95 protein-coding genes (2 of these 95 only partly in view) are annotated in these 115,343 nt (G+C 43.4%); 57 read left to right on the top strand and 38 right to left on the bottom strand.

Annotated elements, in window-relative coordinates:
• Together ACXAGK_RS07340 and ACXAGK_RS07335 are read left to right on the top strand one after the other, a co-directional pair.
• On the top strand, positions 1 to 480 hold the end of the coding sequence (locus ACXAGK_RS07340; RefSeq protein ID WP_474855282.1) for an acyl-CoA dehydrogenase. It extends 1,770 nt beyond the left edge of the window; only the last 480 of its 2,250 coding nucleotides appear in the window; its start codon lies beyond the left edge, outside the window; its stop codon occupies positions 478 to 480.
• 156 nt (positions 481 to 636) lie between these two features.
• Positions 637 to 1,344 (top strand): hypothetical protein, encoded by a 708-nt coding sequence (locus ACXAGK_RS07335; protein WP_474855280.1) that lies wholly within the window; start codon positions 637 to 639, stop codon positions 1,342 to 1,344.
• Between the two features lie 119 nt (positions 1,345 to 1,463).
• Here ACXAGK_RS07335 and ACXAGK_RS07330 read toward each other — a convergent pair whose 3' ends face one another.
• Entirely contained in the window at positions 1,464 to 3,974 is a 2,511-nt protein-coding gene (locus ACXAGK_RS07330) for a TonB-dependent receptor (RefSeq protein ID WP_474805581.1), read from the bottom strand.
• Positions 3,975 to 4,465: 491 nt separating this feature from the next.
• On the opposite strand from ACXAGK_RS07330, the gene ACXAGK_RS07325 reads away from it, so the two are divergent.
• Positions 4,466 to 6,484, top strand: a complete 2,019-nt coding sequence (locus tag ACXAGK_RS07325; RefSeq protein WP_474855278.1) for a putative bifunctional diguanylate cyclase/phosphodiesterase — start codon at positions 4,466 to 4,468, stop codon at positions 6,482 to 6,484.
• A gap of 5 nt (positions 6,485 to 6,489) precedes the next feature.
• Positions 6,490 to 7,068 carry a thymidine kinase gene (locus ACXAGK_RS07320; RefSeq protein WP_474805577.1) on the top strand — a complete coding sequence of 193 codons (579 nt, stop codon included), beginning with the start codon at positions 6,490 to 6,492 and terminating at the stop codon, positions 7,066 to 7,068.
• A 144-nt stretch (positions 7,069 to 7,212) separates the two neighbouring features.
• Here the strand turns inward: ACXAGK_RS07320 and ACXAGK_RS07315 are convergent, their stop codons facing one another.
• Positions 7,213 to 8,238, bottom strand: a complete 1,026-nt coding sequence (locus ACXAGK_RS07315; RefSeq protein ID WP_474855276.1) for a LacI family DNA-binding transcriptional regulator — start codon at positions 8,236 to 8,238, stop codon at positions 7,213 to 7,215.
• A 184-nt stretch (positions 8,239 to 8,422) separates the two neighbouring features.
• Entirely contained in the window at positions 8,423 to 9,052 is a 630-nt protein-coding gene (gene upp / locus ACXAGK_RS07310) for a uracil phosphoribosyltransferase (protein WP_474805573.1), read from the bottom strand.
• Positions 9,053 to 9,396: 344 nt separating this feature from the next.
• On the opposite strand from upp, the gene ACXAGK_RS07305 reads away from it, so the two are divergent.
• A complete protein-coding gene (locus tag ACXAGK_RS07305; protein ID WP_474855273.1) occupies positions 9,397 to 10,680 on the top strand; it encodes a pectin acetylesterase-family hydrolase in 1,284 nt (427 codons plus the stop codon).
• A 138-nt stretch (positions 10,681 to 10,818) separates the two neighbouring features.
• Here the strand turns inward: ACXAGK_RS07305 and ACXAGK_RS07300 are convergent, their stop codons facing one another.
• The 5 genes from ACXAGK_RS07300 to ACXAGK_RS07280 form a co-directional block, all read right to left on the bottom strand.
• Positions 10,819 to 11,040 carry a helix-turn-helix domain-containing protein gene (locus tag ACXAGK_RS07300; protein WP_014950268.1) on the bottom strand — a complete coding sequence of 74 codons (222 nt, stop codon included), beginning with the start codon at positions 11,038 to 11,040 and terminating at the stop codon, positions 10,819 to 10,821.
• Between the two features lie 368 nt (positions 11,041 to 11,408).
• Entirely contained in the window at positions 11,409 to 11,918 is a 510-nt protein-coding gene (locus tag ACXAGK_RS07295; RefSeq protein ID WP_474855271.1) for a WbuC family cupin fold metalloprotein, read from the bottom strand.
• 79 nt (positions 11,919 to 11,997) lie between these two features.
• Positions 11,998 to 12,999, bottom strand: coding sequence for a ribosome biogenesis GTPase YlqF (gene ylqF, locus ACXAGK_RS07290; RefSeq protein WP_474855269.1), 1,002 nt, complete (start codon positions 12,997 to 12,999; stop codon positions 11,998 to 12,000).
• A gap of 38 nt (positions 13,000 to 13,037) precedes the next feature.
• On the bottom strand, positions 13,038 to 13,820 hold the full coding sequence (locus ACXAGK_RS07285; RefSeq protein ID WP_474855268.1) for a TrmH family RNA methyltransferase: 783 nt from the start codon (positions 13,818 to 13,820) through the stop codon (positions 13,038 to 13,040).
• 93 nt (positions 13,821 to 13,913) lie between these two features.
• Positions 13,914 to 15,944: an aminotransferase class I/II-fold pyridoxal phosphate-dependent enzyme gene (locus tag ACXAGK_RS07280; RefSeq protein WP_474855266.1), complete on the bottom strand. Its 2,031-nt coding sequence runs from the start codon at positions 15,942 to 15,944 to the stop codon at positions 13,914 to 13,916.
• 182 nt (positions 15,945 to 16,126) lie between these two features.
• Between ACXAGK_RS07280 and ACXAGK_RS07275 the strand changes: the two genes are divergently transcribed.
• From ACXAGK_RS07275 to ACXAGK_RS07265, 3 genes are all read left to right on the top strand, one after another.
• Entirely contained in the window at positions 16,127 to 16,492 is a 366-nt protein-coding gene (locus tag ACXAGK_RS07275) for a hypothetical protein (protein WP_474855264.1), read from the top strand.
• A gap of 1 nt (position 16,493) precedes the next feature.
• Positions 16,494 to 16,700, top strand: coding sequence for a hypothetical protein (locus tag ACXAGK_RS07270; protein WP_474855262.1), 207 nt, complete (start codon positions 16,494 to 16,496; stop codon positions 16,698 to 16,700).
• A 118-nt stretch (positions 16,701 to 16,818) separates the two neighbouring features.
• Positions 16,819 to 17,475: a crotonase/enoyl-CoA hydratase family protein gene (locus tag ACXAGK_RS07265; protein ID WP_474855260.1), complete on the top strand. Its 657-nt coding sequence runs from the start codon at positions 16,819 to 16,821 to the stop codon at positions 17,473 to 17,475.
• 57 nt (positions 17,476 to 17,532) lie between these two features.
• Here ACXAGK_RS07265 and ACXAGK_RS07260 read toward each other — a convergent pair whose 3' ends face one another.
• Complete coding sequence (locus ACXAGK_RS07260) at positions 17,533 to 18,048, bottom strand: Mpo1 family 2-hydroxy fatty acid dioxygenase (RefSeq protein WP_474855258.1); 516 nt, start codon at positions 18,046 to 18,048, stop codon at positions 17,533 to 17,535.
• A 189-nt stretch (positions 18,049 to 18,237) separates the two neighbouring features.
• On the opposite strand from ACXAGK_RS07260, the gene ACXAGK_RS07255 reads away from it, so the two are divergent.
• The 5 genes from ACXAGK_RS07255 to ACXAGK_RS07235 all read left to right on the top strand — a co-directional run bounded on the left by ACXAGK_RS07255 (position 18,238) and on the right by ACXAGK_RS07235 (position 25,227).
• Positions 18,238 to 19,089: an META domain-containing protein gene (locus ACXAGK_RS07255; protein WP_474855256.1), complete on the top strand. Its 852-nt coding sequence runs from the start codon at positions 18,238 to 18,240 to the stop codon at positions 19,087 to 19,089.
• 752 nt (positions 19,090 to 19,841) lie between these two features.
• Positions 19,842 to 21,308: a betaine-aldehyde dehydrogenase gene (gene betB, locus ACXAGK_RS07250; protein WP_474855254.1), complete on the top strand. Its 1,467-nt coding sequence runs from the start codon at positions 19,842 to 19,844 to the stop codon at positions 21,306 to 21,308.
• An 18-nt stretch (positions 21,309 to 21,326) separates the two neighbouring features.
• Positions 21,327 to 22,979, top strand: coding sequence for a choline dehydrogenase (gene betA / locus ACXAGK_RS07245; RefSeq protein WP_474855252.1), 1,653 nt, complete (start codon positions 21,327 to 21,329; stop codon positions 22,977 to 22,979).
• A 168-nt stretch (positions 22,980 to 23,147) separates the two neighbouring features.
• The gene (locus ACXAGK_RS07240) at positions 23,148 to 24,365 is read left to right on the top strand and encodes a BCCT family transporter (protein WP_474855249.1); all 1,218 of its coding nucleotides are present in this window, start codon (positions 23,148 to 23,150) and stop codon (positions 24,363 to 24,365) included.
• A 139-nt stretch (positions 24,366 to 24,504) separates the two neighbouring features.
• On the top strand, positions 24,505 to 25,227 hold the full coding sequence (locus ACXAGK_RS07235) for a TorF family putative porin (RefSeq protein ID WP_474855247.1): 723 nt from the start codon (positions 24,505 to 24,507) through the stop codon (positions 25,225 to 25,227).
• A 15-nt stretch (positions 25,228 to 25,242) separates the two neighbouring features.
• Here the strand turns inward: ACXAGK_RS07235 and ACXAGK_RS07230 are convergent, their stop codons facing one another.
• The 3 genes from ACXAGK_RS07230 to soxR all read right to left on the bottom strand — a co-directional run bounded on the left by ACXAGK_RS07230 (position 25,243) and on the right by soxR (position 29,895).
• Positions 25,243 to 28,296 carry a ligand-binding sensor domain-containing diguanylate cyclase gene (locus ACXAGK_RS07230; RefSeq protein WP_474855245.1) on the bottom strand — a complete coding sequence of 1,018 codons (3,054 nt, stop codon included), beginning with the start codon at positions 28,294 to 28,296 and terminating at the stop codon, positions 25,243 to 25,245.
• 135 nt (positions 28,297 to 28,431) lie between these two features.
• On the bottom strand, positions 28,432 to 29,412 hold the full coding sequence (gene rlmF, locus ACXAGK_RS07225) for a 23S rRNA (adenine(1618)-N(6))-methyltransferase RlmF (protein ID WP_474855243.1): 981 nt from the start codon (positions 29,410 to 29,412) through the stop codon (positions 28,432 to 28,434).
• A 6-nt stretch (positions 29,413 to 29,418) separates the two neighbouring features.
• Complete coding sequence (gene soxR, locus ACXAGK_RS07220; protein ID WP_474805540.1) at positions 29,419 to 29,895, bottom strand: redox-sensitive transcriptional activator SoxR; 477 nt, start codon at positions 29,893 to 29,895, stop codon at positions 29,419 to 29,421.
• Between the two features lie 108 nt (positions 29,896 to 30,003).
• Between soxR and ACXAGK_RS07215 the strand changes: the two genes are divergently transcribed.
• Both ACXAGK_RS07215 and ACXAGK_RS07210 read left to right on the top strand, forming a co-directional pair.
• A complete protein-coding gene (locus tag ACXAGK_RS07215; protein ID WP_474855241.1) occupies positions 30,004 to 30,384 on the top strand; it encodes a VOC family protein in 381 nt (126 codons plus the stop codon).
• A 160-nt stretch (positions 30,385 to 30,544) separates the two neighbouring features.
• A complete protein-coding gene (locus tag ACXAGK_RS07210) occupies positions 30,545 to 31,888 on the top strand; it encodes a M24 family metallopeptidase (RefSeq protein WP_474855239.1) in 1,344 nt (447 codons plus the stop codon).
• A gap of 181 nt (positions 31,889 to 32,069) precedes the next feature.
• On the opposite strand, the gene ACXAGK_RS07205 is transcribed toward ACXAGK_RS07210, so the two are convergent.
• From ACXAGK_RS07205 to ACXAGK_RS07195, 3 genes are all read right to left on the bottom strand, one after another.
• Positions 32,070 to 32,537: a DUF3718 domain-containing protein gene (locus ACXAGK_RS07205; protein ID WP_474855237.1), complete on the bottom strand. Its 468-nt coding sequence runs from the start codon at positions 32,535 to 32,537 to the stop codon at positions 32,070 to 32,072.
• Positions 32,538 to 32,856: 319 nt separating this feature from the next.
• A complete protein-coding gene (locus ACXAGK_RS07200) occupies positions 32,857 to 33,969 on the bottom strand; it encodes a hypothetical protein (protein ID WP_474855235.1) in 1,113 nt (370 codons plus the stop codon).
• A gap of 48 nt (positions 33,970 to 34,017) precedes the next feature.
• Entirely contained in the window at positions 34,018 to 34,818 is an 801-nt protein-coding gene (locus ACXAGK_RS07195) for a PaaX family transcriptional regulator (protein ID WP_474855233.1), read from the bottom strand.
• Between the two features lie 241 nt (positions 34,819 to 35,059).
• Here ACXAGK_RS07195 and ACXAGK_RS07190 point away from each other — a divergent pair, with 241 nt between their 5' ends.
• Positions 35,060 to 36,727, top strand: coding sequence for an acyl-CoA dehydrogenase family protein (locus ACXAGK_RS07190; protein WP_474855231.1), 1,668 nt, complete (start codon positions 35,060 to 35,062; stop codon positions 36,725 to 36,727).
• 64 nt (positions 36,728 to 36,791) lie between these two features.
• Here ACXAGK_RS07190 and ACXAGK_RS07185 read toward each other — a convergent pair whose 3' ends face one another.
• On the bottom strand, positions 36,792 to 37,337 hold the full coding sequence (locus ACXAGK_RS07185) for a DsrE family protein (RefSeq protein ID WP_474855229.1): 546 nt from the start codon (positions 37,335 to 37,337) through the stop codon (positions 36,792 to 36,794).
• Positions 37,338 to 37,371: 34 nt separating this feature from the next.
• Positions 37,372 to 38,424: an L-dopachrome tautomerase-related protein gene (locus ACXAGK_RS07180; RefSeq protein ID WP_474855227.1), complete on the bottom strand. Its 1,053-nt coding sequence runs from the start codon at positions 38,422 to 38,424 to the stop codon at positions 37,372 to 37,374.
• A 331-nt stretch (positions 38,425 to 38,755) separates the two neighbouring features.
• Between ACXAGK_RS07180 and ACXAGK_RS07175 the strand changes: the two genes are divergently transcribed.
• Positions 38,756 to 39,352 (top strand): DUF4136 domain-containing protein, encoded by a 597-nt coding sequence (locus ACXAGK_RS07175; RefSeq protein ID WP_474855225.1) that lies wholly within the window; start codon positions 38,756 to 38,758, stop codon positions 39,350 to 39,352.
• Between the two features lie 124 nt (positions 39,353 to 39,476).
• Here ACXAGK_RS07175 and ACXAGK_RS07170 read toward each other — a convergent pair whose 3' ends face one another.
• Positions 39,477 to 39,926, bottom strand: coding sequence for a Spy/CpxP family protein refolding chaperone (locus ACXAGK_RS07170; RefSeq protein WP_474855223.1), 450 nt, complete (start codon positions 39,924 to 39,926; stop codon positions 39,477 to 39,479).
• Positions 39,927 to 40,093: 167 nt separating this feature from the next.
• Here ACXAGK_RS07170 and ACXAGK_RS07165 point away from each other — a divergent pair, with 167 nt between their 5' ends.
• From ACXAGK_RS07165 to ACXAGK_RS07130, 8 genes are all read left to right on the top strand, one after another.
• On the top strand, positions 40,094 to 40,807 hold the full coding sequence (locus ACXAGK_RS07165; RefSeq protein WP_474855221.1) for a response regulator: 714 nt from the start codon (positions 40,094 to 40,096) through the stop codon (positions 40,805 to 40,807).
• A gap of 12 nt (positions 40,808 to 40,819) precedes the next feature.
• Positions 40,820 to 42,187 (top strand): HAMP domain-containing sensor histidine kinase, encoded by a 1,368-nt coding sequence (locus ACXAGK_RS07160; RefSeq protein WP_474855219.1) that lies wholly within the window; start codon positions 40,820 to 40,822, stop codon positions 42,185 to 42,187.
• A gap of 179 nt (positions 42,188 to 42,366) precedes the next feature.
• On the top strand, positions 42,367 to 44,352 hold the full coding sequence (locus tag ACXAGK_RS07155) for a class I adenylate cyclase (protein WP_474855217.1): 1,986 nt from the start codon (positions 42,367 to 42,369) through the stop codon (positions 44,350 to 44,352).
• A 232-nt stretch (positions 44,353 to 44,584) separates the two neighbouring features.
• A complete protein-coding gene (locus tag ACXAGK_RS07150) occupies positions 44,585 to 44,977 on the top strand; it encodes a BlaI/MecI/CopY family transcriptional regulator (RefSeq protein ID WP_474855215.1) in 393 nt (130 codons plus the stop codon).
• Positions 44,970 to 46,211 carry a M56 family metallopeptidase gene (locus tag ACXAGK_RS07145; protein WP_474855213.1) on the top strand — a complete coding sequence of 414 codons (1,242 nt, stop codon included), beginning with the start codon at positions 44,970 to 44,972 and terminating at the stop codon, positions 46,209 to 46,211. Before ACXAGK_RS07150 ends, ACXAGK_RS07145 begins: the two co-directional genes overlap by 8 nt.
• Positions 46,212 to 46,391: 180 nt before the next feature.
• The gene (locus ACXAGK_RS07140) at positions 46,392 to 48,326 is read left to right on the top strand and encodes an LTA synthase family protein (protein WP_474855211.1); all 1,935 of its coding nucleotides are present in this window, start codon (positions 46,392 to 46,394) and stop codon (positions 48,324 to 48,326) included.
• A gap of 240 nt (positions 48,327 to 48,566) precedes the next feature.
• Positions 48,567 to 49,157, top strand: coding sequence for a DUF2780 domain-containing protein (locus ACXAGK_RS07135; protein ID WP_474855209.1), 591 nt, complete (start codon positions 48,567 to 48,569; stop codon positions 49,155 to 49,157).
• Between the two features lie 130 nt (positions 49,158 to 49,287).
• Positions 49,288 to 52,812 carry a DUF748 domain-containing protein gene (locus ACXAGK_RS07130; protein WP_474855207.1) on the top strand — a complete coding sequence of 1,175 codons (3,525 nt, stop codon included), beginning with the start codon at positions 49,288 to 49,290 and terminating at the stop codon, positions 52,810 to 52,812.
• 116 nt (positions 52,813 to 52,928) lie between these two features.
• Here ACXAGK_RS07130 and gloA read toward each other — a convergent pair whose 3' ends face one another.
• The 3 genes from gloA to ACXAGK_RS07115 form a co-directional block, all read right to left on the bottom strand.
• Positions 52,929 to 53,477 (bottom strand): lactoylglutathione lyase, encoded by a 549-nt coding sequence (gene gloA / locus ACXAGK_RS07125; RefSeq protein WP_474855205.1) that lies wholly within the window; start codon positions 53,475 to 53,477, stop codon positions 52,929 to 52,931.
• A gap of 31 nt (positions 53,478 to 53,508) precedes the next feature.
• On the bottom strand, positions 53,509 to 54,453 hold the full coding sequence (locus ACXAGK_RS07120) for an alpha/beta hydrolase fold domain-containing protein (RefSeq protein ID WP_474855203.1): 945 nt from the start codon (positions 54,451 to 54,453) through the stop codon (positions 53,509 to 53,511).
• A 93-nt stretch (positions 54,454 to 54,546) separates the two neighbouring features.
• On the bottom strand, positions 54,547 to 55,278 hold the full coding sequence (locus tag ACXAGK_RS07115) for a YehS family protein (RefSeq protein WP_474855201.1): 732 nt from the start codon (positions 55,276 to 55,278) through the stop codon (positions 54,547 to 54,549).
• A gap of 243 nt (positions 55,279 to 55,521) precedes the next feature.
• Here ACXAGK_RS07115 and ACXAGK_RS07110 point away from each other — a divergent pair, with 243 nt between their 5' ends.
• From ACXAGK_RS07110 to ACXAGK_RS07100, 3 genes are read left to right on the top strand one after another with little or no spacing between them, the layout of a single operon-like run.
• Positions 55,522 to 56,043, top strand: a complete 522-nt coding sequence (locus ACXAGK_RS07110) for a (2Fe-2S)-binding protein (RefSeq protein WP_474855199.1) — start codon at positions 55,522 to 55,524, stop codon at positions 56,041 to 56,043.
• Positions 56,043 to 57,083 (top strand): FAD binding domain-containing protein, encoded by a 1,041-nt coding sequence (locus ACXAGK_RS07105; protein WP_474855197.1) that lies wholly within the window; start codon positions 56,043 to 56,045, stop codon positions 57,081 to 57,083. Before ACXAGK_RS07110 ends, ACXAGK_RS07105 begins: the two co-directional genes overlap by 1 nt.
• A complete protein-coding gene (locus ACXAGK_RS07100) occupies positions 57,070 to 59,283 on the top strand; it encodes a xanthine dehydrogenase family protein molybdopterin-binding subunit (RefSeq protein WP_474855195.1) in 2,214 nt (737 codons plus the stop codon). The genes ACXAGK_RS07105 and ACXAGK_RS07100 overlap by 14 nt, the downstream gene beginning before the upstream one ends.
• A 28-nt stretch (positions 59,284 to 59,311) precedes the next feature.
• On the opposite strand, the gene ACXAGK_RS07095 is transcribed toward ACXAGK_RS07100, so the two are convergent.
• Positions 59,312 to 61,084 carry a DUF1223 domain-containing protein gene (locus ACXAGK_RS07095; protein ID WP_474855193.1) on the bottom strand — a complete coding sequence of 591 codons (1,773 nt, stop codon included), beginning with the start codon at positions 61,082 to 61,084 and terminating at the stop codon, positions 59,312 to 59,314.
• Positions 61,085 to 61,094: 10 nt separating this feature from the next.
• Positions 61,095 to 62,546, bottom strand: coding sequence for a radical SAM protein (locus tag ACXAGK_RS07090; RefSeq protein WP_474855192.1), 1,452 nt, complete (start codon positions 62,544 to 62,546; stop codon positions 61,095 to 61,097).
• Between ACXAGK_RS07090 and ACXAGK_RS07085 the strand changes: the two genes are divergently transcribed.
• Positions 62,545 to 63,681, top strand: a complete 1,137-nt coding sequence (locus ACXAGK_RS07085) for a hypothetical protein (RefSeq protein WP_474855190.1) — start codon at positions 62,545 to 62,547, stop codon at positions 63,679 to 63,681. The two genes, ACXAGK_RS07090 and ACXAGK_RS07085, sit on opposite strands and share 2 nt — an antisense overlap.
• A 113-nt stretch (positions 63,682 to 63,794) precedes the next feature.
• The gene (locus tag ACXAGK_RS07080) at positions 63,795 to 64,352 is read left to right on the top strand and encodes a PepSY domain-containing protein (RefSeq protein ID WP_474855188.1); all 558 of its coding nucleotides are present in this window, start codon (positions 63,795 to 63,797) and stop codon (positions 64,350 to 64,352) included.
• On the opposite strand, the gene ACXAGK_RS07075 is transcribed toward ACXAGK_RS07080, so the two are convergent.
• Positions 64,347 to 66,344 (bottom strand): TonB-dependent receptor, encoded by a 1,998-nt coding sequence (locus tag ACXAGK_RS07075; RefSeq protein ID WP_474855186.1) that lies wholly within the window; start codon positions 66,342 to 66,344, stop codon positions 64,347 to 64,349. The two genes, ACXAGK_RS07080 and ACXAGK_RS07075, sit on opposite strands and share 6 nt — an antisense overlap.
• 275 nt (positions 66,345 to 66,619) lie before the next feature.
• Complete coding sequence (locus ACXAGK_RS07070) at positions 66,620 to 69,874, bottom strand: WD40/YVTN/BNR-like repeat-containing protein (protein WP_474855184.1); 3,255 nt, start codon at positions 69,872 to 69,874, stop codon at positions 66,620 to 66,622.
• Positions 69,875 to 70,398: 524 nt separating this feature from the next.
• On the opposite strand from ACXAGK_RS07070, the gene ACXAGK_RS07065 reads away from it, so the two are divergent.
• The 4 genes from ACXAGK_RS07065 to ACXAGK_RS07050 are packed head-to-tail and all read left to right on the top strand — an operon-like array spanning position 70,399 to position 75,129.
• Positions 70,399 to 71,865 carry an ABC transporter substrate-binding protein gene (locus ACXAGK_RS07065; protein ID WP_474855182.1) on the top strand — a complete coding sequence of 489 codons (1,467 nt, stop codon included), beginning with the start codon at positions 70,399 to 70,401 and terminating at the stop codon, positions 71,863 to 71,865.
• 2 nt (positions 71,866 to 71,867) lie between these two features.
• Positions 71,868 to 72,851 (top strand): ABC transporter permease, encoded by a 984-nt coding sequence (locus ACXAGK_RS07060; protein WP_474855180.1) that lies wholly within the window; start codon positions 71,868 to 71,870, stop codon positions 72,849 to 72,851.
• The gene (locus ACXAGK_RS07055; RefSeq protein WP_474855178.1) at positions 72,848 to 73,717 is read left to right on the top strand and encodes an ABC transporter permease; all 870 of its coding nucleotides are present in this window, start codon (positions 72,848 to 72,850) and stop codon (positions 73,715 to 73,717) included. Before ACXAGK_RS07060 ends, ACXAGK_RS07055 begins: the two co-directional genes overlap by 4 nt.
• Positions 73,714 to 75,129 (top strand): ABC transporter ATP-binding protein, encoded by a 1,416-nt coding sequence (locus ACXAGK_RS07050; RefSeq protein WP_474855176.1) that lies wholly within the window; start codon positions 73,714 to 73,716, stop codon positions 75,127 to 75,129. The genes ACXAGK_RS07055 and ACXAGK_RS07050 overlap by 4 nt, the downstream gene beginning before the upstream one ends.
• Positions 75,130 to 75,196: 67 nt before the next feature.
• On the opposite strand, the gene ACXAGK_RS07045 is transcribed toward ACXAGK_RS07050, so the two are convergent.
• The 3 genes from ACXAGK_RS07045 to ACXAGK_RS07035 form a co-directional block, all read right to left on the bottom strand.
• Positions 75,197 to 76,084: an SDR family NAD(P)-dependent oxidoreductase gene (locus ACXAGK_RS07045; RefSeq protein WP_474855174.1), complete on the bottom strand. Its 888-nt coding sequence runs from the start codon at positions 76,082 to 76,084 to the stop codon at positions 75,197 to 75,199.
• A gap of 273 nt (positions 76,085 to 76,357) precedes the next feature.
• On the bottom strand, positions 76,358 to 77,050 hold the full coding sequence (locus ACXAGK_RS07040; protein ID WP_474855172.1) for an SDR family oxidoreductase: 693 nt from the start codon (positions 77,048 to 77,050) through the stop codon (positions 76,358 to 76,360).
• A gap of 92 nt (positions 77,051 to 77,142) precedes the next feature.
• Entirely contained in the window at positions 77,143 to 77,694 is a 552-nt protein-coding gene (locus tag ACXAGK_RS07035; RefSeq protein ID WP_474855170.1) for a type 1 glutamine amidotransferase domain-containing protein, read from the bottom strand.
• Between the two features lie 308 nt (positions 77,695 to 78,002).
• Between ACXAGK_RS07035 and ACXAGK_RS07030 the strand changes: the two genes are divergently transcribed.
• The 4 genes from ACXAGK_RS07030 (at position 78,003) to ACXAGK_RS07015 (ending at position 82,901) form a co-directional block, all read left to right on the top strand.
• A complete protein-coding gene (locus tag ACXAGK_RS07030; RefSeq protein WP_474855168.1) occupies positions 78,003 to 78,965 on the top strand; it encodes a YihY/virulence factor BrkB family protein in 963 nt (320 codons plus the stop codon).
• 167 nt (positions 78,966 to 79,132) lie between these two features.
• Positions 79,133 to 79,360, top strand: coding sequence for a hypothetical protein (locus ACXAGK_RS07025; RefSeq protein WP_474855167.1), 228 nt, complete (start codon positions 79,133 to 79,135; stop codon positions 79,358 to 79,360).
• Between the two features lie 705 nt (positions 79,361 to 80,065).
• Complete coding sequence (locus ACXAGK_RS07020) at positions 80,066 to 82,345, top strand: marine proteobacterial sortase target protein (protein ID WP_474855165.1); 2,280 nt, start codon at positions 80,066 to 80,068, stop codon at positions 82,343 to 82,345.
• Positions 82,338 to 82,901 (top strand): class GN sortase, encoded by a 564-nt coding sequence (locus tag ACXAGK_RS07015; protein ID WP_474855163.1) that lies wholly within the window; start codon positions 82,338 to 82,340, stop codon positions 82,899 to 82,901. The genes ACXAGK_RS07020 and ACXAGK_RS07015 overlap by 8 nt, the downstream gene beginning before the upstream one ends.
• A 25-nt stretch (positions 82,902 to 82,926) precedes the next feature.
• Here the strand turns inward: ACXAGK_RS07015 and add are convergent, their stop codons facing one another.
• Complete coding sequence (gene add / locus ACXAGK_RS07010; RefSeq protein WP_474855161.1) at positions 82,927 to 83,928, bottom strand: adenosine deaminase; 1,002 nt, start codon at positions 83,926 to 83,928, stop codon at positions 82,927 to 82,929.
• Positions 83,929 to 84,215: 287 nt separating this feature from the next.
• Between add and ACXAGK_RS07005 the strand changes: the two genes are divergently transcribed.
• Positions 84,216 to 85,112, top strand: a complete 897-nt coding sequence (locus ACXAGK_RS07005; protein ID WP_474855160.1) for a hypothetical protein — start codon at positions 84,216 to 84,218, stop codon at positions 85,110 to 85,112.
• A 63-nt stretch (positions 85,113 to 85,175) separates the two neighbouring features.
• On the opposite strand, the gene ACXAGK_RS07000 is transcribed toward ACXAGK_RS07005, so the two are convergent.
• Positions 85,176 to 85,817, bottom strand: a complete 642-nt coding sequence (locus ACXAGK_RS07000) for a peroxiredoxin-like family protein (protein WP_474855158.1) — start codon at positions 85,815 to 85,817, stop codon at positions 85,176 to 85,178.
• Between the two features lie 271 nt (positions 85,818 to 86,088).
• Between ACXAGK_RS07000 and ACXAGK_RS06995 the strand changes: the two genes are divergently transcribed.
• The 3 genes from ACXAGK_RS06995 to ACXAGK_RS06985 all read left to right on the top strand — a co-directional run bounded on the left by ACXAGK_RS06995 (position 86,089) and on the right by ACXAGK_RS06985 (position 87,620).
• Positions 86,089 to 86,637: a YaeQ family protein gene (locus ACXAGK_RS06995; protein ID WP_474855156.1), complete on the top strand. Its 549-nt coding sequence runs from the start codon at positions 86,089 to 86,091 to the stop codon at positions 86,635 to 86,637.
• The gene (locus ACXAGK_RS06990; RefSeq protein WP_474855154.1) at positions 86,637 to 86,945 is read left to right on the top strand and encodes a hypothetical protein; all 309 of its coding nucleotides are present in this window, start codon (positions 86,637 to 86,639) and stop codon (positions 86,943 to 86,945) included. Before ACXAGK_RS06995 ends, ACXAGK_RS06990 begins: the two co-directional genes overlap by 1 nt.
• Before the next feature lie 264 nt (positions 86,946 to 87,209).
• Positions 87,210 to 87,620: a hypothetical protein gene (locus tag ACXAGK_RS06985; RefSeq protein ID WP_474855153.1), complete on the top strand. Its 411-nt coding sequence runs from the start codon at positions 87,210 to 87,212 to the stop codon at positions 87,618 to 87,620.
• Between the two features lie 87 nt (positions 87,621 to 87,707).
• Here the strand turns inward: ACXAGK_RS06985 and ACXAGK_RS06980 are convergent, their stop codons facing one another.
• The gene (locus ACXAGK_RS06980) at positions 87,708 to 88,166 is read right to left on the bottom strand and encodes an aspartyl protease family protein (RefSeq protein WP_474855151.1); all 459 of its coding nucleotides are present in this window, start codon (positions 88,164 to 88,166) and stop codon (positions 87,708 to 87,710) included.
• A gap of 330 nt (positions 88,167 to 88,496) precedes the next feature.
• On the opposite strand from ACXAGK_RS06980, the gene ACXAGK_RS06975 reads away from it, so the two are divergent.
• The 3 genes from ACXAGK_RS06975 (at position 88,497) to ACXAGK_RS06965 (ending at position 91,096) form a co-directional block, all read left to right on the top strand.
• Positions 88,497 to 88,865, top strand: coding sequence for a hypothetical protein (locus ACXAGK_RS06975; protein ID WP_474855149.1), 369 nt, complete (start codon positions 88,497 to 88,499; stop codon positions 88,863 to 88,865).
• A 193-nt stretch (positions 88,866 to 89,058) separates the two neighbouring features.
• Complete coding sequence (locus ACXAGK_RS06970; RefSeq protein ID WP_474855147.1) at positions 89,059 to 89,733, top strand: nitroreductase family protein; 675 nt, start codon at positions 89,059 to 89,061, stop codon at positions 89,731 to 89,733.
• Positions 89,734 to 89,923: 190 nt separating this feature from the next.
• A complete protein-coding gene (locus ACXAGK_RS06965) occupies positions 89,924 to 91,096 on the top strand; it encodes a sugar efflux transporter (protein WP_474855145.1) in 1,173 nt (390 codons plus the stop codon).
• Between the two features lie 52 nt (positions 91,097 to 91,148).
• On the opposite strand, the gene ACXAGK_RS06960 is transcribed toward ACXAGK_RS06965, so the two are convergent.
• The 3 genes from ACXAGK_RS06960 to ACXAGK_RS06950 all read right to left on the bottom strand — a co-directional run bounded on the left by ACXAGK_RS06960 (position 91,149) and on the right by ACXAGK_RS06950 (position 94,332).
• The gene (locus tag ACXAGK_RS06960; RefSeq protein ID WP_474855143.1) at positions 91,149 to 92,081 is read right to left on the bottom strand and encodes a GNAT family N-acetyltransferase; all 933 of its coding nucleotides are present in this window, start codon (positions 92,079 to 92,081) and stop codon (positions 91,149 to 91,151) included.
• Between the two features lie 97 nt (positions 92,082 to 92,178).
• The gene (nei, locus tag ACXAGK_RS06955; protein WP_474855141.1) at positions 92,179 to 93,000 is read right to left on the bottom strand and encodes an endonuclease VIII; all 822 of its coding nucleotides are present in this window, start codon (positions 92,998 to 93,000) and stop codon (positions 92,179 to 92,181) included.
• 210 nt (positions 93,001 to 93,210) lie between these two features.
• Positions 93,211 to 94,332 (bottom strand): zinc-binding dehydrogenase, encoded by a 1,122-nt coding sequence (locus ACXAGK_RS06950; protein ID WP_474855139.1) that lies wholly within the window; start codon positions 94,330 to 94,332, stop codon positions 93,211 to 93,213.
• Positions 94,333 to 94,690: 358 nt separating this feature from the next.
• Here ACXAGK_RS06950 and ACXAGK_RS06945 point away from each other — a divergent pair, with 358 nt between their 5' ends.
• From ACXAGK_RS06945 to ACXAGK_RS06935, 3 genes are all read left to right on the top strand, one after another.
• A complete protein-coding gene (locus tag ACXAGK_RS06945) occupies positions 94,691 to 95,284 on the top strand; it encodes a hypothetical protein (protein ID WP_474855137.1) in 594 nt (197 codons plus the stop codon).
• A gap of 161 nt (positions 95,285 to 95,445) precedes the next feature.
• Positions 95,446 to 96,171, top strand: coding sequence for a transposase (locus ACXAGK_RS06940; RefSeq protein ID WP_474855134.1), 726 nt, complete (start codon positions 95,446 to 95,448; stop codon positions 96,169 to 96,171).
• Between the two features lie 140 nt (positions 96,172 to 96,311).
• Positions 96,312 to 98,366 (top strand): RecQ family ATP-dependent DNA helicase, encoded by a 2,055-nt coding sequence (locus tag ACXAGK_RS06935; RefSeq protein ID WP_474855133.1) that lies wholly within the window; start codon positions 96,312 to 96,314, stop codon positions 98,364 to 98,366.
• Positions 98,367 to 98,518: 152 nt separating this feature from the next.
• On the opposite strand, the gene ACXAGK_RS06930 is transcribed toward ACXAGK_RS06935, so the two are convergent.
• Entirely contained in the window at positions 98,519 to 98,959 is a 441-nt protein-coding gene (locus tag ACXAGK_RS06930) for an SRPBCC family protein (RefSeq protein ID WP_474855131.1), read from the bottom strand.
• Between the two features lie 175 nt (positions 98,960 to 99,134).
• Here ACXAGK_RS06930 and ACXAGK_RS06925 point away from each other — a divergent pair, with 175 nt between their 5' ends.
• From ACXAGK_RS06925 to ACXAGK_RS06915, 3 genes are read left to right on the top strand one after another with little or no spacing between them, the layout of a single operon-like run.
• Positions 99,135 to 99,962 (top strand): SAM-dependent methyltransferase, encoded by an 828-nt coding sequence (locus ACXAGK_RS06925; RefSeq protein ID WP_474855605.1) that lies wholly within the window; start codon positions 99,135 to 99,137, stop codon positions 99,960 to 99,962.
• Between the two features lie 14 nt (positions 99,963 to 99,976).
• On the top strand, positions 99,977 to 100,180 hold the full coding sequence (locus ACXAGK_RS06920; protein ID WP_474855129.1) for a hypothetical protein: 204 nt from the start codon (positions 99,977 to 99,979) through the stop codon (positions 100,178 to 100,180).
• Between the two features lie 17 nt (positions 100,181 to 100,197).
• The gene (locus ACXAGK_RS06915; RefSeq protein WP_474855127.1) at positions 100,198 to 103,407 is read left to right on the top strand and encodes a tetratricopeptide repeat-containing hybrid sensor histidine kinase/response regulator; all 3,210 of its coding nucleotides are present in this window, start codon (positions 100,198 to 100,200) and stop codon (positions 103,405 to 103,407) included.
• 63 nt (positions 103,408 to 103,470) lie between these two features.
• On the opposite strand, the gene ACXAGK_RS06910 is transcribed toward ACXAGK_RS06915, so the two are convergent.
• The 3 genes from ACXAGK_RS06910 to ACXAGK_RS06900 all read right to left on the bottom strand — a co-directional run bounded on the left by ACXAGK_RS06910 (position 103,471) and on the right by ACXAGK_RS06900 (position 107,975).
• Positions 103,471 to 103,923 carry a DUF3010 family protein gene (locus ACXAGK_RS06910; RefSeq protein ID WP_474855125.1) on the bottom strand — a complete coding sequence of 151 codons (453 nt, stop codon included), beginning with the start codon at positions 103,921 to 103,923 and terminating at the stop codon, positions 103,471 to 103,473.
• Between the two features lie 122 nt (positions 103,924 to 104,045).
• Positions 104,046 to 106,700: an ATP-binding protein gene (locus ACXAGK_RS06905; protein WP_474855123.1), complete on the bottom strand. Its 2,655-nt coding sequence runs from the start codon at positions 106,698 to 106,700 to the stop codon at positions 104,046 to 104,048.
• A gap of 90 nt (positions 106,701 to 106,790) precedes the next feature.
• The gene (locus tag ACXAGK_RS06900; protein WP_474855121.1) at positions 106,791 to 107,975 is read right to left on the bottom strand and encodes a PQQ-dependent sugar dehydrogenase; all 1,185 of its coding nucleotides are present in this window, start codon (positions 107,973 to 107,975) and stop codon (positions 106,791 to 106,793) included.
• Between the two features lie 521 nt (positions 107,976 to 108,496).
• Between ACXAGK_RS06900 and ACXAGK_RS06895 the strand changes: the two genes are divergently transcribed.
• From ACXAGK_RS06895 to ACXAGK_RS06870, 6 genes are all read left to right on the top strand, one after another.
• Positions 108,497 to 109,675 carry an alpha/beta hydrolase-fold protein gene (locus ACXAGK_RS06895; RefSeq protein ID WP_474855119.1) on the top strand — a complete coding sequence of 393 codons (1,179 nt, stop codon included), beginning with the start codon at positions 108,497 to 108,499 and terminating at the stop codon, positions 109,673 to 109,675.
• A 92-nt stretch (positions 109,676 to 109,767) separates the two neighbouring features.
• Positions 109,768 to 111,285, top strand: coding sequence for a serine hydrolase domain-containing protein (locus tag ACXAGK_RS06890; protein WP_474855117.1), 1,518 nt, complete (start codon positions 109,768 to 109,770; stop codon positions 111,283 to 111,285).
• Between the two features lie 1,417 nt (positions 111,286 to 112,702).
• Positions 112,703 to 112,984, top strand: coding sequence for a hypothetical protein (locus ACXAGK_RS06885; protein WP_474855116.1), 282 nt, complete (start codon positions 112,703 to 112,705; stop codon positions 112,982 to 112,984).
• A 10-nt stretch (positions 112,985 to 112,994) separates the two neighbouring features.
• Complete coding sequence (locus ACXAGK_RS06880) at positions 112,995 to 113,993, top strand: hypothetical protein (RefSeq protein ID WP_474855114.1); 999 nt, start codon at positions 112,995 to 112,997, stop codon at positions 113,991 to 113,993.
• A 14-nt stretch (positions 113,994 to 114,007) separates the two neighbouring features.
• On the top strand, positions 114,008 to 114,430 hold the full coding sequence (locus tag ACXAGK_RS06875; protein ID WP_474855112.1) for a hypothetical protein: 423 nt from the start codon (positions 114,008 to 114,010) through the stop codon (positions 114,428 to 114,430).
• 158 nt (positions 114,431 to 114,588) lie between these two features.
• Positions 114,589 to 115,343: the 5' portion of a hypothetical protein gene (locus ACXAGK_RS06870; RefSeq protein ID WP_474855110.1), read on the top strand. Its footprint extends 619 nt past the window's final position; 755 of the gene's 1,374 nt are visible here — the first part of the coding sequence; the start codon lies at positions 114,589 to 114,591; its stop codon lies beyond the right edge, outside the window.

Raw genomic sequence — 115,343 nt, 5'->3', positions numbered from 1 at the left:
GTTAACTTCATCAACAATTTCCCGAACACGGCAACACGAGGTCTAATGCGTCTTCTTACCAATACCTATACAAACAGTGTAGCGGGTATTAGCGACGACTTAGTACGTGAGCTATCAATTGCGTCTATGCAAGATAACAGCGTGAAAGACCAGCTTACGCACCTTGTGCGTGTTAGCCCTGGTGATGGTAACGACATTAACGAGCAAGCGTTTAAAGCAAAACACGCAGTAGCGCACCTTCTTGGTAAAGTGCAAAAAGCACTTCGCAAAGAGCCTGTAGTGCCGTTCATCTCTTTTGAGCATGCACTTAGCAAGTTGCAAGAAAAAGGTGTGGTAACTGCAGATGAAGCAGCTAAGCTTCACGACTATAACGAAAAGCGCAAGCTAGCAGTACGTGTAGACGAGTACACGTTCGATATGGAACTTGTTCCAGCGTCACAAACGCTTAAAGCAATTGATGGCGGTCAAAACGCTGCGTAAATAGTAATCATGCGGTTACATTGACATAAAGCCCTGTCACTCTTCAGGTGACAGGGCTTTTTTATGCTCTCAAATCTGAGGCTCGCTCCCTTTCTATTGTTTAGTTCGTGCTCTATCCTTTAGTTAATCTCATCTCTTAACGAAAGGATCTGTGCTGTGATAAAGGCGCTAGTTTTAATAAATAAAAGCGTTTCCTCTCTCTTTTTAGTTTTATCGTTATCTTTGCCGTTTTGTACCTTAGCTCATGATAATGGACAAAATTTCATCGTAGGCGAACTTAACCACCCTCGCGTGACTAGTTTCTATAAACCCTTAATACAACGCGCTTATCGAGATATTGGAATAGAAGTAACATTTGAGAAAGTTGGTGGTGAGCGAGGGCTTCGACTGTTAAACGAGGGAATGACAGATGCAGATGTTATTCGTTACGATGTGGTCTCACAACTTGACAATAATATTATTATTGTTCCACCAGCTCTTTCCCATGGCGCATCATTTTTACTGTGTATTAGAGGGGCACAGTGCGAAAAAAGCGTGATTCAAGCCCCAGATAAAGCAATAGCCGTGACCACGCGTTTTTTCTTCAATATGCATGTGAACCCAGATGAGCTTAGCGCTAATATCTTCGAGTTCGATGACTTCAATCATGTTATCAGTTTATTATTAAACGGCAGGTTTGATTACGCAATTTTACCCAGTGACTATTCAGAAAAAGCTATTTTTGAGCAATCAGGAATAGAATATATCCCGCTTGTAGAGCACGAGTTAGTTCATGTTATCCATAAAAAACACGCCCATTTATTAGACCGTCTTTCCAGCGCTATAGCCAAACAACTCGAACTAAAAAAGAATAACAACAAATGATACAAATAAAAACGCCCACGTCAGTATGAAGTGGGCGCTTTAAGGCTTTGAAATTTAACGTGCTATATATATCCTACCTAGGCAAAATCTCTTAATATTACGCGTTAATTTACCTAGCTTTAGTCAAACATATACTTAAGTGAAAGTACTGTTGTACGACCGTTCAGAGGGCGCGCTCGAACATAACTTCCCACTTCTGCAGAACCTTCTTCTGACTCAGTAATGATGAACTCATCAGTTGCATTATTCATGCTCAGTGACACTGAGAATTGATCGTTAACCCAGTAGGTAGCGAAAAGGTTTACTAGCGTATAACCTTCTTGCTTAAGGTCGTTGTTATCTTGAACATAGTACTCAGTTGAACCTTGTAGTGAAGCGCCAACAGACCAGTAATCTGTAACGTACTCAGGCGTAATCGTCCAAATCCAGTCTGCCTGACGGCGAGGCGTATTGCCCTCTAATGCTGGGTTGTTAACGTCATCACTAATCTCAGCGTCAGTCCACGTAAGGTTACCTGACATCACAAAGTTATCCGTTGCATTCCAACGACCTTCAAGCTCAAGACCTGTCGCTTCGTATTCACGCATGAATGTTAGTCCACTTGTTACTTCTGCTTGCGTATCTTCAGTAACAGTATCAAACAAGGTGGCGTTAACCATTAGGTCTTTTGTACCGTACTTATAACCGATTTCAAACTGCTTGGTTGTGTCGTACCCTGAAGTAGTGCTTGTTAAACTACCGTCAGCATTCAACGTACCGCCAATCTGAAGTAGACGGTCAGCAATCGCACGACCACCTTTTGAGTAACGAGCAAAGAAGGTTTGGCTATCGCTCAATAGGTATGAACCACCAATTGAGTAAGACGTGTTATTTGCACTGTAATCTACGATTTGAGACGCCGCACCAGCGCGATTTAGGTTAATTACACCACCACTGATGAATCCGCTGTTAACTGCAGAAGCATCTTCAATTTGCTCAATTACACCGTTACCGTTTAGGTCGAAATCAGCATTACCACCACAGCAAGAACTAATAAGCTCGCCAGATGCTTCAGTGGTATCGTGACGTACCGACGCATCAATGAGAATGTTGTCCGATAACTCGAAGCCTACGTTCATGTAAGGTGCTTTAGTCACATAGTTAAGGTCCCACTCCCAAGAAAGGAAGCTTGCCGATAGTAAACCATCAGACACTAGCTCAACACCGTCTGCATCTGTAATGGTAAGCAACTGAGAATTGTCACCATCGAGTGTTTGAATAAACGTCTGCCAGCTTGACCAGCTTGTAGCGATGTCTTGATTTGAGTAGTAGTAACCTACTGTTAGGTCGATACCGTTATCAAACTCTTTACGCAAGCTGAAATCGTTGATCATGTTGCCAAGGTCGTTGATGCGCGTGTCAAACTGAAGGTTCGTGAATGCTTGACCCGTATATACTTCACCAGCACCAGGGCCGTTGGCTAGTACTACGCTTGTGCTATCACAGTTCAATGCATTGCCATCACCGTCTGTTGCGCCAGAGCAAAGTGCTGAAGCAAAGTTTGAAACATCACCAGGGCCTGCTGGGAAACCGTCAGTGAATGGTGCGATAAAACCACCAGAGATATCAGAAATACGGAATTTGTTTAATAGAAACAAATTCTCAGCCACTTCAAGGTCAACTTCTACGCCAAATGAATTTACTTTTGACTCGATACCGTCGCGAACATCACGGTTTTCTGGGTTACCGAAACTGTCGAAAGTAGAAATATTCGTGTTGTAAGCTGAATTCAGTGCTTGCGAGCTCGCATCGTAGCCTGGAACTGGGCCATATTCGCCATCACCTTTAACTAGTACTGGTGAAGGAAGATACGTCGACACTTTATCATCTAAGTTTTTGTAGAAGAAGCGAATGTGACCGTTATCTAACATCTTCGTGATATTAAACTTAACCTGACCGCCTTGGTCGCCGTTGTACCCTGTTTCACGAGGGCCTTCGCCTCCGCGTGCAAAGCCGGCAATGTGGTAATAAAGGTCGTCGCTGATTTCGCCACCGTAGCGGAAATCTAGACGAAACTCTTCATAGTCAACGCCGAATGAGGTACCAATTGCGCCTCCACCCACTTCACCAGTGTTACTGATTAAGTTAATAACACCGCCTGGCGAGTTACTAGCAAATGTTGATGCAGAGCCACCACGTACTGCTTCAACATTCGCCACTGACCAGTCGTAACGTAAGAAGTTGTCGGCATTACCGAAGTTAATGTCACCATATTCCAACACAGGTAGGCCATCTTCATGTAGCTGCAAGAACTTTGAGCCACCTGTAGCGAGTGGAATACCACGAATTGTTATGTTTGCGTTACCGCCACCACCAGAAGATTCAGCTCGTATACCAGGTAGTGCGCGGAAAACTTCAGCGGTAGAACGTGGTGCGAGTTTAAGAATATCTTCTTCGTCAAACGCGCTTACAGAAACACTTGCTTCCTGCATAGTTGCGCCACCAGGTGCAGCAGTCACAACGATTTGTTCAAACTTTTCTTTCGACTTTGTATCAGCGTCTGATGTCGCAGCTTCCTGAGCAAAAGCCGCTCCTGAAAGCGCTGTACAAACGGCAAGAGTCAGTGCATTGAGTGTGTGATGTTTTTTCATGTTTTTTCTCCGGCAATGTGTTGGAGTTGTTAAATCCTAAGTAGCCTCTTTCCCTAGACTACTAGGGTTGGCGGCAACACAACAAACTTAATCGATTAAGAATCTATAACAAAAAACCAACATTGTAAACAACCTGTGAAGAATTTATTTAACATCTCACCAGATAAGGCACTCCTGATGTTAAAATACTTGTTCCCAAAGCAGCTCCGCCACCTTCACAAACGCTTCTTCAACAAAACACTATTATCGATTAAGGAAAATTCACGACGAATAGAAACACTAAGAAAGTATTTCTTTAATCATCGATTAGTCCTGACGTTAACTTTCTGAACTTTGGTCTCATTTAAACTATTAACTAAAAAACATACTATAGTATAGCTGTACGTTCTTGAGCGTTAGATGGGAAAGAATTAATAGCTGCTTAAGTGAACTAGATGTTTGAGTAAAATCCCTTATGCACGCAACAGGCACTACGTAAAGGTTTCAAAAGGTTGAATAAACAAGAAGACTTAATCTCAAAGGTCGAAATAGAAAGAGACACCACTGACATGCTTTTAGGCAATAGTTTCGTCGGTTTTCTTATGACTATCTTCGCATTTTCAGGCCTTGTCTTTTTCTTCGAAAACAACGAACCGTCGGTTTTTACACATAAGCTGCAAGTGTGGGTTGCTATGGTAAGCATTTCTGTAGCGCGCCTTGTCGATGCTATCTACTGGCGAGTTAATTTGGTGGGCAAAGCGTACAATCCTCGTCCCGCTTTAATCAGGTTCGCTACTGGCTTATACATAACCGGGGGGATTTGGGCCCTCTATTCGATTTTATTTTATTCGTCTATGACCACCATAGAGCTTGCTGCAACCATGGTAGTGCTCGCAGCTATGGCTGGGGGAGCAGGAACCGTTCTATCGCCAAACAAAATACTTGTAAGCTTTTACTCTACGGCCCTTCTCGTTCCTATGTCGTTATGCGCTGTTACAGACGATGGAGGGGAATTTTTTATCTTGGGCATTTTAGGGTTAGTCTTTTGGTTCGGTATTTTTACAAGTGCCTTTCGTTATAACAAATTTTTTATTAACACACTTCATCTTAAGGCAAGAAACAATAGCTTGGTTGAGCAAATGAAGGTTGAGCGCAGCGAGACAGAAAAAGTTAATCAACTGCTTATTGCGACTAACGAAAAACTAGATGCATCAAACGCGACGCTTGAAGCTGAAGTCGAACGACGAACCGCTGATCTCTATCAACTTTCTAATAGAGACCCGCTAACTAACTTACTCAACCGAAACGGTTTTTTAAAGTACTTAAATAACTTACTTGACACCACACGAGCACTCGATAACTCATTAGCGCTGTTGTTTATCGACCTAGACGGCTTTAAGCAAGTGAACGATAGTCTGGGCCATAAGATTGGAGACATAGTACTGGCGGAAATCGCCAGTCGATTACGCAACTACACAGAAGAAAACCACCTTGGTAGGTGGGGGGGTGACGAATTTGTTGCAGTTATCCCCTACGCGAATGTCGACACAGCCAAAGCTGTCGCCCATGCCATGCGAAGCGGTGTAACCGTTCCTATCATTGCAAATGATAATCAAGTAACTCTTGATGCAACAATTGGCATAGCTATGTTCCCCGAACATGGTGAAACTGCTGTTGATTTGATTCAGCAGGCTGACCTAACTATGTATGACCAAAAGCGCGAACAACGCGGCTCTATAGGCGTCTTTAGCCAAGCTCTTCACCAAGAAATTAAACGAGAGCAGCAACTTTGCGAACGTTTGCGCTGTGCTATCGATAACAGCGAATTTACCGTTTTCTATCAGCCAATTATGGATGTAGCTTCAAATACACTTTATTCAGTAGAGGCCCTGCTTAGATGGAAATGCGATGATGAAAGTATTTCTCCGGCCGTATTTATTCCACTTGCTGAGCGCAGTGGACTTATGCCGGAAATAGGTGCTTGGGTGTTAAACCGCGCACTAATAGATTTATCTCACTGGCAGTTTAAACAAGGCCTTGCGATTTCAGTTAATGTGTCGGTCTCTCAACTGCTTGATGATAGCTTCCTTAAAACGGTAGACAACGCACTCAAGACTACCCAAATATCTTCGGCGCGGCTTCATTTAGAAATAACAGAAAGTGTTTTTGCTAGTGATAAAGAAGTAGTGAGCGTAAAAGTCAATGAACTAGTAGCTAGAGGAATCAAAGTTTCTATTGATGATTTCGGTACAGGCTACTCATCATTGAGTCGCCTACAGTCAATGCCTTGCGATTTTATTAAAATTGACCGTTCTTTTGTACAGAATAGCTCTGAAGAGAGTGATACCATAATAAGAGCGACACTTTTAATGGCAAAAGAGTTTGGCTGTAAGACTATTGCAGAAGGGATCGAAACCGTAGATCAAAAGCTTCATCTTGCTCAACTAGGTACTGATTACTTACAAGGTTTTTACTTTGCTAAACCTATGAATGCCGGCGACTTAATCTCTTGGTATAACGAAAATTATTAATCACCATGGCTCAACTTTATTTTTATTACTCTGCAATGAATGCAGGAAAATCCACGTCTTTACTTCAATCTGCTTATAACTACCGCGAACGCGGAATGCATTCAATTATCTATACAGCAGCGCTAGATGACAGATACGGCGTTGGCAAAGTAACATCACGTATTGGCTTACAGGCCGACGCTAAGTTATACGCTAAAGGCGATGACTTGTTCACGTCGATAAGTAAAGATTGCGAAGCACGTAAACCCGACTGCGTATTTATTGACGAAGCGCAATTTTTAACTAAAGCCCAAGTAAAGCAGTTAGTAGACGTTGTTGATGAACTAGGCGTACCCGTCCTCGCTTACGGACTACGAACTGACTTTTTAGGTGAAACCTTTGAAGGTAGTCACTACTTGCTGGCTTGGGCAGATAAGCTGTCGGAGTTAAAAACGGTCTGTCATTGCGGTAAAAAGGCAAGTTTCGTTGTGCGCTTAGATGAAAATGGCAATGCCGTAAAGAATGGCGACCAAGTTCAAATAGGTGGTAACGATACTTACGAATCAATGTGTCGTAAGCACTTTAAAGAGTTGGTGTGGGATTAAGGAGACCGCAAATTGGCCCTTCATATATGCTTAATACTAATTACGCTTTTTACTAAAAAGGGCATTACCATATCTAAGGTTGCTACCGGTTAATAAGGCGCACTAAATTCATACGCCTTATTAACCTTCTTGATAAGGTTTTATTTAAACAGTTTCTCCAACACGAAGCTCGAAAGGCAAGGTGTTTTTGGTTGAAACCATATTAAGTAGCGCTTTGGTTGCTTCAACACCTTTACTTGCACTAGATTGGCATACGGTAGTAAGACTAGGTCGAGCGCGTTCGGCTTCTTCAATACCATCAAAGCCGGTTATTTTAAGCTCTTCTGGGACTTTAACTCCCATATCTAATGCTAAGTTAAGCAACTCCAGCGCTATGATATCACTCATACACAAGACGACATTGGGTCTTGGAGAGCTGGTCAGTACTTCTTTGGCAGCCTGCCTTGCAAAGTGTCGATCACTCTCTGGAAGGTGCCATATACGCTCATTGCTTACCGTAATGTTTTTCTCTTTTGCAGCTTTTAAATAACCATCTAGACGGCGGTGGGCAATCGAGCTGTCTACATCAATCAGCTGACTATCATAGATTCGACACGTAGAGGGAGAGTCGATAAGGCGCAGCCCAAAGATGGCTACATTGTCACCTTCATTTAGGGCATGAGATGCTACGCGATACGCAGCCTCTTCGTTATCAATGTTAATAGACGGCTTATCTTCAATATCAAAATCAACCGTAACAACCGGCTTAGGAGATACCCCGAGTTCTTTTACCAAATTACCGTTGCGTGGCTGACCATAGCAGATAAAACCGTCAACAAAATCAACAACATCAAGGAGGCTGTCCGAGTCACCTGCATAGAGTAACAAGTGCTTCCCATTCTCCTGAAGGGCGGATGAAACCCCTTTAATAAATGTACTAGCAACGGGGTCACTCACCATGTAAGAGATACTATCGGCAAGGACTAAAGCCACAATATTTGAGGTGCCCTTTCTAAGAATTTGCGCTGCTTTATTAGGACCACTGTAACCAATCTTTTTGCACTGCGCCAAAATCTCTTCGCGCTTCGCTTTTGATAATTGGTCTGGGCGATTAAACGCATTTGAAATAGTTGCTGTTGATACGCCTAACTGTTCAGCAACATCTTTAAGGGTAAGTTTCGTTTTATTCATTGTTATTAGCTCTTTTAACGAGACTTACTACCCTGAATCGTAATTAAAAAAGGGTAGCAAGCGTGCGCTTCGACTACCCTTTGACTATATCATTAACTTAAACGTTTAACGCTGCTTTTTTAATACACACCTGGTGTTTGAGCCTAAGTTTTATTGGAAAGCTTAATTTTAAGAAACTGACGTCTTATCTCGTTCCGAAAATTTTATCTCCAGCATCACCTAGTCCTGGCAGTATGTAGCCTTTTTCATTTAATCTTTCATCAATAGCAGCTGTGAATATATCAACATCAGGGTGGGCATCAACCACGGCTTTAATGCCTTCTGGTGCGGCAACAAGGAACAGCCCCATAATTCGGCGACAACCTTTCTTTTTAAGTAGGTCAATAGTAGCAATTAGGGTTCCGCCTGTGGCAAGCATAGGGTCTACAATCAACGCAGTACGCTCGTCGATATTTTTTACCACCTTATCAAAGTAAGCAACGGGTTGAAGGGTATCTTCATCGCGATAAAGGCCAACCACACTGATTTTTGCATTTGGGATTAACTCTAGCACACCTTCTAGCATGCCCAAGCCGGCGCGAAGAATAGGCACTACGGTTATCTTCTTACCTTTTATTTGTCTTACTTCCACCTCGTCTCCAGACCAGCTTTTTATGGTCGCGCGTTCTGTAGGCAAAGTTCGGGTTGCTTCATAGGTCAGCAAATTTCCCACTTCAGAGGCGAGCTCGCGAAAATCTTTGCTGCTAATTTTAGCATTTCGCATAAGCCCTAGCTTGTGCGCAATAAGCGGATGGGTAATTTCGTGAACGGCCATGTAAGACTCCTTGTAATCGATTCCACTATATTTTAACCCAGCCGTGCCTTAGTTAAAGCGATTAGTCGTAAAAATATGTTTATTCAATGCTTTGAAATACCGTTTTTTACTCTAGACAGCACTTGGAAATGCTTTAACCTAGAGATGCGGCTTTCAATTTCCATGTGCGCCTTACATGGAGCCATTCAGTAATCTCACATGATTTTTCATACTCACTTCGCTTTAAGCTAGGAGGATATTACTATTGGACATTCGAAAGGACATCGGGAAGTACCGTTCTTTCACAAAGCCTGCTCAAACTCACTTTCTAAAACCATGTTTATCTTTTTCAAAAGGAATTGTTTATGCAATCTTACGCTAAACGTTTTCGCTACCTTGCTATAGTCGCACTCAGCTTTTGTACCCATAATGCGTTTGCACAGTGGGAACAAATTACGCCTGATAATGAAGTTGTAGTATCTATACCCGGCGGTGGAGAGAAAACCGCTTATCCATCCTGTTCCCTTCCAGCTTTACCCGGACCTGAAGGGTTAGCTCCAAATCCATTCTCGTTTTATTTCGAACAAGGTGAGAGTGATAATTTACTGATTTACTTTAACGGTGGAGGGGCATGCTGGGACGACGCGACCTGTCTTGCTTCGATGCAGCTTGAGTTTGACGATAACCCTATGTCACGTGCAGCCTACAACCCATCGGCCGTTATCGAAAATACACCGTTCATTTCAGGCGGAATATTTGAAGATACGGAAGAAAACCCTTTTCAAACTTGGTCAAAAGTTTTCATACCTTACTGCACTGGTGATTTGCACATAGGCTCAAAAGACACGCAGTATGTTGACGAGCTTGGTATCGTTACAGGTCAACCTGGTGCTGAGGTTACCCTAAAACACCGTGGTCACGACAATGCCTTGGTTGTTATACAGTGGATCAAAGAAAAGCTAAGAAACGATGGTTTGTCACCAAAGAAAGTATTACTCAGTGGAAGTAGTGCCGGTGGCTACGGCGCTACATTTAACTTCCCCTACTTCCAATCTCTGTTTGGTCGTACAAAAGTGGCGCTTTTTGCTGATGCATCCCTAGGCGTTATTTCAAAAGGATTTACGCAAACGGTGCTGAATTATCAAGGGCCGTGGGGTATTGAAGACACACTACCGAGAAATTTCCAACGTTTAATAGGTAACTTTAACTATCTAACCCTTAATAAACAGGTGATGTTGCGACTAGCTTATCAGTACCCTTGGAATCGCTTTGCCCAGTATTCAACTGGAACTGATATTGTTCAAATTCAGTTCTCTAAAATTTCAGACCAGGTTTCCAGAGGCAATTTAGATCCAACGACATGGGGCGTAACAGAATCTGATTTAGGGTACATACTTGGCTGGCAGCTTCAAGCTAATGCATCAGTTCATGCGCTCTCAGCATTCACTTGGAACTACCAATTTTATCTCGGAGAAGGTACGTGCCACATGGTGCTAAACGACTTCTGTGAAGACAACGCATTCCCAGTATCTTCGCCCAGCCCATTTTATAATGAGCAAAGTGCGCGGGGTATTTCCTTTAAAGAATGGCTACACACGTTCGCTACATCACGCCGCTTTAGAGAAAATAGCGCTACTTACTATCAATAAATTACAACGTGCTAATTTGTATTAAGAATTGACCAATAGTATGGCAAGTCCAACCCCGTAGCTGTTGGATTTGCCATCTATAAAACGAGGGTTTGTTGTTCTTTACTGTGCATTTTTGTAGCAGCAAGCTTGCCCCCACTACCCTACTTGCAGAGTAGCGCCGTCTGGCATAGTCACTTCAATTTTCATATTTCCACCAACGGCTGCTAGATATGCAGCTGCGCGTTGAAGAGAAACATCTTGGATACGCTTCGATTCTAACTTGCTCACGCCAGAAGCAGTGACTGATAGTGCCATTGCTACGACTTCTTGTTTAACTCTGTGCTGCTTTCTTATGTCACCTAGTGTAATTTCTTTCATTGTCTTTTACCGAGAATTTCGGGCATTAAAAAAGCCCAGATTGTGATACCTTCTGGGCTTTTGCAAAACGTTTTTACCTGCAGTGCCCAGAAGCCAATACTTGCCCCTGAACACCGACGGTCAGGTGCAATCAGTAATTAAAATTATAAAGATAACCAGTTGAAACGTTTCGCATAATAATTCTCTTTTTACAATGTACTTGTACAAACGGCATTTTGCCGAGACTAAGTGAAATAGTTGGGCTAATGATTATTCTGTGAAAACAGTAGCCGCCTCGTGTCACTTATCCTTAACCATACCATGTAGATAAGCAATAGCAATGACTTTCCAAAAAGGAAAGTCTGCAAAGCAAGTTGAAAGCCGCCGTTTTAGGAAACAGACGAGCTTAAGCAAGTAACTTCAGAACCAATCTTTGCTTGTTTAAGCGAAGCGAGAAAGCGCGGTACAAGATCGCTCCCCTCTTCAGGAGACCAGCTTGCAAAACCTTTGTCATCCGTCACTTCATACGGCCCTTGCTTAACTTCCATAAATACCACTGGGCTAGAGCACAGAGTTGCATGCCAGGTATTAGGTGGAATTTCAATGCCGAAGGTTTCTCCACCTGCCTTTAATGTTACTCTTTCTTTTACTACGCCGTCGTCGTTGAAAAACAGAATATCCAATTCACCTTCCACAACCATAAAAAACTCCCATTTGTGAGGCTGCACGTGTCGATGGGGTCGTACGTAGGAGTCTGGCATCATGGCAATGAAAAGACGCTGAACCATATCAGTATAAGATTTGTGAACGTTAAAATTAGCTCGTCGGCGAGGACTCTCTGCCGCTTTCTGCTTTAACTCACTAAACAATGCTTTATCAAAATACTTAATATCGTCCAACGTCATTTCCTAACTAATGCTTGGGTATTACATCAAAGCCTATCGCTTCTCCCTCTGATTGCGCAACTATCAAAAGCAATCATTTATTTTTCTTCATTCTGCGGCTTTGCTCTTGACGCTTCTCTTCTCGCTTTTCTTTCCTATCTTTCTTATCTGGCGTCAACGAGCCTGTTTTGAATTTTGCTTTACGCTTGGCTTTCGCTTCAGCTTTCCTCGCCGCTTCAAGTGCCATTTCTTCTTTTTCGACTTCCAGCATTTCCGGAGTCTCAAGCGTAATTCGTCCCAACTTACCCGACTGCAGTTCTTTAAGCAGGATCTCGCATATTTTATGAAGGTTTACGCGACCACCCGCTTGAATTGCTCCGCGCGTTTTAGCAGCAGCTTCCAGAAACTCTATTTCTGTATCTGGCAGCTCGTCCAGCTTATAGCGCTCCTTCATGACCTCTGGATAAGCTTTTATCAGGTAATCCGCCGCAAAAAAACCAACATCGTCGTATTCCATAGCGGTGTTTTTAACAGCACCGGAAGAAGCCAGCCGATAAATAGAATGCGGGTTTTCAAGCTTAGGCCACAATACTCCAGGTGTATCAAACAAGATAATACCGCTGCCCAAGTTAATCCGCTGCTGGCTTTTAGTTACGGCGGGTTCGTTACCAGTTTTAGCAATAATTCGGTCGGCCAAAATGTTAATCAGCGTTGATTTACCAACGTTAGGTATACCGGTGATCATGGCTTTAATTGCTTTGGGCTGACCTTCTTTATACGAACAAATGCTTTTAACCAGCTGCATAATTTGCTTGCTGTTGCCCGGGTTATCGCTAGAGGTCGTAATCGTCTTCACGCCGCGCTCTTTCTCTAAGCTCTCCTGCCAGCGCGCGGTAATTTCTGGGTCTGCCAAATCATACTTATTAAGAATTTTAATACAGGGCTTATCGCCGCGTATTTTTGCAATTTCAGGGTTTTCACTGGAATACGGAATACGTGCGTCAAGCACCTCAATAAGAATGTCTACTTGATTAAGCGACTCTTTAATTTCTTTCAGGGCTTTGTGCATATGCCCAGGGAACCATTGTAATGCCATGGTTGTTTCCTATCGTAATCGAGTTGAGGGGAGTGTGCTTAACGGGTTAATTCATAAGCGCAGATATTCACAGCGCTGGCTAAGTTTAACGAGTCAATCTTACCGCTTCCCGCAATGGTATACGCCGTTGCGTTTAGCTTTGATAGTGCGTCAACAGGCACGCCACGGGCTTCGTTACCAAACAGATAACACTGATAATCACCAAAGGTGTTAGAGGTAATATTACTACCATTCATATCCAAGAAAGCGAAACGTTCGAACCGCTCGCCTAGGCTTTCAAGCGCTACGTTTAATTCCATGTTCACATGGAAAATAGCCCCCATACTTGAGCGTACAACTTTCGAGTTGTAAGGGTCCACACTGTTAGGGCTTAGTAATAGCGTAAAATCACCAAACCACGCTAGCGTTCTTAGTATGGTGCCTAAGTTGCCGGGGTCTTGAACTTCATACAAATAAATGTACTTTTCGGTACTGGGCTTGTTTGCTGAAATGTTGGTTTGTGACCGCTCTGAACTTAACGAAGTGTTAGGAAGTGGAACGCGAGCAATAATACCTTGAGGTGATTTAGTATCGCTTAGTTGCTGCATTTGTTGTGACGATACCGTTTCTATCTTCATTTTAGAGGCTAAAGAATCAAGCCTTTCTTTTACCCACGCCTCATAGTCAGCTGTCACATAAAGGGTGATATCACCTAATGTACTGCTGTCATACTGAGCAACGTTAACTAGCTCTAAAACTAAGTGCTCTCCTTCCACCAAATAGAATTCGAACTGCGTTCTAAATTTCTTTTGATGGAGCTTTTTCACGTCACTTAGTTTCATTTGCACTGCCCTTTTTATAACTTTCGGCGCAAGTGTAAGGTAAGTTCAGGAAAAGGCAAGGTGACAATTTACCCTGCCTATAACATGGTTTGATCATTCTTCAGCAACAACATAAATCTCACCGTCATAAATCCCTTGTACGGTTAGCTTTTGACTTGCCAGTGCCTGAAGGTAGTCGATATGCGCTTGCTCCACTTTCTGCCCTGGAACAATAAGCGGAATACCGGGAGGGTACGGTGTAATTAAGCCAGCTGCAGTGCGTCCAACGCTGTTTTGCCACGGAATGGCTTCTCTAGGGCTGAAAAACGCTTTTGACGGAAGGTCGTCTAAATGAATTGGCGGAATGTCTGCCGGTAACGGGCTTTTGCTCTTGCGCTTGCTTAGATTAACGGCGCCATCATCAAGACGTTTCAATGCGTTATATAGCCTTACAATTTTAGAGCGCATTCCGCCTAGCGTAAGCAGCACTAAAATAGTGCTATGAGTAAACTTCTCGATTTCTAAGCCAACTTCGTCCATCAAAAAACGATGTATTTCTTGATTTGAATAGTCAAGCGCCGAAACGTCAATTAAGATTTTAAGCGGGTCATGCCCAATGTTATCGCTTTCAAAGTGAGAAAACATATTCGCAAAGTCACTAGGCGAAAGTATTTTAAGTCGCCTGAACTTGGCCATTTGCGATTTGAGTTCGGCAACGTTGCTTAATAGCTCATTAAGTATTTTGTAGCCTTCCATTTCCAGCTGCTGACGACATACATCAAGTGAAGCAATGAGTTGATACTTGGGCGAAGTACTGGTGTGAATGGCAAACACTTCTTTAAAGAAGTCTTTATCGAAGTCCGGATCGTTTACATGAATAAAGGATGCTTGCGAGAACGCGGACACCACTTTGTGCGCAGAGTGAGTAATATAGTCTGCCCCAGCTGCGATAGCAGAGTAGTTACGCAATGCAGGGTGGAATAACGAATACGCAAACCACGCTTCATCAATGAACACTTTAATGCCATGTTCATGAGCTAAATTTACGACTTGCTTAAGGTCGGTCAATAGCCCGTCGTAGGTACAGCCCGTCAGCACGATAAGTTTAGCGTCAGTATTTTCTTCAATAAGCTGCTTAATTTGCGCCATTCTGGGCGGTGAAAAAATACCGTATTCAGGGTTAAACACACTGTCTAGATACACTGGCATGGCTCGCGCCTGAATAATGCCATAATGTACTGACTTGTGGCAGTTTCTGTCGGCAATAACTTTGTCGCCCTCACGCAACAGCGTCTGCAAAATAATTTTGTTTGATGTAGAAGATCCGTTCGTGACGAAATAGGAATGGCGAACCTCAAATGTATTCGCAACAGCGGCTTGCGCTTTACCAATAGCGTGAGTGCCATCTGATAGTGAGCCCAGCGAGTCTACGCTTACCGATAAGTCACTAACAAACACGTTACGCCCGAAGAAACGATAAAAATCACTAATGTAGGGTGAATTTCTAAAGCTTGCGCCACCGCTGTGACCTGGCGTATGCCACGAGTCATTAGATTCTACAACGTAGTCTTTGTATTCAGTCCAAAACGGCGTTTCGTTTCTATCATCAAAGTCATTGATGATATAGCCAAGAATAGATTCTGGGTCCGAAATAATGTCGTTACGATAGAAGAACGATTCAATGCCATTGGCTTGATTTACAATATCCAACCCTTTTACTGCATCGCCTAAGACATACACGGGAAGCTCAGGCCGAATACGTTTAATGGCGTCGATCACTCTGGCGTTATTATCAATTACCGCGTTGCTTGCAGACGACTTTTCGCTTGTAGTTTTCTCGTTCGCGTTTTGTGAACTGACGCTTTCGGCTGCGGGGCTCGTATTTCCATTAGGTACGCCATTTAAAGGCGCTACGTCTGTCAACTCTTTAACCTTCGCTACCACATCCCAGCTAAATACCACAGCCTGAATGTCACCGTCTTCACGAACAAATTGTAGTGCCTTTTCAACGGAGTTCGCTTCAAGCAGGCTTATTTCAACGTCACTTCTGTCAAAGTAAGCAATCGTGTTGCCTATACTCGACGTAATTTGTTCCAATAGATCAACAGCATCTTCTATAACAAGAATTTTTAAATGAGGGCGCATTAACCAACCATAAAATTAATAATGAGCATTTAGCACTAGGCTAAAACTCATAAAACTAAGAATCTATAAACTAAACACAGTAAAACTAAAAATAGTGTAACTCTGAATTTCACTGGTGTCGTGTAAACTCTCGCTTAGTAGTATTAAAGTGTCTATCGAGTTTGGACGGGGTAAAGCCACGCATGCAAATATCTACTCTTCTGGACTATTCCTCACATGCAGTTCAATCAAAATCAATAGCGCACCAAAACGACCTGCGCGAATTTCTACATTACGCGAAAAACGTACTTCCATCCATTGCATCAACAAAGAAAAACGCCTGGCCAATTTGTTATGACCACTGCTTTATGAGAGTAATTTTGGATAATGTTGTCGGTTGTGCATGGTATGAGGCTATTCCGACACCAGCTTATAAAAACCTGAGCGACGAACAAGCCAGCGCCGCGTTATGCCTCGCCAAACAAATAGCCACTGAAAGTGTGTCGCTTCACGTACTCAACCAACGCTCGAAACAGTGGCGCCATAAACAGCTAAAGTTAGAGTTTTAGTATGACAAAACGCACCTCCATTAACGACGCAATTTTAATTGAGGACGGCCAAGACCTAGAGCGAATTGTGAAAGATAAACGAGCGCAGTGGCGGGCTAATAACGCGAAAGCGCGTCGCAGACAACGCCGATATAGAAAGAAGCTTATTGCAGAACTTCCGCGAATTATCACCGATATTCATAGCACATATCCTGAAGATGATGCGTAAAGCACTTTCATAAAAGATATCAATTACCTACAATCACTGCTAGAAAGTTGCGCTTATCAGAGTGCGACGTACATTATTTATACACAGCATCCCTACCCATCAAGTGACAGGACATACCATGGCGTTTAATTTAGCTATTAATAACGATATTGCAGTAATCACCTTCGACGACGGAAAAGTTAACGCCGTAGGCTTTGAGCTTATTCAGCAGTTCAACGATGCCTTAGATGAAGCAGAGAAAAGCGCAAAAGCGGTTGTATTACACGGCGGCGAAGGCAAGTTCTGTGGAGGGTTTGATTTATCAGTAATGAAAGCCGACGACAAAGCAAAACAATTAGAGTTGGTATCAAAAGGCGCTGATTTAATTGTGCGACTTTATAGTTTTCCGCTACCTGTTGTTGTTGCTGCTGAAGGTCACAGTATTGCCATGGGCGCTATTATGCTTATGGCCGCAGACTTACGTATTGGTAAAGATGCCGACACTAAATACGGTCTTAATGAAACCGCCATTGGCATGGTGCTGCCGCCATTCGGTATGGAGCTCGCCAAAGCCAGACTTGCCAATACAAGCCAAACTGAAGCCTTGCTCTTCTCGCGCATCTATCAAGGCAGTGAAGCCGTTAAAGCAGGCTTTTTAGATGCAGCAGTACCTCAGGAGCAAGTACTAGCAACGGCCATGGGTTATGCTGAAAAGCTGAAGATGTTGCCTAGACAGCCTTTTGCTGAGTCTAAACTTCAGCTGCGTAAAGAAACGATAGAGAAGATGAAAGCTTAATCTCAAGTTATAACAACGCGTTGAGACTGGTTGTTTCAACGCGTTGTTTAGAAATGATTACTTTACAGGGCCAGAGCGGCGTTCTATTTCTTCTTTAAGGGCACTTCTTAGGCCCAACTCAAAGCTTAATTCCGCAAGCACAAATAATGGTCCTATGGCTAACCCCATAATATCGTCAACAAAAGCAGGCTTTTTGCCCTCATAATGATGACCGATAAACTGAAGCACCCAACCACCAATAAAGATACCTAGTGAGACCGCAAGCCATACCCCTATTCCATTTTGCGCGATGGGTTGGGCGAAATAGACCATAATGCCGGTTATAAATGTCATCACTGCACCAAGCTTTATATCTAACTTTATATAAAACGCATTACCTATCGCCCAAACAAATAGCGCTGGGCTTATGTTCATGTCTCCAAAGATTGGCGCGTTAACCATAAGCGCTGGCTTACTCAACAAGCAGAAAACCGAGAAAACAATCAGCGGGATGCCGATATAATGGGTGTAGATGTTTTTTTGATCTCTGTGGTACTTAGCGTACTCACTTAAGTGTTGTTCTAGATTTTTCATACTGCGCCAACGTTTTATTTGTATTGTAAGGGTCAGTTTACTCTTTGCGAACACATACAAACTGTCGGCTTGACGACAAACTCAACTAAACTGGTTTAGCATTTGCGGTTTTTTAACTAAATAATCTTGCTGAACTTAGTCGTGAAAAGCGACTCCTACCGCTATTGATGAATAATAAGTGGAGTTTTCATGAATAAAAGGAAGTACCTTTTAACTTTAGCTGTACCTGCACTTCTTACCTTAACGGCTTGTAGTTCAGTTTCTTCAATGTATTCGACTGATGAACAAGAACAAAGTATTGAGGAGAACGAGCTTGCACTTTCGGGTAGCCATTGGCAGGTCGAAAGCATAAATCAAGCAGGTATAATCGACTTTAGCCACGTTACGCTTAATGTAAATGTAAGCGGGGATATTAGCAGAATAAGCGGAAGCACAGGCTGTAATCAGTATACAGGGGCGCTCAACGTTGCGAATGCCAATAAAGTATTCAGTGCTGACAACAATGCTCACCCCTTCTCCGCCGATAAAATTGTACTTACCAGAAAGATGTGTGCCCCAGCGCTTATGAAGCAAGAGCAAAGCTTTGTTGATGCTTTAGCTTCATCGAAAACTTATGCAATATTGGATAACACGTGGCTAGTCCTGTATGACAGTAATGACAATGAAACAGTAAAAGCAATAATCTCATCCCCTTCACAAGGTTCCAATACCGGTAATGCAGGTAAACCCCGGGCAGGAGTTAACAAAAAGCCAAAAGGTGTAGCTAAAAAGCAGGATATTGCCAACAGTTCTGCGCAAGCCAATAGCAGAACCTATAAGTGTGAGACGCCAAACGCCAGTATCACAGAATTACGCGTAAATACGCTTGGCCCAGATACAAAAGCACTCTCGCTCAACAACGCGTATCACATTGTGCAGCTATCACGCTCTGCATCGGGAGCGAAATACACAAACAACAAAGGTGTGGTGTATTGGAATAAAGGTGATGTTGCCACCGTTTCTATAAACTCTGGCTACTACCACTGTACAATTAATCATTAGAAATCAGACGGCAGTATTAACCTGTAATACTGCCGTCGCAATTTATTTAAAAAGTTTCAGTAATATTCATGTCATGCTTTGGCGTTTTGGATAACGTCTCGAAACCCGAAGTACTTGTCATAAGCTACACGTGCCTTTGTTCTCACCTTTAATTATTCAACCGCCCTTAATAAAGAGCGCTTCTTTGTTTAAACCAATTTGTGGTTTACCTATTCTACTTTATCTGCCACTAATCTCTGTCGAATAGTTTCAATTAAACACTTTTTAATACTCCATCCTGTTCGAACTAAAAGCTTTAACACAGAGTTAGCGCTTTATTTATATATTTAATGTTACGCCTTAAATCACTATAAATCAGTCAGTTAAGCTGTAAAAACACGCACTTAACATCCTTATCACTTGCCGTTAAATATGCTTCGACGTTGAAACAATAGTTAGAACACTATACAATTTATTTTTATTGAACAGCCAATTAAAATAAAAACACTACTTAAGCGCATCTAAATCAACTCCTATAAAGCCTGTAGAAACGCGGCTTAGAGAGAGGTCAAGGTAAAGAAAGTTAAAGTGGTGTTTATTAAGCGAAGAGCGATTAGTTCGAACGTTTCGAACGCTTAGCGAGAAAAATAGTTTCAACACTATTCATCGTATTGAAACCAAATATGTGTATTAGCTTGTACGTATTTATTTTTCACGCAAAGAGCGCGCTAATTGGCGAGCGTTGTCAGCACTATTAAAGTAGGAGTTTATGCATGTCATTACCGACTTATCAGAATTTCATTCACGGCAAGCCGATGGCAAACAAAAGCAAAGAGACCTTTGCAGTCACCAACCCCGCAACCGGTGAGGTAATTTACCACGTAGAAGTGGCTGATGAGTTTATTCAACAAGAAGCGATCAAGAGTGCTAAAGAAGGATTTGCGGTATGGTCAGCAATGATGCCTATCGAAAGAACTCGCATTCTTAACAAGGCCGTTGCACTGCTTCGCGAACGTAATGATGAACTCGCTAAATTAGAAGTACTCGACACCGGTAAGCCTATTCAAGAAGCCGACTGTGTTGATATTGAAACTGGCGCTGATGTTATTGAGTACTATGCGGGCCTTGCACCTACTCAATTGGGTACTCAACAGCCTGTGGGCGCCGACTTCTTCTACACGCGTAAAGAAGCGCTAGGTATCTGTGCCGGTATTGGCGCATGGAACTACCCTATCCAAATCGCTTGCTGGAAGTCAGGCCCAGCGCTAGCTGCTGGCAATGCATTTATATTTAAGCCATCAGAAGAAACGCCGATGGGTGCGCTTAAACTGGCTGAAATTTTCACTGAAGCTGGTGTACCTGCTGGCGTATTTAATGTGGTTCAAGGCGCAGCGCAAGTAGGCCAATGGCTTACTAACAGCCCAAACATTGAAAAGGTATCATTTACCGGTGAAGTAGGCACGGGTAAAAAAGTGATGCAAAGCGCCGCTGCTTCGAACTTAAAAGACGTGACGATGGAGCTTGGCGGCAAGTCTCCGCTAGTAGTATTTGAAGATGCAGACATTAGCCAGGCTATCAGCGCCGCTATGCTAGGCAATTTTTATACACAAGGTGAAATCTGTACTAACTGTACTCGTGTTTACGTTCAGCGCTCTGTATATCAAGCCTTTATTGATGAGCTTAAAACCCGTACCGAAAATAATATCATTATGGGCGACCCGCTAGACCCTAATGTAAACCTAGGTGCGCTAATTTCAGAAAAGCACCAAGAGCTAGTACTTAGCTATATTGCGAAAGGAAAAGAAGAAGGCGCAACGCTGTTAACCGGTGGTAACGCAGCTTCTCCAGCTTCTGCTCCTAACGGCTATTTTGTTGAACCAACAATTTTCACAGATTGCACCGACGATATGACTATCGTTAAGGAAGAGATCTTTGGGCCAGTAATGAGCGTGTTGGTATTCGATGATGAAGACGAAGTGATTGCACGCGCGAATGACACTGAGCTAGGTTTGGCAGCGGGCGTATTCAGTAAAGATATCCAGCGTGCACACCGCGTCATCCACCAGCTACAAGCCGGTATTTGCTGGATAAATGCATATGGAAATTCTCCAGCAGAAATGCCTGTAGGCGGCTACAAACAGTCTGGCATTGGACGTGAAAACGGCGTCGAAACACTAAATAGCTACACACAAACCAAGTCGGTTTATGTAGGTATGAGTCAAATTGAGAGCCCGTTTTAAATCGCAGTAGGAGTACATATGCAGACATTTGATTACATTATTGTTGGAGCAGGTTCTGCTGGCTGCGTGCTAGCGAATCGCTTGTCAGAAAACCCAAAGCACAAGGTGTTGCTACTGGAAACCGGTGGCTCTGACAAAAGCATTTTCATTAAGATGCCAACGGCGCTGTCTATTCCGATGAATACCGACAAGTATGCGTGGCAATTCAACACTGAAAAAGAGCCGTATTTAAACAACCGCGAAATGCACTGCCCGCGCGGCAAAGTGTTGGGCGGATCGTCATCCATTAACGGTATGGTGTATGTGCGCGGCCACGCTAAAGACTTTGATGAATGGGAAGCTCACGGCGCAGAGGGCTGGAATTATCAGGCATGCCTTCCTTATTTCCAAAAAGCAGAAACCTGGTACAAGGGCAACGATGCTTATCGTGGTGGAAATGGTGAACTTGGCGTTAACAACGGCAACGAAATGAAGAACCCGCTTTATACGGCTTTCATCAAGGCCGGCGAGCAAGCTGGATATGACATTACTAGCGATTATAACGGCAAGCAGCAGGAAGGCTTTGGCCCAATGCATATGACCGTAAAAGACGGTGTGCGCAGCTCAGCAAGTCGTGAATATCTTGACCCGGTAAAGTCGCGTAAAAACCTAACCATTGTAACTGGCGCGCTGGTGACTAAAGTTGTTCTTGATAACAAAGTCGCAAAAGGCGTTGAGTATGTGGTTAACGGCAAAACCGAAACGGCAAATACGTCTAACGAAGTTATTTTAAGTGCCGGCTCTATTGGCTCGCCACATATTCTGCAACTTTCAGGTATTGGCGATAAAGAGATTCTTGAAAAAGCAGGTATCGATGTTAACCACCACCTGCCGGGTGTGGGCCAAAATCTGCAAGATCACTTGGAGTTCTATTTCCAGTACAAGTGTAAACAACCGATCACGCTAAACCGCAAACTGGGCTTAATTTCAAAAGGGTTGATCGGTGCTCGCTGGTTGCTTAACCGTTCAGGTTTAGGGGCTACGAATCACTTTGAGTCTTGCGCGTTTATTCGCTCGAAAGCAGATGTAGAGTGGCCTGATATTCAGTACCATTTCTTGCCAGCAGCTATCCGTTACGATGGTAAATCAGCATTCGATGGCGACGGCTTTCAGGTACACGTAGGTCACAATAAACCTAAAAGTAGAGGTAGCGTTACCATTCAGTCGGCTGACCCAACAGTTCCGCCCAAAATCTTGTTTAACTACTTACAGCATCAAGATGATATTGAAGGATTTCGAGCTTGCGTAAGACTAACAAGAGAAATCATCGCACAGTCAGCATTCGACGACTTCAGAGACGGCGAAATTCAGCCTGGCGAGCACATTCAAACGGATGAAGAAATCGATGCTTTTGTGCGTGAAGCCGTTGAGAGCGCTTACCATCCTTCGTGTTCATGCAAAATGGGTGAAGACGACATGGCAGTAGTAGATTCTCAAACCAAAGTACATGGTATTGAAGGCCTGCGAGTGGTGGACTCATCTATCTTCCCTACCATTCCAAATGGAAACCTAAATGCACCGACCATAATGGTAGCGGAAAAAGCGGCGGACAAAATTTTGGGTAAACCCGCTCTACCACCACAAAATGTAGCGGTAGACATACACCCTAATTGGCAAACCGAGCAACGCTAAACGTTAAAATGATTTCGCACCAGTGTGCTTGTTCTCGCAACAAGCGCACCTTCCACAGTGCCTATATGCCGCCGACCAAGGTGACGATGCATGTAGCTGGGTGGTCTGTTTAATAACGAAAAAAAGGAAAAAACATGTTTCAATTTTATCAATACTGGGAGGGTGATAATGACAGTATGGCTTAGTGCAGGCATTATTTTCACTCTACTTTCAGTGGCCTATATTCTATTTAAATGGGGCAACATGAAAGTGGTAGGTGTAACGCCAGTTAGAACCTTTACCTTTATTGCCATTCTTTTTACCTCGGGTTTGGATGTGGGCCTCATTATGTTCCCACTCACTGAATTTGCTGGTTATGCTGACATAAGCGCAAGTCCTGAATACGCATTCACCAATCCTCTCGCCATTGAGTTTGGGTTTTGGGGTTTCTTAATTTGGGGATTCTACTTTCTTACTTGTTTTTATTTCTGCGTAATAGAACCCAAGGTTAAATTCTTCGAGCTTCCTGTCGTTAAGTTCGTAAACAATGTTGTAATTATAGGGACCTGCGCTTTCACAGCTTTCTTACTGCTGTCTAATCTTCCATGGTACTTGCCAGCAGTGGGTGATGGAGAATCTATCGTGCCTGCGTTCTACCTGATCGTGTTTGCAGCCATTGCCTTTGCTGTGTACTCAAGTACTAGCATTAAGTACGTGCGTATTTTAAGCCTTACCACAACTTGGGTATTTATCGCTCTCATTGTTGGCATGTGGGCTGCGGCATTTGTGTTTGGCGAAAGTGAGATAACTGCTTATTTCAAGAATCTAGGCCTAATTGGCGGATATTTTGCGAATATTGATAACTTCGTATTACCCATCAATGATTACCATGAGTTTTATCTATTCTGGTGGTTCAGCTGGAGCATCATGATAGGTCAGTTTACCTCTCGCTTTGTAGGCGGTCTCAAAACCTATCAAGTTATGCTGGCTATGATGGTTATCCCATCTATCCCTATCGCCGCATGGTTTTCAGTACTGTACCACTATCACAGCGCCGGTATTCCTACAGAAGGAATAACTAATATGGCAATGGTATTTGTAGGTGTCGTTTTTGTAATCAACTCACTTGATTCACTCATAAGACTTTATACCGACAACCTTAATATGACCGTGGAGCGTATTGGTAAAGGTAATTATATTGCCCTTAACATAGTCGCACTATCGCTGCTTACGCTGTTATTCAAATTAGACTTCTTGCAAATACAGTGGGTGGGTGCGCTAGTTATCGCTATCTTCTTTAGCTGCTTTGCTTTCATTCTAAGTCAGAAGTTTAAATCGGTGACGGCTATCAAAACCTCGCCGAAAGAAAACAAAATCGACTTTACCAAGATAGAAAATCTTAACTAATTAAATCAATCACTTCTTACCTTATTAACATTGGCTCACTTTGAGCCAATGGAGGTAAGTGTTGCCCGAAGCCCGCGTAAAAGCGCGCTTTATGAGAAATGGGCGAAATAAAACAAAGATAAAAAACAGGTGTTTAACAATGAAAAAATTGAATTCTTTTTTTACATCCACGCATATTTTCACAGTGGCTATTGTCGCAGCATTATATTCTTCAGCTTCATTCGCTGATTGGAGCGCCAATATCTCTGCAGTATCAGATTATACCTTTAACGGTTTAAGCCAAACACAAAACGACCCGGCTCTTCAGGGAGGTGTTGATAAAGCTTTTGATAACGGGACTTACGTTGGTACTTGGGCATCTAACGTTGATTTTGGTGGCGACACCAACCTTGAGTGGGACGCCTACATTGGTCGTTACCAAATGCTCACTGAAACTGTCAGTATTGACTATGGCATTGCCTACTACTCCTATCACGGCGGTGACGATTCAAGCGACGGTAACTATCCGGAAATTTATACTAAATTCGGCTATGCGAGCGACTATGGTAATACTGAGCTTAACCTGTGGTACACGTGGGACTACTTTGGCACAGGCTCAAGACACACTGTAGCTATGATTGCTCACAACTTTGAACTTGCACCTAACCACAACCTTCGCGCTAGCTTTGACGTGTCTAACTCTTTAGACAGCGATACTTGGGTATGGCGTGACGAAAACACGTCTTTCTATCACTACCGTTTGGCCTACCAGACAAGCTACAAAGGATTAGACTTTGAAATTGCTGCTGAAAACACAAACCTTGATATAGACACCGCCGATGAACGTATTGTGTTTGGTGTATCGAAAACCTTCAGCTTTTAATCCAATAGGCTCGCACTAATCATCGCTTTTATTTTTTAGAGATGTAGACAGCAGTAGACCTTTATTTGCAGCGTTGGAAAGACCATCGACACTCCAGTCCGTCCACGCTGCCATTTCTTTATATGCATCAATAAAAACAGTGGTATTTCGACCATTATTTTTTGCTTGATACAATGCCCAGTCCGCAATCAAAATGGCATGTTCCCATACCTTTGAATCTAGTATGCAATCATCCCAAGGAAGCTTAGTTGCTCCTATTGACATTGTAATGGGCTTAGGTAATTCCAAAACATGGTGAAGCGTCGCTATAGCGTTATGAAGTCGCTTATTAAACTCACCAATATCGTTTGGATTTATTGACGGGACGACTAACAAAAACTCTTCTCCACCCCACCTTATTAACCTATCAGTATTTCGACTGACTGTTCGTAGCGCTTGGCCAACATGATGTAGTGCACTATCACCCTTATCATGACCGTATGTGTCGTTTAGTTGTTTAAAGTTATCAAGGTCGATAAGAAAAATAGCGCACACTTCATCGACGCCAACTGACGCATCCTGCTGTTCTGTTTTCGCATTTACTGCATCAAATATCTTGGGAGCGAAATTTTTGACTGCTCTTCGATTGTATAAACCTGTTAGCGGGTCGGTAATTGCCGCCTCTTCTAGCGCTTTGTTTTTTTGTTGAAGCTCGCTGTTTACGCGCTCAAAAGCGGCAGTACGCTCATTGACTCTAGCTTCAAGTATCTCGTTTCGTTGTTGATACGAAGCAATGCGAAGGCGGTAAATAATATAAAAAACTGCAAGCAAGGCTAAAACGCCGACTAGCTTAGCCCAGTTAGACTCCCACCAATGAGGCGTTACATAGAGTACTATTGCGTCTCCAGGCAGCCAACCCTCGCCATCAATTCTAGACTGGACTTCAAAAACCGTTTCTCCCGCTGACAACTTAGCTAAAAAAGCCTCTTCTCTTGAACCGGAATATATCCAATCACTGTCATCTAAACGATATCGATATTCTGGGACCGACTCTGCCGAAAAAATTGGACGTGAAAAAATAATCTCTGCATTTCTCTTTGTGTTGAGATTTATTCGATTGCTGTAGTTATTTTCTCGCTTGCCATCAACATAAACACCCGTAATGATAGTTCGCGCCGCTAACTCATGGTTTTCACTTTTCTGAACCGCTAATACACCGTTTAATGTTGGCAAATATAGGGTATCTTTAAACACTATAGATCTAAAATTACCCGCGCCATTACAACATCTCAAATCGGCTCGTGCGCTGAAAGTGCCATCATCTCGCAAGACAACAGTGCTCTTTACATGCGAGTCAGTAATATCGTCGATTTCCACATACGCAACGCCACTTGCACCGCTTAACCAAAGTTTATTACCACGGGTTGTTACACTGAAAAAATTTTGAAATGGTAGTCCGTTCTTAATGTTAAATGAGCGCCACTGCTTACTTTCATCAAGCATCAACAAACCCTGACCGTAAGTTCCTACGAAAAGCCTTCCATCATTTAACTCAAGTAGTGAAGAAGCAAACACACTGGTACCGTTAAGTAACTCTACTTCCTGCCACTTCCCATCTGTTTGGCTAAACAATCCTGACTCTGTGCCTACCCACAGTACACCGTCCTTCGCTGTCAGGATGCTGCGAACTGATTGCTTTTCAAATAGTGGAACGGACTTAAAATCGACACCGTCAAATTGGAATAGGCCCTTTGTCGTCGCTATATAAAACGCATCATCTCCTTGATATAAGGTATTTATTTGCAGACCTGTAAATTCAGGTATTGCCTCAAACTGTGATGCTCCGTTCTTGCTCCTAAAAAGGCCTCTACGAGTGCCAACCCAGAATTCGCCGTTACCTTCAAAAATACTATAAGCATCGCTACCTTCTATTGCGCTGGGAGGAACTATTAGTGTCCAGTCGTCTTCGGAGTTACTTTCAAACACACCTTTGTTTGTTGCTGTGTACAAGCGATCTTCCCGGGCAAAAAATGACCATATACGAGCACTAGATATATTTTGTGTAGGAGCTACGCGCCTTACGTTCGTTTTCCAGTATATTACTAACCCATTTGCTTTCGTTCCAAGAAACCACGTTTCTTCATCGTTAAGAAGCACGCTGTTGTCGAGCAGAAGGTTATTATCTACAAACGGTGTTAAGCTATTGAAAGTTGGCTCAGCTTCTGAAGAAATATCAAGAAGCTGGCCTTTATCCGAAACCGCCACTACGCCCCCGTTTTGAGTGCTAAATAGGCTCTTAAATTTAATTTCAGCAAAGGCTGGCATTGTCTTAAAAAGACAGCTTTCAGATGATAGTGTGAAGCGGTGAAGTTTTTGCTTTTGCAATATGTAGACTGTATCTTTTTGCACTAACAGACGTTCTGCGTTGGCAAAAACGCCAATGGGGTAGCGGCACTTCTCATGCACTGAGGATGTAAGACTGGTCTGCAGCAACTCACCTTGAGACGTTAGCAACCACAAATGACGAGTGTCATAATACGAGTTTGTAAAAGTAATATCTGCGTAACTGTAAGGCTTGGCTTTGTCGCCTTGAAGTGACCATAGTGAATCAGTAATTACCCACACCGTGTTTTTAGCATCGGCGATAACTTGCTTTATTGGTTTGTCATCAAAATTAACGCCAAATGCCTTGAACTTACCATCATCGAAACTCACTAACCCGACGCCAGTCACTATCCAAAGTCGTCCTGTATTATCAAGAAACAGTGCATTGATCCAGTTAGAGCCTAACTCCGGTGTATTAATGGTATTGAAAAACTCGAATTTGCGTCCGTCAAATCGAGCAAGTCCGTTCTCTGTGCCAAGCCACACAAAACCGTTGTTATCTTTGACTATTGATTTGATAGATATCTGAGGCAACCCTTTTGCCGATACATATTGCCCTACATCATAGGTCGGTACGCCAGCCACGCTCCACTTTTCAACGCGGTAGCTTTCGCCCCACGAAGCAGCACTCGAAAGACCCAAAAGTACAATAATTAAAGAAGATAGACAGGTGATATTGAATAAAGAAAAGGGACGGTTTTTCATTGAACCTCAAAGAAAACAATTAAAGACGTCGGGACCTTGAATTTCACAATAATGGAGACGTGCTATTTAAGAACAAACCTTTACGACAATAGTTGTTCACATCACCTACACTGTCAAATCAACATTCGTATGAATTTAATCAGAAAAAGACCACGCTATGAAGCGGCTTAACTTGCTCCCCTGCCCCATATCAATGACTTTACACTGCGTCGCACCATAATAATTAATGCTGGTTTTAAGCGGTTTCAAATGAGAACTTTTCGACACTAAACAAGTGAACCATTCTACGTTGTCTTTCACAGAAACACTTTCTTGAACCATGCGCTGAATGAAGGCAAGTTCACCGCCTTCGCACCACAGTTCATTCGCTTGGCCCGCAAAATTCAAGTTTGCGTCCTTACCTTGGTAAGCGACATTTTTACCTTGTAGCTTAGATTTACTATCCCCTAAACCTTGAACTCGATTATCGGTAAACTTTGCACCACTTCGCTTGTGCTTATTGCGAGTTAAATTGGATGTTTTCCTACGCGTGCCAGACAGGGCTTCTTGGGCAGATTTATGAAACGGCGGGTTGCACATAGTAAAGGTAAACTGTTCGTTCTCTTCAATTACGCCATTGAAAATACTTGCTCTATTGGTTTGTCTACGCACTTGGAATTTATCGGCCAACACACTGTTTTTGCTCGCAATGACTTTAGCGCTTTTTACAGCAACTTCATCAACATCGCTACCCACAAACGACCAGTCGTAGGACGCAATACCAATAATAGGATAGATAGCATTAGCGCCCACGCCGATATCTAATCCACGTATATCTCGCCCACGCCCGTTTTTTAAATTAGACCTTGCTGATTTTAATAAGTCAGCAATACCGTGGATATAATCTGCTCTTCCAGGTACAGGGGGGCATAAGTAGCCTTCAGGAATATCCCAATACTCAAGTCGATAATAGTGGCGAAGCAAGGCAGCATTAAGTACCTTCACCGCTTGTGGATTAGTGAAATCTATACTGATATTGCCACTTTTAGCTTTAACGAGAAAAGGCTTAAGCGCAGGGTATGACTGGCACAGCGCATCCATTGGATAGCCGTTTTTATGGAGATTTTTAGGGTGCATGGAGCGCTACTTTTTGTGTGAAACTAAAAACTGAGATTGCACGTTTTCATCGAGCAACTGGGCGCCACTACCTTGGGCCGCCACCTTATCGTCAGTATTGTAAAGCCTACAGCGCTCTAATGACAAACACCCACAGCCAATACAGCCTTCCAACGAGCTTTTCAAACTGGTCAGCGCCGCAATTTTTGCCTCTATATGCTTATTAAATACTGTGCTCAGTTTAGCCCAATCGGCTTGGGTGGGTGTTCTGTTATCTGGCAACGTAGACAACAAATTCTTTATATCAGCAAGGGAATACCCCATATTTTGCGCGATTAAAATAAAAGAAACTCTGCGAATGACAGAACGAGGGAATGCTCTATTTCCGCCATTTGTGCGCACAGAAGGAATGAGCCCTTCGTTAGCATAATAGCGAATTAGTGAAACAGCATTGCCAGTACGTTTAGCAATAAAGCCAATGCTTACCATAGGTTCTGGTGCCATAACGCCCCTTTTTCCAATTTCAAAATAGCGGGTAAAAAAACGCTTGATCTAAAGTTAGCTTTAGATATTAAGCTGTTTTTCGTTGATTATCTATACAAGGAAAAACACATGACCACAGCATACTTAGAGCACACAAATATCACCGTTGAAAACCCTGATGAGCTAGCAAGCCTTCTCTGCACTTTGTTCGATTGGAAAATAAGGTGGAACGGCGGCGCTAAAAACGACGGCTACACGGTACATGTAGGAAACGATAAAGACTACCTTGCCCTGTACAGACCGAAAACTATTAATGAGATAGAGAGCGACTATAAAACCCTGGCTAACGTCAACCATATCGGCATTGTTGTTCCAAATTTAGACGAAACCGAACAACGAATTCTTTCCTTAAATTTCTGTACCTACAGCCACGGCGATTATGAACCGGGTAGACGCTTTTATTTTATGGCACAGCAAAACATAGAAATTGAAGTCGTTTCATATGTGTAATGCCATTGAGTGTTACACCTAGCTGAACTTTGAAATTTAGTGTTAGATTAACGTTACCTCACTCGTGCTCGTTTTACTTTGTATCTTTGTTTACTAAATTTGTTCACTAAAAACGAACGCGCACTGTGATCATTTCAATAATAATAGACAGGAAACATGGATGAGCAAAGTACTAGCGATATGTTTAGGTTTAGTAATGTTATCCCTATCGGCAAACGCATGGGCGGATAACATACTTAGTATGAAACAGCGCAGTGAGCTGATTGATAAGATCACCGTTGAACGCTTCAATTCAGTACTCCCCCACATTATGGAGCGAGAGGGCATCGACATGTGGGTGTTGATGTCGCGGGAATACAATGAAGACCCGGTTTTAAAAACCATGCTGCCTTCAACCTGGATTTCCGCACGACGCCATACCATGTTAGTCATTTATAACCCAGGCGATGGTCAACCACTGGAACGTTTAGCCGTTGCAAGATATGCAGTAGGCTCGCTATTTAAAAAAGCGTGGGACAAGGAAGCACAACCCGACCAGTGGGAAGCATTGAAACATATTATCGAGACCCGGAATCCCTCAAAAATAGCTATTAATACGTCGAATGCATTCGCTCTTGCAGATGGCATGACTGCTACTGAACGCGAAAAATTTATGGGTGGACTTTCTGAAGAACTAAAAAGCCGAGTAGTGAGTGGTGAAAGGCTGTCTATAGGTTGGTTAGAAACTCGAAGTGAACTGGAAATGCAGTATTATCCCGTACTCACTCAAATTGGTCACTCTCTGATAGCGACAGCATTTTCAAATGAAGTCATCACACCTAACGTAACCACTACAGATGATGTTGTCTGGTGGCTTCGGGATCAAACTCGTGCCTTAGGTCTCACCAACTGGTTTCATCCTACGGTTTCCATCCAAAGGCAAGACAATGAAGTGTTTGATCAAATCAGTGCTTTCAGCAAACGTCCCGGAGAAAACATCATACGACCAGGCGACCTGATACACGTTGATTTTGGCATTACCTACTTGCGACTTAACACAGATCAACAGCAGCATGCCTACGTATTAAAACCTGGAGAAAAAGACGCGCCAGCGTCACTTAAAAAAGCACTTAAGGCGGGTAACCAGCTGCAAGACATTTTGACTAGCAATTTTAAAGTAGGAAGAACAGGTAACACTATATTGAGAATGTCGCGACAGCAGGCTATCGAACAAGGGATCACGCCCGCTATTTATACCCACCCGCTTGGTTTTCACGGGCACGCGGCAGGGCCAACAATAGGAATGTGGGATGCACAAAAAGGTGTGCCAATTCAAGGTGACTACCCAATGTTTGCACAGACGGCCTATTCAATTGAGCTTAATGCAGCGAGCTTTATTAAAGAGTGGAACAAAGAAATTAGAATTATGCTGGAAGAAGACGCATTTTTTGATGGTAATTCAGTAAGCTATTTAGATGGCAGGCAGACCGAATTTCATTTGATTCATTCAGATGAAGAGCAATAAATAAGCGTATAGCTTCGTGCCTTTTTCCAAAAGTGAGAGGTATCTATTGGCAAGAAAAGCCAGTATAGAAAAGGGATTTAGAAGTAAAACTCGTAAAGTGTCAGGCCTTTCGCCCTTTCAAGCGAAAGGCCATGAAACTGTACAAAATATTAGCAGTAGGTTGCTATCCTAAAACGTGGTCTTATTCAGCTGCTGTGCGAACTACTACGTTTTCTGCGCTGTATTCACGAACAAAGTCAGACATTTCTTTGTGGTTACAGATAATATTCTCACCTTCCAGACCAAACTTCGCTAGTGCTGCATCTTTACCTACAGAAAGTGCTTCTAGACACGCTTGTGAAGCAACATCTTTATTCTTTGCAACAAGTGCTACTGTTTTTGCGTTTTCAGTTGCCTTGTTGTTCTTGTACATGTAAGCGAAAGTGCGAAGTGATTCACCGTTACAACGTACAGATGCACTGAACTCTTCAGCGTTAAAACCATTTGCGCGAATAAGACGCAATGCAGAGCCAAAACCCTCTTTAGCCGCAGTCAAACACGCTTGTGTTTCGATGTTGTCGTTAATTGGCTTTAGTACTACATCTTTTGCGAAAGATTGAGTAGCAGCAACAGATAGTGTTAGAGCAATAGCGAAAGTAGACAGTTTCATTTTTGAATTCCTATTTTGTAACTAAATTAGATATCACCTAAGTGATGTGTACATTATGACCAAAACTTTCAAAAAATAAAGCACTTTTCGTAATTTAATTACAGAAAATGCGATTTAAACATACAGATCACTACAAAACTGAAAGTAATTTACATAAAATAACATCATTTATATAAAAATTTACATATAAGTCTTTTTAGTTACAGGTCGCCCATTACGGGCACACTAAAAAGCGCGCAGGAAATTACTTTCAGCGCGCTTAATTCAAAAAAATATAGTGGGGTAATAGTTGTTGCCAGCGTAACCTTAAATTTTTGACCTACAAAATGAGATCGTGCATCCAATTAAGTGAAGGTAACTGCTGTTCTGGTTGGTAAAAGAGTCGATTGAGTCTACCTAATAAATTAACGGAACGACTAGGATCATGCGCTTTAACTCTGTGCTCGCTTTCAGTAAGCATGAACTCCCATGGCTGAAGATTGAGTTCGTCTACCTCTTCCTGCTTAACGCCCAGTGATTTTAGCGTTGACAAAATTCGCTCCGTTTTGCTTTCGGCAATAGGAATAATTTCTTTACCATAGAGATCATCGAGCGGCTCATTAATAGCTTCTAACGTGTGATTGATTGCAGCCCACACTTCATCGTGATCGAAAGCCCAGCCTCGCGGGGCATAATAACCTTCTATTTCCCATTCAAACTCGGCATTACTCACCGCAATAGAGCTCTCGGCTTCTGGAGAATAGGCCAAATCTGGCTTGGCGCCGATATTGTATGCATCGACACTCATGGCGATACAAATAATTAAATCACCGCAGTATTGCTTATTCGTGTAAAGCGCTTCAAATGCCGCGCGCTTAACGCCCATCCAACCATGCACCTTTGATGGCTGCTCCACGAAGTGCCTCACATCATCGGGTAAATCTTCGCCGTACGCGTTTATGAGCAAAGGCAGCGGATTTTGATCTGGCGCTTCATCGGGCATCCACACTTCGTATTCTTGTCGGTTATCTGCTTTCCCGCGACTTTTTATTCCATATGACAAATTTACAGGACGACAAATACTTCTATCTTCATCTACTTTATGAAAATACTCAGAGCGCATACGCTTTATAAATGGTGCATCTAACCCTGCTAATGCTGCTGTTGGATAGCGATAGCCTATTTCACTATGCTCAACCATATGTAACGTTGGAATAGCTTGTGCTAGCTTATTTTTAAGCCCTGACAGCGTGTTCACTTTTGGAAGAACAATACTTCTTTCAGGCTCTATAGTAAGTCTGCTTCCATCTTCAGTAACGAATTTCGGTGTTTTGTGAAATTCATAACCTGTGAAACCCAGCACATTCACTGCGGCGTTTCTATATTGAGAAAGCTCAGTAAAAAGCGCAGTATGATTGCGAATATGTTTAAATAACGGTCTTGATGCGGTCATATTTACTTCCATTTCAGCTACTTCCGTTCTAATTCAGCGTTTACTCACCTAATTTTGGTTTAAAAAGCGAAGCCATATTTGTGCGCCCATATCATCGTATTTTTTTACAAGGTTACGGTAACGCTCGCGCATTGCTACATCTACAAATGGTGTTGGCAGCAAAGGGTCAAAGACCAAGTGATATAACGCCCTATCTCCTATCACATAAGATTCTTTGGTGGCTTCTTCAAGGGGTAAAGTAGGCATTCGGGCAAGAGATTCCTCTATTTCACCGCATCCGTCTTTATAAAGCGTTTCTAAGTTTAGGTGGCTCCATAGTTTCATAGCCTTAGCTTGCGTTTGATTATCAAAATCGCTGGCGCTAAACACAAGTGCGTTGCCTGATAGACCAAGAGTGTGAAGTTTGTCTCGCACCTCACTTACACCACCTGAAAAATTGTTCGGCCTAATATACATATCACTTGCAAGTTTCATCATACCCACAAGCTTAAGGGCACGTTCAGTAGTCCTCAGCTGCTTTTTATCACTTTTAGGGAGTAAACTGGTTTGAGCAATTACCCAATCGTTCTGCCAAGGTACAAGGCCATTTTCATCCTCTCGCCACTGATGTATTTCTTTAGCAAATCTAATCCCCTTGTCAGCCAATTTATAATCTCCCCTGTCGACCAAGGTGATGAGCTGGGCAGACTGCAGGCGTGTGAGCGTTACTCGAATGTTGTTTTCAGAAATACCAAACAGTGCTCCCACACGAACGGCTGCACTAGCATTCATTTTAATATTGTCACGGGAACCCAGCAGCTTTAGCAGTAGCTTTCGTGCGACGGGCTTTTTCTCTTTTTCTAGCAGCAAGTTCTATTTACTTCTTTGTTTTAGATAGTGGCTAAGCAATGACTTCTGTCTCAACTTATTTGATTGCTTACATGGCATAAGCTTAGCCATGTGTGCTTCCATCATTATATAAACAAAGGCCCGGCACAAACATTACATAATTTATTAATTTACAACTATTACTGTAATATTCTAGTGCAATGATTTAATGTAAAGCTCTGGGACAACGATACGCTTTACATATTCATTGAGTGGAAATGCCATGACTTCATCTAATCGATTTGTTACGCACCTTGTAGAAAACCAACCTACCATTCCTGCTCCCTACAATTTGTGGCGAGACGATGCGTTGCTACGTGTGTTTGTAAACCAGCATTTGCCACCATCCCACCAGTATGACGAAGGGTTACTAGATAAATATGGTCAACTTGCAGGTAATGCACTTATGAATCATGGAGAACTTGCTAACAAAAATAAGCCAATTCTTCATACCTTTGATCGCTATGGCCGTCGTGCAGACAATGTAGAGTTTCATCCTAGCTATCACGCGCTTATGGAAAGTGCGATGGAACACAATGTGCATAACTATTCGTGGAAGCATGAGGGGGTTGAGGGTGCACATACTGTTCGCGCAGCATTAATGTATATGCATTATCAAGCTGAGGCTGGTACGTCCTGCCCACTGACCATGACACACGCCGCTATTCCGGCTATGCGGTATGGAAACAACTTACCACCTTACTACTTAGATAAAGTTATCAACGGCGAGTACGACCCTCGTTCCTTACCGGCACGCCAAAAACACGGGCTGACAATTGGTATGGGGATGACTGAAAAACAAGGAGGTTCAGATGTTAGGCGTAATACAACTAAAGCGACTAAGCAGGCTGATGGCAGTTACCATATTGTAGGACATAAGTTCTTTTTCTCTGCCCCCATGTGCGATGCACATCTTATTCTTGCGCAAGCCGAAGGCGGACTAAGCTGCTTTCTACTACCAAGGGTATTGGAAAACGGTGAACTTAATAACGTTCGCATTCAGCGCTTGAAAGACAAGTTAGGCGATTGGAGCAATGCCTCTTCGGAAGTTGAATTTCAGGACGCTACAGCATATTTAATTGGCGAAGAAGGCCGTGGCGTGCCGGTAATAATAGATATGGTGTCATTGACCCGATTAGACTGCATGATTGGCTCATCTGCTCTTATGCGGCAATCACTGGTTCACGCCTTACATCACGTCAGTCACCGCGATGCCTTCGGCAAAACGCTAATCAATCAGCCTCTAATGCAAAACGTGTTGGCAGATTTAACGATAGAATGCGCAGCTGCTACCGCACTCACTATGCGCGTGTCAAAAGCGGTAGACAGTACACTGAATAATAGCCATGAAGCAGCAGTGGCGAGGCTGGCCACTGCAATTGGAAAATACTGGATTTGTAAGCGCACGTCTATGTTTGTAAACGAAGCGCAAGAGTGTTTAGGTGGTATTGGTTATGTAGAAGAAAACCCTATGCCCCGTTATTACCGCCAAGCCCCGCTCAACTCTATTTGGGAAGGCAGTGGAAACGTGCAATGCTTGGATGTACTGCGCGCACTTGCCAAAGAGCCGAATGTTAAAGAGGCCTTGTTTAAAGAGCTTAAAACACAGGTAGGCAAAAATAAGCACTATGATATGCACCTTAGTAAGCTGTTTGACGAGTTATCAAATACGCAGAATATGGAAATGCGAAGCCGATATTTAACTGAGCAAATGGCGCTAGCGCTACAAGCATGTTCTCTTCTTGCTACGTCGCACAATAACAACGACGCCTTTATCGACATTGCCCACACTTTTTGTGAATCTAGACTCGGCAACGCGAGTGGTTTTGCTTTAGGTACATTACCCGACACTACGCCATTTGAGCACATTATTGCGCTGGGGCAGGTTTGATATCTAAACTAAACATGAAACCATTTAAACTGAACAACACTTACCTACACCTATACAAACCAACTCAAAATGGATTAACCGAGTACCCTTTTTGCGCCAGGCGTGCATGGGCTGTCATGGCTGATAAGTCCATTACCACTCCGTCTATCAAGGCGTTTTTTTCAACGCCATGAGCCGCAGCAGACTGCCCGCACACTATCACTTTAACGCCTTGCTCTATCAAAGCAGTAAGTAGAACTTCATTGCCGTTAGGTTGCCCCTTGCGCTGTTTGAAGAATTCAGTCTTTAACATTTCTTCTGTGGCAGAACCGTGAACCACAAGCGCAAGCGAAAGATTTTCCGGCTTCACACCGTTAGCTACATGCATATTGATAAAACGAGCCAGCGACTCAAACTTGCGGTTAACCTCGCCTGGTTTTGCCGCTTTAGCTACGTCAAACGCAACCTTGAATGTCTGATTTTCAGTAAAACTAACGCCTTCCACTGGCGCATGTTTTCCGAAAGCGCTAAACACTGGGCCATATTCAAAATCTGATTTAGCTGAAGCTTGCCCCGTCACACACAATGCCACTACCAAACCAAGTGACGCCCTGCCGATTCCTTTTGTCATGATCATTTCCTTTTCCTCAACTATTTCTCGTGATTTAACGCGCAGGTAGCGCTGTTTTATATACTTCAAACGTCATGTCGCTTACATCGCTGCCCGCATCTTGGATTTTGCTGTTCGTATAGTAAAGCGAACTGTTATAAATACTAAATGTATCAGCCCAGTTCACCACATCGCCTTTTACAAGTGTGCGAAGGTCCAGGCTTGGCGTAAGGTACTGCACCTCTTGCTTTTCTAAGTCAGCTAAATAGACGTTGCCTTCATGATAAATCATGCCATCTGGCGCGCCGGTTGTAGCGACTTTGCGCACTTTTTTCGCCAGCACTCCATTCGATACTTTCTCTATATCAGAGGTATTAATCGCATAGAGTGAATAACCTGACAAAGCATGGAAATACAATGTGTCGTTTAAGGTATCTAGCGCGATGCCGTCCGATTGAACAGTCATGTTGAAGGGCTTACCTTGAATACTTAAGGACTCTATCTCAGCTTTTGTGGTTTCATGATTATCTAAAATGCGATAGCTGGTATTATCATCAAGGTTATACACCACTAAACCCGCATGAGCCGAATCCGTCATGTATATGCGATTTGTGTTCTCGTCTACGCGTAGATCATTAATGTAAGAATCAGAGTGATAGGCATCTTCACTAAGGATCAAGGTTCCTTCGATTTCGTTTGAGGCTAAATCAACAACAAACAAGCGCGGCGCATCCACTACCCCGTTAAATTTAGGGTTGCGGGTGTCCAATACATACAGTTTGTCTTTATGGGCAACCACTGACTGCACGGCCAAAAAGCAATCCTTTCTTACCTCGCTTTGCGCTACACACTCGTTTGTTTCATTATTAGGATATGCAACAAACTCTCCGTTACCGGTAACCTGAGCCACGGAAAAACTTACACCATCTCGCCAATTGGGCGCGTTCACAAATACTCGTCCATCGTTACTTACCGTCACGCCAGTAATTTGTGTTCCTTTAATGTCGCCGACCAATTCAACTTTAGAATCATGTGCTTCGTGTGCCGCTGCATTAATAGAAAAAACGGCCGCTATCGCAGTAGCTGTTAACGTGCGCTTAATATGCATATCCTTTACCTTCAAACCTTTTTTAAGACATAGCCGCTCGCCTACCGTAAATTTCTATGCGTGCGCTTTGGCATGCATATCGGAAACGGAGTGAGCAGCATTTGATAACAAAGCATACGGTTTAAACACCGTGGTAGAGCACAATTCGACGACGAGTGACGACAATTCAGCGAATTACCTTCAGTAAGCAAAAGGCTGTAGCGTATTGTCACCCCGTTGTGTGTTAATTCAGATCTAAAACAGGGTATTCTGTCGTTAAAGTTAGATATAGTTAAACCTATCTGCTGACTGAGTAACCTTTTTTACAGCAGTAATTTAAAGAGAGTTTATTATGCGAAGTCGAACTTCAACAGAATGTCACAAAGGGTTTAGACCACAGAAGTATGGTATTAAGTTAGCCTTATTGTCGTTGTTAAGTTTAGCGTTAGTTGTTGGATGCGCCAGCAAACCTCAAGTGAGCGTAGATGACACGCAAAACTTTGCTGACATTAAAACGTTTTATATCCAAGCGCCACTAAACCCTATCAATGAAACTCTCGCTAATCATTTGTCTTCAACCATAACCGAGCGCTTGATTACCAAAGGTTTAACGCCAACAACAGAGAACGAGGCCGATGTGTCAGTAGGTTACCTTCCCTCCACTACCACAAAAGAAGATGGAACCACGTTAAATTTAGGGTTGGGTACAGGCACCTTTGGGCGCTCTGGTGGCATTTCTCTCGGCAGTATATTCAGCATACCTGTGGGTGAGCAAACCTCTTTCCAACAAGGTCTTCAAATAGACATAGTAAAAGATGGGAAATTTATTTATAGCGCATCGGGTAGCGTTGAACTCGAGTCTAAAGACAGTATTAGTATTCAAAACAAGCTTGATGAACTAGTAACAAGCTTACTTGAACAATATCCAGCAAGAATTAATCAGGACTAGCGAAACACATTTATCAAGGTTGCGAACCACGCTCTTCTCTTACAACAAATGCTGACAACACTATAACGTTTGTAAACAAAAAAGCGCCATAAAGGCGCTTTTTACTGATTAAACGTGGTATGAATTAGCCGTGCTGACGCTGCTTTTTGCCACGTTTCTTTTTCATATTATCGAACTTCTCAAGCTGCTCATCGGTTAGAATATCCGCTACTTTCATGCGAAGCTCGGCACGTTTAAGAAAACGCGCTTTTACTTTTTCCGCTTTTTGCTCTGCAATCGCATTTACCTTTTCTTGATAGTTCGAGTCGTCTGGGTTTAGGCCCGCTAGTGCATTCATTTTTCTGCGCTTACCTTCTTCACCCATTTCGGCTCTTTTAGCCTGACGCTCAGCTTTAAGTTCCTCTTTCAATGCCTCAAACTGCACTATTTGCTCGTCAGTTAGATCAAGTACTCTTTCCATTTTATGCAAAGGTAAGAAATCTCCACCTCTACGTTCATCTGAATTCTTACCGCCTGCGTAAGCAGTGGTTGCGATACATGCACTTAATAAAACACCGGTAATTAATTTTTTCATCTTAATCTTCCTACTTGTTTTGCCATGTTTATGCATGACGTTAAAAAATAATGTTGTTTCATCAACGGAATTAAGTATGCGTGAATCAATCGATAAGTAGGGTTAAGCTAGTGTAAAGTTCGGTAAAGTTGAAAAACACGGCAGTTAATAGGGGTAATATTCGGGGCATGGAAAATGAAAAAATAAACGTTTTACTCGTCGACGATGACAAAGACTTGTGCGCCTTACTTAAAGAATTTCTAGAAGGGGACGGCTTTCGTGTAGATGCTATTCACAGCGGCGATGAAGCAATAAAAACACTACTCAACACCGATCAGTACGACACCGTAGTGCTAGATATTATGATGCCTGGTATGTCGGGCCTTGATGTGTTGAAATCAGTAAGAGCCGAAAAGCAAACCCCCATTCTAATGCTAACAGGCCGTGGTGATGACATAGACCGAATTGTGGGTCTTGAGTTAGGTGCTGATGATTACCTTCCTAAGCCTTGTAACCCAAGAGAACTTGGCGCCCGTATTCGCGCTATCATCCGAAGAACTCAGTACTTAAAAACAACGCCTGCCGCTTCGCCAAGCGAACTACACGGTATTCATTTAGATACCGGCGCACGCCAAGCCACCGTTAATGGGAAATCCGTAGCGTTGACAGGGGCTGAGTTCAACGCACTTAGCTACCTAATGGAGCGTGTAGGGCAAACCATATCCAAACAGGAAATGACGCAAGAAGTATTGAAACGACCATTGGAAGCCTATGATAGAGCAATGGATGTTCACGTTAGCCGAATTCGCCAGAAGCTCTCAGCTGCAGGGGTTACTAACGTTATTCAATCTGTCCGCGGTGTTGGCTATCAAATGCTAACCGTACCTCAGAAATCAGAATAGAAGATATAGGTCATGATAAGTAGCATTAAATGGTCGGACATAAAAGCTAACTTAGGGTTTAAGCGCCTGTTCTGGCGAATTTTTGTTGCTTTTTGGATAGCCAGCTTAGCGGTGATGGCGGCAACTGGCTACGTATTAGTAAACGAATATGCCTCAAGTAACTATACTAAACGTTTTTTTGACGATGCGACCAATCAGGCAGAAAAAATTGTATGGCGATACGAGCATGAAACGTTTACAAAAGGCAGGGCTAGAAACGAGATTAAAGAGTGGATTAAACGAAGAAACGGCCGAGAAAACCAGCTAATCCCCATGCTAATTTCCTCGGTAGATGGCGAAGCAATTTATCACTACAGAATGAATAAGGTGCCTGAGGACCAACGGGTAACACGTGAAATCTATGGCCCTTCAAACACGCAGTACATCGTTCAATTTAGACAACCGCAAACGCCGCGGATCTATAAACACGTGTTAAGCCGTTTTCAGTCAGTGCAGTTTGTATTTATATTTTTAGCCTCGGCATTAGTGAGTGCCCTACTTAGCTGGAGCATTGTAAAACCGATCAAGTATTTAGGCGCCTTTAGTCGAAAATACGCCAACGACCAAACAGCGTCGCAGGTTCCCTCTCAGCTGCTTTCTCGCGGAGACGAACTCAGTGACTTGGCAGCCGATATAAATTTCATGGTTCGTAAAACCTCCGATGCTATAGAGGCACAAAAAAGGTTATTGCACGACGTGTCCCATGAATTGCGCGCACCACTAGCTCGGCTTCAAACGTCAGCAGCAATAATCGAACAGCATCAACCAGATAACAAACACGTTCTGCAGATACATAATGACTGCCACCGAATGGACCAACTCATTCAGCAAATTCTGAACTTTTCAACGCTAGAACATACATCACAGACAGCTGAACCTTGCGATGTGATTGCGTTATGCAATCGTGTTTTGGACGATATGGCTATTAACTATCCAGGTATTCCAACTTCACTAGACTTTAGCGAGTCTTGTGAAAAAGAAGCAATAATAAAAGGGTTTCCTGAAGCGCTGCATCAGGCTTTAGACAACATCGTAGGTAATGCATGTAAGTACTCCGACAAAGGGCAGCCGGTATCTGTAAAAGTCTCTGCTGATACTAAAAATGTTGTCATCGTGGTTGAAGACAATGGCGTAGGCGTAGATAACGATGAAATTGAAAAGTTGATGCAGCCGTTTTACCGAGCTGGAAATCAGATGCATACCGAAGGCTTTGGACTGGGTTTAACCATTGCGCTAAAAGCAGTGGAAAAGCATGGCGGAACGCTTGTCATGCAAAGTCCAGAACAAGGCGGACTCAGGGTTGCAATTACGTTACCTAAAAACAGACCAGGTCAAATGTGAAACACCTTTTGGTGAAAAGAAGCTTGGACTTATCGATGGCACAATGCGCTCACTTGGTAAATGATGGCTTACTGCACAAAATCGATTCCACGACCAAGTTTATCTAGTTTCCAAAAATAGAGGAAGTCGACGCGAATTAGCGTTATGCTTGGCGGCATGAAGAAGTGCAGATTAACATAATGGCAACGCAGCAGCCGCTTTCCGTTCAGCAAAACCTTACCATTAGGTTATTGCGAGTATTAAGGTATAACAAGGCCCGCATCGAACGTGCGCTTACCCTCATGCCTGATAAGCACAAACCACTTTTTCATGTGCTTCCATTTCTAGTTCACGTCAATCACGAAGATCTTCCTGGTTATATTGCCCCACCATCGTCCGGCGAAAGCGTACCTTTTGGCATCAATAACTATTCTTTTCGGCCTGATATAGAAAAAGCGCTTATACGGTCTTTTCCAACGAAGAATCATCTATTCTCTGATATCAAGCAGATCTGGCCTAGACAGCGAGCCATTGAGTCACTCGTACTCATGGGGAGCGTGGGCACTATTGCGCAAACCGATGACTCGGACTTCGATTTTTGGGTGTGCATTGAAGGCAATCGCTTTTCAGAAACTGAACTTTCCTTACTACAACAAAAGCTAACTGCTATTGAAAAATGGGCGGAAAGTACCTTTGACATTGAAGTTCACTTCTTTTTATCTGAGATTGATAAAGTAAAGGCAAATGACTTCGGTATTGCTGAGGGTGAAAGCGCAGGCTCTGCACAAGCTTTATTTTTAAAAGCTGAGTTTTACAACACCAACATAGTGGTAGCGGGCAAAGCGCCCTTTTGGTGGCTTACCCCAGAAAAAACCAGCGAAAAGCAATATCAGGCTATTTACAACAGTCTGGATAAAGGCGGCTCACCAGATTTAGATTGGTTTATGGATTTAGGCCACTTAGAAAAACTTGATGCCAGCGAACTGTTTGGTGCAGCCATTTGGCAACTGGGAAAAGCAATGGACTCCCCATTCAAGTCGGTTTTGAAAATGGCAAAGCTCGAAGTCTACTTAGCCAATATTACCCACGGGCAGCCCCTTTGTAATCTGCTTAAAAAGCACGTTCATCGTGGGGTTGAAGCACCGGGCCGCGTCACAGACATCGACCCTTACGCATTAATGTTTGATGAACTTATTACCCACTATAAAGCCAACGGACAGCCCGAGGACATTGAGATATTACAGCAATGCTTGTACTTAAAATGTGCATGCCCATTAAGTCAGCCGCTTTTTGAGGGAGAAAAGCCAAACTTCAAACGCCGGATTTTAGCGTCTTATGCTAGACAATGGGGGTGGAGCAGAAAGCAAATTCACCACCTAGACAACCAACAGGATTGGACATTTAGTGAGCGTGTACAACTTAGTCGCCGTGTTCATAGTTTTCTTTTGAAGTGCTATCGACGTATTTCTAAAGAGCTTAGCGACCACCAGCAAGTTATGGACGAAAAGGACATGACGGTGTTGGGTAGGCGCTTAAGTACCTATTACGCAAAAAAAGAAGATAAAATAGAATTTCTTCGGCGCGCCTTCGACGAAAGCCTTTACTGCGAAAAAATCACTATCGCTATGCGCCAGCTCAAGAACGGTGATGAAGTATGGTCTGCCTATGCCGGTGATTTGTTGAGTAAATCCGGAATCATTGATGAAGCACAGAAAATATCCCAAGCGCCTAGTGCGATTGCGCTAATGGTATGGTTGGTCTCAAGTAAAATAATTGATACTCGCAGTAAAGTTTATTTAGATTATAACTATGGCGAAGTAAGTGAATTAGACCTTAACGATCTTCTGAAGCACTTGTGCAAGCATTTCCCGCCTGTCAGAGTGTCGTCCCTCCCCCGCAACGACCTACTTGCGCCTGAGCGTATAACTGCATGCTTCTCTATTGTGAATTTCCCGACTTTACGTCAAAAAGCCACGGTTGAAGATGTAGCAGTAATCTATAAAACGTCTTGGGGAGAAACGTTTTTAAAATTCGGCAATGATGTGTTGGATACCTTATGGTACGACCTTCAGGAAGTATCTCCTAAGCCATCATGTTACGTAATGGTTCCAAGAGGAAACCAACAATCGCGTATTTTAGGCGAATTTTTAGAGTCAAACGAACTTAACTTTAACGTGCTCTACTAAAAAGAACTACACGCTTTTTTAACACGTCGTCACGCCAATGCCGACGCCTTAGCCTATTTTTCTCACGTTTTCAGTCACTTCTCTGCTTAAAATTACGAAAGCACTGAACTTATTTCTCTTTCCTTACAAAACTGGTTTAAAAAACACACAAAAAAACCTTGCGCTTTAGAATTACAAGTGTAATCTAAATATATCGACTACAACTGTAATCAGTAAAATAGAATTCGTCACTATGAGCAAAATGTCAGATAAGCCCGAAATTTCGAACGCCGAATTTGAGGTACTAGACGTACTGTGGGACGACCACCCCGCTACATCAAGTGAAGTGGTTTCACGGTTAAATGATAAGAAAGACTGGCACGAAAAAACCGTAAAAACCCTATTGGGTCGCTTGGTAAAAAAGGAAGTATTAGGCTTTGAAAAACAGCAGCGCCAGTACCTTTATTACCCGCTTATTGCTCGCGAAGATTATACAAAGAAAGAGACGACAAGTTTTGTAAGTCGATTATTTAAAGGAAAAATCGCGCCTATGGTTGCTGGGTTTGCGAATCAAAACTCGCTGTCTAAACAAGATGTGAACGAGCTTAAAGCGCTTATAAAAGAGTGGGAAGAAAATAATGATTGATTGGATTATCGCTCAACAAGGCATTTTGTCGCTCGGTATCATTTTACTCATTGTTTCTGAGCACTTTTTCACATCTAAATTAGGTGCCTCATTAATGTATAAGCTATGGGCGTTGATACCAGGCAGCCTGATAGTTAATAACCTTCCGCTGTCGATGGTTAGTATCCCGTCAAATAACTTTGCTCGCTATGTAGTGGGTGTTAAACCTACAGTGAATACCGTAGCGTTCGAAACTTGGTTTACTCTTTGGGCCATAGGCGCAAGCATTATCACTGCCTATGTTTTAGTACATCATATTACAACATGGACATCGATAGGAAAGCGACGCGCAATCCACACCAATGCCTACTATTCCAGTAAAGCAGCCACTCCTATGCTGTTTGGATTCATCGCGCCCAAAGTGCTTATTCCCTTTTCATTTAAAAGCACGTTTTCAAAGCAGCAACAAGCGCTGGTATTGGAACATGAAAACGTTCATCGCAAACATTATGACCACCTGTGGAATACGCTAGCACTTACTATTGCCATTCTATTTTGGTTTAACCCACTAGTTTGGCTTGCGCTTAAATCTTTCAGAATAAGCCAAGAGCTGGCTTGTGATCATGCTGTACTAAAAAACAAGACAGAGAAGGAAAAACTCACCTATGCAAAAGCACTTGTGCAGTGTGCCGAGCATTGTTCACGCACTATAACTTTGTACCCAACCTTTGGAGAAAAGACGACTATGATCAAACGTCTAAATGCTATAAAACAACCTATGCACAGCAATAAAGCACTGGCAGCGAGCGTACTTTCTGTTGCAGCTTTACTGACTATTAATACCGCATTGGCTAATGTGCCCCCACCACCGCCAAAAGCTGAAGCCAACATGGATAAATCAAAAGTTAATGAAGCATCACCAGTTAAACGCGTTCCTCCAATCTACCCAGAAAAAGCAGAACAAAATGAACTTGAAGGTTTTGTCGTGCTATCTTTCGATATCACTGAAACAGGCGCAACAGATAATGTAAAAGTGATTAAATCTCAACCGGCAGGCGTGTTTGATAAAAGTGCTAAAGTGGCATTAAAACAGTGGGAATATAAGCCACGTATTCAAGGTGGCAAAGGCGTCAGACAAGTTGGGCTTCTCGTCCAATTAGACTATCAACTGGGCTCGCAACTCAATACCACGAATGCTGGAAAGAACGCTTCTCCAGATGTAGAGCGTATAATCATTCCGCCAGAAACGAAGTAAGCAAGGCCAACAATCAGTCAGAATATTAAAAGGAGCACACCGCTCCTTTTAGTGTTTTGTTTTACGCTAAATTTTTCAATCCGTCGTTATAAAAATCTATACTTATTATTAGTTTAATACTGTTAGCCAAATTAGTATTATTTTGACACCGCAATATAATGAAGAGTATGGAAACTCTTAATGAAAACCTCTAGAGCTACAGTTTATTTATTCACTGGCCTAAGTCTTACCCCTCTAGCAATTTTTAGTTTATTTGGCTTTTATTTAGACAGTGACATTTATTTTCAGATCGATACTCTGGCCCTCTGTTGCTTTGTATTTTGTCTCTTAGTACTTTTTAATTATTGTAAGAGGTTTGTATTTACGGCTTTTGTAATCTGCGCACTTACAAGCTTAACGATCTTTGCTTCGGCATCCAGAGAGTATCTTGATTTTTACGGACTCTACATCAGTTACGAATCGCTTAAGCTTTATCGAGAGCTTTTTTTAGCGATCAAAAATTTCAACAGCACACCTGCTTTAATCTTCATACTGTTTATCAGTGCTATCAGCATAATCCTTCATAAAACACTATTTAAAAAGTTACATCGCTTTTCGTGGCAGAAGGGAATCTTATTCTTTTTGATACCTTTTATGACTGGGTTATTTTTAATCAGCATTCACACAACACGAAACGATACTAATGAACTACTTAACTTGACGAATGACGATAGAAAAAACGTTGAGCTTGAAAACCCACTAATGTACTTTTTTAGAAGTACACCCATAGCGCTATGGTTAATACCAGAGTCAAAGGAAAGTGCCGAAGAAAACAAAGCGAAGGTAATTGCAAAAGCACTTAGAAAAAACACGCTTGTTGCACTTCCAGAAGAGTATAGTTCGCAAAAATTTGATCAACTTATATTAAATTATCCTGGGCTCGAGCATAAAAACAGTAATGTAAATCCCTTAGCGTTCTATCCATCAACTTCATTGACGCTAAATTTACCTAACAAGAAGAATGTAATACTTGTTGTATTAGAGAGCTCTCGATTTAAAGAGTTGTCGAAAGAAATAACACCCAATCTACTTGAGATTGCGAACGAGTCTTTTTGGTTCACGAACAACTATGCCACCTCTAGAGCGACGATTAAGTCTGAACAAGCAATTTTATGTAGTTCTATAGATGGAAACCTTCTTACACCTTTTGCACGCTCCGAAGGTGTTTATCGCGGAAAGTGTTTACCTAACATATTGAAAAAGCATGGTTACACGACATCTTGGTTTCATGGCAACACAAAAGAATTTTACAATAGAGAAATTTTTCATCCGTCTCTAGGCTTCGACAACATTTACTCAAAAGAGTCATTTGAACATGATGGTTATAGCGACACGCAAGATATTGGATGGGGTGTTCCTGATCCTATTCTTTATGATACTGCCCTAAATTATTTCGATCAGCAATCAAGTCCTTTTTTCGCTGAGATATTAACCCTTTCGAACCATCAACCATTCAATTGGGATTACAAAGAGTTTAAATTCCCAACTCATCTAAAAGAGTTGGACGACGATATCTACAGTGATTATCAACGTTCCCTTTATTACGCAGATGTTGCTCTTGGAGAGTTTTGGCGCAAACTCAAACAAAAAGCATATTACCACCAATCGGTCATCGTAATAACAGGTGACCACGGGGTACCTTTTTACCCCAAAGATACCGTTTCACCTGTAGACAAATTCGAAGTTTTATTTAAAGTCCCTATGCTAATTCATGTCCCTAACTCATCGCCGCGCCAAATCGACACAACGAGAAGCCATTTAGATATCGCGCCAACTTTGCTTTCCCTTTTAAATATTAATGAGGAAAACTCTTTTCTTGGGCGCCCCCTAATAGGAAGCAAATCTAACGATGAAAAACGACCAATATTTCTGATGAACATGGATAGCTATGGTTTTATTTACGGAGGTACAAAATGCTTTCCAAAAGCAGATATGTGCTCTAAGGGCGCGAACTGTCTTAATGAAAAACGCTTTTCATGTGCAATTGATTCTTCAGAGGATGTTAAAGCGATAGAGCAATCTGCACACCTCATGAAGTATTTGAAACTAAAAACTCTAGCCGCTTTCATCGAGTAAAAGAATAACCAAAGCCTTATGTAGCTAAAATTAATCTGCCTTAATAAATTGATAGATTCATTTATGCGAACTGGTAAATGCTCTTTACACTTTCTCTACAGTAATTGAAGCTTCGTTAGGATAGAATGTTAGTATTTACCAACTAACCCATGCTCGTTTTACAAAGTTTAATTGGCAATATGTATATTACATAGACAATTTATCTTAGCGTTAAGGGAGCTAACAACAAGGAAACTTACTATGAACCGTTTCGCTTTAGCACCTGCTGTGCTTGCTCTTACCGTCTTTACAACAAACGCAAACGCCAATATCGACCAGCTTAAAGGCCTTTTAGGCGATAAGAAAGCTGACTCGACTGTTACTACTAGTAGCCTAACTGAAATGGCAACAAGTGCTGCGTCTGGTATCGACCTATCTAGCTTGATAGGTACAGTTTCTGACAATCTTAATGTATCTGAAACGCAGTCAGAGGGCGGTGTTGCCTCTATTATGAACTATGTTCAAGGTAACCTTTCTAGCGGTGACTACGCGCAGCTGGCAAACAACATTCCTGGCATAGATGGCCTACTTGAAAATGTGCCGTCACTTAGCAGTGATACAGCTGCAAGTTCTAGCTCGTCACTAACAGGCTTGCTTAATAAAGCCTCTGAATATAGCTCTACACTTAAATCTGTAAATGACTTGAAACAACAGTTTGAGGCGCTAGGCTTATCAACCGATATGATTGCCAGCTTTGCCACGCAAATCAGCTCATACCTAAATGTAAATGCCGATGAAGAAACACAAGCACTCTTTAAATCTGGCCTAGATAATTTACTAGCAGCTCTGTAATCTATCGAAAGCGTATTGAGATATGCTGCTTAGCAAAAACTAATACGCTTTAAACCTTTTTTGCAAGGTTGTATTTTTTAATAGCAACCTTGCTCATCTTTTCATACTCAATTACGCAGCCTAATCGCCTATGCAAAATGCAACATCTTGGTTTTCAGCGAAACCAAAGTGGTTTCGGGTTTCTACTTACCTTGTCCTTTTCTATCTTATTTATGCCCTTCTTTTAGGCGTAGTAACTCCTGCGGTACTAGAGGCAAAATTACCTAACCTAGTAAAAGAAAATACAGGCCGAAATGCCACGGTAAAAGATATTGCAATAAACCCTTTTCTATTGAAGGTAGGCATTACTGATTTTTTCATCTATCCAGAATCTAAGCCATCAACCACCAGTGATAGTGACGAGCTGAGTAAAAGTAGCAGTGAAAGCGATATCAACAATGAATTGTCACGCGACCGTTTTTTCAGTGTCGGTAATTTTTCTTTAGACATTGGCTTTTGGCAAACGTTGCTTACTCTCACTCCTGCAATTGAGTCGTTAACTATCGATTCGCCATATGCAAAAGTGGCACGGTTAAATACCGATAGCGACACACTAACATTTAACTTTTCCGACATTCTTTCCCACATTGAGAAGCGCAGTACAAATGAGAAAGATGAAGAGAAAGAGGTATCTGACGGGCAGATCCCTAGAATAACATTAGGTCAATTTAAACTAAGTAACGGCCATATTGTTTTAGAAGACGAAATTACCGATACCTTGCTTGATTACCCTGAATTGGACGTTGCACTTCAAGATCTAGATACGCATGCTGTAATTAGTGTTAATGACAATAGCCAAGCCGCGTTTAATCAATACCAGTTTGATTTGCTTACCGCCGAAAAAGGCAAAATTTCGATTAAAGGTGAGTTCCAACTGTCTCCCTTTAAAGTTGCTACAGACGTTGCGATAAGTGACGTTGCTTTAGCACCGCTTTGGTCGCTATCGAAAGATTTGGTAGAAGCGAAATTAGTAGACGGCACGGTTAACTTAAGCCTTCGGGCGCAGGCTTTTGAAGAGGAAGATGCGTTTCAGTTTTTACTGGAAGACGGTGAATTTGCCGTCAACAACTTGGTGTTTAATTCCGCTGCACCATCACCCACATCAGCAGCCGCGTCATCAAGCTCGCCAGATAGTGTCAGTACCTCGAAAGAGATCCTCGCCATCCCTTCATTTGCCGTTCACGACATAAACGTAAACGGTGCAAAGCAGCAGGTAAATATTGCTAAAGTTGCGCTAGATGATGTCAGAGTGTCTGGCTTGTTTGACGAGACAGGGCTCGATTTACAACGCCTGTTTACACCTAAAAGTCTGACCGCTTCTACTACTCAAGCAAGCGCCAAAGCGAACACAAATTTGCCTTCTGAGTCTGGAATTAAGGACAAGAGCCTTCAGCTTAAAGAACAAATAACACCTGAAACTGACAGCAGCGTTGATGCAGAGACCGTTTCGCCAGAATCAACAGGCGAAGAGATGCAAACAGCAGCCCAAACTAAAAATGGCTCACCGGAACTAGAGCAAGAGACGACATGGAAAGTAGCGCTACAAAAGTTTGCATTCAATAACGGCACCGTTGATATGCTAGAGCGCAGCATAAGTAATGGCACCTACTATAGAATTAGTCGATTGCATATTGAAAGCGGTGAAATCACCACTGATTTCTCTAAACCCATTTCTTACACCACAAGCCTACAAGTCTCTGCCGATACCCAAGCCTTTAGCAATACATCAAAAGGTACCCTGACAAGTAGCGGAAGCCTAGTTATTGCAGAACAAGAGGTGCAAGGCAAAGCAGCCATTGAGCAACTAGCACTTAATCAGTTTCAGCAATATGTTTCACCCTATGCCAACGTCACCCTTGAAAAAGGCCTTTTCAATCTAAATGTGGAATTTGACGCTGCAATGGGTGATGAAGGTACAGAGACACTAAACGTTAAGGCAAATACGAAGGTGTCTGACTTAAGTGTTCTGGATGACGCCAAAGAGCCGTTGTTGCAATGGCAATCTTTAATAGTGGACGATATTGATTTTAACCATGCCTTAAACCAGCTCAGCGTAGACAATATTCAGTTACAATCTCCCTTCGCTCGACTCATTATTGACGAAGCCAAGCAAACCAATGTGAGCAAGCTAGTTGTTTCCTCAAAAGAAAACAACAATGAAGAGCAGCCCGCTAAGAGTGATATCGCTGGCGAACCTGGCAGCATGAGCTCAACAAATTCGATAACATCTGAAACTCGTGAAAAGACGTCTTCAAACGCTGAAGAGCTTGCTATTGTTGTGAATGCCATATCAATTGAGAACGGTAAAGCCTACTTTGCTGATCACTCATTAACACCGAAGTTCGCGTCGGCCATAGAAAGCCTAAATGGCAAAGTAACAGGCATAGACTCGCGTTCAGATACGCCGGCCAATGTGGATATCACTGGAAAAATAGATAACTATGCACCGGTAAAACTAGCGGGCACCATTCACCCTTTAAAAAGTGACCTAGACCTAGATTTAAATTTCTCTGTAAAAGGCGCTGAACTGACTTCAGTTAACCCCTACTCTGGCACCTACATGGGCTATTACATTGACAAAGGCTTGTTGTCATTAGCCGTGCAATACAAGCTAAACGGGAAAGTGCTGGAAGGTAAGAATCACGTGGTTATCGACCAGCTTACGTTAGGCAAAAAATCTAATTCTGACCAAGCGCTAAGTTTGCCGCTTGGGCTCGCTATCGCGCTGCTAGAAGATAGCAACGGCGTTATTGATTTAGGTTTAGATGTATCTGGAGACGTAGACAGCCCAGATTTCAGCTTTGGCTCCATAATCCTTAATGCTATTGGCAATATCGTTATCAAGGCTGTGACCGCGCCGTTTTCGCTACTAGCAAATCTGGTTGGCAGCGATGACGAGCTAGACAGCGTTGAGTTTGAATTTGGAGAACATTCACTCGGCGCGGATGCACAGGAACAGCTGAATACCCTAGCAGAGGCGTTAAAAAAACGCCCAGGGCTAAGAGTGAACATTGAAGGTACGGTAAATGCGGTATCAGATGCAAGTATGCTGGCACAACGCCAGTTAAACACCACGCTGTTTGCAAAAAGTGGGCTTGTTGAACCATCTAGAATTTCAGGCAATGAGAGTGCGAACGAGAGTACTTCTGCCGATAGTGAGGTTGAAAATCCCAGCAACAGTGGTAGCACGCAAGATGAGCTATTAACCGGCAGCCGTATACCATTGGAAGGTCCACTAGCCGACGCCCTTTTGTCACATTATGTAGAGATGTTTACGCCAGACCTTGATCAAGAATATAAGAAAATGGTGGCTCAGCTATACCCTGAGTTAGCAAGTGAAGGTGAAAGTCAAAACAGTAATGATGACTTTATTGATACGGTTAACGAAGAAGACGTGCAAAAAGCACTGACGATTGCCCGTTACAACAAGCTTCGCAATAGTATCGACATTCCAGAAAGCGCGTTAATTGAACTTGCCGACTTGCGCAGTAAAGCGGTAAAAAGCTATTTAGCCAACGAAGGGGAAATTGAAGCAAACCGTTTATTTTTGCTTAATACTCAGCACGACTTGCATACTGAAGTTAGCGGCGTTGAATTAACCTTGGAAGCGAACTAAAAAACAAAAAGGGTAGCCGGTTTAACTAAGCTACCCTTTTCCAATGTCACCTTTTTTAAAATTTCTGGCTAGCTAAACGCTGCGAGCAACACGCAAGAGCCCTCAAAATCTCTAAGCTACTTTTTCAAATGCGGCGCACAAGTTTCAGCAACTTTTGATGCATCAAAAATCTCAATCCAATAGCCGTCTGGGTCTTTGATAAATGCGATCCCTTTCATAGAACCATCATTAAGCCCTTTCTGAAAAGGAACGTCTAGTGATGCAAATCTAGCGCAGGCTGCTTCTGCATCGGGTACATGAAAACCAATGTGGCCAAAGCCCTTAGGCTCGGCATTACCGTTGTGATAGCTAACGGTTTCTGGCGTATCGCCCCAGTTATGTGTTAATTCAAGCATTGCTGGGCGACCGAAAGTCTGCTGGGTACGTTCATTTTCATCATCGGCAATATCAGAGAAATCATCACCTGCCGCCAAAAAATAAAGGCTGAACTTCATTTCTTCAAAGTCTAGACGTTTAATGAGCGTCATCCCCATCACTCGCGTGTAAAAGTCTAGCGATCGCTTAGGGTCCGCAATGCGCAGCATAGTTTGGTTGAACACAAAGCCTTGTGTGGCGGCATCTTTTTCTTCATACAGGCCTTCGGCCTTATCAAAATGTCTGCTCATAATTTTTCCCTTTTACTCTATTGAAATAAATTTAGTTATTTTCCTTTTTAACTTCTCTTACAAAGTTAACTATTTTCGAGACAAATTCGTCGGTATCAAATACCGGATCGCCATGGCGCTTACCTTTAGCAAGGAACAACTCATTTGGCACGCCAAACTGGTCTAGGCGGCGACTTAATAATTCGCTTTGCGTAGCGGGTACTACACCATCATCAAGTCCATGGAAAATAATAAAAGGCGGCGTTTCGTTATCTATATAAGTGGTCGGCGAGGCTTCTCGCGCTAGAGCTTCGTTGGCCAGCGGAGATTCACCCAAAAATTGAGCTTCTGCGGCATCAGGCGCGTCGTGATCCACTTTGCCGCTGTTACCCCGCAAGGCCATAAGATCAGAAGGCCCAAAAAAGTCGACCATACCAATAACGCGGTAGCGCGGCTTTGCATCAAGAAATGGAGCGTCGTCGTTGTTTGATGTGGTCAAAAGCGAGGCCAGATGCCCTCCCGCTGAGCGCCCCATCATTATTACATGATCAGCGCTTAGTTTAAGATCATCGCTATTATCAACTAAGAAATTAATCGCATCGTTTATGTCATTGGGTGCTGCAGGATAAATAGCCTCACCGCTAAGTCGATAATTTACTGCGGCAACCGCCACACCTTCATTGAGTAAAGAAGCGACTAAATTACCATTTTTGGACAGGGTCTCGTTTTTACTCCCCCTCATCCAAGCACCACCATGAACCCATACGGCGAGTGTAGGGGCAGTTTCAGAGGAAGTTGGCATGTATAGGTCCAATGCTAAACGTTTACCATTAACTGTCTTGTAAACTATATACTGGGGGCTAATGTTGTCTACATTTAAAGATGGCGTTTCGGCCTTGTAGCTCTTTGTTTCGCTCTTATCGCTTTTAGTCGTACCGCACCCTACTAGCATGATTGCTATACCTAGAAGCGTAGCAAGCCCAAAAGTAAACCGCATAAATGAAAACTCCATCCTATGTTGATTGAAGTCAGTAAGCCTAACAAGCTCTCAAGCACTGGCAAATGGAAGTCATCTAGCGGTGAACTTTATTCACCGCTTTTTAGCAGGTAGCTCGCCCCACACAGATGCATCATGTTGCTTTTTGGCCTTTTGCATTTCATTGTTAGCACTGTGGCTAACTGAGCGCTTAGCCTTTTTAGTTACCGACGATGTAACTCCTGGCTTGTTAGTATGAGGATTATTCTCGTTCGGTTTACCTTTAACGCGTTTACTATCGTTTGGCCGATTCTCGTCTAACACTTTAGCGGCTGGCTTTTGAAGACCTGTTTGCGCACTGCGGCCGGTACCTGATGAATCAGGTCGATACTTTTTCACCATACCTTGCAATAAATTACGGACCACTTGATCACCCGCTGGTTTGTAATTGCGATGGTCTGGCTTTCTAAACAATGCAGAAAGTTCACTTTTGCTAATTCTAAAGCCAGCCAGTTGAAGTACTTCAATCATATCTTCATCTTTGTAACTCATTGCTATACGAATTTTGCGAAGTACTTCGTTGTTACTTAATCGCTCTTTTGGCCCAAGCTCTTTGGGTGCTTGCCCTTCTTGTCGGCCTCGGTTCTTTATAATCAATCCATCAAGAAACAGCGCAATAATCTTATCACGACACGGCAAATAGCCAGCTTCGTCTTCTCGCTTCATTACGGCATGTAAATAGTCAATCTCCATATCGTAGTTAACTAATTTAAAAATACTTATTGCGGCGGTGTCGTTTATAGCTAATGCATAACGAAGGCGACGTAGAACATCGTTGTGGATCATGTAAGTAGGCCTGAAAGGTGGAGTAGCCAATAAGCGGCATAGATTAAAGGTGTAGAGCGATCCGCTCTTTTTTATATTTTACACCACTTAAGCATTTGCATCTATCACGGGCTAAAAGCAAGCGTCACCAGTTGGCTCATGGTGAAACCAAATTAACTTTGATGGCGTAACCATATTGTAAATCTCGTCACGCTCATTTCACTGGAGTACCGAAATTGAGCTCATTGGTAAAAGGAACCTTCCATGGCAACGTTAAATCTCAATGGGAAAGACGTCAGTCTTCCTGATGACCCGCGAACTACACTGTTAGATTTTCTTCATCAACATTTATCACTGTTTGGCACTAAAAAAGGCTGCGACCACGGTCAGTGCGGTGCGTGTACTGTAATCGCCGACGGCGAGCGCATCAACGCGTGCTTAGTGTTTGCATTTCAGCTAGAAGGCGCTGAAGTCACAACTATTGAAGGTATAAGCAACGGTGCAGGCGAAGGTGAATCACTCCATCCCTTGCAACAAGCCTTTATCGAGCGTGACGCGTTTCAATGTGGCTACTGCACATCCGGTCAGATATGTTCAGGGGTATCCTTGCTTCGCGAACTAAGTAATAAAGAACCTAGCGCTGTTACTTACAGCCGTTCTCGTAATAGTACAGCATCTCTTAAGGAAGACATCAGCGAACGCATGAGCGGTAACCTTTGTCGATGTGGCGCTTATCCAAATATAGTGGACGCAATCACAGATGTGATTGCTTTGGAGAAACAATAATGCAGCCATTTAATCTCCATCACTACGACGGCGAAACCCCGTTAGATAATGCCCCGATAGATAATGTCCCGCTAGACAATACATCACGTTTTTTGGCCGGCGGTACCAACCTAATAGACCTAATGAAATTGCAGGTAGAAACACCTAAAACATTGGTGAGTCTTGCGAAATGGGAAAAAGCTAACGCTATCACCGAAGACGACTATCACTATTATATTGGCGCCATGGTGACTAATTCTGACTTAGCGAAGTTTGCTCACACGCAGCCCGCACTTTCTTTACTTGCACAAGCTTTATTAAGCGGCGCAACGGTTCAACTTAGAAACCGTGCGACAACGGCCGGCAACTTATTACAGCGTACCCGTTGTTACTACTTCTACGATACAACGAAAGCCTGCAATAAAAGAGAGCCTGGCACAGGCTGTAGCGCTATTAATAGCATGAATAGAATTCACGCTATTTTTGGCACCAGTGAACATTGTATTGCTACCCATCCTTCCGACATGGCCGTGGCCATGATGGCCCTAAATGCACAAGTGCATACCCAGCAACCTAATGGCAACACTCGACAAATTTCGCTAAGGGATTTTTATCGTGAACCAGGCGATACACCACACATAGAAAATCAGTTAGGTGAAGATGAACTTATCACGCATGTCAGCATAGAGAAGAAATCTAACGGCACGCAGTACTACCACAAAGTACGAGATCGTTCTTCGTATGCATTTGCCCTTGTGTCTGTTGCTGCTGGCTTAAAAATTGACCATGGACGAGTTGAATACCTTACGCTCGCCTTTGGCGGTGTAGGCACCAAGCCTTGGTACCCACAAAAGGCTATTCGTGTTCTTGAAGGCGCTGAGATAACACCTGAAGTTATATCGCAGGCGGCTGAGTCTGAATTATCTAGCGCGAGAACCTACGGCAGTAACGACTTCAAACCAGAACTATTGCGCAGGACGTTAGAAAAAGTGCTTTTAGAGATAGCAGAACATCAGGAAAAGCACCCCGAGCATGAAGGAGCTTTATATGACAACGCATAACGCTAAAACGGTAGGAACGTCAGTTAGCCGGGTTGATGGAGCTGCAAAAGTGACAGGGCAAGCAAGGTATGCTGCAGAGCATATGAGCGAACGCACTCCTTTGATAGGCTGGGTTGTATCAAGTGACACTGCCGTCGGTGAAATCACATCCCTTAATACAGAGCAAGCAGAACAGGCCGATGGCGTACACGCGGTGATCACACATATTAATGCAGGGCCCCTTAAGCCATTTAGTAAGCCTGCAAATGAAAGCAGGTTTACCCAAAGTCGCGCTGTACTTAACGAACCTCACATTCGTCATTTTGGTGCACCCGTAGCATTAGTTATTGCAGACACTTTGGAGCAAGCACGCTATGCTGCAAGTCTAGTCAGCTATACCATTAATGGTAAAACACCAGACTTACTCACAGAGTTTGATGATGCTACGCAAAAGCCAGAGTCGTTAGATGGTGGATTTGAGGCAGACGCATCTAGCGGAAATAAACCACAGCAAGGCGATATTCGCGCAAGCGTCCAGACAACCTATACCACGCCAAGCCAAATATCGGCCGCTATGGAGCCTCACGCTACTGTTGCCGATTTTCAATATGGAAAACTTGAGGTCTATTGTAGCGTGCAAATTATTGCGACGGCTGTAGAAGCGCTCGCTATCACCCTTGAAATGGATCCAGAAGACATTGTCGTGCAGAGCCCCTTCGTAGGTGGTGGCTTTGGCTCTAAATTAGGTCTTCACTACGATGCAACGCTCGCTTGTATAGGGGCTAGGCATTTAGAGCGCGCAGTAAAGGTGGTGTTAAGTAGACGACAAGTCTTTTATAACACTCCTCACCGCGGGCACAGTACACAACAGATAAACCTTGCGTCTGGTGATGACCATGCACTGCTAAGCGTACAGCACAAAAGCGCTATGCCAAAAGCTAAAGGCTATGAATTTGCCGAAGCAACGGGGGCTGGCGCACGGGTTACCTATAAATCACAGTTTATCGAGAGCACGCATAGGGTTAAAGACGTAGACCTTCCGCTTATCGACTCTACCCGCTCTCCCGGAGATGCCATTGGATCTCTTGCGTTTGAGTCGGCTATTGATGAACTTGCTCACGAAGCAGGTATCGACCCTCTTACGTTTCGCATAAAAAACCTGCCTGTCGTACACCCTATGAAAGGCACACGGTTTACCACCCACAACTTAGGTGAGTGCCTTCGCCAAGGCGCGCAAAACTTCAAGTGGCAGCATAAAGCGCAGCCCACACCGGGTAAACAAATCGGTCATGGGGTAGCGAGTGCTATGCGCATGAATGTACTGGTGGAAAGTTCAGCTGAAGTGGAGTTAAGTGCTACCGGTGAGGTAACGGTTCGTACTGATATGACAGATATTGGTACAGGCACCTACACTATTCTCACCCAAATTGCCGCCGATACTTTAAATACGTCGGTAGATAATGTCACAGTAAAACTGGGTGATAGCCGGTACCCCGCCTCATGCGGTTCAGGTGGTTCATTCGGAGCCGCTAGCTCTGGCTCGGCAGTTAAAAAGGCGTGTGAAGCGCTTATTGCGAATATTAAAAGCTCACTTCCCTCTGCCCTTAGCCAAGCCGAAGTGCACATTTCAGATGGTCAGATAAAGTTGCAGCCTAGCGCACAAGGTAACATTGATGCTACGACTGACAAGCACTTGCTAAACGACTTTATCTCTCGCAGCGACTTCCCGTTATCAGCAAGTGGCAAAGTATCCGAAGACGACACCAGCGACGATGAGCAGTACTCCTGCGGCGCGCATTTCGCGGAAGTTGAGGTAGATGAATACACAGGTGAAGTTAGGCTTCTTCGACAGTACGGCATGTTCAGTGCGGGGCAAATTTTAAATATGAAAACGGCGTCGTCTCAAATAAAAGGTGGAATGGTATGGGGCGCAGGCTACGCGCTCACCGAAGGGATCCACCACCATACAGACACGGGAAGCTTCGTAAACCCAGACTTCGGTGAGTATCACGTTGCCGTAAATAGAGATATTAGCGAGGTAAGTTTAGATTTCTTACAAGAGCCTGATTATGCCGCATCGCCGGTAGGCGCAAAAGGCATTGGTGAGCTAGGCATTACTGGTGCTGGCGCCGCTATCGCAAACGCGATTTTTGATGCATGCAAAGTGCGAGTAAGAGACTTTCCCATTACTATGGATAAAATAATCGCTGGTAAAAACTGAGCATCAAAAGCGGCCCAACGAGGCCGCTTCACATCCACCAAGACGCGGCGACTTGAAGCGGAGAAGGGTCGTTAGCATAGGATACCCAAATAACTAGGGCGCGTTTTGTGGTTTCTACATGCGTATTGCTAGGCAAAGATAAGCTTGTCTCATATTGAAATGCGCGAGCATCGTCAGTTTCGCTATTTAACACCGCTTTTTCATAATCTAACACTACAAAATCATGAGTTAGCTTACGCCCTGCGTTCTCACCTCGCTTTACCGATGTTTCTATGCCAAAACCAAGTAATGCCGCGTGAACCGTTAGCGAAGGATTATCCTTGCTGGCGTTTATTTTATTGAACGTCACGTCTATGTTGCCGTTTTCTACCGAAGCGTGAAGTACGCCAGACAAAGGGGCGGTGTTGTTCGGTAACGGCTGCCCGCGAAACCAACCGTTCCAAGCTCGGCCATTTAGAGCAAAACCGGGCGTGGCGATAGTGTTGGCTTTGCCTACACGCTTGTAATCTCGCTGCCTTTCACTAAAAGCGCTATCAGCAAACGGATCTTTCCAACCAAGGTAGTCCCAGTAGTCCACGTGAAAGTTAATAGGAACAAGTTCTGTCCATAATTTTTCGCTATCTACAAAGCCTGAAATCCATTTTTCTGCCGGCGGGCAGCTACTGCAACCTTGAGATGTGTAAAGTTCCAATACGGTTGTTTGGTTGGGCGTGCTGGTAAGTATAAAGGGCGCGTCTGTTGATTCGTTGGATGATGAGTTTGTTGTTAGCAACGGTGCTAATTCAGACGCTGGAGCATGTGCTAAACCTGCAGTTTTACTCTCATTAGAATGCAGAGTAAGGGCAGCTTTAACTATGGGGTTCTTTGCTGCTTGGCTCGAAGCATTATCTACGTCTCTATTTATAGATGTTGAAACCTTCGATTGTTCCGGCTGTACATTAATAAGCCAGTCGTAATCAATAAAACGAAGCTTGTAGTTCGAAGGTATGGGTTGCTCAATATATTTGTTGATATATTGAGGTAAGTCTCGGGCTTTGCCCGACGCAACAAAGTCTTCTGTATAGAAATCTAATATTTCTGACACATACGCTCGCTTGCGTTTATCGTCCAAATAGAAGTGCTTTTTCTTGTTGAAAAATTCATAGGTAAGCTGTTCTAGCGTTTCATTTAATGACTCAGGGTAAAATGGCGTTTTAGGGAGTCGTGGACAATCTTTCACCATACAGTTAAGTGCGAAGTGTGCCCTTGGTTCGTTTAGCGGCCTTATCACGTCATTTTCATAGTCGTATAAATTAGTGACTTTCCCGCCAATCACCACATCACGAAACTTAAAAAACGCGGCGCGAGAAAAAAAGCTGGTAAAGCCATCTGGAATACCTTTTTCAATCACGCCAAACATTGCCAATGCGTTGTAACTATTGATGTGATAGCTCATTACTTCTTCTGGCGAAGTGAATAATTCAGGCGTTGCGGTTGGGCTAGCAAAGCCAATAAAGGTCACAACATTTTCGAGCGGCGCAATATCCTCAGACAAGCCTTTAAAATTAGTTCGCCCTTCTTCATCAACATAATTTGCTAATACATACTCCCAGTCTTGAGTCGCTTGTTTGTAAGCTTGCTTCAGCATAAAAAGCGCTTGGGTTTCAGCGTTAGCAGTCATTGAACTTACTTTATTTGGCTTTTCGCTTGCACTTACACTTTGTACGAAAAACAACAAGAAAAGCGCTAAAACCCATGAAACAAACACCCGCAAAGCGTCACCGAAAGCGCTGTTAAACTTGAGCGAATTAGAATACTGCATGGCTTCTTCCTTATCCTATTTCTGAAGTTTGTTGATTTGAGGGAACGCTACTTGGTCTAGCGCCAAGATCGTTATTTACCCCGTGCGCTGACTTCTGAGTTAGCTCTTGCTTTAGATCGCTAATTGGCTCACTGATTGATTCATTTAAGGCCCCAATGATGGGTTCGTGAACAGGCTCATCATCTGCAAGCAGTCGAATAGGGATCACGTTATCTTCTCGATAGCGATCTCCCAATGGTTGATATTGCTTAACCTGCCCGCGATGGTTGGTGTAAGAAAGTGGTTTTAATATATGCTCGTCGCGCTCGGCGTTGTGTTTACGCATGGATACAGGGCCGTCTGCTGTCATTACCATAAATGAACACGCATCAATTCTGTCTTGCTGCAGCGCACTGGCATCCATAAAGTTTTGAACAAAAAACGACAGTTTATGCACACGCCCGCGACTTTTAACTAAACTACTGCGCATTTCTAACAGCTTTGCCGATGATGCCTTTGCTAACCGCCAAATCCAGTGAGGGCGCAACAGTAAAGCTTGAATGTAATCTCTTACTATTTTTGCCTTACCATGCTGGCGGGTAGTTTGTATATGCTTGAAATTTTCAATGAACTCGGCGAATAGTTCGCTATCGTCAACTACCGAATAGACTTGATTATCGGCAACTAAAGTGGGCATGTAGCTATGGCAATCACTATGGCCCATGCGTACCTTTTCCCACGGCAAAGCTTTAGAAATTGTTTTCTCGATTGCAGCTTTTACGGTAAGCGGGTCGACCACATCAGTTCGCGCGCCCCACTCGCCTCGGCCGGTTTCAGCTTGTAGCTGAAGCGAAGCAAAACTTACCGCATCTGCATGCTGTACAAAAAAATCCACCAGCATGGGCAGTTCTTTGAAGTTATCGGTGTGTACCGTGGTGTTAAAGATAACCATAAGGCCCAGTCCTTTGGCTCGCTCTATGTACTCTTCACGAATAGCATTTAGCGAATACTCATCATCAAAGCCTTTGCGCTCTTGTGTAGTGTCAACATGAAACGCCACATCGTTAAGCCCAGCTTCGGCAAGCTCAGTAAGCAGGTCTCTGGTAGCAGCAATTCCATTTGTAAATAGCGCCGTATGTAAGCCAAGTTGATTTGCATAAGCAACAATATCGATAAGCTCGCTGCGTTTTCTTAACGTGGGGTCGCCCCCAGTAATTTGCACGCTAGTTCCAGGCCCATAGTGTTTAAGCACGTTGTCTAATCGCTTGAACACTTCTTGAATGGGAATATCACGAACTGCTTGCGAATGCTCTGACAAATAGCATAAGGTGCAATCAAGATTACATTTTTGCGTGATTTCGACAGCAACACAGCCAATGGTATGCGTTCGCCCCAAAAGTTGATTGGGAGTAAAATGTTCGCCCATTCGCTTTCGTGTAGAGGCAAGTTGTTGATTTCTTGTGGTGCCAGGGGAACACGCCATGTCCATGTACCTTTTTCAAACTACTCAGTATCAACAAAGACCTTTTACACTTAAAAATACTTTCAAGGCATGCCGTTTTTTTGTACTAATTACATTGTTTTATTGTGTCACAAGTCATGCAGAGACTAGTGAAACCCAGTTCGATTTAGCTACGCCATTGAGTGCGTTCGAGGAAGTGAAAAGCCTAGTCTTTTCTGACCCTTACTCAAGCCTTCCGCAATATAAAGTGTCGCGCAAACACTTTGATGTTAACGGCGAAAACATACTGCTAAAACACGCTCAAAGAACCCTTTCATCTGATGCAAATTTTATCGAACTAGACACCAAACATAAGCTACTTCAAGCCAACGGAATTTGCTTTGGCGGTACTTGGAAGATGAATCAAAACAGCCCTTACTCAGGCCTTTTTCAAGCGGGTACAGGGGTACCTATTATTGTTAGGGCTTCAGTCAGTTTAAGCGGAACAAAGCAGCGGGATAAACGTGCATTTGGGATAGCGATTAAGCTTTTTCCTTATGCTCCTAGTGCACTTACTGAGAACATATTTCTTATGCACTCTCTTGGCGGTACAAAAACAAAGCATGTTGCAAACTTGCCTATGACTAACGAACCAGCGCTTGGTGAGCTGCCGCCCTTTAGCCAGTTGCTTACCGCCTACCGATTGGAAAGCGACCTTGAGAAAGCCGATAAAGCCTTTAGCGGTAAAAAAGCCAATGCGCGGTTTAGACCCGTTTCTCATTTAGCCGCGGTAAAGGTTGGTGATGCAAACTCCAGAATGGCGGGGCATACAGAAGAAAGTTCGTCAGAACTGAGCATTTCAGCACCAATAACTTCGAAAGAAACCAAGATAAAGCGAGAGCTTGAAGTAAAAACCGAAAAACAAGGCCCTCACTGGCTGAGAGCCGCATTAAGCCCAGATACACCGCTGGTAGACGAAGATGATTTCAGAGATGAGCTGTCGTTACAGCATTACCCCAATAAGACACTGACTTGGGCTATTTCTGCCGCCGAGTTTAATGATGCAGGAATAGACAAAGCGCATTGGCAAGAAATTGGCGAAATTATATTAACCGAGTCGGTTGTTTCACTTACCTGCGATACAAAGCTTCACTTTAATCACCCCGCAACCAAATGACGTTGGATAATTCCGTTTAAACAGATAAACCTCGCGCTAGACGGTTTTTACTGCCTATCGAGATTACCGTATAGTATGCGGTGTATTTAACGTTTTGTTTTAAGTGTTGTTTCATGTCCGCTTCCTTTCGCAAAAACAGTCGCAAGTATAGTCGCAGTATTCACTTGTGGCTGTCGCTGGTTATTTTTATCCCTGTGATCATTGTTATCGCTAGCGGCTTGTTATTGCAGGTTAAAAAAGAATTCGACTGGATCCAACCGCCTACGCAAAAAGTGCAAAAAGGCCAAAACAGCGCGCCGACGCTGCCCTTTGAGGAAGTGCTTGATGCTGTAAAACAGGTGCCTCAGGTTAACTTAAATACGTGGGACGATATCGACCGTTTAGATGTTCGCCCCGGAAAAGGCGTCATAAAAGTTCGCGGCAAGAACCATTGGGAAGTGCAGCTTGATGCCCAAAGTGGCGATGTGCTTCAGGTTGCCTACCGACGCACAGACACTATCGAAGCCATTCATGACGGCAGCTGGTTCTTTGAAGGTGCCAAGCTATGGCTGTTTCTACCCGCCGCCCTTTTACTTTTTGTGCTGTGGGTAACCGGCCTTGTTATGCTATACACCACCCTGAAAAGCAAATATCGAAAAAAGAAATACCGCCAGCCATTTAATAACTCATAGTTGGTAAGTGATGGCTAGCTGTACACTTTCCCCTTGAGCAAACGCGGCTTTGTCATCAGCGCTGGTGTAATAGTGTTGGTTAGTGAGGTTACTCCAGCTTGCTTGAAGTTGCATATCCTCACCTAACTGCCAGTTCGCGCCAATATCCAGGGTAAAAACGTCGCTAAGGGCTCGTTCGCCGTCTGCAATGTCTGACTTACTAGCCCGATAGCTTAGTACCGTAAAAAAGCGCGTGGCTTGCCAATTAACACCTACATCTAGACGCTGATAGTTTGCCGGTATATCTGCAATGGTGTTGCCCAAGTTATCTTCACCGCTAATCCACATGCCACTAAGACGAGCATCTACGATGCTGTCTTGTGATTGCCAGCTAACCTGATAGCTGGCGCCTTCTATAGTTGCACTATCTAAATTAGCATATTGAAGTACATCTTCAGCAACTGTAATACGTTCAATATAGTTATCAATTTGCTGATGAAACACTTCAATCGAGCCCTGAATGTGTCTTGCGCTATAGGCCAGGGTTAGCTGTTTATTAAGGGCTTGTTCGGTTTCAAGCTGAGTACTACCCAGCACCGTACCTCGAGGCGTTTCCCCAGCAAAAAAGCGCTCAGTTAAAGATGGGTTTCTAAATGCACTAGAAACATACATGCTAGCTGACCAATGGGGAGAAATCTGATAATTTGCGCCCAGATAGCCACTAAAATTCGTGGTTGATTGCGACCTACTAGGCTGGACATCATTAGGCTGAGCTGTGCTAGCACCTGAACCATCAGACTGTCGCTGCCAATCAATCCTTGCCCCCATGGCAACGGACCAGCGTTGCCATTGATGTGAAGCATCAACAACCGCTGCAGTATTAATCTCGCTAGCGTCGAGAGTACGCACTTCATAGGCAAGTTCAGATTCAAATGCGTTTGTTATCAAACTGGGCGATGTAGAGTTAGGCGATGCGCTTTCGACTGGGGTTAAAGTGAATTCTCTCTCATCTGCCACCACACCTTCACGACCGGATAACTGAAACTGCCAGTTTAAGTCCCAGCCTTTTAACTGCGTATCTGTATTGATATTGAAACCATAATCAAACGCCTCGTTTTCGCTGTCATTTATCCTGCTTTCTGGTCGCAACACCGAGGTATCTAAGCTTGATTTATGCCACCAAATATTCCCAGCAAATAGTTTATCTTCAAACGCTATTTTGCCAAGCCAATGGGTATTATTTGGGTAGGTTGTTATTCTGCTTTCAGGATAATCACTGCTGGATTTACCAATGTCGTTGTTGTTTGAATATAGTGTCCATGCTTCTTTTATCATGCTATTTTCAGGTCTGTGCCTAAGAAACAACCCTGTTTGTTCAAATTGATCAAACAGGGTATTTCCGTTCGCATCCTCACCGTTATTCGCGCTTCTGTATGAAATATTCCAATCTGTAATGCCTGAATTGTCTGTGCCGTTTGCGCCATTTTTGCTGCTATCGGCAGCACTGGTTCCGGCATAACTCACGGCCTTCATCTGCTGATTACTACTGTAACCTACTCTCAAATAGGACTCTTTGAGTGATTCAAACTGTAAGTTCACCGCGCCGCCGATAGCGCCCGAGCCTAGATAAGTGGAAGCTGCGCCCGGTAATACGGTGGCTGATGAAATAAAATCAGGCGGAATAAAGCCTACACTTGAGCCTGCGCGCCTATCGCTGATGATAGGTATGCCATCCAGCAAGGTTTGAATTCGCCACCGCGAATACCCTCGCACATTAATACTTTGTATCTGTCCTCCCTGCCCATTTAACGATACTGACGGTGATTGAAGCAGCACATCATTGGTGTGCAAAGGCGAAACAAGACTACTTTTATCAAAATCATATTGTGGAAATATGCGTGAGAGCGCTTCGTCATAATAGGGGCGCGTAGCCGTTACCGTATAGCGTTCAACGCTATTGGATGGTTCGCTTTGAGCAAAGCTCGGTGTCGATAAAAGTGATAGCAAAAACACTGCAAAAGCCCTTGTCGAAGATATAGGCGACGAACATATTAAAGGCGAAGTCATAGATGCAGGTAAACCTGATGAAGTATCAATAAACATTGAAGAACGTTGAGCTGGAAAACAAGAAAACAATAAAAGTCTCACTAACCGATACGTACGTATGATAGGAGTACGGACCGAAAAATCTGGTTAAAAATGAAAAGAAAGGCGCGGCAGTAATGCTACTGCCGCGTGCTAAGCCCAACTAGACTAAAAATTAGACTAAAAATCAGGCTAGTTGGCCGCTATTTAGCGATTACAGGAAGACCTGTTGTCCACGGTCCCCCAGCATCAACCACAGCTTGTTGCAGCTTAGGTACAGCAGTATTTTGTAAAGTACTGATGCGTGTAACTACGCTATCTAGGCTGTCTTGAGCATAACCGAGCTGATCTTTGTGCTGCTGTGTAGGACCATAAGATGAACCTAACGCAGAACGAGCATAGCGCAGGCGACTCATGATATTCGCTGGCTTAATGCCCATTTTATCGCGTGATTTAAGACCGTAAAACGCTCTGTTCACTTCGTTTATCTCGTCTTGAATCGCAGCAAATTGGGCTTCAAGTTTTGCCACATCATTTGGCGTGCGGTCAATAGCTGTGCGCAATAGAGCCATTGTATCTTTAAGCTGCGTCAGCACTGTCGTTGAAGAAAGTGCACGTTTTTGCGCTGTGCTTACCTTATCTGAATAAGCAGCAATTTCTTCATAAGTAGCACCTTCAAGCGCCCCCTGAACAATAGGCTTAAGTTCAAACGAAACAGGTTCAGAAAGTTGTGTTACCTCAGCATTAACGCGCTTAAACAAGGTAGCAGTGTAGGTGCCTGGCAACGCCATCAGACCTCTGTCTTTGCTTTCCTTATCCGTAAGCGGACTCGTTGATGTATGCTTCATATCCCAGGTAATACGGTGTAAGCCCTTCTTCGCTTTACCCTCGACGCGCTTAATAACGTCTCCGTCGCTGTCGCGTACCTCAACATAGACTGCTGGCGCCGCTTCTTGGTTCTCTGCTTCCACGGCTTCCCAGCTTGGATATTTAGGGTACTTCTTATCCTCTATTAATTTTTTCTCTGCTTCTTGGCGTTTTTCTTTTGCCGTAAGCAAACTGTCTTTCAGGTAATAAGTGAAGGTTGCACCATGCTCAGGATTTTCTGCAACAAAGCGGTCGTCGCCGTCAGAGTCAGTGTGATTGTCATCTAGCTGGAACCATTTAACTGGGCGGCTCGGGGCAAACAAAATAGCGTCTTGCTGCATAGACTTCTCAGTCAATAAACGCAGCGGCGCATAGTCATCAAGAATATAAATACCACGACCAAAAGTACCTGCCACCAGGTCATTCTCACGGCGCTGAATTTTCACGTCACGAGTCGAAATGGTCGGCATGCCACCATCTAACTCAACCCAGTCTTTACCGCCATCTACCGAGAAAAACACACCAAACTCTGTACCAATAAAGAGCAAGTCTTTGTTCACATGGTCTTGCACAATACGCCAAACTAGGTGCTTCTCAGGCAAGTCTTCAGCAAGTGATGTCCAGCTTTTACCCAAGTTAGTTGATTTAATAAGATAAGGCTTGTAATCACCATATTTGTGGTTATCCAGCGCCACATATACGGTATTAGGGTCGAACAAGTCAGCGCGAATATCATTCACATAAGAATTGGCAGGAATGCCTCTAATATCGTCTAACTCAATCTTTTTCCACGATTTGCCGCCGTTGGTCGTAACTTGAATAATCCCGTCATCTGTACCCGCCCACAAAATATTCTCATCTACCGGGCTTTCAGCAAAGTTGGCGATGGTGTGGAATTCGGTCATGGCATATAAGTCCCAACCGGCCTCTACTGACCACGTGCGCCCCATTAATGGCGAGTGCATACGATTGCCGTTCTTCGTTAAATCGTCTGATACCGGCGTCCAGCTGTCACCGCGATCATCGCTACGCCACACCCGCTGCGATGCAAAGTAAATACGCGCTGGGTCGTGAGCTGAAACATTTATCGGCGCGTCCCAGTTGTATCGTTCTGCCGGGTCGCCTGGAAGTGGCTGAGGCTTAATGTATACGCCTTCACGGGTTTTCATATCAACGCGGGTCAAGTTACCCTGCTGCCACTGAGAATACATAATATCAGGGTTGCCTGGTTCTACCGCAGGACCGTGTCCGTCACCACCTAAGGTCAAGAACCAATCTTTGTTCTTAATCCCTTCTTCTCGCATAGTGCGCGACGGACCACCTTGGGTAGAGTTATCCTGTGCACCTGCGTAAATTTTGTAAAAAGGCTTTGAATCGTCTGGCGCAACTTTATAGAACTGGGTCAATGGCAAATTAGCCATAAAGCGCCAGTTCGCCATTCTATCGTGAGACATATAAATACCGCCATCAGACCCCATTAAAACAAAATCCGGGTCAGTGGGGTGAAAGGCCATCGCGTGATCGTCTACGTGCTTGCGCTTAGTATTAATAGGCGTCCATGTTTTACCGCCATCGTCTGATACTTTACTGTAGTTGCTGGCGATATAAACACGGTCAAACTGATGCTGGTCCGCGAAAATTTCTTGATAATAGTGAGGGCCAGTACCGCCACCTACTTCATCAGACATTTTAGCCCAGCTAGCGCCCTGATCAGCTGAGCGATAAAAACCACCACCGCGATTATCAGTTTCAATGGTGGCATAGATAACATCGGGGTTCATAGGCGATATAGCCATACCAATTTTACCCATATTTCCTTTCGGCAACCCTGTTTTAAGCTCCGTCCAAGTTTCGCCTCCATCGTTAGAAGTATGAATACCAGCACCTTCGTTTGTACCTACGTAAGCACCAATTGAGCGTTGACGTGCCCACGTTGCTGCGAAAAGTTTATCTGGATTGCGCGGGTCGATAAGTAACGATGTTACGCCCGTCCATTTATCAGCAGGCTTAAGCACTTGCTTCCAAGTTTCTCCCCCGTCGGTAGTTTTATACAAGCCGCGCTCGCCGCCACCACTCCAGAGAGGACCTTGAGCTGAAACCCACACGATATCTGGGTTAGTAGGATGGATAATAATGTCTGAAACATGCTCTGACTTTTTCAGCCCCATGTTTTTCCATGTCTGTCCGCCATCTAAAGATTTGTAAACACCGTCGCCGAAGCTGATGTGTCGACCACCATTATTTTCGCCAGTCCCCACCCAAATGATATTTGAGTTACTTGGCGCAATGGTTACATCGCCAATGGAATAAACAGGCTGGTCGTCAAAGATGGGCTCCCACGTTGTGCCCGCGTTGGTGGTTTTCCACACTCCGCCAGAGCCAACAGCGGTGTACCATGTAGACGGGTTGTTCTGGTCAATTGCAATATCGGCTATTCGGCCCGACATATAAGCAGGTCCAATGTTTCTCAGCTCCATGGCTTTGAATGTTGAACTGCTGAAGACTTCATTCTTGTCGTTTTTGTCTGCAAAGGCGGGGGTGCACGCAAGTGCAATTGATACAGCAACTGCCGCTTTAAGAAGCTTTTTCATTATTGTTATCCAGTGTATTTGATAGGGCTCAAAACCCTTTTTTTAATTTGTAGTATTATTACTCTATAGCATTACTAATAAATGCTTAAAGTTACAATGTAACATACGACCAACTGCCCATTACAACAGTTGAAAATATTGTGCACCGACTTAACATTACTTAATATTTTGATGGTCATTAGCCAGTGCATTTTTCAAAAGTAGTTTAGTCCTACCGACTCAATCTGTACATTTATTCAACAAGTCGTATATTATCCAATCTGGCGCTTTGTTTTACTATTCAGGGTGGTCAGCCATATAATATTAAATACTTAAACTGAGCCACAGGGTTCAAATAGATACGAAAAAGCTTACAGGCTCGAAGGGAATACATAAAAAATAATATGCGGATTAAACATCTAACAATTTTACTCGTCGTTGCCAGCGTTCTACTTAGTGCCTGCACACCTTCACAACCTACAGACAAAATCTTGATCAGTGGTCCTTTTGAACCAGTTAATAACGATCCGTCAAGTACCGGCTACATGTTCACACGAATGCAAATTCTGGAAACACTCATAGACGTGGATAACCAAGGTCAACTTATCCCAGGACTTGCTAGCTCATGGTCAAATGATGAGGACTTTACCGTTTGGACATTTAATTTACGTCCTGATGTGTATTTTCATGACGGCACATTAATGACCGCCGACGCCGTCTACAAAAGCCTTTCGGTCGCGTTTGGTAAACCAACGCCATTTTCAAAAGATATGATCGCCAACATGGAGGTGGTATCAGAATATTCTATCAAGTTCACCTTGAACCAAAGTTACCGTCCTTTCCCTTCTCTGTTAAGTAATTATGCAACTGCGATCGTGGCACCTGCTACCTTCGGCAAGTTCAATCGAATTAAAACCTTAATAGGTACAGGCCCCTATCAAATTACGCACTTTGAACCACCCCACAATATCACAACCACACGCTTCGACAATTATTGGGGCGAGCCCGCTGTTATTGAAAACGTTGAGTACGTAACGGGTCACCGCTCTGAAACGCGGGCGCTTATGGTACGAACGGGGCAAGCAGATATTGTGTACAACCTCGACCCTGCCGCGGTTAGCATGTTGCGCACTGACTCTAACGTAAACGTGTTTAGCGACAGGATCCCTCGCACCACTTTAGTTAAGTTAAATAGCGGCCATCCTATCCTCTCAGATGTAAAAGTAAGACAAGCACTGAGTTTAGCGATTGACAGAAAAGGCATTGCATCTGGCGTAATGCGTATATCGAATATCTCTGCTGATCAGCTATTTGGCCCAAATATTCGAGACTGGCATATTCGTTCTACTACAGATAATGCTACCAATACTATTTCAATGAGTGACGCTGACAATAACCCAAGAATTAATAATAGCGTTGAAAATGGCGACTCATTGTTAAACAGGAAAAAAGCGGAACAACTGCTTACCGACGCAGGATGGTTAGTAGGTGAGAATGGCGTGCGCTACAAAGATGGCTCACCTTTAACGCTGGATATGATTACCTATGCCAATCGCCCAGAACTCATTACCATTGCCACGGCAATTCAAGATCAGTGGGCTAGCATTGGAGTGAAGCTCTCTGTCCATATGGAAAATGTAAGTGCCATTCCTTCAGGGCATGCTGATGGTACATTGCAGACTGCACTTATGGCGCGTAACTTTGCTAACATCCCAGACCCTCTCGGTATAATGCTGGCTGACTTTTCTTCAAAAGAAGGCGGAGATTGGGGGCCAATGAACTGGCAAAATGAAAAAGTGTTTAGTGATTTAAAAACCTTAAGTCACACCACGGATGAACACGCTTACAAATCGTTGATATCATCAATTATGCAAGAAGTTCAAAAAGACGTTCCTCTCATCCCCGTTATGTACTATGTACAGCAAACGGCTACATCTAGGCGACTTAGAAACTTTAGCTTCGACCCTTACGAGCGCTCTTTTCGTGTATCTCAAATGAGAATAACCCCATAGCAATGAGAAAAATCCTACTTCAACGGCTGCTTCAAGCAGTACTGATGGCGTGGAGTGTAGGCACACTCACATTTATTATAGCCCGTTCACTACCTGGAGATATGGCTTACAAAATAGCGGCTGGCCGCTACGGCGATGATGCGGTAAGCACAAGTGCCGCTAATGCCGTAGCAGAAGAACTTGGTCTACACAGAAGCGCTTTCGAACAGTACGTAAGCTGGATGGCCGATTTAGCCTCTCTGGATTTAGGCACAAGCTTGGTTACGGGAGCCCCTATTGTTGTTGAGCTACAAAATCAGCTTTCTTACACCCTTGTTCTCGCTGGGCTCGCTATTCTGTTATCCACATTAATTGCGTTTCCTCTGGGAATTTATAGCGGCATCAGAAGCGCTAGAAAAAGTGAAAGTTCTCCTAAAAGCCGCGCCTCTCTCTTCGATAAAACAGTATTAGTATTTTCCACGTTCGTGCGCTCTCAACCGGTATTTTGTTTAGGGCTAATTCTCATCTTTATTTTTGCTCTAGAGCTCAACTGGCTTCCGGTTGCGGGCTCTTCAGGCTTTGTCTATACCATTTTACCTGTAATGACCTTAGGGTTAAGCCTGGCCGCTATATCAAACCGCGTAATTCGCAACAGTACTGTTAATGCGGTTCAGTCGGGTTATTTCCATTTCGCCAAGATCAAAGGGTTAAGCGCTCTAGAGGCGTTCAGGTGCCATGCGCTTCCAAACATCGTTATACCTGCTCTAGCCTTCATGGGCATTCAGCTTATTGGGTTGATTGAAGGCGTAATTATGATTGAAAGCCTTTTTGCTTGGCCCGGCATAGGACACGGACTTTCCCATGCTGTCTTTGCCCGCGACATCACTATGTTACAAGGCACTGCTTTGCTAATGGGCTTGTTATTCGTATTGGTCAACACACTTGTCGATTTAAGTCAGTATGCACTCGACCCAAGGGTGAGGGAAAATCGAGGACATAGCCAATGAAGACACCCGCCTTACCTGTTGAAAAAGTGATTGGCTTTTCACTTTTGATGCTGCTCTTATTACTTGCGTTGGGCGAGCCTGTTCTATTGGGAACAAACGGTAACCAACAAAATTTAAAGCAAGTGCTCGAAGCCCCAAATGCGGAACATTGGTTAGGTACAGATCAATTCGGACGCGATATGCTGGCCAGAATCTCAGAGGGTCTACGCATATCACTTTCTCTCGCTACACTGTGTGTACTAAGTTCATCAATCATTGGCGTGCTAACGGGCGTAATTGCAGCGTGGTGTAGAGGTTGGGTAGATACGACATTGAATTTCATTGCCAATACAATATTGGCGCTCCCCGGACTGGTACTTATTCTTCTTTTCGCGGCGCTAGTACCAGGCTCTTTCATTATGCTGTATTTAGCCATTTCCTTAGTACTGGCCGTCGAGTACTTCAGGCTGGTACGTGCTATCACTCTACCAGTAGTGGCAGGCCCTGCACTGGAAAACTCTGCGCTAATGGGTTTTCCAAAACGCTATTTATTTAGTAAGCATATATGGCCCGCCATTCGACAAGACGTGTTATCACTTGCTGCTTTTGGTGCCTCCTCCTCAATTATCGCCATGGCATCGGTGGGCTTCGTTTATGTTGGTTTAAAACCACCCAGCCCTGAGCTCGGGCTGATGATAGTTGAGCTTTTTCCATACTATCACGAAGCACCTTGGCTGCTCGCACAACCTATTTTCACCCTATTCGTTCTCGTACTGGGCTTTCACTTACTTTCTGCGAAGAGTGACAAAACACCTCGTGCAAATAAGTTCATTTTTGACAGCAGCAGTAGACTATCGAATTGTGATGCATTGGAGCGCAAACTGTGAGCCAATATATTGCTATTGAACATTTATCAATTTACGCGCAAGACACCATTATTGTAGAGGATCTATCCCTTAACCTTGAACAAGGCGAGACACTGACTATATTGGGTGAAACCGGGGCAGGTAAAAGTCTGCTAGCGCAAGCAATTATGGGCGATTTACCGTCTGCACTGAGGGTTACGGGAAATGTCCTGGTAAACGGTGTAGATATGCTTCGTGCGAACCGACGTGAATGTGAACAATTGTGGGGGCGAGACATTGTTATGCTGCCGCAAGAGCCATGGCATTCTCTAAGCCCAATGATGAAAATTCGCCAGCAAGTCGCCGAAGTTTTTCGGTTTACATTGGGTAACGGTTCTCGCGAAGCACAAAAGAGTGCGAAGACACAGCTAGACAGCCTGGCTCTTAAAGACGACTGTGATAAAGTCCCTTCTCAACTTTCTGGTGGAATGGCACAGCGTGTTGCTTTTGCCTGTGCATCAGCGACTAATGCACCTTTATTTCTAGCCGACGAACCCACAAAAGGGCTAGATGCCGGACGCAAACACCATATTATTGAGCAACTAAAGCAAAAAGCTAACGACGGTACGCTACTTACCATTACGCACGATGTTTCAGTGGCAGAGGCACTGGGTGGTAAATGTATGGTGCTAAAAAACGGGAAACTGGTTGAAACAGGTGATACCCGCAAGATACTGTCCTCCCCGTCATCAAACTATACCAAAACCCTTATTGCGTCGGCTCCGCAACACTGGACTACTACAACAAAAAAAACGCATAGGTTTGCACCGCTGGTATCGGTGAATGACCTCACAATTATAAGAGGTAACCATGCACTATTTACTGGCCTTAGTTTTTCTTTAGGGGAAGGCGAAATTGTCGGGCTTTGTGGTGATAGCGGCTGTGGAAAAACGTCTCTAGGTGATGCTCTACTTGGGCTTCTACCCTATCAAGGCAATATTGCGTTTCATACGCTTTTACACCGTTATCAAACCCTAAAGCTATATCAAGATCCCCCCAGTTCATTTGCCGATCACACTACGCTTAAATCATTGATTGATGACGTAATAAAGCTTCACAAGGTGTCTAAAAAGCGTGCCGATTTACTTTCATCTCAACTAGGCCTTAACCAGCAATTGTTTGAGCGCAGCGCTTCTGAGGTAAGTGGAGGTGAGCTTCAACGCATTGCTTTGCTGCGCGCGCTGCTACTAAGGCCCAAGCTACTTATAGCTGATGAGCCAACATCTAGGCTCGACCCCATTACAAGTAAGGCAATTACTCACTTACTTGTCGATCAATGCAGAGAAGAAAGTTGCACGGTGCTCTTTATCAGTCACGATAGAACACAGCTAGAAAAAGTCTGTGACCGCGTCATTGACCTTCAGACTCCCACGACATCAAAAGCCGTTATATAACGGCTTTTGGAAGACAAGATTCAGGGCTCTTTCGTGTGTTTATACGCAAACCGTAGCCGCGAATGAACTAAAAAGTCACGATTTCATCATTAATAAGATGACCTACAGCCTGACTCCGCTCAGCATCGACAAAGGCGCTATCAATCGCGCTAAAGCGGGCCGTAGTAACCTTTCGATAATTCGGGTGTGTATAAATATAAGTTTGCTCTGACTGAAGCGCCTCTATCACGCGTTCAGCTAGCACAGAGGCATCGATTCCCGACTCTACTGCTTTAGTTGCCGCTTGAGCGCCTGCTTTGAGCTTCTCTTTATCAATGCGCTTTTCAGCTGCCACTGCATACTTTTCTTGTCTGTTTCTGTACGACTCATGGATGCGAGTTTTTACAAATGCCGGGCACAATACCGAGGTGTGAATACCAAAAGGTTTCAACTCTGGCACCCAACTTTCTGTCATAGATACCACCGCCGCTTTTGAAGCGCAATAAGCACCAGCATATGGCATTCCCATCATTCCCGCCATTGACGCTACGTTTAATACCCAGCCTCCTTCGCCGTGTTCTTTGATGGCTGGTACGCATGCTTGTGCGCCATAAAGCACGCCCATTACGTTCACATCCATAACCCAGCGCCAGGTTTCATGCTCTGAATCTTCTACTTTACTTGGGGTGCCGCCCACACCAGCATTGTTAATGACCATGTGAACCTTGCCAAATTTCTCTTTGGCATTGGCAACTATATCTTCCCACTGGGAGTAGTCGGTAACATCTAGGGCGCAAGTCAGTACATCAAAACCTTTCTCTCGTAAATCATTGCCCGACTCGGCTAATGCATTATTATCAATATCGCCCATGACGATATTCATACCCTGCCTTGCCAATGCCTCTGCCAGCGCTAACCCTATGCCGCCAGCGGCGCCAGAAATAATAGCGGTCTTACCCGTAAATTCGTTAGACATCTTACTCTCCTGTTATTGTTATTGCGCCGCGGCCCCTTAGGCAAAGCCATTTCAATGAAGAATTAGAAATCGCCTACCTCACTCAATTAGCGCTTATCTACACACCTAGATTAGGGGTAACAGGATGGGGAAAATACTTTATTTGCCTAATTTGGATAGCTTCATGAAATTAATAAGGCAGGTTAAAAATAGTAGCGGGGCAAATACAAAAGGGCAGTGACTAACCCTGCCCTTTGCTTGAATAAATTATCTCTTACCCGGTGGTTAGTTCGTTTACTTCGCAGGCATCACATAAACTTCTCGAACACAGGCCGATTCATCTGCACTTAGCGCAAACAATACCGACTTTGCTATATCTGCTGGCTGAAGCTTATCTTCCTTGGGCTCGTCAAAAAATGGTGTGTTTACCATGCCGGGGCAGATTGTAGTGCATCGACCACCCCACTCGCGCATCTCCTCGGCAAGATTTTGACCGAAACCATAGGCAAACCATTTACTTGCACCGTAAACAGAACCTTTAATAGCCACTCTTCCGGCTACAGAACTGGTGATAATAAAGTGCCCTTTCGTTTTTCGAAGAAAAGGTAAACTTGCTTTAGCGGTATAGAGTAAACCGTTGACGTTAGCGCCTAACATCCCGTCCCAGTCTTCTACATCACCTTTTTCGATGCCGGCAGCTTTGGATCCGCGCCCAGCGTTGGCAAATACGCCATCTAGACGACCAAAGTGCTTATGTGCTTGCTCAAATGCGCGGTTCACTTCGTCGAAGTTACTCACATCAGCCTTGATAGCGCGTGCATTGTCTTCGCCCAATTCGTTAACTAATTCGCTTAACTTATCTTCACTTCGCGCGATAAGCGCAACTTTGTATCCTTTATTAACTAGCTGCTTTGCCGTTTCTTTTCCAATACCGCTAGAAGCACCGGTAATCGCAATAACCTTGTCGCTCGGTGTAGAATCTGACATATCATCTCCCATTTTTAACTCATAGAAATTATCGTTAGTCTGCTTCTCTCACAGCTTCGTAATGTGAAGAGAAGCTAAAGTTTGGAAAGACACTATGCAATCATCTTACTAATTTGATCGACAAAGGCTGGGATGTCGTTAGGATTCCTGCTGGTAACTAACTTGTCATCGGTCACCACTTCTTTATCTACCCAATTCGCACCTGCGTTTTTCAAATCCGTTTGAATACTAGGGAATGAAGTAAGGGTTGCACCTTTCGCTAAACCCGATTCCACTAATAGCCATGGGCCGTGACAAATTGCACCTACGGCTTTGATGCTGTCAGTACCGTTTGCTTCCTTGATAAAGCTTACCGCGTCTTTGTTGGTACGAAGTACATCTGGGTTTATCTGACCGCCCGGAAGAACAAGAGCGTCGTAATCACTAAGATTTGCCGATGTAACCTGCAAATCAACATTTACGTCTTTACCCCAGTCGTCTTCATCCCAGGCTTTAATAGTGGTTTGATCTTCAATAGATAGGATATCAACCTTTGCGCCACGTTCGGTGAACATCTCTTTAGGTTGAACCAATTCACTTTGCTCAAAACCATTGGTTGCTAAAATAGCAATTTTTTTACCCTGAAGGTTTTGCGTGTTGCTCATACTAGTTACTCCTTTTGAACGTTCTATCGAATTTCCGAAGCCCTACAGACGCTAGAACGATTATCTAGGGCTACGCTTATCAATTTGGTAAAAAGTAGACTGCAAATTACAAACCATCATCCTTAACAACACGCAACCCATTGTTTAAATTAAATTTTTTAATTAATGTTCAAATTGAGCTTTATTGAAGGCTTTATCAATTATTCGCACGCTCCATGAATGATTTACAGAGCTTATTAAGCCGTCTTCTTTAATTTGATGTATCAAAGTATACAAACGCGCACTTACCGAGAAAAATTTGAGGAACTATGAGCAAGGGACGATTCAGCCACGCAAAATCTGCGTTCGAGCTTTCACTAAAAAGCTGGTGGAGCATAACGAAACGTATATTCACTAGCCTGCAAAAAGACAATATTCCCCTTATTGCTGCGGGTGTTGCTTTTTACTGTTTACTGGCGATATTCCCATTACTTGGTGCCACTATCGCCCTATACGGTCTTATGGTTTCACCAGAAGAATTACAAACCCATATGTCGTTACTTGTTAACGTAGTGCCAGCCGATAGCCGGTATATTATTGAAGAGCAGCTTACCAATTTGACCGAAAAATCAAGCTCGGCCCTCGGCTGGGGCTTTTTATTTACCCTTTTGCTCTCACTTTGGAGCAGTAGCAAAGGCGCTAATGCACTTATAAAAGCCTGTAATATCACGTACAGTGAATCGGAAGGGCGAGGCTTTTTAAGAGGGATACTGGCTCGTGTGACCTGCACGATATTCATGATCTTAACTGTAATAGTCGCCTTAGCCTGCATCACCATTTTACCAGAAGCGATAGTCTGGATAACGGCAAAGTCTATTAGCGCAGAGCAAGCTACATGGATAACCTGGCCCATCATGCTTGGCTTGTTCAATTTAGCTTTGTCAGCGTTGTACCGCTATGCGCCACACCGCCGTGAAGCCCAATGGCGTTGGGTGACACCAGGTTCGCTGTTCGCCACCATACTATGGCTAGTTGCATCCTATGCGTTTTCTTTCTACCTAAATGAATTTGCAAGTTATAACAAAACCTATGGCTCTGTGGGCGGCATTATCATCTTACTCATGTGGCTATATATAAGTGCCTACATCATCCTTATCGGTGCAGAGGTCAATTCTGCAATAGAGCTTCAAACAACAGCCGATAGTACCAAAGGCGAAGACAAGCCTATGGGCGAAAGGAATGCTTTTGTAGCTGACCATACCCCAGATGACCTGAAACGTAAGCGGTCTTAAATCAAGCAGCGCGCGATAATATTGAAAGCTAATCTTGCAAGCAGCTAGTGAACCGCGCAATAGGGGTTTCTGACAAAACTATACTTCTATTCAGTTAAATTCAGTCAGCATTTTGTATACCTTTTCTCTTACCCAATGTTGGGTAAATTCATAAAAGGAATTATACAATGCAAGAATTAAGTTTTACTGATATTGAAAATGTTTCCGGCGGCTGTGAAGAGCACTGCTGGGGTGATTTTAGTTTTGCGGGCTTCATGGCTTCTGTAGGTGCAGGGGCACTAGGTGGTATCGGTGGAGGCTGGGCTGGCGCAGCTTTAGGCGGTATTTCTGGCGGCCTAGGTTACGCTGGCGGTAAAATTGGCGACAAAATGTCAGAACGCACGTCTCTAGAATAAAAATCCGGAGGCGTAACGCCTCCGAATTCGGAGCTTTTCAATGAATATATCAATTGTTCAAATAGGTAAATATATTGCCTACATGCTTTTTATAATTGTAGTGAGCGTATTTTCGCTAAGGACATTATCATATTTTTTCCGTTTTCATGAGCATGCTGAAATGGTGATTACAACAACAGTCATTTTCGTCATAACTCTGCTTTGCACTATCGGAGCAAAAAAGCTGAATGTCTTCCCCTCCCCTATAATAAAGCGCTAGCCTGTAAACAGTTTTATCTAATGCAACGCGTTTCTGGGCTAACGCGTTTTAAACCTAGGAAGTTCTTCGCTGTTTGTAGCTTGCATAGGTTGTTTAATGTTGGCGCGTTTAAATGTTGCGCCTTCCAGAATGCACTGAACGGCAAGCGGGAAACACACTTTCGCCATTTTTCTTCACCACCTCGCCATAATAACTGTTCATAATTCGCCCTATTCTGGGCGTTTAATAATAAGCATCGTCACTTAACGCGAGCTTATTCCATGCTATTTACCAAAACACCCAAGCGTGACTACATTACCCCTAGTCGCATACATAGGCCCTTGTTTCGCGAGCGGCAACACGCGCCAAAGTCTCGCAGCCATACCTTATTAATACTTATTTCATTTCTGTGTTTCTTGCTTGGTGTGGCGGTAAGCCCACTAAGTCGCGCAGAGTCAGGTGAGCTCATGATGCAGAGCAAGGGTGGAGAACCGTCACCCGCCTTATTACACTCTACTCACGTTGAGCTGCAAGTTAACGGCATGATTGCTCACGTCACCTATTCTCAAACGTTTACCAATGATAGCGATGAATGGAAACATGGTGTGTATACCTTTCCGCTTAATGAAAACGCGGCGATAAATAGTACGGAAATGCTTATTGGCGATAGAGTTATCGTCGGGAAAATAAAGCCGAAAGCTCAAGCCAAAGAAGCGTTTGATGCAGCAAAAAAAGCGGGAAAGAAAGCCAGCTTAACGCAACAACAGCGACCGAACTTATTCACTCAACATTTAGCAAATATAGCTCCACATAAACAGATCACGGTTAAGTTACAGTACATACAGCAGGTTGCGTATGATAATGGAGAGTTTAGCTTCCACCTTCCTACCACCCTTACTCCTCGCTATATCCCTGGCATTCCTACAAGAAACTTAAGCGATGCCGATTTAATTGAACATGCTTACCCTGGCAACACTGGCGCAAACAATCACAAAGAAGAAAATTTCAATGACGCGTCCAGCGACGACGCTGATAGTAGAAGTAAGCGAGCCCCGCAAAGCACAGAGCATGGCAGCAGTCGTTTATCGAGCCATAACACATTTATTTCAGGCTGGGCACTACCCACAAATGAAGTAAGTGACGCCGATAAAATAACACCGTTTATGGCGCCAGCTCAGCCCGATAGTATTACGAATCAGCTTTCTTTTAATGCAACAATAAACGCGGGAGTGCCGCTTGATTCTATCAATAGCACAGGCCATCAACTTAACTGGCATGCTATTGAAAACGCTAAATATCAATACCGCGCTTGGATTGATGATAAACACGTAACCATGAATAAAGATGTGTGGTTGCGGTGGCGTCCTTCGAAGGACGCTACTCCACAAGCAGCCTATTTCGCTGAAGATATTGATTCAGGTCACTATGCGCTGGTTATGCTAACACCACCTCAAGTTAACCCTGACGATCTTCAAGACTTTCCGCGCGACATTACTTTTATCATAGATACATCGGGTTCGATGGGCGGACGTCCGATTAAAGATGCCAAAGCCGCGTTGAAGCTAGCGATTGAAAGACTAGACACAAAGGACAGGTTCAATATTGTGGCATTCAATTCAAGCTACACAAAACTATTCAGTCAACCTGCCAATGCTAAGCCACATAATATAAAAACGGCCCTATCTTTTATCTCTGAGCTACACGCAAACGGTGGGACCGAAATGGCGGGCGCCCTTTTAGAAGCGCTAAGCGCACAGCCAAAAGAAAACTACATTAAACAGGTTGTATTTATCACTGATGGCGCCGTCGGAAATGAAGCTGCACTCTTTTCAATGATTCAACAACAGCTAGGTAGCGCAAGGCTTTTTACGGTAGGAATTGGCAGCGCACCTAACAGCTACTTTATGACCCGCGCAGCACAATTCGGCCGAGGTAGTTATGTGTTTGTCGACAACCAAAATAACATTCAAAAAGAAATGCAGCGCTTATTTAGCAAGCTTGAAAGCCCTGTATTGAGCAATCTTTCTTTAACGCTGCCAATGAATATGCGGCACAAGGATAATGTTGAAGTTTACCCGAAACGTCTGCCTGATTTGTACGCTGGCGAGCCACTGCTCATTAATTTAAAAGTGCCCGACCTTGCCTACGAAAAGCACAGTCATGGTAATAATTTGGAACAGAATACTGCGGACAATAGCTTGGTGCTTGAGGGTACTTTAACTGACAAAGACGGTAATACCCATAGATGGCAACGCAGTATACAAGCTAGTTCTTTAACAGCTCAGCGTACCAATAACGTAAGCGATAATTCGGCTAATGCTAAACCATCACACTCAACTCAACGCAATGGTATCGCTACCGCATGGGCACGTAAAAAAGTTGCGGCGCTAATGGATGAAAAGGCTCTTGGTAGAGAAGAAAACGAGGTTAAAAACGACATTATTAACGTAGCCTTAGCCCACAATCTAATTACGGCATATACCAGCTTTGTTGCTATTGAAGAAGTAGTATCAAGACCTGAATCGACAAACGTTCAATCGCAGAACATAAAAAACCTAATGCCGCAGGGTACACAAATGCGTACCGTTAGCTATCCGCAAACTTCTGCAGGAATTAACTTTTACCTCGCTATTGGTGCTTTTTCACTCCTCTTTTTAATACTGCTTTACACGAGGGAAACTCAAGGTTTTCTTTTAAGGCAATGCCGTATTTTCATAAAAGACGAAAGAGTAACGCACAATGGTTAAGCCTAAAATACTCATAAGTGTGTTGCTTATTGCGGCTGTAGCCTTTGGATTTGGCAATGTTGCGTGGATATCGATAAAAGCAGAGTTAGCCCAAGTACTGATCAAAAAAGCTTGGGCAGAAACCTTGCAAACTGGCGCTGAAGTTAAGCCGTGGCAATGGGCAGACACGTGGCCCGTCGGGCGGTTAGTGCACCCCAAAAGCGATACCGACTTATATATTCTAGAAGGTGCCCAAGGTAATGCGTTGGCCTTTGGCCCAGGAAGACATATCAATGCTGGAGAGCTGGCCAATGAAACCAGCGTTATTGGAGGCCACAAAGACACCCATTTCGCTTTTCTTGAAAAGGTTAATATTGGTGATGCGCTACAACTTCAAACTTCTGATAGGATATGGCACCCCTATCGAATTTCAGCCAAGCGCATTGTTGATACAAAAAAGCAAACGCTGAATGTTCAACTCAATCAAAAAAGGCTGTATTTGGTGACATGCTATCCATTTCATTCCATCGCCCAAGACAACCATTTAAGGTTAGTTGTCGAGCTTAAGCCTTCATAGAATTGGAGCTATGGGGTCAGTGTCGTTACTCTGACCCCACTTTCTTGATGAGTGCGGCTTTCTCACTTTCGCTTAAAAACGCTATTTCTAAGGCGTTTTTCTGCGCTTGTTTAATATGAGAAGCAGTCAGGCCTGCTTGCTTGGCTGCGATATCAAATTCGTGGTCTAGCTCTATACCTTGAACGGCTGGATCGTCGGTATTTAGGCAGGCTAATATGCCGTGATCTAAAAAGGTTTTTAACGGGTGTTCTGGTAATGAAGTTACCGTATTTGTGAGTATGTTACTGGTTAAACAACTTTCTATGCCAATGCGCTTATCGCGCAAATAGTCCATAAGCTTACAATCATAAATGGCATTAACACCATGCCCTATTCGCGTAGCACCTAAATCATCGATAGCTTGCCATATACTCTGAGGGCCCACCGCCTCGCCCGCGTGTACTGTGATAGCTAATCCTTCATGCTGCACTTGTTTAAAGTGCTCTACGAACAAGTCACCAGGAAAGCCTTTTTCATCGCCCGCCAAATCAATGGCAGTAATGTGAGTTTTGCACGCCAGTATTGCATCTAACTCTTGCTGACATGCTTTTACGCCATAAGAGCGCGACAATATACCTATCAAGTTAACCTTAACATCGTACTCTTCGACTGCGCTTTTTACACCATCTATAATCGCTTCAACCACACCTTGTGTAGGCAAATCGTGGCTTTCTGCCATAAAGTAGGGGCTAAAGCGCAGCTCTGCGTAATCAATGCCCTGCTTTGCCGCATCCTCAACATTTTCAATAGCCACACGTCTACAAGCATCAAGATTGCCTAAAACCTTAACGCCCCATGTTAGCTTATTTAAAAACGACACCAAATCCGGCGCGATTTTCATTACTTGAACGTGTGGTCGCAACCCCTCTATCGAGTTAGCGGGCAGATTAATATTAAATTGCCGTCCAAGCTCAAGAATAGTTTGCGGGCGCACATTACCATCTAGGTGGCGATGTAAATCTAGAAGCGGAAGTGTTTTATTAATCATGGCTATACGATTTGGATTCGAGCACTCTTAAGTATAACACTTGCCGCGTTAAACCTCGCTTGCTGCCCGAAAATAACTTTTTTATAGCGGGACAAAACTGTGCTTTTTTTGAAACGAAACTTGTTTTAAGTTTAGGCCATTGTGTCGACGCAATACTTATCGATGCTTTGTGCAGTTTTTCAAAGCCAAGTTCTCCCAATTTCTGATGTGGCTTTGTACATAAGCTGTTTTCCACCTAAGACTAACCAGTCACCTCCCCTTATAACGTAAATAACAGGAGCACAGTTATGTGCGGAAAGTGTATAGAAGGCTGCTATTTAGCAGGCTGGCGTAATGGTGCGTATTCATTCGAACACATGCAAGAAGACCCCGATTTTATGGGGCTAGACGTGATGTCCGCCCATGGGTTTGTCGAAGTAGTTTGTTCACCAGGTACGTCAACCGAGCATCTAAAAGCGCTCGGCCTAAATTCATCGCCAATGATGGCATGGGCAGGCTATGTTTATTCGACAAGTTCGCCCCATGCTTCTGTCAATTTGGCCTACTACAACTGTTACCTAGAAAGCCAAAAAGCGAAACGTTATTCAACAGACAGCGAATGGGTAGAGCTTAATGCTCGCTATCCGTTTGTTACGCAATTTTTGGATAACTTAACGTTGCAGCACATCGGTAACCATTCGGACGCAGCTCTTCTAAATGAGATAGAATCGCTCCTGCTTGCCATTCATGGCAATGGCTATTACACCTTTGAACTTGTGACTTCGATGTTTTCTGATGGAGGTGTATTCCCAATTGTTGAACTAAGTAAACACGCTAAGCCTTCTTTATTTGTTGAGCACGCACTTGAGATCTTTTTGCTTACCGAACACCTATTGCACTACCGCCCTTTAAGTTGGGCGCTTCAAGCGGCACTCAGCGTTGACCTAACGTGCGATTTTGACAGCTACCACATGTCATGGCGCCGCTATACGGCAAATCGCGTTTTACAAAATTTGAACATTGACGATATGAAAACGTTGGGAGGGACACTAGCGCTCAATACTATTCACGCGGTCTGTCAGCGCAATGTAGAAAATAAACCGCTGCTTAAAGCACTATTGAACGTAGTAAAAGACTGTAAGGGCGATACCTACATTGCCCCTAAAAAACTAGCATCGCAAATCGCAACTCTACTTGCCGTTTAAGTGGTAGTGGCGATAGCTTATCAAGGCTCAAGGGCTGTGCCTTGATAAGGCTTGCACAAGTCATTACATCTCTTTTTTAAGTGTTTTTGCTACTGCTAATACCAGTTCTGCCGAAGGGCGAACTTTGTAATCTGGGTTCACATAACTAAATAAAACTTTCCCTTTTTTATCTAGCATAAAAATAGCAGGCGCTGGCAACACGCTTTTTCCACTTTCATCTTTGGTTAAATCAATACCATAGGTTTTGTATTTTAATTCAGTCATGGTATCTACGTAGAACCCAACGCCGAATTCGCGGATCGTATTTAATTTATCGTCAGATAGCAATGTAACCAAAAACTCAGTTTCAAGTTTTTGCTCTTGTAAACGCGCAGGTGATTCAGGCGAAATTGCCAATATCTGATACCCCATGTCCACTAAGTCTTTTTCAATATCTTTTAGCTGGGCAAGCTGTTCGTTGCAGTATGGGCACCACCCGCCACGATAAAAAAGTACAATACTGGGCTTTTGCATAGTCAGCGCTTGTAAGCTTACCGGTGATCCGTCAGCCATTTTAAGCGTTGTTTTAGGCGCAACCTGGCCATTAAGTAATGGCGTCACCGAATTTGCATCTTCAGCAATGGTTCCGCGCTCTAATGCATGTACATTTGATGTACCCGCAATACAGGCGAATACCATAACTGCCATAGCGACGAGTTTTTTCATTAATCCCTCTCCAAATTTATATTCTTATTGTGGCTTGTTTACCGTTTTAGTTATTCGCGCTTCGCGCGATGCCCAAGAACATGACCGAGAAGGTTTGTTTAAAATTTCATTACGCATGAAAATAAACGCGTACTTACTTGTGATATAGGCCTCTTAGCTACAGCAGGCAACGCATTTTACTGGTAATATTGCGTCAAAATTTGCAGTAGCGTTTGTTCGCATAATATACAAGGCTTTTCGCAAGCCTTAATAAACACAAAGCAGGATCATCATGGCTCTTAAAGCGACCATTTTTAAAGCTGACATATCAATTACAGATATGGATCGTAACTACTACAACGATCACAACCTTACTATTGCCCGGCATCCATCCGAAAATGACGAGCGCATGATGCTGCGTATTATCGCCTTTATTGTGAATGCTCACGAGCGTTTGGAGTTTACCAAAGGGCTCTCTGATGACGACGTGCCCGATTTGTGGCAGAAGAGCTTTAGCGATGAAGTCGAGTTGTGGATTGAGTTAGGTCAACCGTCAGAACAGCGCATCAAAAAGGGCTGTAATCAAAGTCAACAGATGATGATTTATTCATACGCTGACAATAGCTTTGATGCCTGGTGGAAGAAAGAGCAAAACAAGTTACAGGCAAGAAAGAACCTGTCAGTTTTTACTTTACCAGAGTCGCTAGCCGCTACGTTAGCTAATGCTGTTCATCGCTCTATGCAAATACAAGTTACCATTCAAGATGGGCAAATGTGGCTGACCATCGAAGGTGCCGATGTGACCGAGAGTGTGGAAGTGCCTATCGAGAAACACCTGTAATGAAAAAGCTCTCTGCCGTTCAGCTTAAACAACAAGCACTGGTTTTCAGTGTAGCCGATAGCTTGGAAGCACAAGGAATTGAAGAACTTGAAGGTATGCAACAATGCTGGTTCGACGTTCAATATCATCAATTCCCTGGATCTTTACTGCTAAGATTTCAGTTCGAAAATGAAGAGACACTGTCACGGGCCGAGCCTGAATTAAAAAAATGGCAGCGACGATTAAGTGCAGCGCTACTTAAAAAAGGTGTAGTGTTGAAAGACATGCGTCGACATCTTGTATTCACTACGCAAGGTCCAGAAGATTAACGCGCGTAGTGCATCACAAAACCACGTCTTGCGATGCACACATATTCTATAAATCGCGTAAATTTTGTTATAAACCTTTCATTTTTCCGCATAAAGTCTACTTACACTTTACTAGATAAGTAGGCTAGACTGGATTAGTTGAATATTCAGCTTGCCAAATATTGATATTAAATGGCTGGTACCACTTAGCCTTATGCTGCATGTTCGAACACCATGTTGATCGGTTATAAAAATAGCCACTATCCCAGTAAAAGGAGCTTCATAATGAAAACTAAAGCAATGGCGTTAGCACTACTACTGTCTTTAATGGGCTGTACAGAATCTAGCGAAGAAACAAAAAGCGAAGTAAGCAAAGAGATGGAAAAGGCAGGCGAGACAACTTCTGAAGCCTATGAAGAGGCGAAAGAAGGCGCGGCAGATTCTTGGGATGAAACCAAAGATGCAACATCTGATGCCTTTGATGACGGTAAGAAAATGGCTTCTGATGCCTATGAAGATGGCAAAGAGATGGCTTCAGACGCATATGAAGACGGCAAAGATATGGCCTCTGACGCGTATGACGCAACTGCAGAAAAAGCAGGTGAGTTTAAAGATGCAGCAGCGAAGAAAGCACATGAAGCTTGTGTAAAAATGAAAGAGCAAATGGGCGGCGACGTTAGCGAGTGCGACGATTAAGTTAACCGCGCTATAAAAAAATAGAGAGCGAACCTTCGGGTTCGCTTTTTTGTTAGCGTTTGATAAAACAGGTGTTTTTAATTAAGACTAATCACACCCCGCTAAAATCACAGAATCGGACGTTATCGTTAAGGGGGCAACCCTTAATAACGTGTTAATGCCTAAAATATTATTGCCTTTCGGAAGCACAGCGACCTCCACCGGCCCGACTTCACAAGTGTTACCAATTCGAACAGAATTTAACTGATACTGAGATATCTTTACGATCTTTCCGTTCGCCATTCTTGCTGCCGAGGTTCGAGTGGCAAGCAGCTTTTGGTTACGTGTTAAAGCATCGAAGGTGGCTTGATTTAGGGTCAGCAGACTTGAGCCCGTATCCAATAAAAATGAAGCATTCACATTCGTTTCCAAAGTCGCCTCTAAATAAAGCGTGCCGCCTTTGCTTTGTGAAAGTGGAATACTTTGTTCTATCGCCGACACTGTCGATGCGAAAGCGAATAATAAAGTTGATAGCGCCAAAGACGGCCCCCTGAATTTTAACTTCACCGCAACGATACCTTCTGCCGAATTTAAATAGGTATTAGGTGACAGCAAGATAAAGACCAAAGGGTAAGTGATTGATTTAGCCAGCAGTCTTTAAAACCACGTAGCGCCATGGCACCACAACGGTGCATCCACTCATTTTTCCTGCACTATGATTAACCATCTAATTTCTATCATGGCCCGCTATCACTAAACTCGCTCGCGATCTTCTTGATTGTTGAAATTTTCTATAAGCAGTTAAGTGATAGCAAATGACTATCACCAATCGCCATTGTTTAGAACTTTTTTGGTCATACAATAGACTAAAGTAGCAATTCAATGAGAGGACACAACATGAAATTACGCTATGTATTGGGTTCGTTAATTACCGCTGTTTCACTTGGCTTTTCTGCAAATGCAGCACAGGCAATGTCCGCATCAAGCGATGAAACGGTTGATGTGCAAGTTGTTGATTATTCAGGTAAGCCACCGTTTAAACGCAAAATCGTAAGCTTGTCGGTTAATGATGTTGCACAACTAGAGTCGGTAGGACAAGACGCCATCGAGTATGTAGAAGTGAAAGACGTCATTATGCGCGGCAAGCCCCCATTTCGTAGAGTGACAAAAATGATGCCGGTTTACGACGTAGCTCAACTTGAGGTACTCGAAGAGCAAGCTGACACACAAAAACGAGGCACGCGCCCGCCGTTCAAGCGTAACTAATCGTTGCTTGCAACTTCCAACCGATTGCACCAAAGCGATTCACTTTTTGCCTGAGTGAATCGCTTTTTTATTGTGCATACATAATCACGTAACCTGGTATTTTTCTCTGTACTACAACATTTGTTTTGCCCGTTTTATTTTTATTAACGCGTCAGAAGCGATAAAGTAATAGAAAACAACTTAGAGATAGTAAATGCAGCCTCACGACCATTCACCACTCAACGATTTTATTGAATACCCTAAAGAGCAAATGCTAGCTCGCAGCGAAAAATTCTTAAAAACCATGCAACGTCGCCACAGCATTCGACACTTTAGCGACCGACCCGTGGATAAAGCAGTAATTGAAAACTGTATATTAACTGCGGGAAGCGCGCCTAGCGGGGCGAATCATCAGCCTTGGCATTTTGCCGCTATTCAGTCGCCCGAAGTAAAACAACAAATACGCGAACAGGCTGAAGCCCATGAGCGCGGTTTTTATAATGGGCGTGCCGGGCAACAGTGGCTAGATGACCTTAAGCCTTTAGGTACTGACGCACGTAAACCGTATCTGGAAACAGCGCCTTGGCTTATTGCAGTTTTCAGTCAGAAGTTTGGTGAGACGGAAGCAGGAGAAAAAAGCCAAAACTATTATGTGCACGAATCGGTGGGTATCGCGGTGGGTATGCTTATCACCTCACTTCACAACGCAGGTTTGGCGACCTTGACCCATACACCAAAACCTATGAACTTTTTAACCGATGTTTGTCAGCGACCAGACAATGAGCGCGCTTACATGCTCATTATTGCGGGCTATCCGGCGGACAATGCCACCATTCCTGCTCACGCCAAAAATAAAAAATCGCTTAGCGAGATTGCGAGTTTTCTGTAAATTAAAAAAGCGCGCAGGGCTTGAGCGTATGATGTAAACCGAGTCTCTGAAACAGCATAACTAATAAAAGCTTTGTCATAGACATGAGATACGCAGCACTTATAATGCGCCCTCGTTATTAAGGGCTGCGACCTTTTCTTTACGATTTTCGATCAACCTCGTTTAACAGCCCCTCGGAGCTCGTATCCTCATGTCATCGCGTCACACATTTTCACCGCAACTTCCTTTTCTGTTGTTAAGCCTTTTAACTGGCCTAACATCATCGTTTGTTACGCCACTGATGAGCTACTTTCTCATTGATGAGATCAATGTTGAGCCTATTTATATCAGTATATATATGGTGTCTGTGACGTTATCAGGTTTAGTGATCAGTCAATACTTAGGTCACTTGGCAGACAAAGGTTTTAACGCAAATCGTCTTTACGGGCTCACCATGATTTGCGTGGGTATAGCCATGGTCGCATTTATATTCAGCAAACAGTTTTGGCACGTTTTTCTAGCAGGCGTATTGTTTATGTCGGTAGGTGCCGGGGCCGTGTCTCAGATGTTGACCGTTTCGGGATTATGGGCAAAAAACCAAGACATCGACTTAGCCGCCTTTAACTCAAAAGTTCGCGCTGCTATCTCTCTCGCTTGGGTAGTAGGTCCGCCGCTAGCATTTACGCTGGTTGCCAATTTTGGCTTCGCAGCGTCCTTCTCGGTGGCCATCGCGTGCGTGGTTGTTGCAACGCTTTTCGTAGTGAATGTTGTGCCGCCTCAAAAAGCCAACCAACAGTCACTCAATACGAGCCTCAAAGGCTCGCTATCGCTGCCGTTTTGGCTAGTTGGGTTGGCCATACTTGCCGGAATGGCGGGTAACGTTATGTATTTATCATCCATGCCTTTATACGTTATGAATGAGCTAGGATTAGCGGAAAATTTGCCAGGGCTAATGATGGGTGTTGTGGCCGCACTTGAAATACCTACCATGCTGCTAGCAGCCAAGTTAGCGCGCCGCTTCCCACCTGCTGGTATCATGGCTGTAGCGTTTATTTTTGGCTGTTGCTTTTACGTTGGCGTGTATTTCTCTCAATCGAGTTGGGAGCTGTTAACACTTCAAATATTAAACGCACTGTTCTATGGTTTATATGCCGGTATTGGATTGACCTTACTGCAACAACAAGCACCCGATTTAACAGGGTTCACATCAGCGTTTTATTCAAATGCCACCCGTGTGGGTATGATGTTAGGCACTATCGGTGCAGGCACCGTGGCTCAATTCTTTAGCTTCAGAGATGCCACCATCGGTTCGCTGTGCATTGCCATATTTGGCTTAAACGTGATGTTAGTGTTCATGGTTGTAAAGCACCGGGTAGGTCGCTAGAAGCCTGCCTTTTTTGCTGCGCGTACTTTCTTTATGCTTTAGTACACCCAGACTATTTTAATCGTAGCTCCATCTGCACATCACATCTCGCGTAAGGCGATGACGCCCCCTTAATATGCTTAAACCCTATCTTTTCGTACAAACGTATTGCGGGCTTAAGTACCGAATTGCTCTCTAAATAAAGCTGCTTTAACCCCATCAGTTTCGCTCTTTCGACAATACTTTTACCTAACAGCAGCCCTACCCCTTTGCCTTGAGCTTTGGGAGACACCGCCATTTTGGCAAGTTCAAACGTATCGTCAGTTTGTTTGATAAGTGCACAGCAGCCTATGGGTTCGCCTTTTTCTAACGCGATTAATATCACACCCGACTGATTCAAAATGTAGCCTTCAGGGTCGTCGAGCGCTTTAAAGTCGGGCTCTTCGAGCTCCCAATATTTGCTTATCCATTCTACATTGAGCGATTTAAATGCCTCGCGATACTTTGGCGCATAATCGACTACCTTAATATCAGGCGAGTCACCGTCCACTCTTGCACTAATTGGGCGATATCGAAGGTGCCGTTCAACTACGCTCACCGCTTCCCATAAATCGATACCCGTTTCTTCCTTTAGTTCGCGCATAGCAGCGTCTATGGCATCGCACTGCTTTTCCATTTGGGGCACCATCGCTTTCGCTTTGCTGTTTAAAGCCACCAGCGTAACCCGCGAATCGTCGCTCGATTTATAACTTTCAATAAGGTCGCGTGCTTTCATTTCTTTTACGATTTTACTCACCGACACGTGAGAATGATTTATCTCTTTAGCGATATTCACGACAGAATCAGCACCTTTTGACGCGAGCACGTAAAATACTGGAAACCACTTTGGCTCTATCGCAAATCCAAATTTCGCATAAGTATTTTCCGCATCCTTTGACACCTGCGCGGCTAACTGACGTAAGGCAGTACCTAATGCAATATGACCCAATTCATTAAATGACTTCATTTCACAAAACTCCGTAACCAGTTACGGATATAATCAATCGTAATTGGAGACAAGTCAAACAGATTATTATTTGATCATCAAAAAACGGGGATGTGGTTCACTTCGCCTGGCACCGGCTACACCAATAGAGACGTCGCCCATTATACGTTTGGCGTTTTATTGGTGTGGCGCAGACTCTACAAGGCTGCTCTTCCCTGTCGAACACCATAAATCGCGTACCTTCAAAGTTAACGCCCTTTGCTTCAAGCACTTCGCGTAGTTCGGTGTACACGGTATAGCCGCCGGTTTCATAGCTGCGTTTGCATATTGCTATGGTGTGATGTGCCAAACTGCGTAGCTGCTCATCATCTAACTGAGAGGGTTTAAGTGAGGGGTGAACACCTGCTGCAAACAATATTTCGCTGCGAAGGTAGTTGCCCAGCCCCGCCATAAAGCGTTGGTCAAGATATAAACCGCTTAGTGCGCGGTTATAAAAAGCTTTTGAACGTAAACGTTCTAATACCATTTCTTCTGACACCGAATTGTTGAGTACATCGGGCCCAACTCTCTGTAAAAAAGGGTGCTCATGAATGGTTTGTGTTGGCCAAATGCTAATGTCAGACGCACTATTTAAAATAGCACTGTGTGTTTCGGTATGAAGCCCCACCCTTAGCTGGCGGGTAGTATCAGGCATTTCGTTGCGTTTACAGGTATGCCACACGCCATAGAGTTGGTTATGTGAATACATAGAGAGCCCATTGCTAAAATGGGTAATGAGCGCCTTGCCGCGGGTTTCCATGAGCAAGACTTTTTCGCCTTCTAGCTGTTTAACATAGGGTTTTAGCTGAGCTAATCCAAACTCTACTTTTTCTAGGGGGATATCTTTTATCACCGCTTCGACTTTATCTGCAGCGCGACGAATCTCTGGGCCTTCAGGCATGTTGTCTCAAATACCTTTTTATCTGGGTGACTTTTTACTCATATCACCTTAAGCGTATTTCTCGCTTACTATTGGCTGAATGATAATGAATACAAAAAGGGTCTGTTGTTCTTTAATGTACTTTAAACCGAAGTTAGTACATCAAAGAACAACAGACCCTTTTATGAATCAAAGTTAAGCTAAATTTGCCGTATTTTAACGTTTCGCTGATTAACCCTTGTTTGGCACAATCAAATATTTAGTGCCGGTCTTCTTCGCATTGTACAGAGCCACATTCTCTGGCTGAAGCGCTTCTTCAAGACTCAACTCTTTACTGTAAGACGAAGCAAACGTTGTGTTAATTTCCATAGCCACTTTTTGGTATAGCTCGCCTACGCGTTTCTTATCAAGCTTGCCTAAGAAGCGCATTAGCAACCAACCACCAATGCTCCACGTCATACCATAAGCACGGTTCAAAATAGTCGGTGAGAAGTCTAAACCGCCGTAGATATACACTTGTTTATTGCTGTCAGAGCCATAAGTGTTGAAGCCTTTTGCATCTTTACTGCCCGACGCTTCCATCATGGTAAGGATATCGCTAACTAGCTCACCGCCACCAATGGCGTCGAACGCAAGTGTCGCACCAGTGCTGTCTATGGCTTGGTAAAGTTCAGCTTTAAAATTCTCGCTGCTGGAATCAAGCACAATTTTCGCGCCGATACCTTTAAGCAAATCCACCTGCTCCTGGCTACGAACAATGTTCACCAGCTCTACGCCTTCCTCTAAACAAATTTTGTTTAGCATTTGCCCAAGGTTAGACGCCGCTGCAGTGTGAACCAAGGCTTTGTGCCCTTCCATACGCATGGTTTCAACCATACCAAGTGCAGTAAGCGGATTAACGAATGACGACGCAGCTTGTTGTGGCGTAGTGCTATCCATATGAGGTAAACATGCCTGCACAGGCACACACGCAAACTCGGTGTACGCTGCGCCGGTAAGAATAGATACGGTCTTTCCCATCAAAGCTTGCGCTTTAGGGCTGTCGCCCGCGGCAACTACTGTGCCCGCGCCTTCGTTGCCAATAGGTAAAGTTTGGTCAAGACGAGACTTAATACGACCTAGCAAAGGCTTGTGTACCGGCGCGACCAATGCATTTTTTTCTGCATCGAAAGTGGCTTTATCAAGACTTGCTGGGCCAAACATAGGCCACATATCTGACGGGTTTATTGGAGAGGCTTCCATGCGTACAATAACCTCATGGGCCTTCGGCTCTGGAACATCTACCTCTTTTAGCGATACCTGAAGCTCACCTTCCGATGTAATTAGCGTAAATAGTTGTTTAGATTTATTCATATTGACTTTTGTGCCCTAAAAATTAAACGCTCGATTGTATTGTTAAGCTAACACGCCAAAACTATCAGCAGTATTTATATTTCGAATACATATGCGTTTCGACCACTTATACACTCAAAAAAATGGGGTCAGAGTACATTTCCCCGCTACCTCAGATAGACACCCCTCAAAATTAATGGGGTCAGAGTATATTTTCACGAGCTTTTCCGCGAAGCAACCTAACGGCTTCACCAAGTGATACCGCCAATATCCTAATCACACATCACGTCATGACCTTTATCAATAAAGTACGCTGCCCCCATTACTCAGATAGGTTACACTGCTAAGCCTGTATCAACTTGCTATGATGAATTAAGAAATGAAAAAGTATTGTGCGTACGTCTTACTTGGGCTTGCTGTAATAAGCAATGCTGCGCTTGCTAAAAAGGCACCGTTGGTCTCGATTCCTGCTCACGATGCATTTTTTAATGCGATAAAGGCCCACTGCGGTAAAGCATTTCAGGGCAAAGTTAGCAAAGACAATGTGGGTAATACGTTCGGTGACGCGAAGCTTGTTATGCACATAAGAAAGTGCACAGACTCGGAAATTCAAATTCCTTTTCACGTGGGTGACGATGCATCCCGCACTTGGATTCTAACGAAAACCGGCGCGGGTCTTATGCTGAAGCACGATCATAGAAATGAAGATGGCAGCTTTCATTCTTCAACCATGTATGGCGGCCACACAGTAGATGAAGGGTTCCCCCAAGTGCAGTCGTTTCCTGCAGATGTATATTCAAAAGCGTTATTTATAGAATCGGGAATTGCAGCATCAACGGATAACGTCTGGCAAATGATGATCTACCCAAGTCGCTTTAGCTATCGACTAATTCGCCCTGCCCGCGAAGTACAGGTAGACTTTGATCTCGAAAATCCCATAGCAACGCCAAGCACACCCTGGGGATATGAATAATGGGGTCAGAGTACATTTTCTAATTTAGGAGAGCCAAACAAGCCATTCATTTCATTCTTCCAGCTTACCCGTTAGACCAGTTTTGATAGGTACAGGGTTGTAGCCTTTTCTCAATTCACTCATTTTAGTAGAAAGAATATAGAAAGGAATTTGGTGAAATTATGGCAAGGAAACCTCGTTTGGCTCCCGCAGGCTATCCTCAACACGTCATCCAAAGAGGTAACAATCGCTCAATATGCTTTAAGTGTGAAAACGACTACATTGCCTATATTAGCTGGCTTAAAAAGTTCTCTGCAAAATTTGATGTAGGCATACATGCTTGGGTATTGATGACCAATCATGTTCATTTACTTTGCACTCCTAAGCTTGATAACCTTGGCGTAAGCAAGATGATGCAAGCGCTTGGCCGCATGTATGTGAGGTACTTTAACCACAAATATGAACGCTCTGGGACGTTGTGGGAAGGAAGATTTCATTCCAGTCTGGTCTCTAACGACGAATATCTTCTCACGGTTTATAGATATATCGAGCTGAACCCTGTAAGAGCGAACATGGTCGAAAAGCCGGTTGAATATAAATGGTCAAGCTACAGAATAAATGCGTTAGGTACACCTTCGTCACTGCACAGTCCTCATCCTGTATACCTAAATTTAGGAGCTTCAGAAAACCAGCGTCTTGCCGCTTACCGCGCTCTGTTCGATGATGAACTTTCTGAAACTGTCATAGATAAAATTCAAAGCGGTACTCGAAGAGGACTAGTACTGGGAAGCGATACATTTAAACAGCAAATTGAAAGCCTGACTGGGCACCGCTTAAAACACGAAGCGTTGGGTAGGCCACCGCAAATCAGTGAGCAGTTAGCCGCTGATTGCTCGGAAATAGCTTAATGTACTCTGACCCCTTTATTTTTAAAAACGTCGAGTTGGCTCAACTAGCTCAAACCTGCGAACACTTAACCACAAACTGTTTGGAAATAAGTTAATGTACTCTGACCCCATTTTTTATATCGCGACTTGGAAGCTTATTAATGTACTCTGACCCCAATATTTTGCAGCGGCTTTTTGGTTTTTCGGCGTTTCGTGAGGGGCAGAAAGAGGCGGTGGATTCTCTACTTAGTGGGCATTCAACGTTAGCAATTTTTCCCACTGGTTCGGGCAAATCTTTGTGTTACCAGTTCGTCGCTACGCAGCTGCCACATTTAACTTTGGTGGTTTCTCCATTATTGGCGCTAATGAAAGATCAGCTGGAATTTTTGCATAGCAAAGGCATTGCAGCAGCTAGCATAGATTCCACGCTAACACCTGAACAAAACAAACAAGTGATGAATGACGTGCGTTCAGGGCAGTGTAAAATTTTAATGGTGTCAGTGGAGCGTTTTAAGAACGAGCGCTTTAGGCAGTTTATTGAATCCGTTCAGGTTAGTATGTTGGTGGTTGACGAAGCGCACTGTATTTCTGAATGGGGCCATAACTTTCGCCCTGATTACCTTAAGCTTCCTGCCTACCAAAAAGAGCTTAATATCCCACTGGTATTGCTACTTACAGCAACGGCCACTAAAAAAGTAAAAGAAGATATGTCGGCGCGATTTGATATTGCGCCTAATAATATTATTCAAACAGGGTTTTATCGACCTAACTTAAATTTATATGTGCGGCCTGTTCTCGAGCCCCATAAAAAACAAGCATTGATTGAAGAAATTCAAAAACAACAAGGTGCTGGGATTGTTTACGTTACATTACAAAATAGCGCAGAGGAAGTAGCGCGCTTTTTGCAGCAGCAAGGGTTTGCTGCGAAGGCTTACCACGCTGGCCTCGACAGTGAAATAAGACAAAGTATCCAACAAGACTTCATGCACAATAAGCTTCAAGTTGTTGTGGCTACTATTGCCTTTGGTATGGGCATAGATAAAGCAGATATTCGTTTTGTAATTCATTACGACCTGCCAAAATCTATCGAAAACTACAGCCAAGAAATTGGCAGGGGCGGACGGGATGGAGAAGCAGCAAACTGTACCGTACTCGCAAATCTAGATGGGCTTGTCACCATAGAAAACTTTGTTTACGGCGACACGCCAGATAAAAGCGCTATTGAACGCGTACTTAACGACATTAAGTCCCAAGCCCCTGCGATGCAAAAAACAGTAACGCAAGGTGTAGCGATGCAAGGTGCAGTTAACCAAATCAACCCATCAATTAGCAATGAAGCTAGCGTATACCAATGGGAAACACAGATAAATAGCTTATCTAGTGCGAGTAATATTCGTCAGCTTCCGCTAAAGACTCTATTGGTACAGCTCGAGATCGCCGAGGTTATTCGCCCTTTATATGCCTATTTCGCAGAATACAAATTCCGCTTCATTACAGAAAAATCCACCATATTAAGCCTGTTTTCAGAAGAGCGTGCGCGCTTTCTAAATGCCGTATTTACCCATTCAAATATGAAAAAAGTCTGGGGCGTGGTCGATTTTGATAGTATTTATCAGCACTACGGCGCAGAACGTTCTAGAGTAGTGGCTGCCTTAGAATACTTACACGAACACAACCATATAGAGCTCGCATCGCGCTTAATTACAGAAGTATACCGTGTTAACAACAAACTACTGCAAGACGGCGATTTGTCATACAAACTAGCCCACTATTTTGCGGAAAACGAGCGTAAAGAGGTTGAGCGCATCGCCGCACTTGTAAGCTTTTTCGAACAAAACACCTGCTTAAGCCACAACTTGTCAGCATATTTTGATGATACTCAAGCGCCGAAGACATGTGGACATTGCAGTGTATGTACAGGCGATGTGGCAAAGCTTAGCTATTCATCACCAATATCAACACCAGATAGTGAACAAATATCTGAAGCTATGACAGCGCTGAAAACGCATTTAAGCGGTAAGTTTGAAGGCACTATTACCCCTTCTATTTATTGCCGCTTTCTAACTGGTATGACAATGCCTTTATTTAGCCGCTTAAAAATAAGACAAGTGAAAGGATTTGGCAGTTTTGAACACTGCCGATATGCAGACGTACTAGAAGAAGTGAACACAGCTCTATGTCAAAGACTTGTAGAACCAGCTGCTAAGGGCCAATAACGGGCCAGCCTTAAATTAAACTCGTGCCTATTACTAAAAACGGGCATATGCTTCTTACTATATACCCGTTACATGAGCCGTGTTTACCGCCGGGTTAGCGAAACTTTAACGCTAACGCCTGATTACGCTTGATTACGCTTTATTCCGCCTCATTACGCCATATTATCAATCTGCTTTAGAATACTGCCGAAGGCACGGCTCCCAACGCTTTGAATCTGTTTATCAAAGTAAAGGCTACCTAAAAGAAAAATGGTAATGTGCCCTTTCGAGCGCCAAGTAACATGCGTTTTTCCATCTTCTTCTTTCAGTGTTATTTCACCTAACTGATGATCGTATGGTAAAGGCTTCGACTTCACCACTTTGTAGCCTAGTTTATAAGGCGGCTCGTAAGCCACTATCTCTTCATGAAGGTTCGAGCCCCCTGAAATAATTTCACGTACAGCACCCAGCCCATTTGGTTCATGTTTACCTTTAACCAATAAATTAGACTGCTCAATAGCTTTGAACTGTGCATAGTTAGCATGGTCACTTAATATGGAAAAAACCTCTTTAATAGGTTTATTTATGGTTCGCTCTACATGAATTGAGAACACGCTTTAATCCTTTTTATACATTCTTATTAGCGATATTTTTCGATAATAGCCTAAACACAATCAAACGGTTACTTAATATAATTTATTGGTCTTGGGCTAACTTGTGAATATAGCAAAAACCTTAATTCTATTTTATAGTGGGCAAAACAACAGTGTCGTAGACGGTATAGGAAGTATGGACACCAATAAAAAAGGGTCACTCGTTGTGGTCGGCACAGGAATTAGTGTTGCAGGCCAAATGACGCTTTCCGCTAGAAGCCATATTGAAAATGCCGACATCGTCTTCATGGGCATCATGAACAAAATTGGCGAACACGTAGTAACCAAACTTAATCCTAATAGTGTATCGCTAGACGACCTCTACGAAAAAGGCAAGTCCCGCGCCCTCACCTATTCTCAAATGGCCGATAGAATTGTAGAGTCTGTAGTAGAAGGCAATAAAGTTTGCGTCGCTTTTTATGGTCACCCCGGTGTTTTTGTTACTCCCTCTCATGAAGCTGTCCGCCGTGTTCAACAGATGAACTTAGAGGCAAAAATGTTGCCCGGTGTATCGGCAGAAGACTGCTTAATTGCCGATTTAGGCATAGACCCCTCACGCTTTGGCTGTCAGTCTTACGAAGCCACCCAGTTCTTGTTTCGCGATTACCGCATCGACCCACATATGACGCAAATAATCTGGCAAATTGGTCTGGCCGGGGAAGCCACATTGAGCGTATTAGACGCAAATCATAGCCAATCAGGTTTGACCATGTTGGCAGATATATTGGCGGAGCATTATCCAGCGGATCATGAACTTATTATTTATGAAGCGGCGACACTGCCACTTTGCGAACCCAAAATAGAAAAAGTTCTGCTTCGTGAACTAGAATTCGCAAAACCCACTTTAATCTCTACTCTCGTTGTTCCTTCCAAAGGAATGCCAGCGTATAGGCAGGACCGATTAGCAAAGCTAGGGCTAACAGAAAAACAAGTGACTAGCTATAGAAACCCGACTGTAAATTAAAAAGGATAATAAAAATGGCAAAATCTATTCAAGATTTCATGGTGGAACTAGATACCAACAGTAAGCTTATGGACGCCTACAAAAGCGACCCTGTTGCAACAGCAAAGAAATACGGCTTATCTGCCGATGAAGTAAAAATTATTGCAGATAAAAACTGGGACGAGTTATCTAAGCGCTTTGACGATACCAGTAAGACGATTCGTGTTGTTAGCTACTAACTCATAGTAAGCGAATTATGAAGCGCTTTGTCTTGTGCATTATTAGTGTCATTGCCCTAATGACACTGCCTGCGCGCGCTCTCGCTACACCGCAAGACAAGGTTTCCTCTGCTGTACATCAGCTTTCTGAGCTTAGAGCTCGAATTCAAGAGAACGACCCGAACGTTCAAAATACGTTTACAGAATTGCATGCTTTTTTTGCAGCTCAGCCAGATGCTTTCGAACATGCACAGTTCTTAAACATTAAATCGTATTTTTATGTTTTAAAACAGGATTATGCGTCGGCCTACGAAGCGTTACTTGAAGCCCGAAAGTATGCGAATTCATCAGAAAATCTGCGGGCGCTTGCAGAATCGTATCGTTTAGAGGGCTTAATTTTAGACTTTTCAGGCGAGCATGCCAGCGCGCTAGAAGCCATGCACCAAGCACTAGATTTTTACAATGAAGTAGGAAGCGACCGCGTTCTTTTGGTGTATAGCGCCATGGGCAACGTTTACATGTCGCTAAAAAATTATGAACTGATGCTGACATTTGCGCATCAATATTTGGCTGCAGCGCAACGTTTTAATAATAAAGAGGGAGAAGGAACCGCATACTTTTTCCAAGGGTATGCGCAGCGTGCGTTAGGCGAATATCAAAATGCGAAAGTAAGCCTATTGTTAGCCGAAAATTTACTTCGCGAAGCTAACTACCCTTTCATAGGCATTGTACACAGCGCCATGGTAGAGCTTCACATTGCACAAGGTAATTTAAGCGAAGCATTAAAGAAACTGAATCAAGCAGCAGAAGCCGACCGTCAGGTTGGGTTTCGCTATAACGAAGGCTCTCACCTTCTTCACCTTGTAGACATCTATAAGCAGCAGGGTGAAATTGAGCTTGCTATCAGCGAACTTGAGGCAGGACTCGAAAAAGACGTCATTAAAAATGACAAAGTATTGGTTACTGACCTTTTAAACCAACTTATCGAGCTTCACGAGGAAAACGGCAACCTGGAAGCCGCACTTAACTATTCAAAGCAACATCAACAAGCATTCAAAAAAAGTTTTAATGAGCAACAGTCCAGATTAATGGCGCTACACCGCGTGCGATTAGCCGTGTCTGAAAAAGAAGAAACAATAAAGCTTCTAGAAAAAGACAATCAGTTAAAAGAACAGCGAAACCTGATCCAACAGAAAAAGAACACTCAGCAACTTTATTTTATTGGCTTTGTTATCCTTTCTTTAGGTTTAGTAGTTGGGCTATGGCTTAGAACCCGACTACAGCGAAAAGCCCTTAATACGCTGACGCAGGACTTACGCAAAGCGACCAAAGCGAAGTCAGATTTCCTGGCCCGTATGAGCCATGAAATTCGTACACCGCTAAACGCAATTATAGGCCTTACTAAGCTTTCTCAACGCGCTGCAGAAGACAAAGAACAGCAAACCAATTTGATTCAGATTGAAGGCGCATCGCAAACGCTGCTCAGTATAATCAACGACATTCTCGATTTTTCTAAAATTGAAGCTGGCAAGCTGGATATCGAGTCAACGCAATTCAATTTGGATGCTTTAGTAAACCAAACTATTAGACTGCACCTAACTCGCGCACAAGAAAAGCACATAGAACTTATACAACATATTTCTCGAGACGTACCGCTAAACTTAATTGGCGACCCGTTGCGTATACAGCAAGTGCTTAACAACCTACTAAGTAACGCGCTTAAATTCACTGAAGATGGTCTTATTTCAGTAAGCGTTAGGTGCACACAAACCGCAGACGATATTCAACTTGAGTTTGAAGTGAAAGATTCAGGCGTTGGCTTAAGTAGCGCCCATCAAGCCCAACTTTTCCAACCGTTTAATCAAGGTGACGAATCCATTTCACGACGCTACGGTGGAACAGGTTTAGGCCTAGCAATTTGTAAACAGCTCACCGCTTTAATGGGCGGTGAAATTTGGGTGGAAAGCCAGCTAGGAAAAGGCTCTATTTTTCACTTTACCGTAAGAGTGAAACAGGACGCCTCTCAACAAATTATTTCGCCATCTAAGCAGCTTTCTGCATTGAAAGTACTTATCGCAGACGATATTGAAGCATCGCGAGATGCAATTTCTGAAGCCCTTTCAATGGCCAACATTCAAGCTGATATCGCCTCTGGCGGAAAAGACGCGGTTGTAAAAATGCGCGCTGCATTGGCCGCATCATCACCCTACGATGTCCTCATTTTAGATTGGAATATGCCAGATATAGATGGCCTGGATGTAGCGGCAATAATGAGCCAAGAGTTTTCAATTAAGCAGCCAAAAGTGATCATGCTCTATGCGTTTGAATCGCCACGTATGAGAGAACAGGCGAACCAACTTGGTATACGAAACTTTATTAAGAAACCATTTAGCACAAGTGAACTGATAGATGAGCTGCAAGAGCTTTGTCTTAACGTAAAAACTAAAGCCTTGCCTAAAGACAAACCAACAGTGCCTAATTTAAAAGGTACACGTATTCTTTTTGCTGAAGACAATGCACTCAACCAAAAAGTAACGATTGGCCTTTTAGCTGAAACCAAAGCCTCAATTGAAGTTGCCAATAATGGTTTAGAAGCAATAAGCATACTGCGTAAAGACAGCGCATTCGACGTAGTATTGATGGATATTCAGATGCCGGTAATGGATGGTTTAACGGCTGCCAAACACATTAGAGAAGAGTTAAAGTTAACTTTACCTATCATCGCCACAACCGCTCATGCCATGCAACAGGACATTGATAAAAGCCTAGCGGCTGGCATGGATGGTCATATAAATAAACCAGTCGACCCTAATCGCTTTTTTGATGTACTTGTTGAGGTATTGGATAAAAGGCAGTCTTCGGCCACCTCAGAAGTCGCTAAAGACAAGCTCATAGCGACTGATTCACTTACGTTAATAGACAAATCAAAAGCCCAAGAAACCTTGCTTGGTGATGAAACGCTTTATAACGACTTGCTTAACGATTTTGTGGCTTTAGAAGGTGAGATAAGCGCGCTCAAACAAGCCATTGATACCCATGACTACCCTTCCATCGCAAGAATAGCGCACATCTTCACAACGGCGCTTCGATATATCGGCGCATTTCCACTCGCTGAATTAGCAAGCACAGTAGAGCTAACCATAAAGCGCAACGAGCATAAAACAACTGACAGGTTCGATGCCCAGTTAATAGCTCTTCACGAAGCTTTGTTGGAATTAAGTGAAAAAGTTAAGGGGATGGTGGGGTAAATAGCGAAGCCTACAAAAATATGTAGGCCTTATTTTCAATAGCAAGCAACAGCCGACTAACGACTAGCCTTCACTAGACTCTTGCGAAGCATACTCATTTTTCATAAGCCATGCATAGGCTGTAGTAAACGCGGTCTCTTGAAACTGTTTTAGGCCGGTTTCAGAGAACGGAACTGCTAGCGGGTTTCTGCGTAGCGATTCTTTTATATCTGTAGGACTAAATACAATAACTTCTAACCCATCAATTAACTCAATAGCTGCCTCTAGCTTAAAGCCAATTGCACTTCCCGCAAATTTACCTTTGCTTTGACGTTGGCGAATGATTACCGCATCAATCTTATAGTCTTCGACAAGCTTCGCGAAGGTGCTTTGAAAGCTTTTTAAGCCCTTAGCGCTGGTATCAGCAAGGGTTAAACGGCGCGTACGGCAGTCGGGCAAGTGAAACAAACCGTCAGCTAGCGACACTAAACTAATAATTGCTTCGTTACCTTTTAAATCTATACCACAGACTTTCATATTTATTCCTAATTACGTTTGCCTGCTATTATAACCCGTTTCACGGCTGTTATTCACTTGCGAGCACTTTTCTTTACTCACTAGCAAAATCTTTAGCTACCGCACTGGCCCGCCTGGCAAACTCAACTTAGCACAGACTTAATAGTCTCTTTGGATAAGGGTTTTACAAAGTGCTCGTCGAACCCAGCTGATTTAGAGTCTTCAACGTATTTTTCTGACCCCCACCCGCTTTGAGAATAAAATTTCGTATTCTCCGCTTCAGGTAACGCCTTAAGCATTTTAACTAACTCGTAACCGTCTATATCTGGCATGCCGATATCTAGAAATGCATAGTCAGGTTTGAAGGTTTTAAATGCATCAACAGCTTCCTTAGGCGAGGTAATGCCCAGAGCGGTAACCCCCATAGATTCAGTCAGCAAACAATAAGCGTCGATAAGGTCTGCGTTATCGTCTACAAACATTACTTTACCTTTGCTTTGAACTGTAGACTCGAGTTCTGTACTTTCTGTCTGTTCGTAAGCGGTTTTGGAAATAGGTAGCCTTACTTCAAAGGTGCTTCCTTGGTCAACGCCGCCACTCTTCACAGATACTTCACCGTGATGCAAAGCCACAAGCTTACTCACCAGGGTTAGGCCGATACCAAGACCGCCTTTGGTATGGGTAGAATGGGCTTCAATTTGAGTGAACATGTTAAACACGTCTTTTAGCCTATCTTCAGGAATACCCATTCCGTTGTCTTTCACAGAAACGACGATCATCACGCCTTCTTTTTTGATATCTACAACAATCTTTCCAGACTCTTTTGTATACTTGGTCGCATTGTGAATAATGTTAGAGAAGATCTGGCTTAAACGCGCTTTGTCGCCGTAAACGGTCACATCTTCCTCAAGACAATTTACGGTTATATCGTGTTTTTTCGCCTTTACTTGCTGTTCAACAATTTCAAGAGAATCAGAAAGCACGTCTTGAATGCTTAACCGCTCAAATTCAAGCTTAACTTTGCCTCGCGTAATACGAGATACGTCCATTAAATCGTTAATGAGTTTAGACATGTATTCAGCTTGACGATTAATAATTGCCGTTACTCTTTTGCGGGTTTTATCATCATCAACCGATTCTAAAATGCTTGCGCCCGACATAATTGGGCCCAAAGGGTTTCGCAACTCATGCGCCAAGGTAGCAAGAAATTCGTTTCTGTAGTTATCCTGCTTTTCAAGTTCTTGGATACTGATATGCATACGTTCTTGCACATCAAGTGCATAAACCAAAAACATCCTGTTTAACCGGTTGGCAGTATCGACGTCAGTTTTATCAAATGTTGTTGAACGCCCTTCAATTGTGCGGGTATGGATAGTAAACGCTGAACGAGGTTTAAGACGCTCTGCTTTCGGCGCATCTTCAGATTTTTCATCTTCAGCGCCAATCCACTTTTGAACGCGATGGGTTTCTTTTCTAAACCAAGCGGTAAAGTACTGCTTTTTCTCAAACAGCGGAATGATCATAATCCCCGCTATCCCATACTTTCGCGCTTCAGGGTATTCATCATAAAGTGAATCGTTAGTGTAAGGGAAACCGCCTTCGCCGCTCGCTTTAGAAAAGATATCTTTGATAAGTTCTATTGGTAAGGTCTCACCAAGCGTAATGGTTTCATACTGCGAATAGTAAACAAACCCAGAGCTATTAAGCGCATCTAAAAACGCCCGTTCACCGCTTTTCACCACGCGACTGATAGGATTTGCTGGCCCTATTTTGTCCAGCATGGCATCCACGGCTTCGTCGGTGACATATTTTTTGTGCTTGGCAATTTCTTCTTCTTTTGCCAACAAATGCCAGCTAAATAACTGGCTTAAGTTTTCACACTGCAGCCTAACATTTTGAGGGATATAACAAGGCTCGCGATGATGACATGAAATAAGCCCGTATAACTCTCCGTCTGTAACTAAAGATATGGAAAACGACGCGCGTAACCCTTGGTTTCTAATGTATTGAAGGTGAATAGGCGAGAAGGTACGTAGCAAAGAACGTGTAAGGTCTAAGCGATCTCTTCCCGACTCCTCGGCAGAAGGTACTAACCTGGCCGGGGGCAATTCTGTATCAGGCGTCAGCCTAACCCAGTTTGTTTTGTAAAGCTCCCTGGCTTGTTTTGGTATGTCTGAAGCAGGAAAGTACAAATCTTGATAAGACTCCATATCTTCAGCCTTAGCTTCCGCGATAACCTTACCTGAGTAGTCATCGTTGAACTTGTAAAGCACCACTCTATCCATGTTGGTGAGATATTTAATGGTCGACACCATCTCTTGCGCCATTTCACCGAGAGATGTCATTTCCTTGAAGCGTGGCGCGATAGACATTGAATAAAGCTTAATGAATTGCTCTGCGCTGTAGGCATCTCTAAATTCTGTAGCAGGCTCTAGCTCGACCACATAATGATGACCTGAATCATAAACAACCGCTAAATAATCTCTTGCTTCCCCCTCTACTAAAAGCGACGAATTTAAAATCAGCTTAATGGGCAGCCGTATTTTGCTCTTCGACACTCTATCGAAGGTTTCTTCAAGAAACGCGCGCTCATTAGTATCAGAGGAAAGAATATCTAAAAAGTTTTTGCCTATGATCTCCTCAGCAAATATCGTTTCGCAGTTTTCACTAACAATTGAGATATTTAGATCGTCGTAGCTAAACGCGATAAGAAACCCATAACTTTGTACACTTTCGGGAATGTGTATTGGCTCGTCTTCACAACGTTCAAAGTTAAAGTTTTGAGGAGATTGAATCATAGAGTTCCTAAAATTTGTTTCCGTTTTCCATATTTGAGCGTAAATTGAAAACTATCACATCAACAAGCCAAATAATAACGCGCTTACGTTTTATTGGCTTAATTTAATCAAACGCCCACCTTCCTTATCTTCAAGCACATAGATATTGCCCATGCTGTCTTGCTCGACTTCGCGTACGCGTTTACCCCATTCGTAACGCTCTGCTTCTTCCACTTTCCACTTGCCTTCTTCATCTTTGCCAAAAGCAACACGTACCAGCGCTTTTGAAGACAAACCACCGATAAAGCCGCTACCTTTCCAGTCGCGAAATTTATCGCCTTTATAAATAATAAAACCGGCAGGGCTGATAGCAGGCACCCACGCTAATTCCGGCGATTTAAAAATAGGAATATCTTCGTGATTAGGAATTTTTACGCCTGAATAATGGTCGCCTTGCGACACAGTGGGATAACCGTAGTTGCGAGCTTTTTCGATAAAGTTGAGTTCATCTCCATGGCGCGGCCCCATTTCATGAACCCATAAATTCCCTTGCTCATCAAAATCTATACCTAGCGGATTGCGGTGCCCTAGCGTCCAAATTTGTTCGGTTACGCTGCCTTGACCATAAAACGGATTATCTTCTGGCACACTACCGTCGTCGCTTAAGCGTACAACTTTACCTAAATTCATTGCCATATTTTGGGCTGGCGTAAATTTCTGGCGCTCGCCCGAGGTAATGAACAAATGCCCGTCAGGCGAAAATGCCATGCGATGAGAGTAATGACCATTACCGGTCACCTTCGGAGATTGACGCCAAATTAGCTCTCTATCAGATAGCGTCGCACCGCTATCACTAACACTAAGCGTAGCACGCTCTATTACCGCACCGCTAAACGCATCGTCTTTTTCATCCCGTTCAATATACGAAATATAAATAGTGTTATTCGACGCAAAGTCAGGGTGAATAATGACATCACCTAAACCGCCCTGCCCACGCGCAGTAACATTTGGCACATTACTTACCGCAAAACGCTTTTGCTGGTTTTCATCAAGCAACCACAGTGTGCCAGCCTTTTCCGTTACCAAGCTGTGCCCATCTGGCAAAAACGTCATGGCCCAGGGGCTGTCGAAGGTAGCTTGAACACTACCTTTAACGGTCGTGCCATTACTGCCTTTCATATCAATTTGTTCAGATGAGTTTGGCTGGCCAAACGTAAAAAAAGAGGTAGCAAAAAGCATAACCAATAGTGCGGAGTTTCGGCTCATGCTGTTTTTGGGTGTATTTATTATTTGCATCTGCGTTCTGACCTTGTTGACGGTTTGCGTACTGCTGGTTACACGTTGAGGCGTTAATTACACGTCAACGGGCGGCGCAAAGGGTTTCAGTTAGCATTAGTTACGTAGATTTAATTAAACAGGTTTATATTGTCGCGGTGGTTTTGTTATTTGTACTTTGAACGGTATGTACTTCCCTAAACTTTCTTTAATGAAGCCATACTTTACTTAAGCCCCGCCTATGTTATTTTCGAACTAGTTTTAGCAACGAAGATAAGGAGGTGATCATATGTCTAGAGTTAAGGTATTTGAACAGGCAGCTATGAGTGAGGGCCGTTCTAGCTAACCCCTTTTACGCAATTGCTCTATAAGGCTGCCTAGTCAGCCCAACTCGGAAAGCCGCATCACGTTGCTGAATGCGGCTTTTTTCTTTTTAACTGGCTACTATTTGGCTATTTTTTGACAAGCAAGTGCGACTATGACAGCGTAGGATAAACAAACAATAAAAAACTCGCGCCTGATAGCGGGAAAGGGAATTTCAAATGTATCAAAAGCTTGCCTGTGTTTTTATCGGTGCCTTACTTACTTTTAGCCTTAGCTTTCATGTAAACGCCAAAGTACGTGGTGAGGCCGTAGTTAAAACAATAAAGTCAGAAGTTTTGAACGAGTCGCGAGAACTACTTATTCACTTACCTAATAACTATTCCCGCTACAAAGACACCACCTACCCAGTTTTATATTTGCTAGATGGGCAGCGTAATTTTGCGCATACCGTAGGCACGCTTGATCTGCTAAATCATTCTGGAATGGCGCAGGAAATGATTGTTATCGGTATTGCCAACACCGAGCGCACGCGAGACTTCACACCTACCTATGATGAAAGCTACAACCAGTGGGGAATATCTGGTGGTGCCGACAACTTTTTAGACTTTCTAGAAAAAGAACTAAAGCCTTACATAGAGGCAAACTATCGCACCAATAACTACGCGATTATTTCTGGGCATTCATTAAGCGCCCTTTTTACCTTATACGCACTGCAAGAGCGGCCTGAACTGTTTCAAGCTTACTTCGCATTTAGCCCAAGTTTGTGGTGGCACGACGAAGTGATATTTCCAGAGGCAAAAGCGTTCTTTGCGTCAGATAGCGACCTTAACAAATACCTGTATATCAACATGGGTAACGAAGGTGGAAACATGCTAAGCGCATACGAACGTTACGTTGAACTGCTAAATAGCAGCGAACGAAAAGGGTTTAACTTTGATACCGAGCTAGATACATCTGAAAGCCACAATACGACTGCTCTTGCAGGTATGAGCTTGGCGCTTCAAAAGCAGCTTAATTCGTTACGCCCAACAGGTGCGATAATACAAGAAGGTATTCCTGCGGTAGAGCAATACTATAAAGACCTTTCTGCAAAATACGGTTTTGAAGCAAAGCCAGAATATAAAGCCGTAAACCACGCGGGTTATGCGGCGCTAAACAACCAAGAGTTTGACTCTGCCATTGTAATTTTTAAGAACAATGTAGCACGCTTCCCCAACAAGTCTGATGCTTACGACAGTCTGGCAGACGGTTATGAAGCTAATGGTGATTTAGCCATGGCACTTGAAATGCGAGAGAAAGCGCTAGCAATGAGCTATGAAGAAAATGTTGAGAATGGCGCTTTTAAAACGCGGCTAGCTAACTTGCGAAAGAAGATTGCGGAAGGTACAGGCGACTAGCTATCAAGTGCCTGAACTAGAAAATCGTCAGCATTGACCGAATAATAGTAGGAACGTACTCTGGTACGCTCACTCGTAATGGAATACACATAATGACATCAATCAAGCTCTTCTCCTCTTTAACACTTTCGTTTTGTTTAGCTACGTTATTGGGCTGTACAGAGCCTGAAACCTTGCCCGCCTCCCCTTCTGCTGCCGCAGAATCAAAAGAAGCCAACCTTTTAAAATCTGGGCTTACTGAACGCATTCGAATTGAAGGGCAAGAGGTTGATTACCAATCTTTAGAGCAAAGACAAGCGCATTATGATGTACCTGGTGTGTCTATCGCGTTTATGAGAAATGGGCGACTAGCTTGGACCATGCAAAGCGGCGTTAAAGATTTAACCACTGAATTGGCTATTGATGAAAACACAGTGTTCCAAGCTGGAAGTATTTCTAAACCCGCATTTGCAGCGGTATTGATGAAATATCGCGAAAATAACCCGCTAGATTTAGATGCAGATATTAATACCTTACTCACCAGCTGGCAGTTGCCTGAACATGAATGGACTGGGCAAGACGTTGTTTCTTTACGCAGATTGTTAAGCCACACGGCGGGTACCACAGTACATGGTTTTCCTGGTTACGCAGCGGGCGAACCCGTGCCTACTTTGCAGCAGGTGCTAGAAGGTGCATTTCCAGCTAATACCGATGCCGTTGTTGTTGATATTCAACCTGGCACGCAAATGCGTTATTCCGGTGGCGGCACTACGCTTGCTCAACTCACTTTGCAGGACGTAGCTAACGAGCCCTTGCCAACTATGTCACAACAACTTTTGTTTAAACCTTTAGGCATGACGCGTTCTGGCTTCGAACAACCCATATCGACCAACTTATCAAACAATATGGCTACGCCGTATGACGGTGACGGTGCGCCAATTAAAGGTGGCGCCCATACCTACGCCACATTAGCAGCGGCAGGCATGTGGAGTACGCCATCGGACATGTTGAAACTAGCAAGCGGCGTTCGTAGCGCGTATTTAGGGCAGAAAACCGACTGGATATCGCAAGCCACCGCACAAGAAATGTTAACCAACAATACACCAACCAATGAAGCACCTAATGTTGGCATCGGCTTTTTCATCAATATGGATGATAACGGTGAAATTTTAGGATTTGGTCACGGTGGCGCAGATGCTGGGTTCATGTCGCAGCTATACCTTGAACTAGATACCGGCAACGGCTACGCAATTATGACTAATGGTAATAATGGAACACAGTTAATAAGAGAGCTAGAAATACGGCTAAAAGAAGCGTTAAACGTAGGCTATTCGGAAGCTGAAGTTAGGAAGTTAGTACCCATAAGCCAAAAGGAACTGAGTAAACACATTGGAACCTATGTGGTGACTAAACCTGTTAACGTTAATGTGGTGCTAGAAAAAACAGTTAATGGCTTTGTGCTTAACGCCTTACCTTATGTTGAGAATGAAGAGTATTTTCATGAGGGCGGCGGCCGATTCTTTGCTAAGAATGGGAGTAGTATTCGTTTTGAGGGTGATGCTGAAAGCGAGGGCGGATTGGTTAAGGCGCTTGTGATGGATGGGAATATTCGGGGTTTTAGAAAAGAATAGTTTATAGGGTGAGCATCGTTGACCTGTCCTAGATCTTTTTGTGTCGTTTGACGCCCATAAAATATTCACCGGCCTAAGGCTGTTACGTACCTTGAGGAAAATTAGAGAATACAACGCTACCCTTATTTAATGAGGAACGTTGCCATGAAACAAAGAAAACGCATCTATTATGCACTTGCTCAAAAAGCACTTATTTGGGTCAATTATAAAAAGTGCTAGTCATGTCATGATATCACCAGAATGTTTGACTGCTATCACTCTTCGATCATGCTCACTATTTATCAAACTGGAGGGTATTGGCCACCAGACCGAAAAAGGCACCCACAGCCTTTCTCGTTTAATGAGAGAAAAGCTATATCACGCTTCAGCAACCAATTCATTCGAAAAATTTGCTAGGAGTTTGTCTAGAGCACCATCAACAATCTACCGAGAGATAAATAGAAATGGCGGATGGAAGTGCTATCGTGCAGTCAAAGTCGAACAGCTTGCTTGGGATGAATTTTAAAATCCAAAAAAATAATTTAATCATTCACTTAACTTTATGCAAACTGATAACAGTTAAGCTAAAAAGAGCCGTTTTTATGTCACGTACCTGAACACTAAAAATACGGGGCCTAGGTCAAATCCCAGATGGCTAATAAATAATTGAGTACCAAGCAACCATTGAAGATATATCTGTCCCAGACTTTTGGGAAGGAGGCCTCAAATGCGGTTTAAGACATTATTATATTGCTACACACGTTGAACGTCGCTCTCGCTATGTGATGCTTTCTAGCGTGGAGGGTAGTACGTCGTCTACTTTTATTAATTCGCTGATTAAACAAGCCTATAACCTGCGAAGTGAATTATATAAATCACTTACGTGGGCTAAATGGAGGGAAATAAAAGAGCGAAGGAAGTTCACCTTGGTAACTGACATTAGGGGCTCCCCATCCACCTTAGAAATGTGGTTTGAACGAAAATACCAATAGACTGTTAAGACAGTGTTTCCCCAAAAGCATCGACTTATCAGTTCAGAGTCAACAAAAGCTCACTAGCGTCGCAAAACAAATAAACGGAAGACCAAGAAAGACACTAGACTATGAAACACCGGCTTAGAGATTTAACCAATGTTTTACAGACATCAATTGGACTCACGACGTATAACGGACTGTGAGGTATGAGCAATTTTCTTAAAATAGAAATTTTCAGGCTGATGGATAAAAACAGGACATCATGTTTGAAATGCTCGACCATGTACGAATTTAAGTTGGCAATCTAGTTCACATGGGGAAACAAATATAGTTGGGTTCAATATCAGTCATTATCTAATTGCTTCTCTTTTTTAAATTGATTTGAAAATAAAATCCCAAAAAAAATTGCACAATAAATATACTATATCTATTATTTACACATATTCATTTACAAGGAAGTAATAATGCAAAAACCTGTTACATTTCTAGTTTCTGGTAATCTATTGGGGTATCGACTTGAGGTTCATAAACCTGATGGTACTAAAGCTGTCGGTACTACTAACCCGTTCACATTCTATCTGGAAGATGATGTAAAGCATTTTTATACGTGCGCGGCAAGAGGCAAGAGTGCTGAGACGGTCCTACAGGTAGACATCTACAACGCATCTGCTGCCAACACTCCAGTGAAAAATAAAGTGTCTCAAAATGATTTGTCTGTAATGATTGTTGACGAATTTGTTGCATAGGGAGAACAACATGAAACACGTTTACATTGGACTACTTTTGCTCGCGACACCCGTTTACACATATGCAGATGCATCAGCGCTATTTGCAGATGAAGCTGGTCAATTGATTGCCGATCCAAACGACAAAACCGCCATCGGTGTATCTAATGCGGCAATCGAAACAATAAGTGGCGAAAGTTCAGCAACTCTAAAACTCTCAAAAGCACTTGAAGACAAAGTATTCTCCTTTGCATTAAATGCTCCAATTAACAAAGGTGGTGACACCTCACTATTTACTGTCGAAAGTGGTCTAAAGGACTACACCTCAATGACATTGGAGGCCACCTTTTTATCGATGCCTAAGTTTCGTGACAAAATCAGTGGTAGGGAAATACATGAGGCATGTACGACGCTAAGGAAAGACTTAGAGTTGGGAGGTGATGGTGCTTGTGACCTAATTGCTATTCGAGATTCTCTGACGAAACACCCTGAAAAGGGTACGGAGATAATTATGGCACTTAGGCATTTAACCGAACCTACGTGGTTTTATGGTCTAAGCGCTACAGGAGGATATAAAAAGTTCACCTATTACGAGTCTGTCGATGCGACTACAACTACAGACTCAGATAGATATGCTTGGAATGCTGGCTTTCATTTTGGTCAAAAACGCTTATACGACTACACTTGGCGTATTGATTACAAAGTAGAATCAAAACATGAAGATTCAGAGCCTGGTATTTATTGTCATGAACTTTCAACGAAATGTATTCAAGGTGTTTTTGGTGATCCATCCAAAGAATATACTCGCTATGCATCACTTACCTATAAAAAAACTTTTGGCGGCACAGGTACAAAAGCCATTAAGTTTGAAGCCAAATATGATTTTGAAAAAGAATCTTGGAGTGCCGAACTCCCATATTATTTCTTTGGAGCACCATTTAAATTGAATGGTGGAGTAAAGCTTGCTTGGTCAGATCTCTCAGGCCTTAATTTAGGTTTGTTTATCGGTCAAACATTTTCAATTGATTAAGATAAGGAATTAACATGAGTACTTTGATGACTCTGAAGTCTAAAGAAGACATACAATCTTTTAAGGCATCCTTGGAAGATATGCTTGAGCAAATTAATTCAGTACCAGACGCCGAAACATTAAACATTTCAGTTCCTGAATCTGATGATGTATTCATCGCACCACTCAACCCTTCAGGCGGAATAAGCGGTAAGTTTGTTCCCCAAATAGTTGGTGGTTGGCCAGACCTAAATGGTGATGGAGTTCCAGACAATATTCCGGCTCCTATGATACCGTATGTCAGAGTAATCATGTCATTGCAAACTCAAAATGCACACTTGGCTTCTGAACTACTAGAAGCATCTATTAGCAGGTCACGTCTTGACAGATTTGAGCACTCGTTACTATCAAATGATGTGCAATTCAATATACAGTCACTCAGCAAAAACAATTTGTAAATAAAGTAGATAATCATGCTAGTCCAAATAGCCCATCAACTAAATATAGGCTGAAAACAAACTTTGTTAACGACCTGCGAACTACATAATAGTTAGCCGATATTCGTATGCTGTAAGTTTTTTCTTTTAACTAGGTACATATCAAAAAAGGGGGCAATATGAGAATCGTACCGCTTAGAAAGCCAGAACACGTTACACTTACAGCGAAACAAGCAACGCAGCAGCTTGAATTGAAAAAGAAAAGTGCCGAGTTACTCCTAACTAAGTCGTTAACGAGTCCATTCGATAGAGTGACCTCTGATTTAAACCTTAATGAATTGTTCTCAACTACATCATCAATAAGAAATACCAAAAGTATCGGTGATTATTTGTGCTTAACTACAAATTCTCAACTTGTAAGTGATGAACATGGTAAAATAGCAGATATCCTATTAACTGTGCCTCCAGTTGACCCAGCGTACGATAGGGCAGTAGATCCTATGGATGAGCGGCACTTAACACATTTAATTAGCCTTTTATGGGGTTCTGACAGTGACCGCATGTTTACTATGCTATGTCACCCTAGTCAGATACAAAATGTAGAAACATGGTTCTCTGATTTAAGTATTCCACAAAAAAACTTCAGTATTAGCATATCAACGTTTGGATATTCCATATGGGCACAAGATGCGTATGTGGCTATGGAAGGGGAAAATGGAGAGGCAATACTGTGTGAAGGCGTTCATTTTCCACGCTATGCTGATCCAACCATTGCAGACGATGTCTCAGCGCAAACAGACAAAAACACAATGCAGTCCTATTTATACTTTCAGGGCGGGAATATTCTAGAGGTTGGCGATTACATACTAATCGGTATGGATTATATTGTAGAAAACCTAGGGCGTGCGCACCTTGAGACTGAAGAAAAAGTTCT

The organism is Alteromonas sp. ABM1_013, from assembly GCF_056160505.1.
This window is presented reverse-complemented; position numbering and strand designations above follow the sequence as displayed.

Excerpts from the sequence above, each read along its gene's own strand:
- ACXAGK_RS07330 (WP_474805581.1), bottom strand. The coding sequence starts at position 3,974 with ATGAAAAAACATCACACACTCAATGCACTGACTCTTGCCGTTTGTACA.
- ACXAGK_RS07320 (WP_474805577.1), top strand. The coding sequence starts at position 6,490 with ATGGCTCAACTTTATTTTTATTACTCTGCAATGAATGCAGGAAAATCC.
- ACXAGK_RS07315 (WP_474855276.1), bottom strand. The coding sequence starts at position 8,238 with ATGAATAAAACGAAACTTACCCTTAAAGATGTTGCTGAACAGTTAGGC.
- upp (WP_474805573.1), bottom strand. The coding sequence starts at position 9,052 with ATGGCCGTTCACGAAATTACCCATCCGCTTATTGCGCACAAGCTAGGG.
- ACXAGK_RS07305 (WP_474855273.1), top strand. The coding sequence starts at position 9,397 with ATGCAATCTTACGCTAAACGTTTTCGCTACCTTGCTATAGTCGCACTC.
- ACXAGK_RS07300 (WP_014950268.1), bottom strand. The coding sequence starts at position 11,040 with ATGAAAGAAATTACACTAGGTGACATAAGAAAGCAGCACAGAGTTAAA.
- ylqF (WP_474855269.1), bottom strand. The coding sequence starts at position 12,999 with ATGGCATTACAATGGTTCCCTGGGCATATGCACAAAGCCCTGAAAGAA.
- ACXAGK_RS07285 (WP_474855268.1), bottom strand. The coding sequence starts at position 13,820 with ATGAAACTAAGTGACGTGAAAAAGCTCCATCAAAAGAAATTTAGAACG.
- ACXAGK_RS07280 (WP_474855266.1), bottom strand. The coding sequence starts at position 15,944 with ATGCGCCCTCATTTAAAAATTCTTGTTATAGAAGATGCTGTTGATCTA.
- ACXAGK_RS07275 (WP_474855264.1), top strand. The coding sequence starts at position 16,127 with ATGCAAATATCTACTCTTCTGGACTATTCCTCACATGCAGTTCAATCA.
- ACXAGK_RS07270 (WP_474855262.1), top strand. The coding sequence starts at position 16,494 with ATGACAAAACGCACCTCCATTAACGACGCAATTTTAATTGAGGACGGC.
- ACXAGK_RS07265 (WP_474855260.1), top strand. The coding sequence starts at position 16,819 with ATGGCGTTTAATTTAGCTATTAATAACGATATTGCAGTAATCACCTTC.
- ACXAGK_RS07260 (WP_474855258.1), bottom strand. The coding sequence starts at position 18,048 with ATGAAAAATCTAGAACAACACTTAAGTGAGTACGCTAAGTACCACAGA.
- ACXAGK_RS07255 (WP_474855256.1), top strand. The coding sequence starts at position 18,238 with ATGAATAAAAGGAAGTACCTTTTAACTTTAGCTGTACCTGCACTTCTT.
- betB (WP_474855254.1), top strand. The coding sequence starts at position 19,842 with ATGTCATTACCGACTTATCAGAATTTCATTCACGGCAAGCCGATGGCA.
- betA (WP_474855252.1), top strand. The coding sequence starts at position 21,327 with ATGCAGACATTTGATTACATTATTGTTGGAGCAGGTTCTGCTGGCTGC.
- ACXAGK_RS07240 (WP_474855249.1), top strand. The coding sequence starts at position 23,148 with ATGACAGTATGGCTTAGTGCAGGCATTATTTTCACTCTACTTTCAGTG.
- ACXAGK_RS07235 (WP_474855247.1), top strand. The coding sequence starts at position 24,505 with ATGAAAAAATTGAATTCTTTTTTTACATCCACGCATATTTTCACAGTG.
- ACXAGK_RS07230 (WP_474855245.1), bottom strand. The coding sequence starts at position 28,296 with ATGAAAAACCGTCCCTTTTCTTTATTCAATATCACCTGTCTATCTTCT.
- rlmF (WP_474855243.1), bottom strand. The coding sequence starts at position 29,412 with ATGCACCCTAAAAATCTCCATAAAAACGGCTATCCAATGGATGCGCTG.
- soxR (WP_474805540.1), bottom strand. The coding sequence starts at position 29,895 with ATGGCACCAGAACCTATGGTAAGCATTGGCTTTATTGCTAAACGTACT.
- ACXAGK_RS07215 (WP_474855241.1), top strand. The coding sequence starts at position 30,004 with ATGACCACAGCATACTTAGAGCACACAAATATCACCGTTGAAAACCCT.
- ACXAGK_RS07210 (WP_474855239.1), top strand. The coding sequence starts at position 30,545 with ATGAGCAAAGTACTAGCGATATGTTTAGGTTTAGTAATGTTATCCCTA.
- ACXAGK_RS07205 (WP_474855237.1), bottom strand. The coding sequence starts at position 32,537 with ATGAAACTGTCTACTTTCGCTATTGCTCTAACACTATCTGTTGCTGCT.
- ACXAGK_RS07200 (WP_474855235.1), bottom strand. The coding sequence starts at position 33,969 with ATGACCGCATCAAGACCGTTATTTAAACATATTCGCAATCATACTGCG.
- ACXAGK_RS07190 (WP_474855231.1), top strand. The coding sequence starts at position 35,060 with ATGACTTCATCTAATCGATTTGTTACGCACCTTGTAGAAAACCAACCT.
- ACXAGK_RS07185 (WP_474855229.1), bottom strand. The coding sequence starts at position 37,337 with ATGACAAAAGGAATCGGCAGGGCGTCACTTGGTTTGGTAGTGGCATTG.
- ACXAGK_RS07180 (WP_474855227.1), bottom strand. The coding sequence starts at position 38,424 with ATGCATATTAAGCGCACGTTAACAGCTACTGCGATAGCGGCCGTTTTT.
- ACXAGK_RS07175 (WP_474855225.1), top strand. The coding sequence starts at position 38,756 with ATGCGAAGTCGAACTTCAACAGAATGTCACAAAGGGTTTAGACCACAG.
- ACXAGK_RS07170 (WP_474855223.1), bottom strand. The coding sequence starts at position 39,926 with ATGAAAAAATTAATTACCGGTGTTTTATTAAGTGCATGTATCGCAACC.
- ACXAGK_RS07165 (WP_474855221.1), top strand. The coding sequence starts at position 40,094 with ATGGAAAATGAAAAAATAAACGTTTTACTCGTCGACGATGACAAAGAC.
- ACXAGK_RS07160 (WP_474855219.1), top strand. The coding sequence starts at position 40,820 with ATGATAAGTAGCATTAAATGGTCGGACATAAAAGCTAACTTAGGGTTT.
- ACXAGK_RS07155 (WP_474855217.1), top strand. The coding sequence starts at position 42,367 with ATGGCAACGCAGCAGCCGCTTTCCGTTCAGCAAAACCTTACCATTAGG.
- ACXAGK_RS07150 (WP_474855215.1), top strand. The coding sequence starts at position 44,585 with ATGAGCAAAATGTCAGATAAGCCCGAAATTTCGAACGCCGAATTTGAG.
- ACXAGK_RS07145 (WP_474855213.1), top strand. The coding sequence starts at position 44,970 with ATGATTGATTGGATTATCGCTCAACAAGGCATTTTGTCGCTCGGTATC.
- ACXAGK_RS07140 (WP_474855211.1), top strand. The coding sequence starts at position 46,392 with ATGAAAACCTCTAGAGCTACAGTTTATTTATTCACTGGCCTAAGTCTT.
- ACXAGK_RS07135 (WP_474855209.1), top strand. The coding sequence starts at position 48,567 with ATGAACCGTTTCGCTTTAGCACCTGCTGTGCTTGCTCTTACCGTCTTT.
- ACXAGK_RS07130 (WP_474855207.1), top strand. The coding sequence starts at position 49,288 with ATGCAAAATGCAACATCTTGGTTTTCAGCGAAACCAAAGTGGTTTCGG.
- gloA (WP_474855205.1), bottom strand. The coding sequence starts at position 53,477 with ATGAGCAGACATTTTGATAAGGCCGAAGGCCTGTATGAAGAAAAAGAT.
- ACXAGK_RS07120 (WP_474855203.1), bottom strand. The coding sequence starts at position 54,453 with ATGCGGTTTACTTTTGGGCTTGCTACGCTTCTAGGTATAGCAATCATG.
- ACXAGK_RS07115 (WP_474855201.1), bottom strand. The coding sequence starts at position 55,278 with ATGATCCACAACGATGTTCTACGTCGCCTTCGTTATGCATTAGCTATA.
- ACXAGK_RS07110 (WP_474855199.1), top strand. The coding sequence starts at position 55,522 with ATGGCAACGTTAAATCTCAATGGGAAAGACGTCAGTCTTCCTGATGAC.
- ACXAGK_RS07105 (WP_474855197.1), top strand. The coding sequence starts at position 56,043 with ATGCAGCCATTTAATCTCCATCACTACGACGGCGAAACCCCGTTAGAT.
- ACXAGK_RS07100 (WP_474855195.1), top strand. The coding sequence starts at position 57,070 with ATGACAACGCATAACGCTAAAACGGTAGGAACGTCAGTTAGCCGGGTT.
- ACXAGK_RS07095 (WP_474855193.1), bottom strand. The coding sequence starts at position 61,084 with ATGCAGTATTCTAATTCGCTCAAGTTTAACAGCGCTTTCGGTGACGCT.
- ACXAGK_RS07085 (WP_474855190.1), top strand. The coding sequence starts at position 62,545 with ATGTCCATGTACCTTTTTCAAACTACTCAGTATCAACAAAGACCTTTT.
- ACXAGK_RS07090 (WP_474855192.1), bottom strand. The coding sequence starts at position 62,546 with ATGGCGTGTTCCCCTGGCACCACAAGAAATCAACAACTTGCCTCTACA.
- ACXAGK_RS07080 (WP_474855188.1), top strand. The coding sequence starts at position 63,795 with ATGTCCGCTTCCTTTCGCAAAAACAGTCGCAAGTATAGTCGCAGTATT.
- ACXAGK_RS07070 (WP_474855184.1), bottom strand. The coding sequence starts at position 69,874 with ATGAAAAAGCTTCTTAAAGCGGCAGTTGCTGTATCAATTGCACTTGCG.
- ACXAGK_RS07065 (WP_474855182.1), top strand. The coding sequence starts at position 70,399 with ATGTTCACACGAATGCAAATTCTGGAAACACTCATAGACGTGGATAAC.
- ACXAGK_RS07060 (WP_474855180.1), top strand. The coding sequence starts at position 71,868 with ATGAGAAAAATCCTACTTCAACGGCTGCTTCAAGCAGTACTGATGGCG.
- ACXAGK_RS07055 (WP_474855178.1), top strand. The coding sequence starts at position 72,848 with ATGAAGACACCCGCCTTACCTGTTGAAAAAGTGATTGGCTTTTCACTT.
- ACXAGK_RS07045 (WP_474855174.1), bottom strand. The coding sequence starts at position 76,084 with ATGTCTAACGAATTTACGGGTAAGACCGCTATTATTTCTGGCGCCGCT.
- ACXAGK_RS07040 (WP_474855172.1), bottom strand. The coding sequence starts at position 77,050 with ATGTCAGATTCTACACCGAGCGACAAGGTTATTGCGATTACCGGTGCT.
- ACXAGK_RS07035 (WP_474855170.1), bottom strand. The coding sequence starts at position 77,694 with ATGAGCAACACGCAAAACCTTCAGGGTAAAAAAATTGCTATTTTAGCA.
- ACXAGK_RS07030 (WP_474855168.1), top strand. The coding sequence starts at position 78,003 with ATGAGCAAGGGACGATTCAGCCACGCAAAATCTGCGTTCGAGCTTTCA.
- ACXAGK_RS07025 (WP_474855167.1), top strand. The coding sequence starts at position 79,133 with ATGCAAGAATTAAGTTTTACTGATATTGAAAATGTTTCCGGCGGCTGT.
- ACXAGK_RS07020 (WP_474855165.1), top strand. The coding sequence starts at position 80,066 with ATGATGCAGAGCAAGGGTGGAGAACCGTCACCCGCCTTATTACACTCT.
- ACXAGK_RS07015 (WP_474855163.1), top strand. The coding sequence starts at position 82,338 with ATGGTTAAGCCTAAAATACTCATAAGTGTGTTGCTTATTGCGGCTGTA.
- add (WP_474855161.1), bottom strand. The coding sequence starts at position 83,928 with ATGATTAATAAAACACTTCCGCTTCTAGATTTACATCGCCACCTAGAT.
- ACXAGK_RS07005 (WP_474855160.1), top strand. The coding sequence starts at position 84,216 with ATGTGCGGAAAGTGTATAGAAGGCTGCTATTTAGCAGGCTGGCGTAAT.
- ACXAGK_RS07000 (WP_474855158.1), bottom strand. The coding sequence starts at position 85,817 with ATGAAAAAACTCGTCGCTATGGCAGTTATGGTATTCGCCTGTATTGCG.
- ACXAGK_RS06995 (WP_474855156.1), top strand. The coding sequence starts at position 86,089 with ATGGCTCTTAAAGCGACCATTTTTAAAGCTGACATATCAATTACAGAT.
- ACXAGK_RS06990 (WP_474855154.1), top strand. The coding sequence starts at position 86,637 with ATGAAAAAGCTCTCTGCCGTTCAGCTTAAACAACAAGCACTGGTTTTC.
- ACXAGK_RS06985 (WP_474855153.1), top strand. The coding sequence starts at position 87,210 with ATGAAAACTAAAGCAATGGCGTTAGCACTACTACTGTCTTTAATGGGC.
- ACXAGK_RS06975 (WP_474855149.1), top strand. The coding sequence starts at position 88,497 with ATGAAATTACGCTATGTATTGGGTTCGTTAATTACCGCTGTTTCACTT.
- ACXAGK_RS06970 (WP_474855147.1), top strand. The coding sequence starts at position 89,059 with ATGCAGCCTCACGACCATTCACCACTCAACGATTTTATTGAATACCCT.
- ACXAGK_RS06965 (WP_474855145.1), top strand. The coding sequence starts at position 89,924 with ATGTCATCGCGTCACACATTTTCACCGCAACTTCCTTTTCTGTTGTTA.
- ACXAGK_RS06960 (WP_474855143.1), bottom strand. The coding sequence starts at position 92,081 with ATGAAGTCATTTAATGAATTGGGTCATATTGCATTAGGTACTGCCTTA.
- nei (WP_474855141.1), bottom strand. The coding sequence starts at position 93,000 with ATGCCTGAAGGCCCAGAGATTCGTCGCGCTGCAGATAAAGTCGAAGCG.
- ACXAGK_RS06950 (WP_474855139.1), bottom strand. The coding sequence starts at position 94,332 with ATGAATAAATCTAAACAACTATTTACGCTAATTACATCGGAAGGTGAG.
- ACXAGK_RS06945 (WP_474855137.1), top strand. The coding sequence starts at position 94,691 with ATGAAAAAGTATTGTGCGTACGTCTTACTTGGGCTTGCTGTAATAAGC.
- ACXAGK_RS06940 (WP_474855134.1), top strand. The coding sequence starts at position 95,446 with ATGGCAAGGAAACCTCGTTTGGCTCCCGCAGGCTATCCTCAACACGTC.
- ACXAGK_RS06935 (WP_474855133.1), top strand. The coding sequence starts at position 96,312 with ATGTACTCTGACCCCAATATTTTGCAGCGGCTTTTTGGTTTTTCGGCG.
- ACXAGK_RS06925 (WP_474855605.1), top strand. The coding sequence starts at position 99,135 with ATGGACACCAATAAAAAAGGGTCACTCGTTGTGGTCGGCACAGGAATT.
- ACXAGK_RS06920 (WP_474855129.1), top strand. The coding sequence starts at position 99,977 with ATGGCAAAATCTATTCAAGATTTCATGGTGGAACTAGATACCAACAGT.
- ACXAGK_RS06915 (WP_474855127.1), top strand. The coding sequence starts at position 100,198 with ATGAAGCGCTTTGTCTTGTGCATTATTAGTGTCATTGCCCTAATGACA.
- ACXAGK_RS06910 (WP_474855125.1), bottom strand. The coding sequence starts at position 103,923 with ATGAAAGTCTGTGGTATAGATTTAAAAGGTAACGAAGCAATTATTAGT.
- ACXAGK_RS06905 (WP_474855123.1), bottom strand. The coding sequence starts at position 106,700 with ATGATTCAATCTCCTCAAAACTTTAACTTTGAACGTTGTGAAGACGAG.
- ACXAGK_RS06900 (WP_474855121.1), bottom strand. The coding sequence starts at position 107,975 with ATGCAAATAATAAATACACCCAAAAACAGCATGAGCCGAAACTCCGCA.
- ACXAGK_RS06895 (WP_474855119.1), top strand. The coding sequence starts at position 108,497 with ATGTATCAAAAGCTTGCCTGTGTTTTTATCGGTGCCTTACTTACTTTT.
- ACXAGK_RS06890 (WP_474855117.1), top strand. The coding sequence starts at position 109,768 with ATGACATCAATCAAGCTCTTCTCCTCTTTAACACTTTCGTTTTGTTTA.
- ACXAGK_RS06885 (WP_474855116.1), top strand. The coding sequence starts at position 112,703 with ATGCAAAAACCTGTTACATTTCTAGTTTCTGGTAATCTATTGGGGTAT.
- ACXAGK_RS06880 (WP_474855114.1), top strand. The coding sequence starts at position 112,995 with ATGAAACACGTTTACATTGGACTACTTTTGCTCGCGACACCCGTTTAC.
- ACXAGK_RS06875 (WP_474855112.1), top strand. The coding sequence starts at position 114,008 with ATGAGTACTTTGATGACTCTGAAGTCTAAAGAAGACATACAATCTTTT.